Raw genomic sequence first — 114,393 nt, forward strand, 5'->3', positions numbered from 1 at the left:
TCTCGGTGGGTGCGAGGTGTCAGGCCAGTCGCTGCGCTTTCTGTTCTTCGCCCAGGCAAGCGGCAGCCGTGAACAGCACGTCTGTGGAAGAATTCAGCGCCGTCTCCGCCGAGTCCTGCAATACGCCGATGATGAAACCGACCGCCACCACCTGCATGGCGATTTCACTCGGGATGCCGAAGAGGCTGCACGCCAGTGGAATCAGCAACAGCGAACCGCCGGCCACGCCAGATGCGCCGCAGGCACAGATTGCCGCAACGACGCTCAGCAGGATGGCGGTCGGAATGTCGACGGCGATGCCCAGTGTGTGCACGGCGGCCAGCGTCAGCACGGTAATGGTGATCGCCGCGCCGGCCATGTTGATCGTGGCGCCCAGCGGAATCGAGACCGAGTAAGTGTCTTCGTGCAGGCCCAAGCGCTTGCTCAGTTCCAGGTTGACCGGGATGTTCGCCGCCGAACTGCGGGTGAAAAATGCGGTGATACCGCTTTCCCGCAGACAGGTCAGCACCAGCGGATAGGGATTGCGACGCAACTTCCAGAACACAATTACTGGGTTCATTACCAGCGCCACGAACAGCATGCAGCCCAGCAACACGGCCAGTAGGTGCGCATAGCCGATCAAGGCGCCAAAACCCGAGGTGGCAAGCGTCGAGGCCACCAGGCCGAAGATCCCCAGCGGCGCGAAACGGATGACCAGGCGCACGATCAAGGTCACGCCGTTGGACAGGTCGCCCAGCACTTCGCGAGTCGTGTCACCGGCGTGGCGAATGGCAATGCCCATACCGATTGCCCAGGCCAGAATGCCAATGAAGTTGGCGTTCATCAGCGCGCTGACCGGATTGTCGACCACGCTCAGCAGCAGGCTTTGCAACACTTCGCCGATGCCACCCGGCGCGCTGACCGCGACATCATGCGTGGCCAGTACCAGGCTCGACGGGAACAACGTGCTGGCAACGACTGCCACGACAGCGGCGGCAAACGTACCCAGCAGGTACAGAAACAAAATCGGCCGGATATGGGTTTCCTGGCCGTGCTTGTGGTTGGCGATCGAGGCCATGACCAGCACGAACACCAGGATTGGGGCGACGGCTTTGAGTGCCGACACGAACACTTTGCCGATGAACGCGGTGGACTTCGCCACGTCCGGCGCGAACAACGCCAAGGCAATCCCGGCGACCAGACCGATAACGATTTGCGAGACCAGGCTCAAGCGTTTCAGGCGTTGCAATAGCGAAGGGGATGAAGCAGTCATAAAACGGCATCTCTGATTATTAGGTGCGGGGGTGTTGCGACATCAATGCCAATGAATGGCCGATGAACAGGGTTTACGTATCGCAGGGCGCGGACTTTATCACAGCGTGCTCTTGATCCTTCAGACCTGTGACGATCTGCCGCCCGCGTGATCAACGAGATAGGCAGGTTCGTGCAACCCTGATTGGAAACACTCTGTTAAGATTCGCCATCCTCATTTTCAAGTCATGCCAGTGGGCCTTCGGGTCATCGCTGGTGTTGTCGTTTTCTGGAGTTCTGCATGCTGTTGCCCATTCTTCTGTTGTCTGCCGCGGGTTTTACCGTGCTGACCACGGAATTCATCATCGTCGGCCTGCTGCCGGCGATCGCCAGAGACCTGGACGTCAGCATCCCCCAAGCGGGTTTGCTGGTGACCTTGTTCGCATTCACCGTCGCCGCGTTCGGGCCGTTCCTGACCGCGTACTTCGCCCGGTTCGAGCGGCGCAAACTGTTCATCTCGGTGTTGATCATGTTCGGCCTGGCCAACACTCTCGCCGCATTTGCGCCGAACATCTGGGTGATGGCCATCGCCCGCTTGATCCCGGCGCTAGGGTTGCCGGTATTCTGGGCGCTGGCCAGTGAAACGGCGGTGGACATCGTCGGGCCTGATTATGCCGGGCGCGCCATCGCCAAGATCGGCTTCGGCATTGTCTGCGCCACGGTGTTCGGCATTCCGGTCGGCACGCTGATTTCCGATGCGTTCGGCTGGCGCAGTGCCTTCGGTATCCTGGCGGTGATTGCATTTGCCAAGGCGTTGTTGCTGTTTGTCTACCTGCCGAAGACCAACCTGCATCAACATCAGGTGAGCTTTCGTTCGCAATTCAAGATTCTGCGCAGCCCATTGATGCTGGGGCATGTGTTGCTGTCGATCCTGGTGTTCAGCGGCATGTTCACCGCTTACACCTACCTGGCGGACATCCTTGAGCGCCTGGCCGGTTTCAACGGCACGGTGGTCGGCTGGTGCCTGATGGGCTTCGGCGCTGTCGGGCTGATCGGCAACTCGCTGGGCGGCCGCGCGGTGGATCGTAATCCGCTGATCGCGTCCATGATGTTCTGCGCATTCATGATTGCCGGCATGGTGGCGTTGGTGCCGAACATTCATTCGCCACTTGGCCTGGCGGCGGCGATGGGCATTTGGGGCGTGACCCAGGCGGCCTTGTTCCTGGTCAGCCATGTGCGCTTGATGAAGGCCGCCCCCGAGGCGCCAGCCTTTGCCGCCTCGCTGAACATCGCCGGGGCCAACCTCGGGATCGGCCTGGGCGCGATGGTCGGCGGACGCGTGATCGACAGCGTCGGCCTGGGCGGGCTGGGGTTTGCCGCCGCCGCGTTTATCCTGGTGTCGATTCTGTTGGCGATGGCACTGATGACCATGAAGCCGCGTGAAGTCTGCGCCTGAGACTTCAAACGTCGGTGAACAGCTCGCGTCGGGCACCCTCGGTAATGGCGACAATGCCAGGGTGCTTGACCTTGCGCTCCACTGAAATGGCGTAGAACGACTCGGTCACCGCGTCGGTCTGGCCAATCAACTCCACGCCGTATTGGCGTTTCACTTCATCGGCAATCACGCTCGGGCCAATGAAAATCCCGCTGCCCGATTGACCGAATGCCTGCATCAGCGCGCTGTCGTCGAACTCGCCAACGATGCGCGGTTGGATCTGCTGTTCGGCAAACCAACGCTGCAAGCGACTGCGCACCACGGTTTCCGGCCCGGGAATCAACAGCGGTGCGCCGTGCAGGCTGCGCGGGAAGTCCTGGCCATACTGCGCTGCCAGTGCCGGGGTGGCGAAAAAACTGATCCCGCATTCCCCAAGCTTCTGGCTGTAGCCCTTGATATCGAGGTGCGACGGCATCGGGCTGTCGGAAATCACCAGGTCCAGGCGCTGAATTGCCAGGTCGGCGAGCAGGCGTTCGAGTTTGTCTTCACGGCAGGTGATGCGCAGCGGCTCGCTCAATTCCATGGTCGGCGCGATCAGGCGATAGACAATGGACTTGGGTACCACGTCGGCCACGCCGACCCGGAACAGAATCTGTTGTTCGTTGGGCTGCGCCCGCAGCATCAACTCCAGTTCACCACCCAGTTGAAACATTTGCTCGGCGTAGGGCAGGGTCTGGCGCCCGGCTTCGGTGAGTTCCAATTGCCGGCCGACGCGCCTGAACAGCTCGATGCCATAGGTCTGTTCGAGCAAGGAAATCTGCCCGCTGATGGTTTGTGGGGTCAGGTTCAGTTGCTCGCAGGCGCGCACGATGCTGCCGGTTTTGGCGACCACCCAGAAGTAATGCAATTGTCGGTAGTTGAGCATGACGACCTACAGTTCGTAAAAACCGAAGTATAACCGCTGAAAATACGAATTTTCCTGAAGTGTTTGCCTCCCTAGAATGCCTCGCTATCAACGGGCCATCGGTTCGGTCCGGTTTGTTCTATCGAGGAAAACATCATGAAGCTTAAAACCACGGCACTGCTGATCACGTCTTTACTGGTGTTGGCCGGTTGCGACCAGGCCGAGAAAAGCGCGCAGCAGTTGATGGGCAAGGCTGCCGAAAGCGCAAAGCAGGCGATTGATGACACCCACAAGGCTGCCGAGCAAGCGATCAGCGATGCCACGCGTGGCCTGGTCAGCAAGAAAGAGCCATCCAGCGAAGACAAGCGGAAAGTCGAATCTTCGTCCCAGGAAATCTAAACCGTCTACAACGAGTCAGGACTGACCCATGGAATACCTTTTAGAACTTGCTGCAAGCCCCGCCGCCTGGGTTGCCCTGGCCACGTTGATCGTCATGGAAATCGTGCTCGGCATCGATAACCTGATCTTCATCTCGATTCTGACCAACAAATTGCCGGAGCAGCATCGGCAGAAAGCACGGCGCATCGGTATCGGCATGGCTCTGATCCTTCGACTGGGCTTGTTGAGCACCATTGCGTTCATCGTCCAGTTGACTGAGCCGGTGATCGATATCCTCGGCCACGCGTTCTCCTGGAAGGACATGATCCTGATCGCCGGCGGCCTGTTCCTGTTGTGGAAGGCAACCACCGAGATCCATCACAGCATGGACCCGGCGCCGGAAGATCCGAAGTCGGCGACCTCGACTGTGACCCTGGGGTTCGCGGCTGCGATCGGGCAGATTCTGATGCTGGACATGGTGTTCTCGATCGACAGCATCATTACCGCTGTCGGCATGACCGAGCATTTGCCGATCATGATCATTGCGGTGGTGGTGTCGGTGTTGGTGATGTTGCTGGCGGCTGATCCGCTGGCCCGGTTCATCAACGACAACCCGACGGTGGTGATGCTGGCGCTGGGCTTCCTGATCATGATCGGCATGACGCTGATCGCCGAAGGCTTCGGTGCTCACGTACCAAAAGGGTATGTGTACGCGGCCATGGCATTCTCGGCGACGATCGAGGCTTTGAACATGATGTCGCGGCGCGCCAGGCAGAAGCGCATTGTCGCGCAAGCTTAATCGCCGATAAACGAAACGGCCGCCTGTGCTCGAAAGAGTCCAGGCGGCCGTTTTTTTATCAATCCAGAGTGCGTCAGTGCACCGACGCTTGGCGCACAGGCGGTTCATCGGTCTTCGCCACGGGCGCCGATTGAACCGGGTGGTGATGGCGGCGGGTAACACGCAGGACTCCCCACAACATGGCGGTGGCCACTGCCAGCCAACCAGAAACCAGCATCACGATTGTCATTGTCAGGCTCATCAGTGCCTCCTCTTTGCCCTGCAGCGGGCGCACACTCATTGCAAATGACAGTCTAGTCGCTGCTGTGTTTCCGGCCATTGACCAAAGGTCAGCAATCGCCAACCTGTTCGCTCTATCGAATGCATTCAACTGCAGGTAAAGGCTATACCGGCGCCTTGCGCCGTCCTATGATCGACGGCCAAGCCGGGAGCGTGTTGCCTGGCGTCTGAACAAGAGAGTGATAATGGAGCGGGTATTTTCTCGGATTCGAACGGCGCTGCTGGTGGTCGGCTGCGTTGCAGGGTTGGCGGGTTGCGCGGGAAGCGTTGCACCGGAGATCAAGCGTCTGCCGGAACGTGTTGAACTCAGCGGTACGTTCTATCGGGGACAAGACTTTCAAAGCGGCCCCCAGGTATTGGCCAGCATGCTCTCGCAGCAAGGCATCGTGATTACGCCGGGGCTGCTTGAAAAACCCCTGCACCTGCCTGGCGCTGAAGCCCAGTTACAGCAGAACATGCAAAACCTTGCCCGTGAGTACGGGATGGTGGTGTATCCCCTCGACAGCCGTTTACCGGCACTGTTGACCCAGGTCGCCGCTGGTTACCCGGTGATGGTGCGCTTTACCGAAGGCTCTGTAATGTGGGCCGGACCGCGTTACGCCATCCTTGCCGGTTACAATCGCCAGAAGCAAACGGTGCTGCTGCGCTCTGGAATGAATCATCGCAACCTGATGAGCTTCAGCTCGTTTGAGTCATCGTTCAAGGACGCCGGCGGCTGGGCCGTGCTGATCCAGAAGCCCAATCAAATCCCGGCCAACGTTGATTCGCAACGCTGGCTGAAGGCTGCGAGTGAACTCGGTCAGGCAGGGCAGGAGCAGGCGGCCGAGCGTGCGAAGAAGGCGTTGAGCACGCAGTAAGCTTCCGTTCGTCATGTGCCGGGCACCACCGCGCGGACCTTGCCTCTAAATGGTATGGCCCGGACTTCTCCGGGCCAGTCTCAAGGAGGCGACCATGGCTCAATCCAATACCCCCTCTGGCCCGCATTCGTCTGAGCATTCCTCAGGTGATGAATTGGGTTTTGATCCGGATTCGCCGGACCTCGCCGATCCTCAGGTCGATCCCATTGGCCCTGCCAGGGCGCCCAGAGACATAAAGCCAGGCGAGGAGGGCAAGACGCCCGCGAAGCCTTATGACCCGCTTGGCGACCTGAGACACTGATCTCAACTGTGGTGAGGTGCGTATGTCTACCGATTCGAGTTTCAACGACAAACGTCCGGACAGTGTTCCCACAACCCCTGAAGAGGGCGTTGATCCGGTCATGGATCCCAATGATCCGTTAAGAGACCCTCTGGCGCGTCCGATGGTCGTGCCAACGGAGCATCCCCGCGGCACGCGAGACCCGAGTGCAGGGGATGGCATTCCGGATGACGACCAGATGCCGCTGCCCAACGATTAATGCCAGACGAAAAAAAGCCCCGAATGATCGGGGCTTTGTTTTTGCTGTTGCCGGATTATTTCGAGGCTTCAACAACGCCGCTCTGACGGTGCTTGAGGTTTTTCTCCGATTTGTATTGCAGGGCTACAGACGGAACGGTCGTGCCCTTGCCGGTTTCGACCCAGTTACGTATACGAGTGGCATCGGCAAAATGCGTGTATTTGCCGAAGGCATCGAGGATCACCAGCGCTACCGGGCGGTTGCCCATGCTGGTGACCAATACCAGGCAATGGCCAGCCTGATTGGTGAAGCCGGTTTTCGTCAGTTTGATGTCCCAGTTCGGCTTGCCGATCAAGTGGTCGGTATTGTGGAAACCCAGGCTGTAGTTTGGCTTGCGAAACGAGACGGTTTTTTCTTTGGTGGTGCTCAGCTCCGTCAAGATCGGGTACTTGTGAGCAGCGACCAGCAATTTGCTCAGGTCGCGCGCCGTCGAGACGTTGCGAGGCGAAAGTCCCGTCGGCTCGACATAGTGGGTGTTGGTCATGCCGAGCGCCCTGGCCTTGGCGTTCATTGCCGCAATGAATGCGACATAACCGCCCGGATAGTGATGCGCAAGGCTGGCGGCGGCACGGTTCTCCGAGGACATCAGTGCAATCAGCAGCATTTCTCTGCGCGGCATTTCACTGTTGAGTTTGACCCGGGAAAACACCCCTTTCATTTCGGGCGTGTCGCTGATGTTGATGGAGATGTACTCATCCATGTTCTGCTTGGCTTCAACTACGACCAACGCAGTCATCAGTTTGCTGACCGAGGCAATGGGTACAACCACGTCGGGATTGCTGGCGTAGATGACCTTGTTGGTCTGCAGATCCATCAGCAATGCGCTGCCGGAAGCGATCTTGAGGTGTGACGTATCGCGGGGGGCTGAGGTGGTATCAGCGGCGTTAACCGCTGGCGTGATGAACGTCCCTGTAAATGCAAAAAATAGGCTCAGGATGGAAAGACGGATTTTCACGCTGGCAGACTCTTAATGTGTTGATAAGCCGTTCTGTAACGGGCTGTTTCGTAAAAGCGCGACATTCTGGAGTATGGCTGAATAACTGTCGATGGTTGTTCAAGTAGGAGCTGAAACTCTTTGGAAACATGAAAAAAAAGTCATTTTCCGGCGGATGGTAAGTCTTTTACGGCAGGCAAAAAGAACCCCGCTATTAGCGGGGTTCTTTTGATTGTCGTTGGCGTCTTTACACGGACTCAGCCGTGCAGTGTTTCCGCCGCGTACAAGGTATTTTCCAACAGGCAAGCGCGGGTCATCGGACCCACTCCGCCTGGCACTGGCGTGATCCAGCCGGCGCGGGGCAGGGCTGTTTCGTAGACCACGTCACCCACCAGTTTGCCGTCTGCCTGGCGGTTGATGCCTACATCGATCACGATCGCGCCTTCCTTGATCCACTCACCTTTGACCAGGCCTGGCTTGCCAGCGGCAACGACCACCAGATCGGCGCGGCCGACGTGGCCGGCCAGGTCCTGGGTGAAGCGGTGGGTGACGGTCACGGTGCAACCGGCCAGCAGCAATTCCATCGCCATCGGACGGCCCACGATATTGGAAGCGCCGACAATAACTGCGTCCATCCCGTACAGGTCCGCACCGGTGCTTTCCAGCAGGGTCATGATGCCTTTGGGCGTGCAAGGGCGCAGCAGCGGAATGCGCTGAGCCAGGCGGCCAACGTTATAAGGATGGAAGCCGTCGACGTCTTTATCCGGACGAATGCGCTCCAGCAATTTGGACGCATCCAGGTGTTCGGGTAATGGAAGCTGAAGCAGTACGCCGTCAATTGCCGGGTCTTCGTTCAGGCGATCGATCAGATCGGCCAAGGCTTCTTGAGTGGTTTCGGAAGGCAGGTCGTAGGCTTGGGAAATGAAGCCGACCTCTTCACAGTCTTTACGCTTGTGCGAGACATAAACCTGAGAGGCAGGATCGCTGCCGACCAGGATCACCGCGAGGCCGGGCGTGCGCAAACCTTGCTCGCGACGCTCGGTGACTCGTTTGGCGATCTGCTGGCGCAGGCTGGCGGCGATCGATTTGCCGTCGATTAGTTGTGCAGTCATTGCGCGTGATTAACCATCGAGAGGGGAAAAAAAGAGAACGTATTCTCGCATGTCATGAGGTGAGGGCAAAGGCGCTTGGTCTGCAAATTCCCCTAACCCCTTTAATTAAATGAATTTTTTATAAAAAGGATTTGACGGCCTTCGGGGCGCTCTATACTATTCGTCGCACTTGTCGGGCACAGCCTAGCACTGGATAAGAAGGTCAAGCGGGATTACGGTTCTGCGAGGCTGGAAAGCACTTAGTTTGTAGTCCTCAAAGAGTACAGATTAATAAGGCGCCCGTAGCTCAGCTGGATAGAGCATCCGCCTTCTAAGCGGATGGTCGCAGGTTCGAGTCCTGCCGGGTGCGCCATTAGGCAGCTTTGGCACAAGTAGCGCAATATGGTGGGCGTAGCTCAGTTGGTAGAGCACGGGATTGTGACTCCCGTTGTCGAGGGTTCGATCCCCTTCGTCCACCCCATATTTCGAAAGGCGCCAGATTAACAGTCTGGCGCCTTTGCTTTAACAGCTTCAAGCGCGGATGTGGTGGAATTGGTAGACACACTGGATTTAGGTTCCAGCGCCGCAAGGTGTAAGAGTTCGAGTCTCTTCATCCGCACCAAATAAAGCTTTACCCAGGCCGTTGGCCTGGCTAAGGCGTAGCAAGGGAGCTGTTTGGCTTCTTCACAAGGCAATATGGTGGGCGTAGCTCAGTTGGTAGAGCACGGGATTGTGACTCCCGTTGTCGAGGGTTCGATCCCCTTCGTCCACCCCATATTTCGAAAGGCGCCAGATTAACAGTCTGGCGCCTTTGCTTTAACGGCTTCAAAGTGCGGATGTGGTGGGATTGGTAGGCACACTGGATTTAGGTTCCAGCGCCGCAAGGTTTGAGAATTCGAGTCTCTCCGTCCTCACCATTAAAAACAGCTATTGAATAGCAGAAAACGGCGCAGCACCCGAAAGGGGCTGCGCCGTTTTTGTTTGTCTGCAGTTTTTCGATGCAGTATTTCTTGCTGTGATGGGCGCCTCCTTGCGCATACCGCTCTGTCAATATCGTCGTTGGGTTTACGGTTGAATCTCGGCTTTTGTGCTGGATGCGGCCTTGAGGCGGTGTCTGATTTTGCGGTCGCCCCTCGTTGAAGAGGGGCTGCTGACTATTGTTGCTTTTTCTATCAGGCGCCAGCAGCTTTCAGGTCCAGGCTTGGGTTGTTGAGTATGAAGTGAGAGCAAGAGTTTTGGGCGTCGATATCCACGCGGAGTCGGCTAATAACGGCGTCAGGGTTCCACTTCGCTATAGTGCGAAGATCGATCAGGTGCTGCCCTGTGGGGATGGAAAATCTCGCGCTATGTGTCTCATCGTATGATGCTTGTCCTGCTTCAAGCCAAAAAAGCTGAAGTGGCACTGATGAAGTGTTATCGGTGCAGGTCAGATCTATGTTGAGGTGTTGTGGGTTTACCTGCTTGATCGGGCTTGAGAGCGCGAAATCAACAAAGGCATCAACTCCGTTGATTTGGTATTCGTTCTTGGACGGGCTTTGTATCAGGTCGTGAATGTTCACTTGGGTTGTCGTTCGAGCGATTTTAAATTCGCTGCTTTTAGGGCTGAAGCTCGGGGGAGAGTAGGTGGCGAACGATGTATCTCTCGCGGCGCGTTCGACAACAGTGATGAAAACATAATCCGGCTTCCAATCTTCGACCAGTTGGGCAAATCGACCGCCTGGCTTGAGTGCCTCGCTCCAGTGAAGTTGGAGGACGTCGCTAAAGGTCGCGTCCATCAACGGTGATATGGAGTTTCCGTATGAGTCTCTTAGCCAAAGTACCTTTTTATTGTTCAGCGCTCCCGTAGACGTGACCAGCAGAGGTGTCATTTGGGAGCCGATAATTGGGTTGCCACCTTTGCTGAGGACTTTCTTGGTATCAAAATCAGATTGTGTGATTTCAACAGATGGAGTTGATCCATAAATGATTGGATCGTTATCAGAGAAGCTTCCCTGGAGTCGGAGAAATTTCGCCAAGTCTCCTCCGTTACGAGCGTTGACTCGTGATACCTCGTACGCTTTTTCTGATGGCCAGCGCAGTTCCGGGGCGGCTTCGCCGACCTGTTGGGCAAAAGCACGGAATGCGAGTGCGGCCCCCAGGTCGTTCCAGTGCGTATCGGTCTTGTAGTAGAGCGCTTCTTTGTGGGTTTCTTTGGCCTTCAATAGTGTTGGCCTGAGGTCAATATAAATCTCACCCGTTGTTTGTGCGATCAGGGCGTCAGTGGGGTTAGACGCTACCGGTTTTGCCCAGGAAGGCATGTGTTCAGGATAGATTGTGCCTTTATTGGGCCCAATCATGATTCTGAAGGCCTTTACACCTTTAGTTTCAAGGTAGGCGCCCCAGGTCTTGGTGGCGGCTGCAATTTCCTTGTCGAGTTGATCATCGCTTTCTGTTGCGGGTCTTCTGTCGTTGGACAGGGTTTGCTGATACAGGTCGCCTAGATAAAGCCAGCCGTCCTTGCCAATGATGACTTGCTTTGGATCTGTACTGATCCCCATTGGATACAATGCTGAAGCTGTCCATCGGGATGCCCAGTCCATGTTGTAAAGAAAGGACTTGTCCTGCAGACGAATTGCGTCTCGGCCGGGTGCGATAATTATGTTGATGGCTGGAACGGCGAGCAAAGCCAATGCAGCTGTCAGTAAAAAAGCGAATACGCTACGTTTCATAGTGGGCGCTATCAAAAATTGAAGTAAAGGAATACTGAGCTAGTAGCCGCCAGCGTAAAGCACATCGCTACAGAGAACAGGGCGGCGCTATAAGTCAGTCTTCGGCGCCCTATAGTCCCACTTGCCATCTCCATCGAGTTCTTTTGAGCAATGATGATAAAGGCGGCGATGATTGCGATGTAGGTGGGGATTTGTCCGACAAGGCTTGCAGGTGTTACCTGCAATGCCAGGTCGGACAGCCATCCGCCCCACGCCAGATCTGACGTCGGGAGCGAGGCGCTGGTGTGGCCAAATGCGGAGCGCAAATCGATCATGCCTCCCAGCACCCGCCAGGCATCATCCAGTGTCTTGGCGCGGAAGAAGACCCAACTGATATTCACAAACATGAACGTTACCAGCCATGCAAGTGCGGTCGGCATCGGTTTGCGCAGGCGCGTCCAGAATCGGTGTACTACGAGGGCTGCGCCATGCATGGCGCCCCAAATAACGAACATCCATGTGGCACCATGCCATAAGCCGCCAAGCACAAATGTGGCAAACAGGTTGAAATAGGTACGGTATTCACCGGAGCGATTCCCGCCCAGAGGTATGTATAGGTAATCGCGAAGAAAGCTGCTTAGCGTAATGTGCCAGCGCCGCCAGAAGTCCTGGATATCCAGGGCTTTGTAGGGTGAGTTGAAGTTGATCGGCAGCCAGATATTGAAAAGCAGCGACGCCCCGATCGCCATGTCGCAATAGCCGCTGAAGTCAAAGTAAAGCTGGAAGGTGTAGGACAGGCTCGCAGCCCAGGCAGCGAAAAAACCAAGTGTCTGGCCACCATCAAATCCTGCGGTCGCCCAGACAGCAAAATGATCCGCGATCACTACTTTCTTGAAGAGCCCGATCGAAAAGATAAACAGGCCTTTAAGAATGTTGGGGTATCGACGGGCCAGAGTCCAGTGTGAGGAGAACTGCGGCATTATCTGGCGGTGATGAACAATGGGGCCGGCTATGAGGTGAGGGAAAAATGTCACAAACAGCGAGTAGTTCAGCAAGTCATACTCGGCTGTTTCGCCTCGATAGCTATCCACCAGGTAGACGATTTGAGTAAAGGTAAAGAAGCTGATCGCCAGCGGCAGCAGGATGTGAGGAAGCGGGAAGCTGGTGCCCAAGGCAATATTGATATTGCTAAGTAAGAAGTCGGTGTATTTGAAATAGCCCAGGAGCAATAAGTTGGCTGCTATGCCGGTCGTCAATACTATCTTTCTGTTCACTCCGTGGTGCGGTTTTTTTGTTTCGCGTAGAGAGCGCTCGTGCGCCTGGGCGAGGCCCGTGCCGATTGCGAAATTCAAAAAAATCGAACCCAGGATAAGGGGCAGATATTGGACATCCCAGTACGCATAGAAGAACAGGCTTGCCGCAACCAGCCAGACCTTCCCGGCGGTAATCAAGCGTTGATGATTTAGCCAAAAATAGACAAAAAATGAAATCGGCAGAAAAATCAGAATGAACTGCCAAGAGCTAAAAATCATGTTGGATGAGGCCCGCTAGGGTTGATGAACTCGGTAGGCTTACATCGAGGGCGCTCAGCGATAAAGCAGAGGGAGAGCTACCGATATGGGAGGGTCTAAAGCTTGAATGGAGTCATGCCAAGAGGTTGAAAAAACGGTATCGCCGCTCGACTACAGCCAATTTAGACGCGGCGCATCGTATCGTTGCAGTGGGGGTAAGTCCACATATGCTGATGTTTTTGCTTGCAGTCGTAGTTGGGGATTACGGGTGTTCTAGAAGGTGCCGCTAGCTGCCATGTTCTTCGAGATTGACTCCCTGTCAGTAGAATGGGAGTACCCTGCCAGTTGATGACGATATTAGCGATCGAGAACGGACTGATTTTGATCTTCTGTGATCTGAGCCGGGATGCATGTTGCTGTTGTAGTCGTCGATGATGAAGTGGTGATCCTTGCAGACGTTCAGGCCGGGATTTCGCTAAGTTAGCCGTGAGGGCGCGCGGATAGCGCAATGTGCGCAATACGCGGGTCACGCAAAGCCTTAGCGTGTACACTGTGGCGGCTTTTGACGTTGTGGGAATCTGCTGCGACAGACTTATGCTATTGATTTTTTTGGTGTTTCTGTAGCCTAATGGGTTTTGGGTCCGCCGGGTGCGGGATTTCGAGTCTTCTCCGTCCCCACCAGGTAAGTAGCTGTTTATAAGCAGATAGCGGCGCAGTGCCTGAAAAGGGCTGCGCCGTTTTTGTTTCATGAGTCGAAAAATTCAATGGCCGCTGGTTATGGTCTGGTAGGGCAGGTACCTTCGTCGCATTTTTTTGTTTCGCGATGATGCCTGGTTTGCCGTCGATCCATTGATGGGGTCGGCTGTCAGGGATGGATTGCCGAATCCTTCTATATATAGAAGGATTGGTGCAAAGCCCTGGCATGACTGGCTGTATTTGCTAACAGGGCGAGGCACAACCGTTTGTCCCCGCCTATAAATTGCCTGCTGCTTTTTTACCCGTTTTCAGTAGGGTGACTTCTTGAGTTTGACCCACTAGAATGCATGCCCTTGATTCTGGGGTCGGAAACGGCCGGCTAACGTCTGTGCAACGAGGAATATCCATGCAAGTTTCTGTTGAAAATACTTCTGCTCTTGAGCGCCGCATGAGCATCACCGTGCCGGCTGAGCGCATCGAGACTCAGGTCAACAAGCGTCTGCAGCAGACTGCCCAAAAGGCCAAGATTGCTGGCTTCCGTCCAGGCAAAGTGCCGATGAGCGAAATCAAGCGTCGTTTCGGCGCTGATGCGCGTCAGGAAGCAGTAGGCGATGTGATCCAGTCGTCTTTCTACGAAGCAGTTGTCGAGCAAAAGCTGAACCCGGCTGGCGCTCCTTCGATCGAGCCTAAATCGATGGAAGCCGGCAAAGATCTGGAATACGTCGCGATCTTCGAAGTGTTCCCTGAGTTCACCGTTGCCGGTTTCGACGGTATCACCGTAGAGCGCCTGAGCGCTGACGTGGCTGATGCCGATCTGGACAAAATGCTGGACGTGCTGCGCAAGCAGAACACCCGTTTCGAAGTGGCCGATCGCGCCGCCCAGAACGAAGACCAGTTGAACATCGATTTCGTCGGCAAGGTCGACGGTGAAGTGTTCGCCGGTGGTTCCGCCAAAGGTACTCAGCTGGTGCTGGGTTCCGGCCGCATGATCCCTGGTTTCGAAGACGGTCTGGTTGGCGCTAAAGCCGGCGAAGAGCGCGTTCTGAACCTGACCTTCCCAGAGGACTATCAGAACCTCGACCTGGCAGGCAAAGCCGCTGAGTTCACCGTGACCGTGAACACTGTTTCCGAGCCAAAACTGCCAGAGCTGAACGAAGAATTCTTCGCTCAATTCGGCATCAAGGAAACCGGTCTGGAAGGCTTCCGCGCCGAAGTTCGCAAGAACATGGAGCGCGAGCTGCGTCAGGCAATCAAATCCAAGGTCAAGAATCAGGTTATGGATGGTCTGCTGGCCACCAACCCGATCGAAGTGCCTAAGGCTCTGCTGTCCAACGAAGTCGACCGTCTGCGCGTGCAGGCTGTTCAGCAGTTCGGTGGCAACATCAAGCCTGATCAACTGCCGGCCGAGCTGTTCGAAGAACAAGCCAAGCGCCGCGTTGTGCTGGGTCTGATCGTGGCTGAAGTGGTCAAGCAGTTCGACCTCAAGCCTGACGAATCCCGCGTTCGCGAAATGATCCAGGAAATGGCTTCTGCCTACCAAGAGCCTGAGCAGGTTGTGTCCTGGTACTACAAGAACGACCAGCAACTGAACGAAGTCCGTTCTGTTGTGCTGGAAGAGCAAGTTGTGGATACTGTTCTGCAGAAAGCTAGCGTGACCGACAAATCGGTCTCTTACGAAGAAGCAGTCAAGCCGGTAGACGCTCCACAAGCCGACTGATCGTTTTTGCGGTAAGAAGCACACACCATAAGCCAGCCTTCGTGCTGGCTTATGCGTATTCAAGACATAACTATTTGGGAGTGACTGCAGAGCATGTTCCGTAATTCGTATATTCAGCAGAACTCTGATATCCAGGCCGCAGGCGGCCTGGTCCCGATGGTTGTCGAGCAATCTGCTCGTGGCGAGCGCGCCTATGACATCTACTCGCGTCTTCTCAAGGAGCGAGTGATCTTTCTGGTTGGTCCGGTAGAGGACTACATGGCCAATCTGATCTGTGCGCAACTGCTGTTCCTTGAAGCGGAAAACCCGGACAAGGACATCCATCTCTATATCAACTCCCCGGGCGGTTCGGTGACGGCGGGTATGTCGATCTACGACACCATGCAGTTCATCAAGCCAAACGTGTCGACCACCTGTATCGGTCAGGCGTGCAGCATGGGCGCGTTTCTATTGACTGCCGGTGCCAAGGGCAAGCGTTACTGCCTGCCGAACTCGCGTGTGATGATTCACCAGCCACTGGGCGGTTTCCAGGGCCAGGCTTCGGATATCGAAATCCATGCCAAGGAAATCCTCTTCATTCGTGAGCGTCTCAACACGCTGATGGCCAAGCATAGCGGGCGCACTCTTGAAGAAATCGAGCGCGACACCAACCGCGACAATTTCATGAGTGCAGAAGCCGCGCGTGAGTACGGGTTGATCGATGAAGTCATCAACCAGCGCCCCGCTTAATTAAGCAGCTCAAAATAAGGTTGGTCGGCGGGTCCGATCACCAGCGGGCTTGAAAAAGCCCGCAATAGCCTTCATCTTGTGTTGCAAGCCTATCGGATTTGGATCGAACGAATGACTGACACCCGCAACGGCGAGGACAACGGCAAGCTGCTCTATTGCTCCTTCTGTGGCAAAAGCCAGCATGAAGTGCGCAAATTGATTGCCGGCCCCTCGGTCTTTATCTGCGACGAGTGCGTCGACCTGTGCAACGACATCATCCGAGAGGAGGTGCAGGAAGCCCAGGCCGAAAGCAGCGCGCATAAATTGCCTTCGCCTAAAGAAATCAGCGGCATCCTTGATCAGTACGTGATTGGTCAGGAGCGTGCGAAAAAGGTTTTGGCAGTAGCGGTGTACAACCACTACAAGCGCCTGAACCAGCGTGACAAAAAGAATGACGATGTCGAACTCGGCAAAAGCAACATTTTGCTGATCGGCCCGACAGGCTCGGGTAAAACCCTGCTTGCCGAAACACTGGCCCGCTTGCTGAACGTTCCGTTCACCATCGCCGATGCAACCACCCTCACCGAGGCGGGTTACGTAGGTGAGGATGTCGAGAACATCATTCAGAAGTTGCTGCAGAAGTGCGATTACGACGTAGAAAAAGCCCAGATGGGCATTGTCTACATCGATGAGATCGACAAGATCTCACGCAAGTCTGACAACCCGTCGATCACCCGGGACGTTTCCGGTGAAGGCGTGCAGCAGGCCCTGCTCAAGTTGATCGAAGGCACGGTCGCTTCCGTTCCGCCTCAAGGTGGTCGCAAGCATCCGCAGCAGGAATTCCTTCAGGTCGACACCCGTAACATTTTGTTCATCTGCGGTGGTGCGTTCTCCGGTCTGGAAAAGGTTATTCAAAACCGTTCCACCAAGGGCGGCATCGGTTTCAACGCGGAAGTTCGCAGCAAGGAAGAAGGCAAGAAAGTCGGTGAGTCCCTGCGTGAAGTCGAGCCTGACGATCTGGTCAAGTTCGGTCTGATCCCGGAATTCGTTGGCCGTCTGCCGGTCCTTGCGACGCTGGACGAGCTTGATGAGGCTGCGCTGATGCAGATTCTCACCGAGCCGAAAAATGCGTTGACCAAGCAGTACGCCAAGTTGTTCGAGATGGAAGGCGTGGACCTGGAATTCCGGGCCGACGCGCTGAAATCGGTCGCAAAACGTGCGCTGGAACGAAAAACCGGTGCCCGTGGCCTGCGTTCGATTCTCGAAGGTGTGTTGCTCGACACGATGTACGAAATCCCCTCGCAGTCCGAGGTGAGCAAAGTCGTGATCGATGAAAGCGTCATAGAAGGCAAGTCCAAGCCACTGTATATCTACGAAAACAGTGAGCCGGCTGCCAAGGCTGCGCCAGACGCCTAAGCGTCACGCTGCTGGAACAAAGAAGGGGCCTTCGGGCCCCTTTTCTTTTAAAGCGTTTTTAACACCCGCTTTGCGCTTGTTTTTTTTCAGGGCAGCCCCCATCTTGGTTTCAAGCTTACTTCCATCTGTTTACGGCCTTATGGCCGCCGTAGAGGCGAAATCATGAAGACAACCATCGAATTGCCTCTCCTGCCATTGCGTGATGTTGTGGTTTATCCGCACATGGTTATCCCGCTGTTCGTGGGGCGCGAGAAATCCATCGAAGCCCTCGAGGCCGCGATGACGGGCGACAAGCAGATCCTTCTGCTGGCTCAGAGAAACCCTGCTGACGACGATCCCGGTGAAGATGCACTTTATCGCGTAGGTACGATTGCGACCGTCCTGCAGCTGCTCAAGCTGCCAGACGGCACGGTCAAGGTTCTGGTCGAAGGCGAGCAGCGGGGCGCCGTTGAGCGCTTCAGCGAAGTGGACGGCCACTGCCGTGCCGAAGTCTCGCTGATCGACGAAACTGAAGCGCCTGAGCGCGAGTCGGAAGTGTTTGTCCGCAGCCTGCTGTCCCAGTTTGAACAATATGTGCAGTTGGGCAAGAAAGTCCCGGCTGAAGTCCTGTCGTCGCTCAACAGCATCGATGAGCCTGGTCGCCTGGTCGACACCATGGCCGCGCACATGGCGCTGAAGATCGAGCAGAAGCAGGAAATCCTCGAAATCATCGATTTGTCGGCCCGGGTCGAGCACGTTCTGGCGTTGCTGGATGCCGAGATCGATCTGCTGCAAGTCGAAAAACGCATTCGCGGTCGTGTCAAAAAACAAATGGAGCGCAGCCAGCGCGAGTACTACCTGAATGAGCAGATGAAGGCCATTCAGAAAGAGCTCGGCGACAGCGACGAAGGTCACAACGAAATCGAAGAGCTGAAAAAGCGCATCGATGCCGCTGGCCTGCCCAAAGATGCCTTGGCCAAGGCTCAGGGTGAACTGAACAAGCTGAAACAAATGTCGCCAATGTCCGCGGAAGCGACCGTGGTGCGTTCGTACATCGACTGGCTGGTTCAGGTGCCGTGGAAAGCCCAGAGCAAAGTGCGCCTGGACCTTGCGCGCGCAGAAGACATCCTCGATGCAGACCACTACGGTCTGGAAGAAGTCAAAGAACGGATCCTCGAATACCTCGCCGTGCAAAAACGCGTGAAGAAAATTCGGGGTCCAGTGCTGTGTCTGGTCGGTCCTCCTGGGGTGGGTAAAACCTCTCTGGCGGAGTCGATTGCTCACGCCACCAACCGCAAATTCGTCCGTATGGCCCTCGGTGGCGTGCGTGATGAGGCGGAAATTCGTGGCCATCGCCGTACTTATATCGGTTCGATGCCAGGAAGATTGATTCAAAAGATGACAAAGGTGGGTGTCCGCAACCCGCTGTTCCTGCTCGATGAAATCGACAAGATGGGCAGTGATATGCGTGGCGATCCGGCGTCGGCGTTGCTGGAAGTGCTCGACCCCGAGCAGAACCACAACTTCAACGATCACTATCTGGAAGTCGACTACGACCTGTCCGATGTGATGTTCCTCTGCACCTCGAACTCCATGAATATTCCACCGGCGCTGCTGGACCGGATGGAAGTGATTCGTCTGCCGGGCTACACCGAAGACGAGAAGATCAACATTGCGGTCAAGTACCTTTCGCCCAAGCAGATTACGGCTAACGGCTTGAAGAAAGGCGAGCTGGAATTCGACGCCGAGGCGATCCGCGACATCATCCGCTACTACACCCGCGAAGCCGGTGTACGTGGGCTGGAGCGCCAGATTGCCAAGGTCTGCCGCAAGGCAGTCAAAGAGCACGCGCTGGAAAAACGCTTCTCGGTGAAGGTCACGGCCGACATGCTTGAGCACTTCCTCGGCGTGCGCAAATTCCGCTACGGCCTGGCTGAATCGCAGGATCAGATCGGTCAGGTTACCGGCCTGGCGTGGACTCAAGTGGGCGGCGAATTGCTGACCATCGAAGCCGCCGTCGTGCCGGGTAAAGGCCAGTTGATCAAGACCGGCTCCCTGGGTGACGTGATGGTCGAATCGATCACCGCGGCGCTGACCGTTGTTCGCAGCCGTGCCAAGAGCCTGGGGATTCCCCTGGACTTCCACGAGAAGCGCGACACGCACATCCACATGCCGGAAGGGGCCACCCCGAAAGACGGCCCTAGCGCCGGTGTGGGCATGTGCACGGCGCTGGTCTCGGCATTGACTGGCATTCCGGTGCGTGCGGATGTCGCCATGACAGGCGAGATCACACTGCGTGGTCAAGTGCTGGCGATCGGTGGTTTGAAAGAAAAACTGCTCGCTGCCCACCGTGGCGGAATCAAGACGGTGATCATTCCTGAAGAGAATGTGCGCGATTTGAAGGAAATTCCTGACAATATCAAGCGAGATCTGCAGATTAAACCGGTTAAATGGATTGACGAGGTCCTGCAAATTGCGCTGCAATACGCGCCGGAGCCCCTGCCTGATGTGGTTCCAGAGATAGTTGCAAAGGATGAAAAACGCGAGTCTGACTCTAAGGAAAGAATTAGCACGCATTAGTACGCATTTGCCTGGGGGGCTTCCTTGACAGCTTTTTAGAGCCCTTGTTATAAAGCGGCTCTTAAGTGTCTGTAGGCCATTCAGCACTCGTTTTTGCTTTCACCAAAAAACTTAGAATCATACTCAAATAGATATAAGGGGACTTAGAGTGAACAAGTCGGAACTGATTGATGCTATCGCTGCATCCGCTGATATCCCGAAAGCTGCTGCTGGCCGTGCGCTGGACGCTGTAATCGAATCCGTCACTGGCGCTCTCAAGGCTGGCGACTCTGTTGTTCTGGTTGGTTTCGGTACTTTCTCCGTAACTGATCGTCCAGCTCGCATCGGTCGTAACCCACAGACTGGTAAGACTCTGGAAATCGCAGCAGCCAAAAAACCAGGTTTCAAAGCCGGTAAAGCACTGAAAGAAGCTGTCAACTAAGTTCGATTCAGGTTTTTGCCTATCCGGGTCGGGGTCATGCCTGACCTGGCAGCGGAACGGTAGTCCGGTCGGCAACTCGCCGAATCGAGACACCGAGGCTCGCAAGTTCGAGTCATCGGTCCGCTCCGCCAGTTACGAGAAGGCGCATCCTCGGATGCGCCTTTCTTCTATCCGGATTCTACCCACGCTCCACGGTTGCCTAATTTTGAAGTTCAACCGTTTCTGGGGGACGCATGCTGCAGAATATCAGGGACAATTCACAAGGCTGGATTGCCAAGACCATTATCGGGGTCGTCGTTGCACTGATGGCTTTGACCGGTTTCGACGCCATCTTCAAGGCCACGACGCACAAGAATGATGCGGCCAAGGTCAATGGTGAAGAAATCAGCCAGAACGAGCTGAGCCAGGCGGTCGATATGCAACGCCGTCAGCTCATGCAACAGCTGGGCAAGGATTTCGACGCTTCCTTGCTCGACGAAAAAATGCTGCGCGAATCGGCCCTCAAGGGCTTGATCGACCGCAAACTGCTGCTGCAAGGCGCAGAAAACTCGAAATTCGCTTTCTCCGAAGCGGCTTTGGACCAAGTGATCCTGCAAACGCCTGAATTCCAGGTGGACGGCAAGTTCAGTCCCGAGCGTTTCGACCAGGTGATTCGTCAACTGGGCTACAGCCGTATGCAGTTCCGCCAGATGCTGGCTCAGGAAATGCTGATCGGTCAGCTGCGCGCTGGCCTGGCAGGTAGCGGTTTCGTCACCGACGCACAGGTTCTGGCTTTCGCCCGTCTGGAAAAACAGACTCGCGACATGGCGACCCTGAACGTCAAGGTCGATCCGGCAGCGGTGAAACTCACCGACGACGAGGTCAAGGCCTATTACGACGAACACGCCAAGGAGTTCATGACGCCGGATCAGGTTGTCATCGACTACCTGGAATTGAAGAAGTCTTCCTTCTTTGATCAGGTCTCTGTCAAGGACGAAGACCTGCAAGCGGCGTATCAGAAAGAAATCGCGAACCTGTCCGAGCAACGCCGGGCTGCGCACATTCTGATTGAAGTGAACGATAAAATGACCGAGGCGCAAGCCAAGGCCAAGATCGAAGAGATTCAGGCGCGTCTGGCCAAAGGCGAGAAATTTGAGGCCCTGGCCAAGGAATTCTCCCAGGATCCGGGTTCGGCGAACAACGGCGGTGACCTGGGCTATGCAGGCCCAGGTGTCTACGATCCGGCATTCGAAACCGCGCTGTATGCGTTGACCAAGGATCAGGTTTCTGGCCCGGTGCGCACCGACTTTGGTTACCACCTGATCAAGCTGTTGGGCGTTGAAGCGCCTGAAGTGCCGACGCTGGCGAGCCTGAAAGACAAGCTGACCCGAGAGCTGAAAACCCAGCAGGTCGAGCAGCGTTTCGTCGAGGCGACCAAGCAACTGGAAGACTCTTCGTTCGAGTCCTCCGACCTGGCCCAGCCGGCGCAAGACTTGAAGCTGACCGTTCACACCTCCAAGCCGTTCGGCCGCGAAGGTGGCGAAGGTGTCGCAGCCAGCCGTGCCGTGGTCACTGCCGCGTTCAGTCCTGAAGTGCTGGATGAGGGTGCCAACAGCACCGCCATCGAGCTGGATCCGGAAACCGTGATCGTGCTGCGCGCCAAGGAACACTTGAAGCCTGCACAGTTGCCGCTGGAAGCCGTCAACACCAGCATTCGTGCACAGTTGGCCAAGGAACACGCCAGTTCGGCCGCCAAGACCAAGGCTGATGAGTTGATCGCCAGCCTGCGCGATGGCAAGACGCCATTGAACAAGGGCATCGACGGTCAGAACTGGAAAGTGACCCAAGCCGTGACTCGCGCTCAGGAAGGGATTGACCCTACCGTGCTGCAAGCGCTGTTCCGGATGCCGAAACCTGCCGCGAAGGACAAGCCGACCTTCAACAGCGTGACCCTGGCCGATGGCAATCTGGTGATCGTGCAACTGAACGGTGTGAACGAAGCGGCTGCGCCGACTGATGAAGAGAAGGCTCAATACCGTCGCTTCCTTGCCTCGCGCATTGGCCAGCAGGACTTTGCGGCCTACCGCAAGCTGTTGGAAAGCCAGGCCGAGATCAAGCGTTTCTGACGCCTGACCGAGTCGCCCGCAACACAAGGACCCCGGCCGAAAGGCCGGGGTTTTTTATGGGTGCTATCAAAGCGCCATAGGTTATCCGTCGCCTGTATGTTTACCTCGCGACTTTTTCCTGTAAATGGCAGTCAGTAGACTGTATCTGTTTTAAGACACTAATCGATGCTCCGCTAAGCATCGATCTGTTGCACAATACGCCCCGGACCGTTTTCCTCAGGATGTTCAATGTTTAAATCAATTCCCATGCGGGTTGTCGGGTTGGCGCTGTTGCTGGCTGCCGCCGCCGGCTGCTCGTCGAAGAAAGCCCCCATCTATGAGCATGAGAACTTCAATGACTCCGGGACGTTTTCGCGCAGTTACCCGGTGACTGATGCGCAGACCTGCGAAGCCGCCCGTCGGGCGCTGCTCAGCCAGGGCTACATCATCACCAGTACCGACCCGAAACTGGTCAGTGGACACAAAAGCTTCCAGCAGACTGGCGAGACCCACATGGAGATCAGCTTCAGTGTGGTGTGTGCCGATGATGGCAGCGAAGGGCATCACGCGACCATGTTCGCCAACGCCTTGCAGGATCGTTACGCGCTGAAGAAAACCAACAACTCCGCCAGCGTGGGCGTGGGCGTGTTGGGCTCGGTATCGATGCCGATCGGCTCGTCGGATGATTCGATGGTCAAGGTGGCGAGCGAAACCGTATCGTCGGCCAAGTTCTACGAACGTTTTTTTACCCTGGTTGAGCTATTCCTGCCGCCGGAAGCGAAAAAGGCTGCGCACATCGTCGAGAAACCCAAGACCGACCTGGGTGTGCCTGAGGCCAAGGCTGCTCCGGCTCCATTGGCGGCAACGCCTACGCCAGCGCCAGCAGCAGAGCCTGCGCCAGCACCGGCAGCCGCGCCTGCAGCGGACCCAGCACCGGCACCTGCCGCTTCAGAGCCGGTTGCACCGCCTGCTGAAACCGCGCCGGTCACTCCGGTTGAAAACTCCGAACCGTCATCGTCCACCGAAACGGTTGCACCACCGCCTCAATCAACCCTGCCACCACCGAGCGAGCCTATTCCGGCCATGCCGACCGCCGCTCAGTAATCGGCAAACATTTCGGGATCGGGTCGCACGACACCGATCCCGAAATGGCTTCTGGCTTGACCCGCGTCAAGCCAGGCTGAAGTCCTACAGCCTCTATCGAAAAAATCCTGTGATAAATGCCTGACCACCTGCTACGTTTTATTTAGTAGCCGCTGGTCGGCGTGCCTGCGTCATTTTTCTTTCACGTGGGCACTTTATGCTCAAGGCGCTGGTCATTTATTCAGGCATTTTTTTAACGAGTGATGTGGGGGATTTAGCAATGGATGACTATCAAGAAGAGTTGCTCGAGTATCAGGCGTTTGAACTGGATCCGTTGGAGCCTGCGGAAGACGCTACAGAGTTGTAAGCGTTACGCGGTTTGGCGATGACTGCGGCGAAACTCGCCGGGTGTCTGGCCATTCCAGCGTTTGAAAGCCCGCTGGAAGGCCTCGGCTGAGGCAAATCCCAGCAGGTAGGCGATTTCACCGAACGCCAGTTCGGTGTCGCGGATATAGGTCATGGCCAGGTCGCGACGCGTGTCATTGAGAATGGCGCGGAATTGCGTGCCTTCCTCGGCGAGTTTGCGTCGCAAGGTCCAGGTCGGCAGTTTCAAGCGTGCCGCCACTTCTTCCAGGTCGGGTTCCCGACCACCATTGAGCAATGGCCCCAGCAACTGAGTGATGCGTTCACGCAGGCTGCGGGTGCGTGTCAGTTGCTCCAGTTCCCGTTCACACAGCTGCAGCAAGTGGCGCCAGGTACTCGGGCAGTGCTGCGGGTTGCGCTGGGCGAGACTGGCCAGGCTCAGGCGCAATTGATTGTGTTCGGCATCGAACTGGATCGGGCAATCCCCCAGCACCGCATAAGCTTCACGGTAGTCCGGTTCACTGAATTCAATGTCGATCCGCTCGGCATGAAGGGGGTCGGCGGTCAGGGCTGACAATTGCTGCAACCAGCCGGCGATGATCGAGTCGACGACAAAGCGGTTGTAGGCGTTATAAGGACTGATTGAGTAGAACCGCAGCCACGCACCTTGAGCGTCTTCGAGAAAGCTCGATTGCCCCCGATAGTTGGAGCCGTACAGCGCCTCGAAGCGAATCAGGCAGCGTGCCGCTTCACGCACGGTCGGAGCCTGCGCCGCAGTGATTCCGGCAAGGCCAGCCTGGCTCAGGCGACTGAGCTGGCCCATGCGCAAACCCAGCGCCGGATCGTTGGTCAGTTGAATGGCGCTGTGGCCCAGGCGCATGTAGCGCGGGATCGACAGCCGCGCACCAGCCTCGGCCAGCCGCGCGGTATCCAGGCCGTATTGGTCAAGCAATGGCTGAGGGTCTGCTCCATGGCTGCGCACAGCGTCGGCCAGGCTATGAACAAAGCCTACCGACAGATCCCCGAGGCGCATTGGCAGTGGTTTCATGATTTACAACCAGAGGTTCAGCAACCGCGCGCCACGTGCGTTACCGTCGGCGAACTGTTGCCCGTTTTTGCTGAGAAAGCTTTGACCAGCGCTGCCCTGGTCCCAGAACTGGCCACGAAGAAATACGCTCATGCCGGCCACCGCCTGGCTACTCGGTGGTTGTGACGTCAGTGTCAGGCGGTGCCAGGCCTGGCCTTCGCTGATCTCTCCAGGTTTGAGGCTGACGGAGCCTGGCGTGGACAATCCCTTGTATCCGTTCCAGGGTTTGTCCCAGGTGCCGCGCCCGACCACAAACGCTGGAACGGCGACGAACTTCGCGCCCTGGTCGTCAAGCTTGCGGTAATTGTCCGGATACCAGCTGTCGCTGCCGATCAATACGCCCAGGCGTCCGGCCGGGGTGTCAATAACATTGAGGGTATGGTCTTCATTGGCGCCGAGGACCTCGGTTTTATCGAAGACCGGATGCATCTGGCGCTGCGGCTGGCCGATCGGCAGCCCATCGCACCCGAACACCACGCTGCTGTTGTACAACGCGCCGCGGCCGATTTTCAGCCTACCGTCAATAATGCTTGGCTCGGGCAATACGATGGTGCCGGCCACCAGCGTTATGTGGAATTCTTTCGCCAGGCCACCAAACAGCGCCTGGTAATCCTTGGCCATGCCTTTGGCCTTCATCCGCAAGTGAGCATCATCGATACGACTTTCACTTTTGGCGCTGATCAGCGCACGCACGAACTGCACGGGATTGCTCACTGCCAGCCAATTCATGGCTTCCTTGAGTGTGCTGGCCTGGTACAGCTCATCTTTTTCGCCGCTGATCATCAACCAGGTGCCGACATGCTCGGGCAGCACGACGATGGTCTTCTCATTCAACAGGCCCTGTTCCTGAGCTTTCTGCAAATAGGCCGCCAGCTTGCGGTGCAGGCGCTCGGGGCTTTGATAGTCGGTGGGGAACAGCTCGGGCTGGATGCCCAGCAGATTGCCGCGATCGGCAGGCGTGCCTTGATCGATCGCCAGATTGATGCGCAGGTCCGACAGATAATGACCCACCGGACGGTCCGCGGCCCACATGGCGTAGGTCGTGAGGACGGCGATCAGGGCCATGGAGAACGTCAGGTACAAAAGTTTGCGCATGGGAAAACAATCAACGACCGGGTGCAGGGTTCGCGACTAGGGTAGGGCGCATGCCGGTGCTTGCCAAGGGGCGCTGCGCATTTGGATCAATAAGTTGTAAGTTTCGGTCATTGAGTGACAGGGACGCGACTCTTAGTCTGTCCACCATGACTGACAGGAGCCAAAGAGCTCCTGCATTTTTCCCGTGATCGCTCGATGTGGAGTTACCGAATGGCCGCCGCTCACTACCCGCACCTGTTGGCCCCGCTGGACCTGGGTTTTACCACGCTGCGCAACCGCACCCTGATGGGCTCGATGCACACCGGTCTTGAGGAGAAGCCCGGCGGTTTCGAGCGCATGGCAGCCTACTTCGCCGAACGTGCACGTGGCGGCGTTGGCCTGATGGTGACCGGCGGTATCGGCCCGAACGATGAGGGCGGTGTCTATTCCGGCGCGGCCAAGCTGACCACTGAGGAAGAAGCGCTCAAGCACCAGATCGTGACTCGCGCGGTGCACGAGGCCGGCGGCAAGATCTGCATGCAGATTCTCCATGCCGGCCGTTACGCCTACAGCCCGAAACAGGTTGCGCCGAGCGCCATTCAAGCGCCGATCAACCCGTTCAAGCCCAAAGAGCTGGACGAGGAAGGCATCGAGAAGCAAATCAGCGATTTCGTCACTTGTTCGACCCTGGCGCAAAAAGCCGAGTACGACGGCGTCGAGATCATGGGCTCCGAAGGTTATTTCATTAACCAGTTTCTCGCCGCCCACACCAACCACCGCACCGACCGTTGGGGTGGCAGCTACGAAAACCGTATGCGCCTGCCGGTGGAAATCGTGCGTCGTGTGCGCGAAGCCGTTGGCCCCAACTTCATCATTATCTTCCGCTTGTCGATGCTCGACCTGGTGGAAGGCGGTAGCTCGTGGGAAGAAATCGTGACATTGGCCAAAGCCATCGAGCAGGCCGGTGCGACGATCATCAATACCGGCATTGGCTGGCATGAAGCGCGGATTCCGACCATCGCCACCAAAGTCCCGCGCGCGGCGTTCAGTAAAGTCACGGCCAAGCTGCGCGGTTCGGTGAACATTCCCCTGATCACCACCAACCGTATCAACACCCCGGAAGTGGCTGAACAGATTCTGGCTGAAGGCGATGCCGACATGGTCTCCATGGCGCGTCCGTTCCTCGCCGACCCGGAGTTCGTCAACAAGGCTGCCGCTGGCCGTGGCGATGAAATCAACACCTGCATCGGCTGCAACCAGGCGTGCCTGGATCACACCTTCGGCGGCAAGTTGACCAGTTGCCTGGTCAACCCGCGCGCGTGCCATGAAACCGAGCTCAATTATCTGCCGGTGCAACACATTAAGAAAATCGCCGTGGTCGGTGCGGGTCCTGCCGGGTTGTCGGCTGCGACCGTGGCCGCTGAGCGTGGGCACTCGGTGACGCTGTTTGACTCGGCCAGTGAAATCGGCGGCCAGTTCAACGTCGCCAAACGCGTGCCGGGCAAGGAAGAGTTCTTCGAAACCCTGCGCTACTTCAACCGCAAGCTGCAGACCACGAATGTCGAGGTGTGCCTGAACACCCGCGTCGACGTGGCGAAACTGGTTGAAGGCGGTTACGACGAGATCATTCTGGCCACGGGCATCGCCCCTAGAACTCCAGCCATTCCCGGCATCGAAAACGCCAAGGTGCTGAGTTACCTGGACGTGATTCTGCAGCGCAAACCGGTCGGCAAGCGGGTGGCGGTGATTGGCGCGGGCGGTATTGGTTTCGACGTGTCGGAATTCCTGGTGCATCAAGGCGTGTCCACCAGTCAGGACCGCGAAGCGTTCTGGAAAGAATGGGGCATCGACACGCATCTTGAAGCGCGCGGCGGTGTCGCGGGGATCAAGGCCGAACCGCATGCTCCGGCGCGGGACGTGTTCCTGCTGCAACGCAAGAAATCCAAGGTTGGTGACGGCCTCGGTAAAACCACCGGCTGGATTCACCGTACCGGTTTGAAAAACAAGCAGGTGCAGATGCTCAATAGCGTTGAATACCTGAAGATCGACGACGAAGGCCTGCACATCCGCATCGGTGAAACCGGCGAGCCGCAACTGCTGGCGGTGGATAACATCGTGATTTGCGCCGGACAGGATCCGTTGCGTGAATTGCAGGAGGGTCTGGTAGCGGCGGGGCAGAATGTGCATTTGATCGGTGGCGCGGACGTGGCGGCGGAGCTGGATGCCAAACGGGCGATCAATCAGGGTTCGCGGTTGGCTGCCGAACTGTAACGGCAGGTTCAGCGTGCCAATGGTCATCGCGGGCTTGCCCGCGATGGCCTTCTCAAGGCTGCTAAGATGCTGGCTCATTACCCAGAGCCGGCATCGATGCTTCTCCCTCCCAACGACTGGCAACCCCAGGCCCCGCTCCAACCCCTGCACCTCGACTGGCTAAGCACCGCAGGCATCGAAGTCGCCATCCTGCGTCTCGACCAGATCGACCCACTGATCAGCGGCAACAAGTGGTTCAAACTCATCGAACACCTCAAAGCCGCCGACCGGATGGGGGCCAAAGGCATCATCAGCCTGGGCGGAGCCCACTCCAATCATCTGCATGCGCTGGCGGCCGCGGGCAAGCGCTTTGGATTCAATACGGTGGGACTGCTGCGCGGCCATCCACAAGAAACCCCGACGGTGAACGACTTGCAGGCGTTCGGCATGGAGTTGCACTGGCTGGGTTATGGCGGTTATCGAGCGCGGCACGAAGCAGGTTTCTGGCTGCCATGGCAGGCGCAATATCCGGATCTGTACCCGGTGCCGGAAGGAGGCGGCGGTTTGCCGGGCGCGATGGGCTGTGTGCAATTAAGGGACATGGTCAGTGAGCAACTGAATGGTCTGGGCTGGAGCGACTACCACGGCTGGTGGCTGGCTTGCGGAACGGGCACGACGCTGGCCGGCCTGGTGCTGGCCGAGGCGGGTAGACGCAAGGTGTACGGCGCGCTGGCGGTGCCTGACGATCACGGGGTCGCGCAACAGGTCGCATCAATCATCCACGAGGCCGGTTTGCAGCATTCGGCTTACGAGCTGTTCGACGCCAGCCGGGGCGGCTTTGCCAAGGTCGATCCGCTGCTACTCGACTTCATCGAGCAGACCGAACAAGCCAGCGGCCTTCCGCTCGAACCGTTGTACACCGGTAAAGCGCTTTTGATGCTCAAGCAGCAAATCGAGGCGGGAACATTCGCCAGGGGCACGCGCCTGATCTTCATCCATACCGGCGGCTTGCAAGGCCGCCGCGGGTTTCAATGAGTGGCAGTTCAACTGCGCTTGGGCATCATCCGCAGCAACGTGTTATCGCCCACGACATAGTGGTGATAAATCCCCGCCAACGCGTGCAGGCCGATCAGCCAGTAACCGATGGTGCCGCCCAGTTCATGCCAACCCTGGATTTGCTTGGCCAGCGTCTTGTCTTCCGGGATCAGCATCGGCAGGTCGATACCGTAGAACATCACCTGCTGCCCCTTGGCGCTGGTCACCAGCCATCCCAGTATCGGCATCGCGATCATGAAAATGTACAACGCCCAGTGCATCACCCTGGCGAGCGTGACTTGCCAATGAGGCGACGCCGGGAAGATCTGCGGTGCAGGGCCCAGGCTGCGGGCGAATAGTCTGAGCCAGACCAGCACGAACACCGTCAGTCCCAGCATGAAGTGCGATTCGGTAATCAGTGCTCGGCCGCCACTGCCTTTGGGAAAGATCCCGCGAAATTCGATACAGGCGTAAACCAGCGCCAGCAGAACCAGCATCAACCAATGCAGCGTGATCGATACAGTGCTGTAGCGTGATTCCGAGTTTTTCCACGGCATACGGTGTTCCTCACAGGTCTGGTCAAAAGCCCACCGTTCTTGATCGACGATGTTCCTTAACTGTAATCCGCTTTAGAGCTTTTGCCTGTGGCTATTTCGCCCTTCAACGCCCTGGATCAAGTGACAGAGCAAAAAAAAGCGCCAGTTCCGTTCGGGAACTGGCGCTTTTTCATGCCGGCGGCGCAATTAGCTGCTTTGTGGCATCTCGCCATTGGCCAGGCGTTTGTTGATGTCGGCGATCACCAGCGGCAAGTCAGTGATGGTGTCGATCATGTAGTGCGGCCGCGAACCTTCGAACAGCGCGTGAATACGCTTGCGCTCGCTGGCCAGTTGCTCGCTGCCGAGGGCGCGATAGCCTTCATAGTCCAGGCCCAGCGCATTGCCCGAGCAGATCAGTGCAACGGTCCACATGCCGGCGCGACGACCTTCGAGAATGCCTGGCACGGTGTCATCGATCTTCACGCAGGCGCCGACATCATCGATGCCCAGCGCAATGACGTTGGCCAAGGCCTGGGCTGGCCACGGGCGACCGTTGGGGACTTCGTCGGTGGCGACCACGTGGTCGGCCACGTAACCATTGGTGGCCGCCAGTTCGACCACTTTGTCCATAACCTGCTTCGGATAACCGGAGCAGGAGCCAATCTTGATGCCTTGCTCACGCAATTTGGCAATGGTGTCCAGCGCACCGGGAATCAATGCCGAGTGCTCGGCGATTTTCTCGATTTGCAGCGGCATGAAGCGTTGGTAGATGGCGGTGACATCGTCGTCGGTCGGCGTGCGCCCGAACACTTTGCGATAACGTTCGGCAACTTCCGGCTGGTCACACAGGGTGCGAATGTGGTCCCACTTGCCCATGCCCATCGGCCCGCGGGCTTCTTCGATGGAGACCTGGACGTCGAACTCGGCGAACGCTTCGACAAAAATCTGCGTTGGGGCGAACGAGCCGAAGTCGACCACGGTGCCGGCCCAGTCGAGGATGGCGGCCTGGAGTTTGGTTGGGTTGGTGTAGTTCATGGTGAGAAAATTCCTGTAATAGCTGACTAATCGGGGCTTTTGTGGGAGTGAGCCTGCTCGCGATAGCGGACTGTCATTCAACATCAAGGTTGGCTGATCGGGCCTCATCGCGAGCAGGCTCGCTCCCACAGGGGGACTGTGGTGATTCAGATTTCCAGTACTTCCATCTCGCGCAGCACTTCGGCCACCGCGGCCACGGCCGCGTGCATCTCGGCCTCGTTGACGTGACCGATGCAACCGACGCGGAAGGTTTCGACCTGGGTCAATTTGCCGGGGTAAAGGATGAAACCCTTGGCCTTGACGCGTTCATAGAATTCCTTGAACTGGTAGCGCGGGTCTTTCGGTGCGTGGAAGGTGACGATGATCGGCGCCTGGATTTCGGCGGGTAGAAAACTGCGCAGCCCCAGCTTGGCCATGTCATCCAGTAGCACCTGACAATTGTTGGCGTAGCGTTGATGCCGTGCCGGCAAGCCGCCTTCTTCGTTGTATTGCAGCAGGGCCTCATGCAGCGCGGCGACCACGTGGGTTGGCGGGGTGAAGCGCCATTGGCCGGTCTTGGCCATGTAGGTGTGCTGGTCGAAAAGGTCCATGGCCAATGAATGCGAGTTGCCGGCCGCGTTGGCCAATGCGTCTTTGCGGGCGAAGACGAAACCCATGCCCGGCACGCCTTCCAGGCACTTGCCCGAAGCGGCGATCAATGCGTCGAAGGGCACTTGTTGCGCGTCGATCGGCAGGGCGCCAAACGAGCTCATGGCGTCGATGATCAGGCGTTTGCCGTGTTGCGCGATGACGTCGGCGATTTGCGGCAGCGGATTGAGGATGCCGGTGCTGGTTTCGCAGTGGATCAATGCGACGTGGGTAATGCTGGCGTCGGCGTGTAACAGGCGGTCGACGTCGGCGGCGGTGGTCGGTTCGTTTTCTGCGGTTTCGAAGGTGCTGAACGAGCGGCCGAGCACCTCGCAGATTTTCGCCAGGCGTTTGCCGTAGGCGCCATTAATCAGCACCAGTACTTTGCCGTCACGCGGCACCAGGGTGCCAATGGCCGCTTCGACGGCGAAGGTGCCGCTGCCTTGCAAGGGCACGCAGTGGTGGCTGTCGCCGCCGTTGATGATTGCCAACAGTTGCTCGCAGAGGCTGGCGGTCAGTTGATTGAAGCGGTCATCCCATGAACCCCAGTCGACCATCATCGCCTGGCGGGTGCGGCTGGAGGTGGTCAGTGGGCCGGGGGTGAGCAGGATTGGCTCGGCAATACTCATTCTTGTGTCCTCGCAAAAGCTCTCTGTGGGATGAAGCTACGGGACATAAATTGCAATTCGGCGTGCTATCAATCAAATTGTTTGTTGTTATGCCAGCCATCAGTGAGAGTTATCCATGAACCTGTTCCAGCTTCGCGCCTTCGACGCCGTGGCCCGCGAAGGCAGCTTCACCCGCGCCGCCGAGCGCCTGTTCATCAGCCAGCCAGCGGTGACCGGGCACATAAAAGCATTGGAAGAGCACTACCAAATCACCCTGTTGCGCCGCACCGCACGGCGCGTGGAGCTGACGGAGGAGGGCACCAAGCTGGCAGCGATCACCCGGGCGATGTTCGGTCTCGCCGAAGAGGCGCAGGTGATGCTGGAAGCGAATCGGCAGTTGCTGACCGGGCGCCTGGAAGTCGCGGCGGATGGCCCACACATGGTCATGCCGATGCTGGCCAGTCTGCGTTCGCGGTATCCGGGGATCACGGTGAACCTGCGCTTGGGCAATGCCCAGGAGACCTTGGCCGCGTTGCTGTCCGAACATGCGGACGTGGCGGTGTTGACCGAGGTCGAGCCGCGCAAAGGATTGCATCTGCAAGCGTTGAGCGAATCACGAATTTGCGCGTTGGTGCCCGACAGTCATCCTTGGGCAACCGCCAGCAGCGTGAAGCTCAAGGCGCTGGATCAGGTGATCATGGTGTTGCGTGAGCCGAGTTCCATCACCCGGCGCACATTTGATCAGGCGTGCGCGACGGCGTCGGTCCATCCACGGGTGTTGCTGGAGCTGGACAGCCGCGAAGCGGTGACCGAGGCGGTGGCGGCCGAGTTGGGCGTTGGCGTGGTGTCGTCAGTGGAAGTCAGCCACGACCCACGGGTAGCGGCCGTGCCGATCATGGGGGAGGGGTTGGTGAACCGGCACATGATCGGGTGCATGGAGCGGCGACGGGATTTGCGTTTGATCCGGGCGTTTTTTGATTTGGCGCCAAGCCTCTGACCTGATCGTTCCCACGCGGACGGTTCGACGCCTCGACGTGGGAACGATCATTGGGGCAGACTCTCGCGAACCATCTCCAGAAACGTCGCCACCACCCGTCGCGAACTCTGCTCGCGCAAGCACACCAGTGTCTCGGTCAGGCGCCGTGTGCAATCGGTAATGGGCAATGCGCAGACCCGCGAATCCGCGCCAAACTCGGCAGCCGACACCACGCCAACGCCAATCCCCACGACCACCGCCTCACGCGCCGCTTCCCGCCCCTCAACCTCAATCGCCGGACGAATCCGAAATCCGGCCCGGGCCATTTCCTCTTCCAGGGTTTGACGCGTGACCGAGCCGATTTCCCGCAGCACCAGCGGCGTGTCGTCCAGGTCGGCGAGGCAGATCGACTCGCGATCCGCCCACGGATGATTGCGCGACACGAACGCCACCATCGGGTCGTTGCGCAGCGGTAGAGAAATCAATCGTTCGTCACTGACATCCCGGCCCAACAACGCCAGGTCGGCTTGATAGTTGAACAGGCGAAACAGTGATTCATCGGTGTTGCCGGTTTCGATCTTCACGCTGATGCCGGGGTAGCGCTCACAGAAGCGCGCAATCTGCGGCAACACATGCACCGGCGCATCCACCGCGAGAATCAGGCTGCCCGTCTGCAAGGCCCGGGAGTCATGCAAGAGCTCCTGCGCCTCGGCCTCGATCACGAACAGCCGCTGAGTAATGCCCAACAAGCGCTCGCCCAGGTCCGTGAGGCGCACCGAGCGTTTATTGCGGTGGAACAGCAACACACCAAAGCGCTCTTCGAGTTTGCGCACCTGATCGGAAATTGCCGGTTGGGTGAGAAAAAGCCGCTCGGCGGCTTTGGTGAAGCTGCCGTGGACGGCCACGGCGTGGAAGGCTTTGAGCTGGGCGTGAGAAACCGACATCGAAACCTCCAGTAACAAGCTGAGCTTATATTGGAAATACGATAAATCGATTTCACTTATTAATCAGTAATTGTTTTTATCGGCCTCAGCCCCGGTGACTGGTCAGTCGACCAGCATCGGTGGCCATGAGCCCATGCGAGCATCAACAGGCTCATCTGACCGGTATCGCCCCACGGAAGCGGCGATATCGAAGTGCTTAACAATAAAAAACACAGGCGTTTTCTTCCAATTCTGCCGGCACACTCACACCTGAGGTCAGAACCACAATGAACAATCCCATCGGCACCATCAAGCGTTGGCGCGTGCAGATCTTCGCGATCACCTGGCTCGCCTACGCCGCGTTCTATTTCACTCGCAAAGCGTTTTCCGTGGCCAAACTGGGGATCGCCGAAGACCCCACCTTCATGCTCGACAAAATGGCCATGGCCAACCTCGATGCCATCTACCTGGCGGCATACGCCATCGGGCAATTCACCTGGGGCATTCTCGCCGACCGCTTTGGCCCACGGGTCGTGGTTCTCGGCGGGTTGTTGATCTCTGCGGCGGCCGCCCTGGTGATGGGCAGTTTCGCGACGTTACCGATTTTCGCCACCTGCATGTTGATCCAGGGCCTGGCCCAGTCCACCGGCTGGTCGGGGCTGTGTAAAAACATTGGCAGTTTCTTCCCCGCCGAGCAGCGTGGCAGGGTGCTTGGGCTATGGAGCTCCTGCTACGCCTTTGGCGGGCTGGTGGCCTCGCCGTTTGCCGGTTGGTGGGCGTACACGCTCATCGGCACCTGGCACGCGGCGTTCTTTTCCAGTGCGGCGGTGGTTGGGCTGGTCGCCGTGCTGTTTTTTATTTTTCAACGCAACACACCGCAAGACGTTGGTTTGCCAGCGGTGGAGCCGGAACCGGAACTGACGGCCGAAGAATCTTATGCCCTGAGCAAGATCAGCGTTCTGGAGCCGTTGAAGGAAATCCTGCGCAATCGCACGGTGCTGGTACTCGGCCTGGCGTACTTCCTGCTGAAGCCGGCGCGTTACGCGATTCTGTTGTGGGGGCCGGTGATTGTTTTCGAGCAGATGCCCTCGGTGGGCAAGGTCGGTGCGGCGATTATCCCCACCTCGTTCGAACTGGCCGGGCTGTTGGGGCCGATCCTGCTGGGCCTGGCCTCGGACAAACTGTTCGGCGCCCGCCGTATGCCGGCCTGCGTGCTCAGCCTGTTGGTGCTGACCGTTTCTTTGGCGCTGTTCATGGGCGCCTTGCACACCGGCAGCGTCATGCTGGTGGTAGCGCTGCTGTTCGTCATGGGCCTGACGCTGTACGGACCGGATTCGATGATCAGCGGCGCGGCGGCGATTGATTTCGGCACTGCCAAGGCGGGCGCCACGGCGGCCGGGTTCGTTAACGGTTGCGGTTCGGTCGGGGCGATTCTCGGTGGCTTGCTGCCAGGCTATTTCGACTCGGTCACGGTGTTCATCGTCTTCGCCGGCTGCGCAATGTTCTCCGCCCTGGTCCTGATCCCGCACTGGAACAGCCGTCCGGCTGGCCTGCGTACCGACAGCGCCTTTGTGCCCAACCAGGCGATGCCTGTAAAACCCCTGCGTACCTGAGGAAAAAACCGATGAGACCTTTCTGGCTGGAACAGGCGCTGGAGGCCGAGACCTGCGCGCCGTGCGAACCTTTGTCGGGCGATACCCGCGCCGATGTGTGCATCGTCGGCGGTGGTTACACCGGGTTATGGACGGCGATCATGCTCAAGGAGCAGAACCCCGAACTGGATGTGCTGCTCATCGAGGCCGACATCTGCGGTGCCGGCGCGAGCGGCCGCAACGGTGGTTGCGCACTGTCGTGGTCAGCCAAGTTTTTCACGCTGGAAAGGTTGTTTGGTGTCGAGGAAGCCGTGCGCCTGGTCAAGGAATCGGAGCGTAGCATTTATGCAATCGGCGCCTTCTGCGAACAGTACGGCGTCGATGCCGACTACCGCCTCGACGGCACGCTCTACACCGCGACCAACCGCGCTCAATGCGGTTCGACCGATGCAGTGATTGCTGCATTGGAGCGCAACGGCATCAATTCTTTCACCCAGCGACCGGTCGCCGACGTGCAGCGCATGGCCGGTTCCAGCAAACACCTGGAAGGCTGGTTTTCACCGGCCGCCGCGAGTGTGCAGCCGGGCAAACTGGTGCGCGGTTTGCGCCGGGTCGCCTTGCAACTGGGCGTGCGAATTCACGAGCACACTGCGATGACCGGATTGGAGGAGGGCAAGCCTGCCGGGGTTAAAACCCCCGGCGGCAACATCCGCGCCGACCGTGTGGTGCTGGCGATGAACGCCTGGATGGCCCGTGCGTTTCCACAGTTCGAACGCAGCGTGGCGATCGTTTCCAGCGACATGCTGATCACCGAACCGCGACCCGATCTGCTCAACGACATCGGTTTGACCAGCGGTGTCACGGTGCTCGATTCGCGGATATTCGTGCACTACTACCACAACACCCCGGACGGTCGAATCATGCTCGGCAAGGGTGGCAACACCTTTGCCTACGGCGGGCGGATGTTGCCGGTGTTCGATCAACCTTCGCCTTATGCCGGCTTGTTGCAGTACAGCCTGAGCGAGTTTTTTCCGGCGTTCGCCCAAGTCAAGGTCGAGGCCACCTGGAACGGTCCTTCGGATCGCTCGGTCACCGGTTTGCCGTTTTTCGGCCAGATGAGCGCCTGCGGTAATGTGTTTTACGGTTTCGGTTATTCCGGCAGCGGTGTCGGGCCATGCCATATGGGCGGGCAGATTCTGGCCTCGATGGTTCAGGGGCTGGACAACGTCTGGACCCGTTCACCCCTGGTGAATGGCCCCTTGGGGTTTTTCCCGCCGGAGCCGATTCGTTACCTCGGCTCCTTGATGGTGCGCAACGCCATCCGCCGCAAGGAGCGCGCCGAGGATCACGGGCGCCGGCCACGGCATCTGGACGTGCGCCTGGCCAAATTCGCAGCGGCGGCGGGCAAGGCTGACAAGGGTTGAGCGCGTCTATCGATTGACTAGCCAATCAAGCAGCAAGCGACCATCGCTGCGTGGCGGGTAAGCGCTTCGAGGCGTTGGCGGGTTGGCTGCGGTGGCACACAGCACTGGACGGTCCGGGTCGCTGTCGAGAAAGCTGATAAGCACCTCGGTGCCGGCAAGTGGCAGCCTGGACGGGTCAATACGCCCGTCCGGCGTTGCCAGGGCCAGGGGTATCCACAAGCCAGCGGATTCATCGTCCAGCGGCGTTGGCCACAACGCGATGTGTATCCGCCCTTGATCATCCAGCACCGCCGGTTGTCCGACCGGGCCCAGTACCCGCGCCGGCTGCAAACCGGCAATGAGGGGGCGAGCCTGTGTCAACGCGGGCCGGAACGCTGTCGACCAGGGAATGGCACTGAACTGATTGCTGTAGTGCCAGACCTTGTCGGGTGTGGCCTCGGTGAGAATCGACGGCTGCTGGCACTGATGCTGAATGTCGGTCAGCAGCCATTGATCGTTGAAGTTCGTGATGGGATGTTCCGACACTTGCACGATGCACCCACTGCGCAGATCACGGTGGTTGCTCTGACCTTCTATCTGTCGATGCTTGCTGCGCAGGCGTTCGAGGATTCGGCGACTGACCTGGGCACGGTCGAGGCATGACGCGACCGCGTGAGCGCCCAGCGTTGGCGAGGCGTGACGCTGGAACAACTCGCGGATCACCGGGCCGTTAGCTGAATCGGCCGTCTCGTCGTGAAACGGCATCAACTTCGGCGCCTTGGGAAAGCTCAGGCTGTCGTCCGCCAGCACCAGCACATGGCCGGTGCGCTGATGTTCGAAGTGAAAATGGATGCCTTCTTCCTCGCAGAGGCGTTGCAGGAATGCCAGGTCGCTCTCCTCGAACTGAATGCAGAATGGTCGGACGGGGTAGCGCGGGCTCGGCAGTTCAAAGCGGTAGCTGTCGGCGGGTAACGCGTTTTCTGCGAGCAACTGACGCAGGATGTCGGGCACGCTGAGCTGATGAAACACCCGCCGATGAGGTTGTCCGTCCAGGTGTTGAAGACGCGGTACCAGCACCAGGTTGTAGCCGATCCCATGCGGGCCACGATGTTCGCGACGGGCACTGTGCAGCAGGCCGTGAATGCCGGTTTCGCCGTCCAGGCTCAGGAACGCGGGCTGGTGCAGCAACTGCTCAAGTTTTATCGCTGGCGTCAGACCGATCACTTCGATGTCGAAACGATAAGGCTGGTTGAGGCTTTCACGGCCACTGAACTGCGACACCTGCACATTCAAACCGTTGTTCAGGAGTGCCAGGGTGTAGGGACTTTCCTTGTCGTTGTGCATCGAACACGCTTCTGCCATGGGAGATGGGCGCAGAGGGTACGAAACCACGGCCATGAATGGTCAGCGTAAATCGCCTTTTCGGAATTGCCCTACAAGCAGTGGTGAAGATGTCGATACGTCATGGGCGTGAACAGGTGGATTTTTTGGTCGATTGCCTTCTTTAGGCCGTATAAACTTGCGCCATGCGTCGGCCAATAGATGTCTCGGCGCCACAGATCAAGAGAGTGAGTAATGGGCGCACAGTGGAAGGTTAAACACAAAGAAGCGGCATCTAACGCCAAGGGCAAGATCTTCGGCAAACTGGTGAAAGAAATCACCATTGCTGCGCGCAACGGCGCCGATGTCGCCACCAACGCACACCTGCGCCTGGTGGTCGAACAGGCCAAGAAAGCGTCGATGCCCCGCGAAACCCTCGAACGCGCGATCAAGAAAGGCTCCGGCCAGCTCGGCGAAACCGTGCAATACCATCGTGTGACGTATGAAGGCTTTGCACCGCATCAGGTGCCACTGATCGTTGAATGCGTGACTGACAACATCAACCGCACCGTGGCTGAAATCCGCGTAGCGTTCCGCAAGGGCCAACTGGGTGCTTCCGGTTCGGTGTCGTGGGATTTCAACCATGTGGGCATGATCGAAGCGTCCCCGGACAGCCCTGATGCCGATCCGGAAATGGCCGCGATTGAAGCCGGTGCCCAGGATTTCGAGCCCGGTGAAGAAGAGGGCACGACCCTGTTCCTGACCGAGCCTGCAGACCTGGACGCGGTTCAGAAAGCTCTGCCTGAGCAAGGTTTCACGGTGTTGTCGGCCAAGTTGGGCTACCAGCCGAAAAACCCGGTCAGCGGTTTGAGCGACGAGCAGATGGCTGAAGTCGAGGCGTTCCTGGAAGGCCTCGATAACCATGACGATGTGCAGGACATGTTTGTGGGTTTGGCGGGTTAAGTATTCCAGCGTTGACGGTTTTGTCAGCTGACAGGCCGTCTTCGCGGGCAAGCCCACTCCCACAGGGGGTTTGTGTCGATCACAAAATAGGTGAACGACACAAAACCCTGTAGGAGCGGGCTCGCCCGCGATTGACCGCGCAGCGGTCACTGAATATCAAGTAATCCCACAATCTCACTGAATCCAGGCCGCGCCAGCACATCCGGCTGACAGCAACGTTGCTCCAACGCGTCCAGTCGGGCACGTTCTGCATCGCTCAAACCTGAGTCGATCCGCTCCAGCAATTCCCCCAGCAACACCCCGAATGCCCGCACTTCGATCCGTTGCAGCGCACGGCTTTCCAGGCTGTCGGATGTCGCATGGAACGACGCCGCACCGAAGTCCCCCAGCAGGCAATCCCCGTGCTCGTTCCACAGAATATTGTGGCCGTAGAGATCGCCGTGGGTGATGCCTTGGTCGTGTAAATGCTCGGCCACCGAGGCGATGCCGCGGGCCATGCGCAACGCGACATCGGCACTGAAACGGGTGTCTTCGGTGTACACGTCACGGGTACAGGATGCCAGGCTCGGCAGCGCAGCCAGGTTTCGGTAACTCGGATCGATCAGTTGCATCACCAGCCCGGCTTGCTGCTCGGGATGATCAACGATGCGGCCTTCGACCCGGATCAGATTGGGATGAAGACCGGCCGTGATGCAGGCGTTCATTTCGTGCAGGGGCGAGCCATCGCTGGTCATTTCGCCTTTGTAGAGTTTCACCGCGACGGGAGTGGCCGCTTGGCCTGGCCGTGCCCATGTGGCGCGATGAATCACCCCTGAAGCGCCTTCGCCCAGTTGCTGTTCCAGGCGCAACTCGGTCCATGCAATGCTCGTCGTGGCATCGAGCGCCGCGACATCCGCTTCGGTTTCCAGCGGATTACCGGCATAAGCCAGCCAGGTCAGGCTTGGCAGGGTCAGCAACCACTCGGGAAGCTCAGTCAGCTGGTTGGCGGCGATGCGAATCAGCTCGAGTCGATGGCACTGGCTCAGGCGCTCGGGCAGGCGCTGCAAGCGATTGCCGGCGAGCATGAGTTTTTGCAGGTACGGCCGATCGCCCAGCTCATCGGGCAGCTCGCCGATGCGGTTATCGGTCAGGATCAACCAGCGCAGCAATGGCGGCAGCGCTTCGGCGGGCACCTTTTCAATCGCATTGGCCTTGAAACCGATCATCGTCAGCGCGGCGCATTGACCGATGCAGGCGGGCAGTTCGGTGAACAGGTTGTCCGAACAAAACAGCACACGCAAACGGGTCAGGCGATGCAGGTCGTCGGGCAGGCTGCTCAACGCGTTGCCGCTGAGGTTGAGCACTTCCAGCGAGTCGGCGAGGTCGAAGATTTCTCGTGGAAATTCAGTCAGGCCGCAGGCCAGATCCAGACGGGTGATGCCTGTCAGTTGACCGGCGCGCAGTTGGGCGAGGGTATCCATGGGCGGGTTCGCTATTGATCGAGGAAAGGGCGCGGGCGGCATGATACCGGTAAATCCGTTCGGCCTGTGAGGCCGCTATCGCGAGCAGGTGCGGCCCTCAAAAAACTATGGCTCGCGCACTTCCACCAACTGACCCAACCGGCTGCGCGTGCGAGCCAGGTCTATGGCATCGCCGGCCAGGCTCTCGCACAACGACTGCTGGCCAAGCAACGTCAGGTGTTTGTCCTGATCGTACAAAACGTCGATCAAATTGATGAAACGCTGCTGCGCCGCGATCGGGCAGTCTGCCAGGGTGGGCAGGGCGTCGATGATCCAGCGGTCGAAACGTCGGCATAACTCCAGATAATCCATGACCGCCGTGGGGTGTTCGCACAAATCGGCGAAGGTAAAACCGATGGTGCGTTCGTTGCAATATCGCGCGGGTAGGTGGCGGGTGCCGACCGGCAACTGCAGGGGGGGCGCGTCACGTTTGGGCAAGTCCAACGCCTGACGTTGCACCACCGAGCCCGGCCATACGTACCGGCCCTGGGTAAACAGCTGATGCGCGTGGGTTCTCATCTGGCTGCGGTAGTCGTGTGGCCCACCGACCTCCATGACCTGCATGTGCGCATGGATCAAGTCAATTACCGGTTTGAACCGCGCATGGTAGAGCGGGTTGGGCAACAAGCCTTCCGGCGGGTAATTGGAGGTCACCAACAGCAGGATGCCGCGGCGAAACAGGGCCTTGAACAGCCGCGTGATGAGCATCGCATCGCCGATGTCGTGGACATGGAACTCGTCGAAACACAGCACACGGCAGTCGCTTAGCAGCGTGTCGAGGGTGACGCCCAACGCATCGGGATGATCACGATGGGTGAACATGCCTTGGTGCAGGCGAGCAAAAAACTCATGAAAATGCAGGCGTTGTTTGTCGGCAATCGGGATGGCCTGGAAAAAGCCGTCGAGCAGCCAGCTCTTGCCGCGACCCACCGCACCATGCAAATACAGGCCAGGAAGGGTTTTTTCCGAGGTGCCGAGCAGGGCAGAGGCGTGCTGCGCCATGAACTCGATCACCCGTAGCTGGCTGTGGCTGAGGGTGTAGCCCTGAGTATGGGCGCGGTGACGGAAGTAGTCGTGAATCACTTGACCCGTCGCGGTGCTGCCGGCAGGTGCAGCTAACGCCTTGCCGAACAAGCGGCGCAGCGTCGGCCAGCGTGGCGGGCGCCGCGAATGGTTGGATGGTCGAATGGCCACTGTGAGGTTACCCCGTCGTCGTCTCGCAGACTCCCTCGAGCTGCCGCGGCGTAGTTTAACCAAACGGTGAATAAATCGACTACTGCGACGCGTACTCCTGCAGCCGCTGCCGAACGCAGCGTTCGCCTGCGGCTACAGAGCGTGCGTCATGCCCGGTGATCTAGCGTTCGATGCTGCGATTCCAGCGCGCATTCCACGCCGGGCGCTGTTCGTTGACCTGGTCCCAATCGATCGCAATCGCGGTGGTCAGATACTGTTTCATGGCCTCGACCTGACCACGGGTCTTGTCGGTGGTCGGGGTGTTGGGGTTGGACGGGATCTGGTCGCCATCTTCAAGCGCGGCGGCTTGTGCTTCGGGTGTCAGCAGGAAGGCGGCGAGCTTCTGCGCCAGTTCCGGTTGAGTGTTGTTGGCGATGGCGCACTCGGCCACGTTGAGCACCACGGCGCCTTCTTTAGGCTGCGCGTATTCGACCGGCATGCCTTTGAGTTTGAGCGCGGTGACCTGAGTCGGGGTCAGCGGGAACAGCGCGGCTTCGTCGGTCTGGAGCATTTCGGAAATCTTCGCCGAGCTCGGAATGTATTCCAGCACGTTGCGCCCGACGGTGTTCGGCCACGCCTTGAAGCCTGGCTCGACGTCGGTTTCGCTACCGCCCTGAATCCGGTTGAACATCAGGAAACCGTGCAGGCCGAAGGTCGAAGAGGCCATTGACTGGAATACCAGTTTGTCCTTGAAGCGCGGATCAGCCATGTCCATCCACGAGGTCGGCGCCGCCCAGCCTTTTTCCTTGAACAGCCGCGTGTTGTACGCCAGCCCGGTCACCCCGAGGCTGACTGCCACTGCTTGATCCTTGATCCGACCTTTGGCCGGAATCTGCGCCAGTGGCGCGCTGTCCTGGAGTTTGTCGCACAGGCCCATGGCGATGGCGCGGTACATGATGCCGTCGTCGAGGAACATCACGTGCATCTGCGGGTTGCCTTTACTGGCCTGGACCTTGGCCAAAATATCGGCGGAAGTCCCCGGCACGATCACCACTTTGACGTTGTTGGCTTTCTCGAAAACCGGCAGCACCTTGTCGGCGTAGAGCCGCTCCATGGTCCCGCCGTTCATGCCCAGATACAGCGTGGGTTCGGCCTGTGCCTGGGTGACCGAGAGCAGGGCGGTCAGACAGGAGAAACCGAGCAGTGCACTACGTTTGACGTTATTCATTGGCGCGACCTTCCTCTATCAAGCTACGGAGATGGAGTGAAACCGGGTGATGGAAAACGCATCCAGCGGCGTCTTTGAGGCGCCGCTGCAGATGATCTCGGTGAGCGCCTGGCCCACCGCAGGGCCGATCTGGAAGCCTGCGCCGGCAAAGCCGAACGCGTGCAACAGACCAGGTCGGGTGCTGCTATGCCCGATCACCGGCTGGCGATCGGGCAGGTAACCTTCGGTGCCGCTCCAGGTACGAATCGCCTGGGCACCTTGCAGAAACGGGTAAAGCTCGACGGCCTGGCGCAGGATCTCGATCACGGCGTGTTGGCCAGGCCGGGCGCGCGCCTCGTCGAGGGCAAAACCCTGACCGCCGCCCAATACACAATTGCCGCGTGCCACCTGGCGGGCATAGATGCCGCCGCCCTCGACGCCGGTGCTGGCATTCATCACCAGCGGCAACGGTTCGGTGACCAGCATGGCCGGATGGCCGGCGTGCATAGGCACCGCTTCGCCGAAGTGTTCGGCCAGGCTGCCAGCCCAGGCACCGGCGCAATTGAGCAGCCAGGGCGCGTGCAATTCCAAACCGGTTTGCGTGCTGACGCGAAAGCGCTGGCCATCGTGTTCCACCTCCGTCACCGGGCATTGTTCATGGATTTGCGCACCGTGGCGCCGCGCCGTCTGGGCGAAGGCCGGGGACACCAGTCGCGGGTTGGCGTGGCCGTCGTCCGGGCAAAACGATGCGCCGACGGCGACGTCGCCGACCCACGGAAAACGTGCGCGAAGTTCAGTGCGATCGAGTACCTGCAAGTCGAGGCCGAAGCCCTGGCTGCTGACGGCATAGTCCTGCAAGGCCTGAAGATCGTTATGACTGCGGGCCAGTTTCAAATGGCCGCTGCGCTGATATTCGCCGTCGATGCCGATCAGTTGCGGCAGCTGTCCCCACAGCGCGTGGGCCTGTTGCGATAACGGAAGTTGCGACAGCGGGCGCCCTTGGCGCCGCACGCCGCCGTAGTTCACACCGCTGGAATGCGAGCCGCAAAAGTCCCGCTCCAGCAGGGCCACGCGGCGACCGGCCTTGCTCAGAAACAGCGCGGCCGAGGCGCCGACAATGCCGCCGCCAATGATGATTGCATCGACTTCGATCATGGCTCGATCTCCAGACCAAACGGCAGGGGTTTGATCGGTGCCTGAGCGCGCAATCGGCCAATCTGCGACACCGGGCGCCCACTTTCGCGGGCAATGACTTCTGCCGCGGCGGCGCCGCACATCCGCCCCTGGCAACGGCCCATGCCCACGCGGCAATGCGCCTTGACCCGGTTGATCTCCCAATGGCCTTCGCGCACCACTTCGCGGATATCTCCTGCCCGTACTTCTTCGCAGCGGCAGACCATCACCTCGTCAGGCGTATCGGCGGCCCAGTGTTCGGGAAACATGAAGGCGCGTTCCAGGCCGTGGCGAAAGGTCTCGATGCGGCCCAGTGCCTGCTCCAGTTGAACGCTACGGTGCGGCGCAAACGGGTGGCCGATGTCTTCGAGCAGTGCCAGCGCTGCGCGTTCGCCGGCCATTTCAGCGGCGTCGGCGCCCATGATGCCGGCGCCGTCACCGGCCAGATAAACCTCGGCGACACTGCTGCGACCGGTACTGTCACGCTGCGGCAGCCAGGCGCGGTTGAGCAAGTTCCAGGTGAATTGGCAGCCGAGCAAGTCAGCGAGTTGGGTTTCACTGCGCAGACCGTGGGCGAAGGCAACGGCGTCGCACTCAAGCGATTGTTCTCCGTTGGCGTTGGACCAATCCAGCGATTGCACGCGCTGTTCGCCATTGATGCGTTTCAGGGTTGCCGCTTGATGCACCGGGATGCCGTGGGCGGTCAGCCAGCTGCGGTAATAAATGCCTTTGGCCAGGGTGGACGGTTGCGACAGCAGGCCGGGGAGGGCGCGGGCCTGGGCGCTGAACGGCGAACTGTCGAGCACCGCGACCACCTTTGCGCCAGCCTTGGCGTATTGATACGCCACCAGATAGAGCAACGGCCCGCTGCCGGCGAACACCACGCGCTCACCGATGGCGCAGCCCTGGAATTTCAGGGCAATCTGCGCCGCGCCGAGGCTGTAGACACCTGGCAAAGTCCAGCCTGGCACAGGCAGAATCCGGTCGGTGGCGCCGGTGGCGACGATCACGCGGGAGAATTCCAGTCGCGTGGCACGCGCCTCATGCACGGTGTCCAGTGCGCCGGCTTCGGCGTTCCAGACCAGCGTCTCGGGGCGATAATCCAGTTGATCGCGCAACGCATCGATTGTCTGATGCAACGCATTGGCCTTGTGCGCTTCAAAGCCATACAGCTTGACCGCCGAGCGCTTGAAGTTCGCCGGCTGACGCCGATAAATCTGCCCGCCACCGCGCGCCGCTTCATCCAGCAATACCGGGCGAACGCCATGCGCCACCAGCGTCTGCGCCGCACGAATCCCGGCCGGCCCGGCACCGACAATGACCACTGGCTTCATACCCTCTCCCTTTGTGAGCACCACAAATCCCCTGTGGGAGCGGGCTCGCCCGCGATGACGGCGTCAAATTCAACGAATGCACTGGCAGACAAACCGCTATCGCGGGCAAGCCCGCTCCCACAGGGGATCCGGTTTCTGCAGATGGAATGTGGGTTCATACGGAGCGCCCCGGTTCGCGGGTGATGTGCTGGCCGGGTTCGAGCAGCGTCGAGCAGGCGCGCACGCGTCGGCCGTCGCCCAGTCGAACCCAGCAGTCCTGGCAGGCGCCCATCAGGCAGAAGCCGGCGCGGGGCTGGGCGCTGAAGTCGCTGCCGCGCAGGTATTCGCTGCTGGTCAGCACCGCCGTCAGCAGCGTGTCACCGAGCAACCCGCTGGCCGGTTGGCCATCGAGGGTAAAGGTCACGGCCGGGCGGTCGCCTTCGGCCAGTCTTTTCAGCAGAGCCATGGCGCCCTCATTGTTTACCCACCAGAACCCGATCCAGGCCGTAGACCCGATCAAGCAAAATCATGGTCAGCGCGGTCAGCGCAATCACCAGGGCCGACACCGCCGCCATCATCGGATCGATGGATTCAGTGGCGTACACATACATGCGCACCGGCAGGGTTTGCGTGGCTGGCGAGGTGACGAAAATCGACAGCGTGACCTCGTCAAAACTATTGATGAACGCCAGCAGCCAACCGCCAGCGACGCCCGGCAGGATCATCGGCAAGGTGATTTCCCGAAACAGCGTGAAGCGTCCGGCACCGAGCGATTGCGCGGCGTGTTCGGCGCTGCGGTCCAGGCCGATGGCCGAGGCCAGCACCAGGCGCAACACGTACGGTGTAATCACCAGCACATGGGCGAAGATCAGCCAGGCAAAACTGCCGTTGACGCCCATCAGTGCAAACAAACGCAGCAATGCAACGCCCAGCACCAGGTGCGGAATGATGATCGGTGACAGGAACAGCCCGTTGAAAAAATCCCGTCCGGGAAACTCGAAGCGGGTGATCGCCAATGCCGCCGGCACCGCGATCAACGTCGCCAGGCTGGCGGCGCAGAACGCCAGGATCAGGCTGTTGTAAAACGCATCGATAAAGTCGGCACGCTCGAACACCGCACGGAACCAGCGCAAGGAAAACTCGGTGGTCGGCAGGCTCAGGGTATTTTCCGGGGTGAAGGCCACCAGGCACACCACCACCAGTGGCGCCAGCATGAACAGCACCACCAGGGTATGGAACAGCAGGGCGAAAGGACCGTTCTTGGACATGATGAGTTATCCCAATGACTTCTTGTAGCGGCCTTCGATCATCCGGTTCCACGACAGCATGATCAGCAGGTTGAGCAGCAACAGCGCGACAGCGATGGCAGCGCCCATCGGCCAGTTGAGCTCCGACAGGTATTGGTCGTAGATCAGCGTGGCGACCATCTTGATTCGACGCCCGCCCAGCAAGCCGGGAATGGCAAACGAGCTGGCCGCCAGCCCGAACACGATCAAGGTGCCGGACAACACGCCGGGCATGATCTGCGGCAACACCACCTGGCGCATCACGGTGAAGTGGCTGGCGCCCAACGACATCGCGGCCTGTTCCGCGGCGGGGTCGAGTTTCTGCAGCGAGGTCCAGACCGGAATGATCATGAACGGCAGCATCACGTGAACCAGTGCAATCACCACCGCGAACGGCGTGTACAACAGCTTCATCGGTGAGCCGCCGAACGCTTGCAAGGTCTGGTTGACCAGGCCGTCGGCACCGAGCAAAAGACTCCAGCCGAAGGCGCGCACCACCACCGAAATCAGCAGCGGGGTGAGGATCAGAATCAGGAAGATCGAGCGCCACGGCGCGCCCATGCGGCTGAGGATGTAGGCCTCGGGCACGCCGATCACCACGCAAAGAAAGGTGGTCAGGGCGCTGATCCACATCGTGCGCAGGAAGATTTCGTAGAAGTACGGATCGCCCAGCAAGCTGCTGTAGTGACCCAAGGTATAGGCGTCGCCGTTGATGCCCGAGCTGTAGTCGAAGACGTTGAATGACAGCACCAGCGTCAACAGCAGCGGGATGGCCAGCAGACTGATGTACAACGCCAGGGCTGGTGCCGACAACAGATAGCCTTGGCGTCCCTGGCGAATGGCGGCGAGCGTGCTCATGCCGGCACCTCGTCGACGGTCAGCACCCGCAGCAGTGTCGCATCCCAGTCGAGCCCGACGGCCGTGCCTTCGTTCAAGGGCGCCGAACCATCGTTGCGGCGCACCACGCTGAGTTCGCCCAGGGGCGTGGAAACGCCATACAACCATTGGCTGCCGAGAAAGAAGCGGCTGACGATGTGGCCTTGCAAACGGCCTTGGCCTTTTTCCCGCAAATCGATTTTTTCGGGGCGCAGACTCAAGGTCAGTTCGCCGCCGCTGTTCACTTGAACCACGCCAGCGCCGTCACGTTCGCCAGGCAGCAGATTGGCCTTGCCGACGAACCCGGAAATGAACTCGGTGCGCGGGTGCTCATACAGCGTGTAGGGCGCGTCGATCTGGGTGATGCGCCCGGCCTGCATCACCACCACGCGGTCGCTGATCGACAACGCTTCGGACTGGTCGTGGGTGACCATCAGCGTGGTGATCCCGACTTCACGTTGGATGCGGCGGATCTCGAATTGCATCTCTTCGCGCAGGTTGGCGTCGAGGTTCGACAGCGGCTCATCGAGCAGCAGCACCGGTGGCTCGATCACCAGCGCTCGGGCCAGGGCCACACGCTGGCGCTGGCCGCCGGAAAGCTCGCGCGGGTAACGCTCGGCATGCTGGTTCAGGCGCACCAGTTTCAATACCCGATCCACCCGCTGCTGCAACTCGGCCGTGGGCACTTTGCGCATCCGCAGGCCGAAGGCGACGTTGTCCTTGACGGTCATGTGCGGGAACAGCGCGTAGCTCTGGAACACCACCCCCAAGCCACGGCTGGCGGGTTTGGCATGGGTGATGTCGCGGCCGTCCAGGATGATGCGTCCGCTGCTGACTTCGACGAAGCCGGCGATCATCTGCAAGGTGGTGGTTTTGCCACAGCCGGAGGGGCCGAGCAGGGAGACGAACTCGCCTTTCTCGACCGAGAGGTTGGTGGCGACGACGGCGTCGATCTCGCCGTAACGTTTGCCGAGTCCTTCAAGTTGCACAAAAGCCATAACTGCGCTCCACCTGAGATTGTTATGCGTCGCCCGAAGGCGCGCTTTTTTGTATGGGCAGATACGAAAAGATCTTGCTGGGTGCGTTGGCGCTCGACTTCAGTCGGCTGCCGCTGTTGTTCGAATCGCCCCTGTCTGGACGCAGAGTAGGACGAAGACTAGGATGGGCTCAATGGCCTATTTCACTGAAGCGATGACTATTTTCAGTTTCATTCAGTGAGTAAATTTATTGTCGAGAAATTCCATGACTGATTCCGCTGAACGGAATGAAAACAAAAATGAAGTCGGTGTCAGCGCTGTCTCCAGATTGTTTGCGGTGCTGCGCAGTCTGGGTGACTCCGTCGAGGGCGGGGAGCGAGTGACGCAGCTCGCCCAGCGCATCGGTTTGTCGCAACCGACGACGCACCGTCTGCTGCGCAGCCTGATGGATGAGGGCATGGTCGAGCAGGATGCGCGCAGCAAACGCTATCGCCTGAGCCTGGAGTTCTTTGCCTTGGCCGCCCGCGCCGGCAACACCGGTAACCTGCGCGAACTGGTGCGCCCATCGTTGCTGCGGCTGTCGGCGTCTTTGGGGGATTCGTTGTTTTTACTGGCGCGCAGCGGTTTTGATGCGATCTGTCTGGACCGCAGCGAAGGACCGTTTCCGATTCGCACGTTTACCGGCGATATCGGCGGTCGGGTGGCACTGGGTGTGGGGCAGGGCAGCCTGGCGATCCTGGCCTTCCTGCCACAGGAGGAGCGCGAGACGGTGATTCACTACAACTTGCCGCGGCTCAAGGATTTTCACCTGTACGACGAGGTGTTCCTGCGTTCGGAGGTTGAGAATGTGCGCACGCTGGGTTACGCCGGGCGTAACACGGGCGTGCTGCAAGGCATGGCTGGGGTGGCGGTGCCGATTCTGGATCGCGAAGGGCGGGCGGTGGCCGCGTTGAGTGTGGCCACGGTCAGTGACCGATTGGGGCCGGATCGTCTGCCGACCGTGGTTGAGATGCTCAAGCGCGAAGCAGCGCTGATCGGGCCGCGAATCAACCCGTTTGATCCGCTGCTGCGCAGGCCTTCGCAGGTGTTTGGGCAGGGGTGAACACGGTGACAAGTTGATCGTTCCCACGCTCTGCGTGGGAATGCCTCACTGGACGCTCCGCGTCCAATGCGGGGGACGCAGAGCGTCCTGGGCTGCATTCCCACGCGGAGCGTGGGAACGATCAGTATCTGGAGTCAGAACTGGACAGTTTGTTTGAGCCTCTGCGCCGCCGGCAGGTTACTCGGGCTGACCATCGCGTAGTTGTAACCGGCGCCGGACCAGTACTCGGCCTGCAACTCGCCATCGCTGCGACTGCCTCGAGGCAGCAGGTTGTTCTTCGGTCCGGGCGGACGCACGTAGAAGCTGATCTTGTGGCCGCTCTGATCCTCATAAACAACCATCGCCGCCGGCCCTTGCTCGGTGCTGAGCAACCGGCCACTGACCGGTCTGAAACCTGAGTCCGACAGATCCGGCAGGCGATTGGCTCGAGAGAAATAACGGTCGAGCCAACCTTGCATGTCACCGTCGTCGCTGACCTTATAGTCCGCTGGCAGGATGCCTTGCTGGGCTATCAAGCGATAGGCCTGCATCGCATCGGTCATCGGCGCCGAAGCGCTGAGCAGCGTCATTTCCCGCGCCTGCCACCCACTCAATCCGCCCACACCAACCGCGATCAACAGCACGGCAGCGCTGGCCAGATGTCGGCGTGTCTGACGTTTGAGGCGCTGGCGTATCAGCGCCGGGTCGAGTTCGGGGTTGGCTGTGTGATGCAAGGCGCCGCTCATGGCCGCGCGCAGTTGTTGGGCGTCCTGCTGCCAGGCGCGCACTTGCGCGGCCACTTCAGGACTGTTGGCCAGGTAAGTCTCGACCAGGCGCCGGTCAGCGTCGTTGAGTTGGTGGTCGACGTAGGCGTGCAGGTCACGCTCGCTCGGAGGCATGCTGATCATTTGAGTATCCGCAGAGAAGGGCTGGTGATTTCGCCGTCGCTGAGTTGGCGCAAGGCCTGGCGGGCGCGGGACAGGCGGGACATCACGGTACCGGTGGGGACGTCGAGAATGACAGCGACCTCTTTATAACTCAATCCTTCCACCGACACCCAGAGCAACAGCGCGCGCTGCTCGGTGGTGAGTTGGTCAAAGGCTTGCAGCGTTGATTGGGCCATCACGGTGCGCTCGACTGAGGGCTGCGCATCGTCACGGCCGGTGAAGAATTCGAGCATGCGCGCGTAACGCCGGGAGCGCCGATGGGCGTCGAGAAACTGTCGATAAAGGATCGAAAACAGCCAGGCGCGCAAGTCGCCTTCGGGGCGCTTGTCACCCCAACTCGAGAGGGCTCGCTCCAGGCTCGACTGCACCAGATCGTCAGCGCTGCTGGGGTTGCGCGTCAACGACACGGCGAAGCGCCGAAGCCTGGGAATTATTTCACGCAACTGTTCGTCGATTTCGTTCATGAAAAGGGGCGTGTCTCTGTCTGTGAAGGGCGGCAGTGACAAGGAAGACGCCGGTCACAGCAGATTATTCCCTCTGCCGGAAAAGAAAATCCCATCGTGAATTCCTGTAGGACTTTTCTCCAATGGATGTCATCCCTGTAATGGCATCACGCGTCGCGGCTCAACCCTGACAGCAAGCGCAAACGGCATTCGGCCAGCCTGAGCAACAGGCTCGGCAGCATCGCCGGATGTGCGCTTTCACATTGAGCCCGATGAGATTTTCGATATGCAAGAACATGCAAAAACACTGAAGCCGGCATTGGCTTGTACCCCTTTGCTGATGTCACCTGTTGATCAGGATCGCTGGCAGCCATTCGGTCATGGGCCGACGGTTACGCCAGCGTTTTCCTTGATCCATCACGCCATTGAAGCGCAAGCCGCGACCAGCCCCCAAGCGATTGCTGCCCATTGGCAGGGGGAAACCATTACCTACAACGAGTTGAACAGGCAGGCCAATCGACTGGCTGGGTTGTTGATCAGCCAAGGTGTCAAACCAGGCGATCACGTTGCGTTGTTCGTAGAACGCTCGATCCCCATGCTGGTGGGGATGTTGGCCGTATTGAAAGCGGGCGGGGCCTACATCCCTCAGCATGTGGGCATTACACCCGCGCCACAACTGCGCCACATCATGCAGGTTGCCGATTCACGTGTGGTGCTGACGCTGTCGAGCCTTCAATCACGGCTTCCCCTGACGCCAACGCAACACTGCATTTGCCTCGATGAGTTCATGAGGTTGCCATCAATCCTCTCAGACGAAGTGAACGTGGCCGGTTCGCTGTCGTCGGCCCCGGATCAACTTTGCTTCGTTCTGTTTACTTCCGGTACCACCGGATTGCCCAACGGGGTTCGGGTTACCCACCGCAATGTCTGCAATATCCTGCTGACCGAACCTGGCAATCTCGGCATGAAGCCTGGGATGAAAGTCGGGCAGATCCTGAACATCGCTTTCGATATGGCCGCGTGGGAGATGCTTGGTTGCCTGGCCCACGGCGCGACATTGATGATCCGTGGCAAGGACATTGATCAGACCGCCGAGCAATGCGATGTGCTGATCGCCACGCCATCGATTCTCGGCACCCTCGATCCGGCGCGCTGCCAGCAGGTCAAGGTCGTGGCGGTTGCCGGGGAGCCGTGCCCGCAACCCCTGGCTGATCGCTGGTCGTCGTTCTGCACGTTCTTCAATGCCTGCGGGCCGACCGAGACCACCATCGTCAATACCATGCAGTGCTATCGGGTTGGAGAAGCACTGACCATTGGCAAACCCACGCCGAACAATACCGTGTACGTACTCGATGAAGCCGGTCAACCCTGTGCGGTCGGGGAACAAGGGGAAATGTGGGCTGGCGGCGTCTGTGTGACGGCGGGCTATCTGGGCAATGCCGCATTGACTGCCGAGCGGTATCGTCCCGATCCATTTCTCGGTCAGGGCCGAATGATGTTTCGCACGCGCGACTTGGGACGCTGGACCGCACAAGGCGATCTTGAGCACTTGGGGCGCGTCGATGATCAGGTCAAGGTGCGCGGCTTTCGCGTTGAGCTCGACAGTGTTTCAGCGGTGCTGGAGTCGTGCGACGCCTGCGAGCGGGCGGTGACGCTAAAACTCGACCATCGCCATCTGGTGGCCTTTGTCAGTCCAGCGACGACGAATATCGATGAGGCCAGACGTCTCTGCGAGGAGCGGCTTGCCTACTATTGCGTACCTTCGTTGATCATCGCCCTGGACGTTATTCCGCTGACATCACGGGGCAAAGTCGACAAGCGACTGCTGCTGGACATGGCATTGGCGCATCAGGCCGGGTCTGACACCAGCACAGCCCCTGTGGTGAGCGCATGAGCGCCGCTGGCGGTTTACCCGCCAAGCGAGCACTGTGGCGACGGCTTGGAACGCTGCCGATGTTTTCCCATTACAACCGTCTTGTGGCGTTGGTACTGGGACTCAATGGTGCCGCGCTGCTGCACGGGCTGAATGCCGGGCAATGGTGGACACGCTCCGGTGTTGAACTGGAAACATTAGCCGGGCTGGTATTGGCGAATCTGTCGATGGCCATTCTGATTCGCCAGCAATACATCATCAATCTGCTGTTCTGGCTGGCAACCCGGGCTCCCACCTCGTGGCCGCTGGCGGTTCGTCGCTCGCTGGCCAAGGTGTATCACTTCGGTGGGCTGCACAGTGGCGCAGCGTTGGCGGCCATTGGTTGGTTCGTGGCGTTACTCGGCTCGTTGAGTTGGCATTGGATGGAGAGCCTGGGCGGTGTTTCACCCGCGCTTCTGTGGGTGAACGGCGGGCTGCTGGGCGTTTTGTTGGCGGTGGCGATCATGGCTCATCCACGGATTCGCGCACGCTTTCACAATGGCTTCGAACGCACACACCGCTTCGGTGGCTGGACAGCGCTCGTGCTGTTCTGGTTCTCGACACTGCTGTTTGCCCAGGATCAGAACCCGCAATCGCCGTTGCCGGAAGTGCTGGTGGCGTCGGTGCCATTCTGGATGCTGGTGGGGCTGACGTTCAGTATTGCCCTGCCATGGCTGCGTCTGCGCAAAGTGCCGGTGCAATTGATCAGAACTTCACCTCATGCAGTGATTGCCCGGTTCGGGCATGTCACGCCATTTGCAGGTTCGTCCAATGCCATCAGTCTCAATCCGCTTCTGGAATGGCACTCGTTCGCCAACATTCCCACCCCGGGAGAGGCCGGTTTCCGCCTGATTATTTCCCGAGCAGGAGACTGGACCGGCGAGTTTATCGAACAGCTGCCGACCCACGTCTGGGTCAAGGGCATCACCACCGCCGGCGTTGCGCACATCGAAACCTTGTTCAAATCGGTGGTGTACATCGCCACTGGCAGTGGCATCGGTCCGGTGCTACCCCATCTGCTGGCCAGACAAGTACCTATACATCTGATCTGGTCGACCCGCAGTCCACGAAAAACCTACGGTGACGAACTGGTCGAGGAAATCCTGCGGGCCGAGCCCGATGCCTTGATCTGGGACACCGACCTGCTCGGCAAACCTGACCTGGTGCAACAGGCCTATGACGCGGTTCGAACATTCGGAGCAGAGGCGGTGATCTGCATTTCCAATCAGGCGCTGACTCAGCGGGTGGTCGAGGAAATGGAAGGACGGGGTATTGCTGCCTACGGCGCTATCTGGGATTCCTGAGGCGTGCGTGAGCGACCGCCATCCAAGTATTCGACATTATTCAATGAGGTCACCATGTACACACTGATCGAACGTCATGATCGAGTCGTCCTAATTCGTCTCAATCGTCCGCAAGCACGCAATGCCCTGAGTTACGAGGTCATGCGCGAACTGCTGGACCACCTGCAACGCTTGGACCGGGATCCGGCGGTGGGGTGTTTTGTCATTACCGGAACGGCGGATTTTTTCGCTGCCGGTGCCGATATCAAGGAAATGAGCGAAAAGTCCTACCTGGACATGGTTCACGAAGATTTCTTTGCCGACTGGGAAGCCTTTGCCGCGTTACGGACGCCAAAGCTGGCGGCTGTCGCCGGTTATGCCTTTGGCGGCGGCTGCGAATTAGCCATGATGTGCGACTTGATTTTTGCTGCCGATACCGCGCGATTTGGCCAACCGGAAATCAAGTTGGGTGTGATGCCCGGAATGGGCGGCACCCAGCGCCTTACGCGTCTGATCGGTAAATCGAAAGCCATGGACATGATCCTGACGGGGCGCTCGATGTCGGCCCATGAGGCCGAGCGGGCAGGGCTGGTATCAAGAGTGATAGAGGCAGCCGATCTGCTCGAACAATCCATGGCGGCGGCGCACACCATTGCCGGGTTCGCCAAAAGCGCCGCCGTGGCCGCTCGAGAAGCCGTTGATCGCGCGCTGGAACTCGGGTTGCGCGAAGGCTTGCTGTTCGAGCGAAGAAGCTTTCATGGATTGTTTTCCACTCCCGGGCAAAAAGAAGGCATGCAGGCTTTTCTGGATAAGCGTGAGGCGTGTTTTAACCAGGTCTGACGGGGTTAGGGCATTCGTCGCACGCGTTGCTTTGAAAGAAACTACAGTTCAGAGGGAATAATCCTACGTGACGTTCGTCTCATAGCTCCTTCCCCCTGCGGCCTACGGCCCTGGAGTTTTTCATGGTTGATCGCTCAACACCGCCAACCGGGCCCTCCCGGCCACCGCTGAGTGCCGCGAGCCTGACATTGCGACTGACTGGCATTGCTGTGGTGGTCGCCGCCCTCGCCGGGGCATTTGCCTACGTCAACGGCACACTCGACCCACAGCGACTGACGCCGAAAAAGCTGATCAATGTGCTGGAAACCAACAATGGCGTGCACCCCGGCTTCCGGCGTAACCACTCCAAAGGCGTGTGCGTGATCGGGCACTTCGAGAGCAGTGGCGAGGCGCGCAGCTACTCGAGTGCTCAGGTGTTCAATGAAGCCCGAACCCCGGTGGTGGGGCGATTCGCGCTGCCGGCTGGCAATCCTTATGCGCCGGACAACAGCGTGCCGATTCGCAGCATGGCGCTGCGCTTCACCCAGGCCAACGGTCAGCAGTGGCGCACCGGGATGAACAGCATGCCGGTGTTCCCCGTGGGCACGCCCGAAGCGTTCTATCAATTGCAGCAAGCGCAATCCCCCGATCCGGCCACTGGCAAACCCAATCCTGCTGCCGTGCCGGCGTTCTTCGGCGCGCATCCGGAAGCCGCACCTTTCCTGGCGTGGATCAAGACGGCCAAACCGTCAGCCAGTTACGTGACGGAAACCTATAACAGCGTCAACGCGTTTTACCTGGTGAACGCCGCCGGACAGCGGCAAGCGGTGCGCTGGAGCATGGTGCCGGTGGCGAAGGATGCCGCCGGCGCAACGGCACCGGAGGGCGGCGACTTCCTAGAGAAAGACCTGGTGCAGCGCATTGCCGCAGGGCCGTTGCGTTGGCAGTTGAACATTACTCTGGCCAACCCCGGGGATCCGGTCAACGACGCCAGCAAGGCCTGGCCCGATGGCCGCAAGGTCCTGAATGCCGGCACCCTGGTGCTCGAAAACACCCAACCGCAACTCAATGGTGAGTGCCGAGACATCAACTACGATCCGCTCGTGCTGCCTGCCGGTATAGAAGGGTCCGACGACCCGCTGCTCGCGGCTCGTTCAGCCGGTTACGCCAGTTCCTACTTGCGTCGTACCAGTGAAGTCAGCCAGTTGCCTGCCGCTAAACAGGAGGCTCAACAATGAGCACTCAACCGAATCATTTCGCTCCTTTGGCGCGACTGCTGCACTGGCTGATGGCGTTGATGATCATTGCCATGCTGTTTATCGGCGCGGGCATGGTGGCCTCGGTGTCCGAACGGCATGAATGGTTGATCCATCTGCACAAGCCTTTAGGTGTCGCGATTCTATTGTTGGTGATTGTGCGTTTGGTCGTGCGTTTTTCCACGCAGCAACCACCGCTGCCGGCGGACCTGCCAGGTTGGCAAGTGCTGGCGGCAAAGGCCTCGCATGTCTTGTTGTACGCCTTGATGCTGATTTTGCCGCTGCTGGGCTGGGCGATGATTTCAGCCGCCGGGGACCCGGTGATGCTGAGCAGTTCGATCCAGTTGCCGTCGATCCTGCCCGCCAATGCGCAGGTGTTTGCGTTTTTGCGCAAGGCTCATGGGTATCTGGCGTATCTGCTGTTTCTAACGGTGCTGGTGCATCTGGCGGCCGCGTTGTTTCACGGCTGGGTGCGTCGCGACGATGTGCTGGACAGTATGTTGCGAGGAAAGGATCGCGTCTGAGTGAGGCATGGCTGCATGCGAGGCATGCAGCCATCGAGCTCGATCAGCGCAGGATGTCGATCATCTCGGCAACGGTCGTCAGTACGTCCTTGCCCAGTTGCTTCGAGCGCTTGCCCGACCAGCCGGTGAGCGCATTCGGCGCGTCATCGTTGTCCTTGAAAGGCATTTCCAGGGTCAGCGAGAGGCAGTCGAATTTCTGACCGACGCTGTTGCAAGCCAGCGTCATATTGGCTTTGCCCGGCTCGTCACGGGTGTAACCGTGCTTGGTCTGGAAGTCCTTGGTCTGGTGTTTCAGGTGACTGCGGAAATGCTCTTCGAGTTTTTCGATCCGCGGCGTATAGCCCGGGTTGCCTTCGCAACCGGCGGTGAACACATAAGGAATTTCTTCGTCGCCGTGAATGTCGAGGAACAGATCGACGCCGTATTTTTCCATTTGTTGCTGAACAAACCACACTTCCGGGCTGTTTTCCGGGCTGGCGCTCTGCCACGCACGGTTCAGGTCCTGGCCCATCGCGTTGGTTCGCAGATGGCCGTGGAAGGCGCCGTCGGGGTTCATGTTCGGCACCAGATACAGATCGGCGCTGGCCAGGAGTTTGTTCAGCACAGGATCGTCGTGCCGTTCCAGGCGCTCGATCACGCCTTCCATGAACCATTCGGCCATGTGTTCGCCGGGGTGTTGCTGGGCGATCATCCAGATTTTGCGCCGACCTTCGGCGCCGGTGCCTTTACGCAATAACTGAATGTCTCGACCTTCTGCGCTTTTGCCTGTGGCCAGCAGTTCGGTGCCGGCCTTGGTCAGCGCCTGTTCGATCAGCCAGTCGTGACGGCCTCGGCTGTAAGGTTCGAAGTAAGCAAACCAGGCGTGGGTGGCCGTGGCTTCAAGGCTGAAACGCAGGCAGTCACCTTCAAAGATGGTCGGCACCCGGAACCAGTTGACGTGGTCGTAGGACGCTACGGCCTGATAACCATCCCAAGCCTTGTTATACGAAGACTTGCTGGCATTGTTCAGACGAAACCAGTGCTCTTGACCGACGTGCAGACCGCTGGCCTTGAAGTGAAACCATTGGAAGTGTTGGCTGCGGGTGTCCGGCTTGATAGCCAGCAATGCTTGCAACGGGTTGCTGATGTCCAGCACTTCAATGTTGCCACTGTCGAAGTTGGCGCTGATATCGAAGGAAGATTTGGCCACGCTCATAGTCGATTCCTGAATATGATTTATGGCTGCTACTTTACACGCTGGGAAGGGAAATACCGGGGGAAATTGTGGGGTGGAAAGGGGGGGGCGTCCTCCTTGACGCCGACGCAGCTTAGAGACTGTGTAATCGATTCTCAAGTGCTATTTTTATAAGTTTGGGCCAATGATGCCGGGCTTATTTCGCAGACGGATGTTCTTTCGCTATTAGCCGCACATTCGAATTAACATCACGTCATGTCTTCATTTGCCTGACAGCCAACGCCAGAATAATCGGCAAAAAAAAACCCGGCAAAAAAGCCGGGTCAAAAACCGTGATTAGCCTGATGAGGAGATAATCCAGAAGACCGACCTAAGGTCTCTTGGCCATCGACTGATCTCGCGACCAGCTGCATGCAATAATAATCATTCTCGTTTGCAAGTCAAATGATTTTATCTGCTCGATTGGAAAATTCTTTCCCGGCCTCTTCTCGGGCAAGTGCGCCTCATAGCGCCGGAGCACCTTGCAGAGACCGATCTATCATCGCCTTGGCCATGTCGATCATGTGCACCGTAGAAAACGCCAGGTCACGGCTCGCGCCATTCAGGTTGTTGGCTGATTCGTACGCCGTTGCCGCGGCACAGCGCAACAGGTCCGAGGCGTGAACCAGTGCTTCTTCCGCGCTGATGTCCGGTTTCACATCGAAAAAACGCTCCTCGACGGCCACTTCTGACACAGCTGGTTTCAAGTAATAGTCCAACGCTCGCTGCGCTGCGGCATAGCCTTTGGTGGAGGTGAGAGTGGTGTCGATTTGCAGGTCCGGCAAGTCGTTGCTGGGGTTGGTCATGACGATGGCAAGCTCCGTGATAGATTCAGATCCGTGAACCCATCCTAGTACCATCTGTATTTGTGACCGGAATTTAAATACTACAATTTGTGTTTTGTTGGTCGGAGTACCCCACGTATCGTGCCGCACATGGATAAATGGATTGAGTTGGTCAAAGCCAAGATGAGTGAGCTCAAAGTCACTCAGGAAGTACTCGCCGACCGCCTGGGGATGTCCCAGGGTGGCGTGGGTCATTGGCTGAATAAACGCCGTCAGCCGAGCATCGAAGACATGAACCGTGTCTTGCGAGCGCTCGGGATGGAATTTCTGGAAGTGGCGATGGTGATTCGCGAGCCTGTGGTCCTGCTGGACGATGAGGTGTCCCTGACACACAAATACAACCCGTACTTCCGTTACCCGGTCAGCGACTGGCGAGAGCCTGCCCAATTGCGGGACGGTGAATTGCCGGAATACGGCAAGCCCCGGTTTGAACTCACGGATTACCACGCGCAGGGCAAGGCGTTCTGGCTGGTGGTGGTCGGCGATGCGATGACCGCACCCACCGGCATCAGCATCGCCGAAGGCATGATGATCCTGGTAGACCCGGCCATCGTGCCGGAACCTGGAAAGCTGGTCATCGCTCAATGGCCGGACAGCGCCGAGGCGACCTTTCGCAAGCTGATCGAAGAGGGCGGGCAGCGTTACCTGGTCCCGCTCAATCCGACGTATCCGAAAGCCCTGTACACCGAGGAATGCAGAATCCTCGGCGTGGTGGTTCAGGCAACGGCCAGATTCTAATCAGATCGGTCCTCGCAGAGCGTAGGACCGATCCTCATTTCAAGCCTCTTCCAGCTCGACCAACGCACTGCCTTCGCTAACCATCTCGCCTTCCTGGCAATACAGCGCCTTGATCACTCCGGCGTGTGGTGCACGAATGCTGTGCTCCATCTTCATCGCTTCCAGCACCACCAGTTGCGCCCCGGCTTCAACGGTTTGCCCGGCCTCGACCAGCACGCGTACGATGCTGCCGTTCATGGGCGCGGTCAGCCCGCCCTGATGGCTGTGGCTGGCTTCGACGGCGCTGATCGGGTCGTAGGACTCGATACGACGCAACTCGCCATTCCATTGCAGATACACCACCTCGCCATGGCGGATTACCCGATGCTGGCGGCGGACGCCATCGTGGTCGGTCAGCAGTTGCTCGCCCTTGAGTTGTGCGGTGTGGGCATCAACGTTACCCAGCGTCAGCGCTCGGTCCTGACCCTCGCAGCTTAAATGCAAGGTGATTTCTCGCGGCAGACCGGCACGTAAACCGTTGCTGATGCCCCACGGCGAACTCACATCATCGGCGCGCACTGTACGCGGCAGGCTCTGGGCAAACGCTTGAGCGGCGGCTTGCCAGAATTCGTCGCCCAGATCCGCAGGTGCCGGCAGCAATTGCTCCTGATAGCGCGGGATGAACCCGGTATCCAGTTCTGCCGCAGCGAACGCCGGGTGAGCGATGATCCGGCGCAGGAAGTTGATGTTGGTCTTGAGCCCGCCGATGGCAAACTCATCGAGCATGCTCAACAAGCGCAAGCGCGCCTGTTCACGGTCCTCGCCCCAGGCAATCAGCTTGCCGAGCATCGGATCGTAGAACGGCGAAACCTCGTCGCCTTCTTCAACACCGCTGTCGACCCGGCGTCCCGGTCCTTGCGCAGATTCGCGGTACAGTTCCAGGCGTCCGGTCGCCGGCAGGAAATCGTTGCCAGGGTCCTCGGCATACAGCCGTACTTCGATGGCATGGCCGATCAGCGGAACCTGCTCTTGAGTCATCGGCAACGGTTCACCGCGTGCCACACGGATTTGCCAGGCCACCAGGTCAAGGCCGGTGATGGCTTCGGTGACCGGGTGCTCGACCTGCAGGCGCGTGTTCATCTCCATGAAGAAAAACTCGCCGCGCGAATCCAGCAAAAACTCCACGGTGCCGGCACCGACATAACCGATGGCCTGTGCCGACCGCACCGCCGCTTCGCCCATGGCGCGACGCAACTCCGGGCTCAAGCCTGGCGCGGGTGCTTCTTCGACGACTTTCTGGTGCCGACGCTGGATCGAGCAGTCTCGCTCATTGAGATACAAACAGTTGCCGTGCTGATCGGCGAAGACCTGGATTTCCACGTGACGCGGTTTGAGCAAATATTTCTCGACCAGCATCCGAGAATCGCCAAACGAGGATTTGGCTTCACGCTGGGCCGAGGCGAGGGCTTCGGCCAGTTGGCTGACGTCCTCGACGACTTTCATGCCCTTGCCACCGCCACCGGCCGTGGCTTTGAGCAACACCGGGTAACCAATGCGTTCGCAAGCATCGCGGAAGGTGTCGAAATCCTGAGCTTCACCGTGGTAGCCAGGCACCAACGGCACACCGGCGGTTTCCATCAAGGCTTTGGCGGCGGACTTGCTGCCCATCGCATCGATGGCGGAGGCCGGCGGGCCTAGGAAAATCAGACCCGCTTCTTCAATCGCGCGGGCGAACCCGGCGTTCTCCGACAAGAAGCCATAACCTGGATGAATCGCTTGAGCGCCGCTGGCTTTGGCGGCAGCAATCAGTTTGTCGATTTGCAGGTAACTGTCGGCGGCTTTGCTGCCACCGAGGTCGACGCGGATATCCGCTTCGCGGCTGTGTCGCGCATCACGGTCGGTGGCGCTGTGCACGGCCACGGTGGTCAGGCCCAGGGCCTTGGCGGTGCGCATCACCCGGCAGGCGATCTCTCCGCGGTTGGCCACCAGCAGGGAAGTAATGACAGGTGCGCTCATTAACGCGGCTCCTTGGTGGTGGGTGCTTGCCAACTCGGCGGGCGCTTTTGCAGAAAGGCACGCAAGCCTTCCTGACCTTCGGGGCTGACGCGGATGCGGGCGATGGCGTTTTCGGTGTAGCGGCGCAGCGCCGGGGTCAGCGCGCCGTTGCCGACTTCACGCAGCAGGTCCTTGCTGACACGCATGGCGGCGGGGCTGTTGAGCAGCAGGTTGTCGATCCAATGTTCGACGTTCTGTTCCAGCTCGACGGCCGGAAAGCTCTCCGACAATAGGCCGATTTCTCGTGCCCGTTGACCGCCGAAACGCTCGGCGGTCAGCGCATAACGGCGTGCCGCGCGTTCGCCGATGGCTTGCACCACGAACGGACTGATGACGGCTGGCGCCAGGCCGATGCGTACTTCGGACAGGCAAAACTGCGCTTCATCCGTGCCAATCGCCATGTCGCAGCAACTGATCAGACCCAGTGCGCCGCCGAATGCCGCGCCTTGGACCACGGCCAACGTCGGGACTTTCAGCTTGGCGAGGTTGTACATCAGCTCCGCCAATTCCCGGGCGTCGTCGAGATTGGTGTGGTAATCGAGCTCGGCCGATTGCTGCATCCAGGCCAGGTCGGCCCCGGCGCTGAAATGCTTGCCGCGACCGCGCACCAGTAAAAACCGCAGGCTGGCATCGGTCGAAACCTTGTCCAGCGCGAGGATCAGTTCACGGATCATCTCGGCGTTGAAGGCATTGTTCTTTTCTTCGCGGCTGAGCCACAGGGTTGCGAAACCCCGCGGGTCGGTCAGCAGCTCGAGGGTGTTGAAGTCGCTCATGGTTTTCTCCCGATCACATCCGGAACACGCCGAAGCGGCTCTGTTCGATTGGTGCGTTCAACGATGCGGACAAGGCCAGGGCCAAGACATCGCGGGTCTGGGCCGGATCGATGACGCCGTCGTCCCACAACCGTGCGCTGGAATAGTAAGGGTGGCCCTGCTCTTCGTATTGATCGAGGATCGGTTGTTTGATCTCGGCTTCCTGCTCGGCGCTGAAACCCTGACCACTGCGCTCGGCCTGTTCGCGTTTGACCTGCACCAAAACGCCTGCTGCCTGCTCGGCACCCATCACGCCGATGCGTGCGTTCGGCCACATCCACAGGAAGCGCGGGTCGTAGGCGCGACCGCACATGCCGTAGTTGCCGGCACCAAAACTGCCGCCAATGATCACTGTGAATTTCGGCACCTTGGCGCACGCCACGGCGGTCACCAGTTTCGCGCCGTGCTTGGCGATGCCGCCGGCCTCGTATTTCTGACCGACCATGAAGCCGGTGATGTTTTGCAGGAACAGCAGCGGAATGCCGCGCTGACAGGCCAGCTCGATGAAGTGCGCGCCTTTCTGCGCGGCTTCGGCAAACAGGATGCCGTTGTTGGCGAGGATCGCGATCGGGTAACCGTGCAGGTGCGCAAAGCCGCACACCAGCGTGGTTCCGAACAACGCTTTGAATTCGTCGAACACCGAACCGTCGACCAGCCGCGAGATGACTTCGCGCACGTCGAACGGTTGCTTGGCGTCCGCCGACACCACGCCGTACAACTCATCGCTGCTGTAGAGCGGGGCGATGGGCGTGCGTTGTTGCAGTTCACCCAGCTTGCGCCAGTTGAGGTTGGCAACACTGCGCCGGGCAATGGCCAGGGCGTGTTCGTCACTTTCGGCGTAGTGGTCGGCGACCCCGGAAATCTTGCAGTGCACATCGGCACCGCCCAGGTCTTCGGCGCTGACCACTTCACCGGTCGCGGCTTTTACCAGCGGCGGGCCGGCGAGGAAAATCGTCGCTTGCTGGCGCACCATGATCGCTTCGTCCGCCATCGCCGGCACGTAGGCGCCACCGGCGGTGCACGAACCCATCACCACCGCGATCTGTGGGATGCCCATCGCGCTCATGTTGGCCTGGTTAAAGAAGATCCGGCCAAAGTGTTCGCGGTCCGGAAACACCTCGTCCTGACGCGGCAGGTTGGCGCCGCCGGAATCCACCAGATAGATGCACGGCAAGCGATTCTGCTGTGCAATGGTCTGGGCACGCAGGTGTTTTTTCACGGTCAGCGGGTAATACGAACCACCTTTCACCGTGGCGTCGTTGGCGACGATCATGCATTCGACGCCTTCCACGCGGCCGATCCCGGCAATCACGCCAGCGGCCGGAACGTCTTCGCCATAGACCGCATAGGCCGCCAGTTGGCTGATCTCGAGGAACGGCGAGCCCGGATCGAGCAGGCGATTGATCCGCTCACGGGGCAGCAATTTGCCCCTTGAGGTGTGGCGTTCTTGTGCCTTTGGGCCGCCACCTTGCTGCACTTGGGCGAGCAGGGTGTGCAGGGCGTCGACCTGTTTGAGCATTGCCGCGCTGTTGGCCGCGAACTCCGCTGAACGAGGGTTGAGCTGGGTATGCAGGATAGCCATGGACAGCTCCGTTTAGCGGGTTTCGTTGAACAGTTCGCGACCGATCAGCATGCGACGGATCTCACTGGTGCCGGCGCCGATTTCGTACAGCTTGGCGTCACGCAGCAGACGACCGGCCGGGAATTCGTTGATGTAGCCGTTGCCACCGAGAATCTGGATCGCGTCGAGGGCCATTTGCGTGGCGCGTTCGGCGCTGTAGAGGATCACGCCAGCGGCGTCCTTGCGGGTGGTTTCGCCGCGCTCGCACGCCTGGGCCACCGCATACAGATAGGCGCGGCTGGCGTTCAGTTGGGTGTACATGTCGGCGACTTTGCCCTGGATCAGCTGAAATTCGCCGATGCTCTGGCCGAACTGTTTGCGGTCGTGAATGTACGGAACGATCAGGTCCATGCAGGCCTGCATGATCCCGGTCGGGCCGCCAGACAGCACGACGCGCTCGTAGTCGAGGCCGCTCATCAGCACTTTCACGCCGCCATTGAGGATGCCGAGAATGTTTTCTTCCGGCACTTCAACGTCGTCGAAGAACAATTCGCAGGTGTTGGAGCCGCGCATGCCCAGCTTGTCGAACTTGTTGCTGCGGCTGAAGCCTTTCCAGTCACGTTCGACGATAAACGCGGTGATGCCGTGCGGGCCTTTTTCCAGGTCGGTTTTGGCGTAGATCACGTAGGTGTTGGCGTCCGGACCGTTGGTAATCCAGGTTTTGCTGCCGTTGAGCACGTAGTGATCGCCGCGTTTATCGGCGCGCAACTTCATCGACACCACGTCGGAGCCGGCATTCGGCTCACTCATGGCCAGGGCACCGATGTGCTCGCCGCTGATCAGTTTTGGCAGGTACTTGGTTTTCTGTTCGTGATTGCCGTTGCGGTTGATCTGGTTGACGCACAGGTTGGAGTGCGCGCCGTAAGACAGGGCGACCGAGGCCGAGCCACGGCTGATTTCTTCCATGGCCACGACGTGGGCCAGATAGCCCAGGCCAGCGCCGCCGTATTCTTCCGCCACGGTGATGCCCAGCAGGCCCATGTCGCCAAATTTGCGCCACAAGTCGGCCGGGAACAGGTTGTCGATGTCGATCTGGGCCGCGCGTGGCGCGATCTCTTTGGCGACGAAGGACTGAACCTGATCGCGCAGCATGTCGATGGTTTCACCGAGGGCAAAGTTCAGGGATGGGTAGCTCATGGGTCACCTTTTGGCTTTTTTGTAGGGTGGGGAGGGCAGTGATTCAGCTCTCACCTTTACGTTAACGTAAGCCTGTGACGAATGGCTGTCAATCACCCTTTACGTTAACGTCAACTTGAGCGAGAGTAGAGGCACATTTTCTGTATCAACCCACTAATAAAGACAATAGGGGTCGTCATGGATCAACCCAGTGCAAATCCGCAGCGCAGCTATACCCGTGGATCCCAGGACAAAGCCTTGCTGGCGATGACCATCGGCGAGAAGTTCGATCAGACCGTCGCGCAGTATTCGACCGGGGAGGCGCTGGTCGTGCGCCACCAACAGCTGCGCTACACCTGGCAGCAACTGGCCGAAGCCGTCGACCTGCACGCCAAGGCCCTGTTGGCGCTGGGGTTGCAGACCGGTGACCGGCTCGGCATCTGGGCACCGAACTGCGCGCAGTGGTGCATCAGCCAGTTCGCCAGCGCGAAAATCGGCGTGATCCTGGTCAACATCAACCCGGCGTATCGCAGCTCCGAACTCGAATACGTGTTGAAGCAATCCGGCTGCCAATGGCTGGTCTGCGCGGGTTCGTTCAAGACCTCCAATTATCACGGCATGCTCCAGGGCCTGGTGCCGGAGCTGGCGGAGCAATCCATCGGGAAATTGCAGAGCGAACGCCTGCCCGAATTGCGCGGTGTCATCAGTCTGGACGCACAGCCGCCATCAGGCTTCCTGCCGTGGTCGCAACTGGCCGACCTTGCGAGCAGCGTGTCGACAGAGCAATTGCACGCGCGTCAGGACAGTTTGCATTTCGACCAGCCGGTGAACATCCAATACACCTCTGGCACCACTGGCTTCCCGAAAGGCGCGACCCTCAGTCACTACAATATTCTCAACAACGGTTACATGGTCGGCGAAAGCCTCGGCCTGACGGGCAATGATCGGTTGGTGATTCCGGTGCCGCTGTATCACTGCTTCGGCATGGTCATGGGCAATCTCGGCTGCATTACCCATGGCAGCACCATGATTTATCCCAACGACGCATTCGATCCGCTGCTGACCCTGACCACGGTGGCGGAAGAAAAGGCCACGGCGCTCTACGGCGTGCCAACCATGTTCATCGCCATGCTCGATCAGCCCCAGCGTGCCGAGTTTGATCTGTCGAGCCTGCGTACCGGGATCATGGCTGGAGCGACGTGTCCGATCGAGGTGATGCGCCGGGTCATCAGCGAAATGCACATGAGCGAAGTGCAGATTGCCTACGGCATGACGGAGACCAGTCCGGTGTCATTGCAGACCGGGCCGTCTGACGATCTGGAATTGCGCGTCACCACGGTCGGCCGCACCCAGCCGCAACTGGAAAGCAAGATCATCGACGAAGCGAGCAATCTGGTGCCGCGCGGCACCATTGGTGAGCTGTGCACACGCGGCTACAGCGTGATGCTCGGCTACTGGAACAACCCGCAAGGCACCGCCGAAGCCATCGATCAGGCCGGCTGGATGCACACCGGCGACCTGGCGAGCATGAACGAGGAAGGCTACGTCTGCATTGCCGGGCGCAACAAGGACATGATCATTCGCGGTGGTGAGAATATTTACCCGCGTGAGCTGGAAGAGTTCTTCTTTACCCACCCGGCGGTGGCCGATGTACAGGTAATCGGGATTCCGAGCTCGCGTTATGGCGAGGAGATTGTTGCCTGGATCAAGTTCCACCCGGGCCACAGCGCCACGGAACAAGAGCTGCAGGCCTGGTGCAAAGAGCGCATCGCGCACTTCAAGACGCCGCGTTACTTCAAGTTCGTGGAAGAATTTCCGATGACCGTGACCGGCAAGATCCAGAAATTCCGCATGCGCGAGATCAGTATCGAGGAGTTACGCGAAAAGCAGGTCTGACAATTTCGCCCTTGTGGGAGCCAGCCTGCTGGCTCCCACAAGGGCGGTGGTGAAAACCCGAATCGCAGAAAGCACAAAGGGGAGCCGAAGCTCCCCTTTAATTTGTCGTTGCGCATGCTCTTTTTTTATTATTGAGGGGCGGTCTGTTGTTGTTTTTAGGGACCGTGACCCTTTACCGCTGTTTTTGTCGATCCCCATCCGGGATCAAGAGCAAACGTATTTTTTTGAGCGCTGATCTACTTTTTCGCTGAGCGATCCAACCAGTTCGGGAGCTACCTGAAGGTAGTTTTATTGTTCTCTGCCCGGTTGCGGGTTACTCCGAAAAGCACCCTGAAAAGCACATCCTCTCCAAAAAAATCTGTTAGCTGCGTCTCTGCCGTGTTGTTTTTGTTATGTCAGAGTCGTTACGTCTTATTTTTATTAGGTTTGCCGCTTTTTTTGTTCTTGTTATGCAATAGAGATAGCAGGAGCCGTGCCAACTTTTTAAAATCCTTTAAAATCAATGGTTTGAGTTTTTCGTAAGGTTTCTGCCTCAGGCAAACCCCTACAATTTGTTTCCGTGTTACTCGCTTATCCCCACGTTTCAGATGCAGCGGTAACACCCGGACACATCACTGGGCGCTACGAGCCTTGGCCACGCGCGAACCGGTCGGACGTCCCAGCACGGAGCAAATCTGCTGCCCAGCCAGAATCAAGGCGTCCAGGTCTATTCCGGTGTCGATGCCCAAACCGTTGAGCAGGTAGACCACGTCCTCGGTGGCGACGTTACCGCTGGCGCCCTTGGCGTACGGGCAGCCGCCGAGGCCGGCGATGGAGCTGTCGAACACCGCGATGCCTTCCAGCAGGCTGGCGTAGATGTTGGCCATGGCCTGGCCATAGGTGTCGTGGAAATGTCCGGCCAGCTTTTCACGCGGCACTTGGGCCGAGACCACTTCGAACATCTTGCGGGTTGCGCCGGCGGTGCCCGTGCCGATGGTGTCGCCCAGGGAGACCTCATAGCAGCCCATGGCGTAGAGCTCGTGAGCGACCCGGGCGACTTGCTCAGGCGCAACGTTACCTTCGTAAGGACAGCCCAGCACGCAGGACACGTAACCGCGCACGCTCACGCCGTGTTGTTTCGCCGCGTCCATGATCGGAACGAAACGCTCAAGGCTTTCACTGATCGAGCAGTTGATGTTGCGTTGCGAAAACGCTTCGGAGGCCGCCGCGAATACCGCGACTTCCTTGACCCCGGCCGCAATTGCGTCTTCAAACCCGCGCAGGTTGGGGGCGAGTGCGCCATAGGTCACGCCAGGCTTGCGCTGGATCTGCGCGAAAACTTCGGCGGAACCGGCCATTTGCGGCACCCACTTGGGCGAGACGAAACTGCCGACTTCAATGTAGCCAAGGCCTGCGGCGGTCAGCGCGTCGACCAGTTGCACCTTGTCGGCGACGCTGATCGGTTGCGCTTCGTTTTGCAGACCGTCACGGGGGCCGACTTCGACCAGGCGTACGTGGGTGGGTAGAGACATGGGAATCGACCTGTGCTGATTGTCTGAATGTTCGGAAATCCCTGTGGGAACAGGCTTGCCCGCGATAGCGGTGGGTCAGCCAGCATCAATGTTCAATGACATGACCTCATCGCGGGCAAGCCCGCTCCCACAGGAGATCCTGTTGACCTACTGAGCCACTTGCTGGCTCTTGATCGTCTTTTCAAGCGCCTGGGTGCAACGCTCTTGCGCGGTGTCCAGTTCCAGCTTCATCTGCTCGATGTCGAGCATCTGCTGCTCCAGCTGTTCGCGGCGCTCGGCGATCTTGTTCAACATGGTTTGCAATTGTTTCTGATTGCCGCCGGTGGGGTCGTAAAGCTCGATCAACTCGCGGCATTCAGCCAGGGAGAAACCAATACGCTTGCCCCGCAGGATCAGCTTCAGACTGACCTTGTCGCGCGGGGTATAAACGCGTTCCTGGCCACGACGCTCAGGGCTGAGCAGGCCTTGCTCTTCATAAAAGCGAATGGCCCGCGTGGTGATGTCGAGCTCGCGGGCGAGGTCGGAAATGCTATAGGTCTGGCTGCTCATGGAAGCGCTCGAAAAAGGTCATGGCGCTAAGCTAATGTCAGGTTGACGTTTACGTCAAGGGGCTTGGATCTTTGGTGTTGCCGTTGGCCTCATCGCGGGCAAGCCCGCTCCCACAGGGATCGCGCTATACCGGTGGGAGCGGGCTTGCCCGCGATGAGCGATAACGCGGTCCAAAGCCCTACACCTTATCGAGCTTCTTCTCATGCGCCGTCACTTGCTGGCACAACTCGATCATCTGTTCGCGCATCCAGCGGTTGGCGGGGTCCTGGTCGGTGCTTTCGTGCCAGTAGAGGTGGGTTTCCACCGGCGGGACGTCGTTGACCGGCAGGTTCACCGAATACAGCTCATGGCGACGGGCGAAACGCTCGGGCACGGTCATGACCATGTCGGTCTGCTGCAACACCTGGGAAGCCATCAGGTAATGCTGGGAACGCAGCGCGATCTTGCGCTGGATGCCCATTTTCCCAAGGGCCAGGTCGACATGGCCCAGGCCACTGCGGCGGCTGGAAATGTGAATGTGGGTCAGCGACAGATAGTCGTCGAGGGTGAATTTTTCCTTGCCCGCCAGCGGATGGCCCTTGCGCATGGCACACACGTAACGGTCTTCCATCAGCTTGACGTGGCGCACTTGCGGGTCGGTGTTGAGCGGCGCATCGACGGCAAAGTCGAGTCGCCCGGCCGCCAGCTCCTTGGTGGTCTCGCGGCGTTTGGACAGGAAGCTCTCGATGATCACCGTCGGCGCCAGGCGGCGCAGGCGCTGGAACAGCGGCGGCAGAATCACGGCCTCGGTGAGGTCGGTCATGCTGATGCGGTACGTCTTGACCGCCTGCAACGGGTTGAAAATCCGGCTTTCCTGCACCGATACGCGTAGCAGCGAGAGGGCGTTACGCACCGGGCCGATAATGTTCTGGGCCATCGGTGTCGGCACCATGCCTTGTGCGGTGCGCACGAACAACGGGTCGTTGAAGGTCTCGCGCAGGCGGGCCAGGGCGTTCGATACCGCCGGCTGAGTAATGCCGACAATCTGCCCGGCGCGGGTCAGATTGGCTTCGGTGTAGATCGCGTCGAAGACGATGAAGAGGTTGAGGTCGACCTTGCTCAGATTCATTGCGCGGCACTCTTATTGTTTGGGGCTTTTTGTTGTGGCCGGAGGCCTTTGCGATCACCCGATCATATATCGGTGATGAATGTTAATACACGCCGAGAATAGGCTAGGTAAATTTTCGTAGCTGTTCTAGCATCGATTGCATGACCTAAACAACCTCTTCCCAAGAAGGTAATTGCTCATGGATTTCGCTTATTCGCCCAAGGTTCAGGAACTGCGTGAGCGCGTGACCGCGTTCATGGACACTTACGTTTATCCCGCCGAAGCGGTGTTCGAGCGCCAGGTTGCCGAAGGCGATCGCTGGCAGCCGACCGCGATCATGGAAGAGCTCAAACTCAAGGCCAAGGCCGAAGGCCTGTGGAATTTGTTTCTGCCTGAGTCCGAACTCGGTGCAGGCCTGACCAACCTCGAATACGCGCCACTGGCGGAGATCATGGGCCGCTCGCTGCTCGGTCCGGAGCCATTCAACTGCTCTGCGCCAGACACCGGCAACATGGAAGTCCTGGTGCGTTACGCCAATGAAGAACAGAAACAACGCTGGCTCGAACCGCTGTTGCGCGGTGAGATCCGCTCGGCGTTCGCCATGACCGAACCGGACGTGGCATCGTCCGACGCCACCAACATGGCTGCCCGCGCCGTGCGTGATGGCGACGAGTGGGTGATCAACGGCAAGAAATGGTGGACCTCAGGCGCTTGTGATCCGCGCTGCAAGATCCTGATCTTCATGGGCTTGAGCAATCCGGATGCGCCGCGCCACGCTCAGCACTCGATGATTCTGGTGCCGGTGGATACCCCTGGCGTGAAGATCGTTCGTCCGCTGCCAGTGTTCGGTTATGACGATGCGCCGCACGGTCACGCTGAAGTGCTGTTTGAAAACGTGCGCGTGCCGTACGAAAACGTCCTGTTGGGTGAAGGGCGCGGCTTCGAAATCGCTCAGGGTCGTCTTGGCCCCGGCCGTATTCACCACTGCATGCGGTCGATCGGCATGGCTGAGCGTGCGCTGGAATTGATGTGCAAACGTGCGGTGAACCGCACTGCGTTCGGCAAACCCCTGGCTCGTCTGGGCGGCAATATCGACAAGATCGCCAACTCGCGCATGGAAATCGACATGGCGCGTCTGCTGACGTTGAAAGCGGCTTACATGATGGACACCGTCGGCAACAAGATTGCGAAAAGCGAAATTGCGCAGATCAAAGTGGTCGCGCCCAACGTGGCCTTGCGCGTTATCGACCGGTCGATCCAGATGCATGGCGGGGCAGGGGTTTCCAATGATTTCCCACTGGCCTACATGTACGCGATGCAACGCACCCTGCGCCTGGCCGATGGCCCGGACGAAGTGCACCGCGCGGCGATTGGCAAGTTCGAGATCGGCAAGTACGTGCCCAAAGAGATGATGCGTAGCGGGCAGTAAGACCGCGCTATCGTTCATCGTCGGAACGCCGCCCGGAGCCGGTTCGCTCCCACATTTGATCTCCAGTATTCACTCGATCAATGTGGGAGCGAGCCTGCTCGCGATGGCGTCCGCCTGTTCAACACCAATATCTGACTCAATACACCCAAACCTCAACCCGCCGATTCTTGATCCGCCCCTCATCCGCGCTGTTCGTCGCCACCGGCATCTCGGCGCCAAAACCGCGGATCTCGCGAAACACCACGCCGCCTCTCACCAGTTCGCGCCGCACCGCCATGGCCCGCAGCTTCGATAACAGATCGGCGCGTGCCGGGTCACTTTTCGCATCGCCAAATCCCACCAGTGTCACTTGCCGGGCGGTCTTGTCGTGCTGCTTTATATAGTCGAGCACCCGCGACAAGTCCTGTCGGGCCTTGTTGTCCAGGGTCGCGCTGCCTTCTTCAAAGCGAAAATTCACCGACAGGCGTTGTGCATGACGACTGAGCGCCTGGTAGGCCTCAGGCATCAGGGCGTTTGGCGTCACCGTCATGGCCTGTACAGTCTGGGCAATGAAGCCGTTGGCCGCAACAATCGCCTGGCCTTCGCTGCTTTGCGCAAACGTCACCAGCGCTTGGGCCCAGGGATTTTTCCCCTGCGGCGGTAAGTAAAAGAACAGTCGCCGGGACAGCGGATAGTCTTCGGTGGCAATCAGGTTATTCAGCGGCAGCATGGCCTGGGATTGTCCGTCGGCGATCGCCACGGCTTTGGCCTTGAGCACATAAGGCAAACCGATGAAACCAATGCCTTGCGGGTCCTGGCTGACCGCGTCGGATAATTGCTCGCTGGATTCGAAGCGTTTCGCGGCGCTATTCAGCGTTTTTCCACGACGACTGAGAACCAATTCCTTGAAGGTGTCGTAGGTGCCCGATTGGTCATCGCGCGCGTACAGATGAATTGCCCCGCCACGGCCGCCCAACGCTTCCCAGGTCTTAGCCTCGCCGCTGAAAATGCGCGCCAGTTGTTCGGTGTTGAGCTGATTCAGCGGGTTTTGCGGATGGAGGATGATCGCCAGGCCATCGATGGCAATCACTTGCTCGGCGTCGGGGCTTTTAAAGTCGCCCAGCGGTTCGAGTTCCAGGCGTTCGCTGTCCTTGATCGGACGCGACGAGGCGGCGAGATCGGCCGAGGCGTTTTTCAGGGCGCTGAATCCGGTGCTGGAACCATGGGCCGCGACATCCACCGCCACCCGTTGTCCCTGAGCGGTTTCGCCGACGACACGCAGTTCGTTGGCTTTGTCCGGGACTTCGCGATGAACCCTGAGCAGGCCCCGTTCGCGCATTAACCCCTCGACCAGCGCCGGCCCCAGTGCCGCACCGATGGTGTTGGAGCCCTGGATGCGCAAGACCGGGCCATTGTCGGAGAGCGGCAAATCGCTTGCCGAGGTCATCAATGGCAAACCGGCGCACAGCATCAACAGGAACAAAACGCGCAGCGTCATGCCGGCACCTTATATAGCCAAGGAAAGTGCCGGGAGAATAAGTCGGTAAGGTTTCCGAAAGATGACAGTGATCGTTCCCGCGCTCTGCGTGGGAATGCCTCTAGGGACGCTCCGCGTCCAGTGACGCGGAGCGTCACGGGCTATACACAGAGCGTGGGAACGATCATGTGAAGGCGGGGGAATCAGCTCAACTCAAGCCAGATCGGCGCATGATCCGAGGGCTTTTCCATGCCGCGCAGTTCGTAATCCACCCCCGCGTCCTTCACGCGTGGCAACAAGCCATGAGACGCCATGATCAGGTCAATCCGCAGCCCACGCTTGGGCTCGTCTTCGAAGCCGCGACTGCGGTAGTCGAACCAGCTGAAACGGTCGGCCACGTCCGGGTTCAAGTGACGGAAACTGTCCACCAGGCCCCAGTTCTTCAGGCGCGCCATCCACTCGCGTTCTTCCGGCAGGAAGCTGCATTTGCCGGTCTTGAGCCAGCGTTTCATGTTGTCCGGACCGATGCCGATGTCGCAGTCTTCCGGGGAAATGTTCACGTCTCCCATCACAACCACTGGCTGTTCATTGCTGAACTGCGATTCCAGCAACAGTTGCAGGTCGCTGTAGAAACGCTCTTTGGCCGGGAACTTGGTGGGGTGATCGCGGCTTTCGCCCTGTGGGAAATAGCCGTTCATGATGGTCACCGGCACGCCATCGGCATCGGCGAACGTGCCCCAGATAAAGCGCCGTTGAGCGTCTTCTTCGTCGGTGGCGAAACCCTTGTGCAACGAAAGGGGTTCTTTACGCGAGAGCAGGGCGACGCCGTAATGGCCTTTCTGCCCGTGGAAATACACGTGATACCCCAGCGCCTGAACCTCGGCGAGCGGGAACTGGTCGTCGTGAACCTTGGTTTCCTGCAGCCCGATGACGTCTGGCTGATGCTTTTCGATCAGCGCCGCCAGCTGATGCGGACGAGCGCGCAGCCCGTTGATGTTGAACGAGACGATCTTCATGGTCGGCAGTCCTGGCAAAAGGGCGATGCTAGCTGACCTGTAGGAATCGGGCCAGTGTTGGGGTGAGGGGATTCACTGTGTTCTGTCAGATCCATTAGCAATCAGGCCTCATCGCGGGCAGCCTGCTCCCACAGGTTACGAGTCTGGTCTATACCTTTTGGGAGCGAGCTTGCTCGCGATGACGGCTTACGCATCGGCACTGATTTGGATCAGCAAGGAACTGTGTCGGCGCTATAGGCTCGTAACCAGAAGAGCGCAGTCATTTGAACAGCGCCCCGGGGAGAAATACCGTTATGCCCGAAACCTCGACCGCCATTGCCGATATTCACATGCTCGACAGCGGCTATGCCCACGAAGCGCGCTCCCTTCTTTACCACGCCTACCGACACGAGCCGACTTTCCGTTACCTGTTCGAAGCCGAACGCCCCGGCTATGAACATCGCGTGCGAGCGACCGTGCGCGAGCTGGTCAAGCAACATTTTCTGCAGGACTTGCCGGCCATCGGCCTGTTGGTCAACGACCGATTGATCGGCATCGCCCTGATTGCACCGCCGCAACGCCGGCTGGGCATTACCGAAAGTTGGGCGTGGCGTCTGCGCATGGTGCTCAGCACCGGATTTCGGTGCACCCGTCGCTACCTCGATTACCACGCCGCTGTGGCTGCCTGTGTGCCGACCGACTCGGTGCACGTCCTTCCGTTGCTGGGGATCCATCCGCAGTTCCAGGGCCAACATTTCGGCGAGCAACTGCTGCAAGCGGTGCATAACTGGTGCGCGGTGGATGAAAACTCCCAAGGCGTGATCCTCGATACCGGGAATCCTCGTTATCTGGAGTTCTATAAGCGTCAGGGCTATGAGGAAATTGGCGAGGTCGCCGTAGGACCGATTCGCGAGCACGTGTTTTTTCACGCCAATCCCCAGGTGTTACAAACAGCAACGGCATAAAGGTAGAACTTTGACCCCACACCAGGCTCTATCACGCTCCCAAGCTCGTGATAGCATCCGCGCCTATGAAGTTTCCAGGAAGATTCACCAGTGGCGTGCTGATGCTGTTAACCAGCTGCGCGGCGCTGGCGCAAAGTGAATTGGATGTGCGGATCAAACCGTCCAACGATGAACTGAAGGCCAATATAGAGGGCTATATCGGCAGCCTCGGCGATCGTGACGAGCAAGCGTTGTTGCGCTTCAGTCGTGGTGCCGAGGAGCAGGCGCGCAAGGCCGCCCAGGCTTTGGGTTATTACCAGCCGCACATCGACAGTGACGTGAAAGGCGGCAAGACCCCACGCCTGGTGCTCAATATCGATCCCGGCGAACCGGTGCATTTACGCAATGTCACGATTCGCATCGACGGCCCTGCCGCGTCCCTCAAGGCCTTCCGCGTTCCCCAAAGCCATGCGTTGCAAACTGGCGCCGTGCTCAATCACGGCAATTATGAGGACGCCAAGCGGCTGATTCAGAACCAGGCCTCGCGCTACGGCTTTTTCAGCGGTTATTTCACCCACCAGACATTGTCAGTCGACCCGCGAGCCGGCGTCGCCGACATCGAGCTCATCTATAACAGCGGTCCGCGTTACACCCTGGGCAAGGTCAGTTTCGAAGGTGACACGCCGTTCGACGAAGACCTGCTGCGGCGGATGGTGCCGTTCAAGCAAGGCGCACCTTACGATTCCGAACTGATCGCCGAACTCAATCAGGCCATGCAGGCCAGCGGCTATTTCGAGAGCGTGCGCGTAGATGCGGCACCCACGGCGGCCAAGAACGATGTGATTCCGGTCGACGTCAAACTTGAAACCCGCAAGCCGCGGACCATGGGCCTGGGGCTGGGTTTTTCCACTGACGTCGGCCCACGGGTCAAGGCCAACTGGACCCGGCACTGGGTCAACCCGCAGGGGCACAGCTATGGCTGGGAGACAGAAATCTCGGCGCCACGGCAGAACGTTGGTGTGTTCTACGACATTCCCCTGGACCCGCCGCTGACCGACAAACTGCGCTTCGCCGGGGGTTATCAGAACGAAGAAATCGCCGACAAGGACTCTCTGAGCAAACTGCTGACATTGGGGCCTGAGTGGCACAGCAAATTGCCCAGTGGCTGGCAGCGCGTGGTCTCGCTCAAGTGGCAGCGTGAGGAATACCGGCTCGGCGACGATTCGGGGCTCAGCAATTTGCTGATGCCGGGCATTACCTATTCGTATTTGAAAAGCGACAACCGCATCGATCCGCACAACGGCTATCGCCTGCAATTCGAGACCAAAGTGGCCAAGGAAGGCTTGGGTTCGGACACCAATCTGGTGTACGGCACCGCGCTGGTGAAAGGCTTGACCACGGTCTTCGATAAACACCGTTTCCTCGGTCGGGTGCAGGTCGGCGGCAGCGCCACCAATGGCTACAAGTCGGTGCCGCCGTCATTACGCTTCTATGCCGGTGGTGATCAGAGCGTGCGCGGTTACGATTATCAGAGCCTGTCCCCGGAAAACTCCGACGGCGATCGCATCGGTGGCCGCTACATGGTCGCCGGCAGCGTCGAGTATCAGTACTCCATCGCCGAAAAATGGCGGGTCGCGACCTTTGTTGACCAGGGCAACTCCTTTAATACACTCGACCTGCCGAACCTCAAGACCGGCGTTGGTATTGGCGTTCGCTGGGTTTCGCCTGTGGGGCCGATTCGTCTCGACCTGGCCCACGCACTAGACGACGACGGCGGCATCCGCTTGCACTTTTCCATGGGGCCTGAGCTGTGAAGCGTGGTTTGAAAATAACGCTGCTGGCAATTCTGGCGCTGCTGATGCTGGTCGTCCTGGCTGTGACCACGGTATTGGGCACGGCGACGGGTAGCCGTTGGGCGCTCGGTTTTGTACCGGGTTTGACCGTCGAGAATTTCCAGGGCCGATTGGGCGGGCAGTGGAGTGCTGATCATCTGTTGTGGCAGCAGGGCAGCAGTCGGGTTGAGCTCAGCAAGCCGATTTTTGCCTGGTCGCCGCTGTGCCTGATGCGCATGACGCTGTGCATCGAACAACTGAAGGCCGATCAGGTCAGCCTGCAATTGCCGCCGGGCACTGAAGAGGCCAGCAGTGGACCCATCGCGCTGCCGAATTTGAAACTGCCACTGGCCATCGAACTGGGTGATGTTCAGGTCGGCAGCCTGCTGTTCAATGGCAGCGAAGAACTCAAAGGTTTGCAACTGGCTGCACACTGGACCGCGCAAGGCTTGCAGATCGATTCGGTGAAGTTGCAACGCGACGAGCTCAGCCTGAATCTGTCCGGCCTGCTGCAACCCACCGGCAATTGGCCGCTGAAGGCCGAAGGCACACTGACCCTGCCGGCCCCGCAGCCCTGGAGCCTGGCGCTGAAGGTCGACGGTGATTTGCTGAAAACTCTCAACCTGAAAGCCGACAGCAGTGGTTACCTCAACGGGCAATTGAGCGGCGAAGTACAACCGCTGACGGAGAACCTGCCCGCCAAAGTGCGCATCACCGCCGACAGCTTTAAGCCCAGCGCCGATCTGCCGGACACCTTGCAACTCAATCAAGTGGAACTCACCGGCGACGGCGACCTGAAAAACGGTTACCAATTGCTCGGCAAAGCGACATTGCCCGCAGAAAAGGGCCCGGTCGCCTTGTTGCTGCAAGGCAAGGTCGATGCCCAAGGCGCACAGATTGCCGCGCTCGACCTGACCGCCAACGATAAGCAAAGCCTCAAACTCACCGGGCAACTGGATTGGAGCAAAGGCCTGAGCGCCGACGCGAAAATCGACTGGCAGGATTTCCCATGGCATCGTCTCTATCCGTTGATCGATGAGCCAGAAGTCGCGTTGCGCAGTTTCAACGGACAAGTCTCCTACACCGACGGCAAATACCTGGGCAGCTTCAAAGCGGCGCTGGATGGCCCGGCGGGTGCGTTCAACCTGAGCAGCCCGTTCAGCGGCGACCTGACGAAAATCTACCTGCAACAAATCCAGCTCGAAGCCGGGCAGGGCAAGGCCGAAGGACATCTGAACCTGCAATTTGCCGATGGCATTGCCTGGGACACCGCCCTGGATCTGTCGGCGATCAACCCGGCGTACTGGGTCGCGGAGTTGCCGGGCACACTGGCCGGACCGCTGCGCAGCAAAGGCGAGATGAAAAATGAACAACTCAGCCTGAACGCCGACCTCGACCTCAAAGGAAAACTGCGTGGCCAACCGGCGGTGATCCAGGCCAAGGCCGATGGCGGCGGCGCGCAATGGAACCTCAACGCGCTGCAAATCCGCCTCGGCGACAACAGCATCAGTGGCAAGGGAAGTCTGCAACAGAAGCTGGCTGGCCAGATCGACATCAAGCTGCCGCGCCTGGCCCAACTCTGGCCACAGCTGCGCGGCCAGATCAACGGTCGCCTCGATGTCGCCGGCACGCTCAAGGCGCCGCAAGGCAAGCTCGGGCTGCAAGGCACGCAACTGGCCTTCCAGGACAATCGCCTGCAAAGCCTGAACCTGGAAGCAAACCTCGACAGCGCACAACGGGCGAAAATCGACCTCAAGGGCAGCGGCATTCAGGCCGGCGACACCGCACTGGGAACGCTGACTGCCAGCGGTCAGGGCGATATCAAAAACCAGAAACTGACCCTCGATCTGCAAGGGCCGAAGCTGAAACTGGCGCTCGGCCTCGACGGTGCGCTGGACAAGGGTAACTGGCGCGGGCGTCTGGCCAGTGGTGATATCCAGGCCGGTGGTCAGGCCTGGACGCTGCAAGGCCCGGCCAGGCTCGAACGATTGGCTGATGGCAAAATCAATTTCGGCGCCCATTGCTGGATGTCCGGCCCGGCCAGTCTGTGCGGTGAAGACCAGCGCTTGATGCCTGAACCGAGGCTGCGTTACCACCTCAAGCAATTCCCGATCGAAAGCCTGGCGCAGTGGTTGCCAAAGGATTTCGCCTGGAACGGCAAGCTCAACGCCGACCTGCAACTGGACTTGCCGGCCAGCGGCCCGAACGGCCAGATCAGCATCGACGCCAGCGGCGGCACTTTGCGCATGAAGGAAAAGGATCAGTGGCTGGACTTCCCGTACCAGACCCTGCTGCTGACCAGCAAACTCACGCCCAAACGCATCGACACCGACCTCAACTTCGTCGGCGGCAAGCTCGGCGAATTGCGGGTGCAGGCGCAGATCAATCCGTTGCCGAATAACAAACCGCTGACCGGCTCGTTCCGCCTCAGTGGCCTGGACCTGTCCGTCGCGCGCCCGTTTGTGCCGATGGTCGAGAAGCTCACGGGCCGCCTCAATGGCAGCGGCACGCTCTCCGGGACGCTGTTGGCGCCTCTGGTCAATGGCAATCTGCTGCTCAGCGACGGTGAAGTGTCCGGGCCGGAACTGCCGATAGAGTTGCAAGCTTTGCAGCTACAGGCGGTGATTGCCGGCGAAACCGTGCAACTGAACGGCGGCTGGAAAAGCGGCAAGACCGGGCAGGGCACTCTCAACGGCAACATCGCCTGGGGCCAGGCGCTGGTGGTGGACCTGGCCCTCAAAGGCACACAGTTGCCGGTCAGCGTCGAGCCATACGCCAAGCTTGAAGTGGCGCCGGACCTGAAAATCTCGATGAAGGGCGACGAGTTGGCGATTGCCGGCAAAGTGTTGGTGCCCAGGGGCGACATCACCGTGCGCGAACTGCCTCCCTCGACGGTCAAGCTGTCCGGGGACACGGTGATCGTCGGCCAGCAGACCGAAGAGGGCAAGCCACCACTGGCGATGAAAATGGACATCGACGTGGTGGTCGGTGAGGACAAACTCAGCTTTGCCGGGTTTGGCCTGACCGCCAACCTGCAAGGTCATGTGCACATTGGCGACAACATGGACACCCGCGGCGAGCTCTGGCTCAACGATGGCCGTTATCGCGCCTATGGCCAGCGCCTGACGGTGCGTCGGGCGCGCTTGCTGTTTGCCGGTCCCATCGATCAGCCATACCTGGACATCGAAGCAATTCGCCAGACCGACGACATCATCGCCGGCATTCGCCTCAGCGGCAGCGCCGAGCAGCCCACCACGCAGATTTTCTCCGAACCGGCCATGAGCCAGGAACAGGCCTTGTCCTATCTGGTACTGGGGCGTCCGCTGAGCAGCAACGGAGAAGACAACAACATGCTGGCCCAGGCGGCGCTTGGGTTGGGCCTGATGGGCAGTTCCGGCGTGACCAGCGGGCTGGCCAAGAATCTGGGGATTCAGGACTTCCAGCTCGATACCGAGGGCAGCGGCAACACCACCAGCGTCGTGGCCAGCGGCAACCTCTCGGAAAAACTCAGCCTGCGCTATGGCGTCGGCGTGTTTGAGCCGGCCAACACGATTGCCTTGCGCTACAAGCTGAGCAAAAAGGTCTACCTCGAAGCCGCTGGCGGCGTGGCCAGTTCGCTGGACATCTTCTACAAGCGGGATTTCTAAGCCCCCACCATGATCGTTCCCACGCTCTGCGTGGGAATGCCGCCCGGGACGCTCCGCGTCCCTTCCCAAGCCGAACGCAGAGCGTCCGTAGAGGCATTCCCACGCAGAGCGTGGGAACGATCAGCCGTGAGCCATTTATCAGCTAAATAGCAAGCAACCTAACTATTGCGTTGACATTCGCTGCCTAGGCAGTAACATCTCGTCATACATTCTCTGCCTAGGCAGCTAATTGGTGGTCAGATGAAACATTTCACGCCAGACGAATTCCAGAATTGCCATCTCGGCCTCCTGCTCGGGCGCGCCGCTCTGCTCAAGGACCGGATCATCGATACGCACATGGAGCCCCACGGCATCACCGCCGCGCAGTTCAAAGTGCTGATCATCATGGCCCAGTTCGGTGTCGATACGCCGGCCGAGCTGTGCCGGCACCTGTCGCTGGACAGCGGTTCGATGACCCGCATGCTCGATCGTCTGGAACAGAAAGGTTTCCTCGCCCGCCAGCGTTCCGAGGCGGATCGCCGTCAGGTGCAACTGGTGCTGACCGAAGAAGGCCAGAAGCTCGCCGACCGGCTGCCGCACATCGGCGCTGACGCGATGAATGAACTGGCCGGCGCGATCACACCGGATGAGCTGAAAACCCTGGAACAGATCCTCAAGAAAATATTGGTGGCGGCGGGTGACTCGATCACCTTGCTGCGGGTAGGTGACAAATGAGCAGTAAAACCCTGCGTGCCGGTTTGAGCCTGGTGCTGGTGGCCATGACCCTGGCCGGATGCGCCAGCTATAGCGGCCTGACCACCGAAGGCGTCAGCCTCGATGCGAAAAACCTCAAGGCCGGACAATCCCTTAACGGCGTGACCCTGTCGCCGGCGGCCTGGCCGAAAAGCGACTGGTGGACCAGCCTGGGCGATCCGCAACTCGATGGTCTGATCCGCGAAGCCCTGCACGACAGCCCCGACATGCAAATCGCCGACGCTCGTGCGCACCAGGCCAGCGCCGCTGCCTATGCCGCCGACGCTGCGCGGATGCCGACCCTCGACGCCAGCGCCGGTGTCAGCCGTTCGCGTCTGGCCCGCGATCAGGACCCGAGCGGGCAGGGCGGCACTTACTCCACCCTGCGCAATATCGGCGCCAGCTTCAATTACAACTTCGACCTCTGGGGCGGTCAGCGTGATGCCTGGGAAGCGGCGCTGGGCCAGGCCCGTGCGGCCGAAGTCGATCAGCAGGCCGCTCAGCTGACATTGTCTGCCGATGTGGCTCGTGCCTATAGCGATCTGGGCCAGGCGCACATCATCTATGACCTGGCCAATGAAGACCTCAAACGTACTCGGCAAATGCTCGACCTGAGTCAGCGTCGCCTGAGTTCGGGGATCGACAGTCAGTACCAGTTCCAGCAAACAGAAAGCCTGGAAGCCAGCTCCGAAGCCAGCCTGATCGATGCCGAAAAACGCCTGCAAAGCGCGAAAATCGCCCTGGCCGTGCTGCTGGGCAAAGGCCCGGATCGCGGAAACGAGATTGCCCGGCCGAAAGTTCTTCAGGCCAGCGCCGTTGCATTGCCGTCGGTGTTGCCGGCCGAATTGCTCGGTCGTCGTCCCGATCTGGTGGCTGCGCGTTGGCGGGTCGAGGCCGCGAGCAAGAACATCGCTGCGGGCAAGACCCAGTTCTATCCCAACTTGAACTTGAGCGCGGCGGCGGGTGCCGAATCTTTACTGGGTGATGCGATGTTTGGTTCGGCGAGCCGTTTCTTCAACATCGCGCCAACCATTTCCGTGCCGATTTTCGATGGTGGCCGCCTGCGCGCCAACCTCGACTCACGCGACGCCGATTACGACCTCGCCGTGGCGCAGTACAACAAAAGCCTGGTGAAAGCGCTGGGCGATGTCAGCGACACCATCAACCAGTTGCGCGATATCGGCCGGCAGATCGGGGCACAGCAACACGCCACCGACATTGCCCAGGATTCTTACAACACCGTGGTCCAGCGGTACGGTTCCGGCATCGGCAACTACCTGGACGTGCTCAGCATCGAGCAGCAATTGCTCCAGGCCCAGCGTCAGCTGGCCAACCTGAATGCCGAGCAGATCGACTTGTCGATCCAATTGATGCAGGCGCTGGGCGGCGGCTTCCAAGGCGAAACCCTGACCGCAGCCAACGCAACCCCAGCCACGCAGCACAACTAATTCAAGGTATTTGTCATGGCCACTGCCGATACATCTCAAGCCCCGGACAACGCTCAAGACACGAGCAATCCGCGCAAACGCAAAATCATGCTGGTGGTGCTCGCCATCGTGGTCATCCTCGCCGGTATCGGTGTCTGGGGTTATCACGAATTCTACGGGCGCTGGAATGAAAGCACCGACGACGCCTATGTGAACGGCAACGTGGTGGAAATCACCCCGCTGGTCACCGGCACTGTAGTCAGCATCGGTGCTGACGACGGCGACCTGGTCCACGAAGGCCAGGTGCTGATCAACTTTGACCCCAACGATGCCGAAGTTGGTCTGCAAAGTGCCCGGGCCAATCTGGCCCGCACCGTGCGTCAGGTGCGTGGCTTGTACAGCAACGTCGACGGCATGAAAGCCCAGGTCAACGCCCAGCAAGCAGAAGTGCAAAAGGCGCAAGACAACTTCAATCGGCGGAAAAACCTTGCCGCTGGCGGGGCGATTTCCCAGGAAGAACTGTCCCACGCTCGCGACGACCTGACCTCGGCACAAAACGCCCTGGCCAACACCAAGCAACAATTGAAAACCACCAGTGCGTTGGTGGACGACACCGTGGTGTCTTCGCATCCAGACGTGATGGCGGCTGCCGCTCAGCTGCGTCAGGCTTACCTGAACAACTCGCGCAGCACCTTGATCGCGCCAGTCACCGGTTACGTGGCCAAGCGCTCCGTGCAACTGGGCCAGCGGGTTCAGCCAGGCACTGCGCTGATGGCGGTGATTCCGCTGGACCAACTGTGGATCGACGCCAACTTCAAGGAAACCCAACTGCGTGACATGCGCATCGGCCAACCCGTGGAGATCGAGGCCGACCTGTACGGCAGCGACGTCAAATTCAACGGCACCATCGACAGTCTCGGCGCCGGGACCGGCAGCGCGTTTGCCTTGCTGCCAGCGCAGAACGCCACCGGTAACTGGATCAAGATCGTGCAACGCGTACCGGTGCGGATCCACATCAACGCCGAAGAACTGGCCAAGCATCCGCTGCGGGTCGGCCTCTCGACTCAGGTCGATGTGAACCTGCATGACCAGAGCGGCCCGGTGCTGGCGCAACAGCCGCCGCAAAAGGCTTCGTTCAGCACAAATGTGTATGACCGTCAGTTGGCCGAGGCCGACGCGATGATCACTCAGTTGATCCACGACAACAGCGCAGCGGTCAGCAAAACCGTTCAACGCTGATTCGCCATGACACCGCCCTTGTGGGAGCGAGCTTGCTCGCGATAGCGGTGTGTCAGTTAACAACGATGTCGACTGATCCACCGCTATCGCGAGCAGGCTCGCTCCCACAGGGTCAGCTGCGTCTGTAACAGACGTAGCTCCAACCAGGTTTCAAAGGATTCGCGATGAGCAATAACGCGTCTTTCACCCCGCCCAGCCTGCTGCTCAGCACCATCGGCCTGTCGCTGGCGACCTTCATGCAAGTGCTCGACACCACCATCGCCAACGTGGCGCTGCCGACCATTTCCGGCAACCTGGGCGTGAGCTCGGAGCAGGGCACGTGGGTGATCACTTCATTTGCCGTGAGCAACGCCATCGCGCTGCCGCTGACCGGTTGGCTGAGCCGGCGTTTCGGTGAGGTGAAGCTGTTTCTCTGGGCGACCATCCTGTTCGTACTGGCTTCGTTTCTGTGCGGTATCTCGACTTCAATGCCGGAACTGATCGGGTTTCGGGTGCTGCAAGGTCTGGTCGCCGGGCCGTTGTACCCGATGACCCAGACGTTGCTGATCGCGGTCTATCCGCCCGCCAGGCGCGGCATGGCCCTGGCGTTGCTGGCGATGGTCACGGTGGTGGCGCCGATTGCCGGGCCGATTCTTGGTGGCTGGATCACCGACAGCTACAGCTGGCCGTGGATTTTCTTTATCAACGTGCCAATCGGGATCTTTGCGGTAATGGTGGTGCGCCAGCAACTGAAGACGCGCCCGGTGGAGACCAGCCGCCAGCCGATGGACTACGTCGGATTGATCACGCTGATCATTGGCGTCGGCGCGTTGCAGGTGATCCTCGACAAGGGCAACGACCTGGATTGGTTCGAGTCGAACTTCATCCTTATCGGCGCGGCAATTTCGGTGATTGCGCTGGCGGTGTTCGTGATCTGGGAAATGACCGACAAACACCCGGTGGTCAACCTGCGGCTGTTTGCCTATCGCAACTTCCGCATCGGCACGCTGGTGCTGGTGTTGGGCTACGCCGGTTTCTTCGGCATTAACCTGATTCTGCCGCAATGGTTGCAAACGCAGATGGGCTACACGGCGACGTGGGCCGGTCTGGCGGTGGCGCCCATCGGGATTCTGCCGGTAGTGATGTCACCGTTTGTCGGCAAATATGCGCAAAAATTCGACCTGCGGTTGTTGGCCGGGCTGGCCTTCCTGGCGATTGGCCTGAGCTGCTTCATGCGTGCCGGATTCACGAACGAAGTGGACTTCCAGCACATCGCGCTGGTGCAGTTGTTCATGGGCATTGGCGTGGCGCTGTTCTTCATGCCGACCTTGAGCATTCTGATGTCGGACTTGCCACCGAGCCAGATCGCCGATGGCGCAGGCCTGGCGACTTTCTTGCGCACGTTGGGCGGCAGTTTCGCGGCGTCGTTGACCACGTGGATCTGGATTCGCCGGGCAAACCAGCATCATGCGTACTTGAGTGAAAGCATCACGACGTACGAGCCGGCGACCCGTGAGGCGCTGAACAATCTGGGCGGCGCGGGCAATCCGGCGTATGCACAGCTCGATCACGTGCTGACCAGTCAAGCGTACATGCTGTCCACCGTGGATTACTTCACGTTGCTCGGGTGGGGATTCATGGGGTTGATCCTGATCGTCTGGCTGGCAAAACCACCGTTCGCCGCTAAAGCAGGCCCGGCCGCCAGCGGCCACTGATCGGAAATGCAATCAATGTGGGAGCGGGCTTGCTCGCGAATGCGCAGTGTCATTCAGCATTGATGTGTCTGATACACCGCTTTCGCGAGCAAGCCCGCTCCCACAGGGGCTGTGTTCGGCGCTAGATTGTGGGGGCTGCCAATTGCGGCGGCGGGGCGAAGTCGAAAGGCGCCAGCGCAAACCCTTGCTCATCCACTTGCAACGCCCACCCCTGACGGTCCCAATCGCCCAGCACAATGCGTTTGGCCGCTTGTTCGCCAATCTGCAACTTATGAATCGCCGGGCGATGGGTGTGCCCGTGGATCAAGGTCTTTACGCCGTATTCCTGCATGATCCGTGGCACTTCCTGCGGCGTGACATCGACGATGTCATTGGCTTTCATCCGCGTCTGCGCACGACTTTCACTGCGCAGCTTGCGCGCCAGTTTGTGCCGGGTGCTCAAGGGCAGGTGTCGCAGGATGAACAGGGTGACGGGGTTGCGCAGGTAGCGACGCAGCTTCATATAGGCTTCGTCGCGGGTGCAGAGGCTGTCGCCGTGCATCAAGAGCACCGGCTCGCCGTAAAGCTGTACGACGCTCGGGTCTTTCAACAACGTGCAGCCGGCCTGTTTACAAAAGGCCTGGCCGAGCAAGAAGTCGCGATTGCCGTGCATCAGAAAAATGGCCGTGCCGCTGTCGCTGAGATCGCGCAGGGCCTGGCAGATGGAACGCTGAAAGGGCGTCATGGCATCGTCGCCAATCCACGCCTCGAAAAAGTCGCCCAGGATGTACAACGCACTCGCGGAGCGGGCACGTCCGGCGAGCAAATCCAGAAACGCCCGGGTAATGTCCGGGCGCTCCTCTTCCAGATGCAAGTCTGAAATCAGCAGTATCACGCTTCGATGATCTCGGCTTTCTCGATGATCACGTCGTCTGCAGGTACGTCCTGGTGGCCGGCCTTGGAGGTGGTGGAAACGCCTTTGATCTTGTCGACAACGTCGGTGCCTTCAACGACTTTGGCGAACACGGCGTAGCCCCAGCCCTGAGTGGTCTTGGCGCTGTGGTTCAGGAAGCTGTTGTCAGCCACGTTGATGAAGAACTGGGCGGAAGCCGAATGCGGCTCCATGGTGCGGGCCATGGCAACGCTGTATTTCACGTTCGGCAGGCCGTTGTCGGCTTCGTTCTGGATGCTTGGGCGCTTGTCTTTCTTTTCTTTCATGCCTGGCTCAAAACCGCCGCCCTGGATCATGAAGTTACCGATGACACGGTGGAAAACGGTGTTTTCGTAGTGACCGGCTTTGACGTACTCGATGAAGTTGGCAACGGTCAGCGGTGCCTTTTCAGCGTTCAGTTCCAGGACGATGTCGCCATGGTTGGTGGTCAGTTTGACTTGGGTCATGATCGGTACTCTATCAATGAATTCGTGGGTTTCGAGGCGTTGAAGCCCTCAACCGGTCCGGCCAGATTCGGCCAAGGTGCGCAGTTTAGCGTGCCGGGCGCGAATTTCGAGGCTGTTTTTCATTTGCATCCGATTAAATGCAGCCGTTTTCGGGCCTGCTCTGTCAGCGACTTGACGGCATCGGCTATGATAAGCCCCTTTGATTTAACAGCCGCTTTGATTTGGCCAACTGGCCGCGCACTTGTACGTTCAAGGATCCTATGAGCAAGCCCACTGTCGACCCTACCTCGAATTCCAAGACCGGCCCTGCCGTGCCGGTCAATTTCCTGCGCCCGATCATCCAGGCGGACCTGGACTCGGGTAAGCACACGCAGATCGTCACTCGTTTCCCGCCTGAGCCCAACGGTTACCTGCACATCGGTCACGCCAAGTCGATTTGCGTGAACTTCGGTCTGGCCCAGGAGTTTGGCGGCGTCACGCACCTGCGTTTCGACGACACCAACCCGGCCAAGGAAGACCAGGAATACATCGACGCGATCGAAAGCGACGTCAAATGGCTGGGCTTTGAATGGTCCGGTGAAGTGCGCTACGCCTCGCAGTATTTCGACCAGTTGCACGACTGGGCCGTCGAGCTGATCAAGGCCGGCAAGGCCTACGTCGACGACCTGAGCCCTGAACAGGCCAAGGAATACCGTGGCAGCCTGACCGAACCGGGCAAGAACAGCCCGTTCCGTGACCGCTCCGTGGAAGAAAACCTCGACTGGTTCGCCCGCATGCGTGCCGGCGAATTCCCGGACGGTGCTCGTGTGCTGCGGGCCAAGATCGACATGGCCTCGCCGAACATGAACCTGCGCGACCCGATCATGTACCGCATCCGCCACGCCCATCACCACCAGACGGGCGACAAGTGGTGCATCTACCCGAACTATGACTTCACCCACGGTCAGTCGGACGCCATCGAAGGCATCACCCACTCGATCTGCACCCTGGAGTTCGAAAGCCATCGTCCTCTGTATGAATGGTTCCTGGAAAACCTGCCGGTGCCGGCCAACCCGCGCCAGTACGAGTTCAGCCGCCTGAACCTGAACTACACGATCACCAGCAAGCGCAAGCTCAAGCAACTGGTCGATGAAAAGCACGTTCACGGTTGGGACGATCCGCGCATGTCCACGCTGTCGGGCTTCCGCCGCCGTGGCTACACGCCGAAATCGATCCGCAACTTCTGCGAAATGATCGGCACCAACCGTTCCGACGGCGTGGTTGACTTCGGCATGCTTGAATTCAGCATCCGTGACGACCTCGACCACAGCGCGCCGCGTGCCATGTGCGTGCTGCGTCCGTTGAAAGTCGTGATCACCAACTACCCGGAAGGTCAGGTCGAAAACCTCGAGCTGGCGTGCCACCCGAAAGAAGACATGGGCGTGCGCGTCCTGCCGTTCGCCCGTGAGCTCTACATCGACCGTGAAGACTTCATGGAAGAGCCGCCAAAAGGCTACAAGCGCCTGGAGCCGAACGGCGAAGTGCGTCTGCGCGGCAGCTACGTGATCCGTGCCGACGAAGCGATCAAGGACGCCGATGGCAACATCGTCGAACTGCGTTGCACCTACGACCCGGAAACCCTCGGCAAGAACCCTGAAGGCCGTAAGGTCAAAGGCGTGGTGCACTGGGTGCCGGCGGCTGCAAGCGTCGAATGCGAAGTGCGTCTGTACGATCGTCTGTTCCGTTCTCCGAACCCGGAGAAGGCTGAAGACAGCGCCAGTTTCCTGGACAACATCAACCCTGACTCACTGCAGGTCCTCACCGGTTGTCGTGCTGAACCCTCGTTGGGCAATGCACAGCCGGAAGACCGTTTCCAGTTCGAGCGCGAAGGCTACTTCGTCGCAGATATCAAGGACTCGAAACCAGGTCATCCGGTATTCAACCGTACCGTGACCCTGCGTGATTCGTGGGGCCAGTGATTCAAGGAAACTAAAGTGCTGACGATCTACAACACGCTCACCAAGAGCAAAGAAGTCTTCAAGCCGCTCGATGGCAACAAGGTGCGCATGTATGTCTGCGGGATGACCGTGTACGACTACTGCCACCTTGGCCACGGCCGCAGCATGGTCGCGTTCGACCTGGTGACCCGCTGGTTGCGGTTCAGCGGCTATGACCTGACTTATGTGCGCAACATCACCGACATTGACGACAAGATCATCAATCGGGCAAAGGAGAACGGCGAGTCGTTCGAAGCCTTGACCGAGCGCATGATCGCGGCGATGCACGAAGACGAAGCGCGCCTGAACATCAAGAAGCCAGACATGGAACCGCGCGCCACCGGGCATATTCCCGGCATGCACGCGATGATCCAGACCCTGATCGACAAGGGTTACGCCTACGCACCGGGCAATGGCGACGTGTACTACCGCGTTGCCAAGTTCATGGGCTACGGCAAGCTGTCGCGCAAGAAGATCGAAGACCTGCGCATTGGCGCACGGATCGAAGTCGACGAGTCCAAACAGGACCCGCTGGACTTCGTGCTGTGGAAAGGCGCCAAGCCGGGTGAGCCGAGCTGGCCATCGCCGTGGGGCGACGGTCGTCCGGGCTGGCACATTGAATGCTCGGTGATGTCGACCTGCTGCCTCGGCGAGACCTTCGACATTCATGGCGGCGGCAGCGACCTGGAGTTTCCGCACCACGAAAACGAAATCGCCCAAAGCGAAGCGGCGACCGGCAAGACCTACGCCAACGCGTGGATGCATTGCGGCATGATTCGCATCAATGGCGAGAAGATGTCCAAGTCCTTGAACAACTTCTTCACCATTCGCGATGTGCTGGAAAAGTACCACCCGGAAGTCGTGCGTTACCTGCTGGTGTCGAGCCATTACCGCAGCGCGATCAACTATTCGGAAGACAACCTCAAGGACGCCAAAAGCGCACTCGAGCGTTTCTACCATGCCTTGAAAGGCCTGCCGAACGTGGCGCCTGCTGGCGGCGAAGCTTTTGTCGAGCGTTTCACCCAGGTGATGAACGACGACTTCGGCACACCGGAAGCCTGCGCGGTGCTGTTCGAAATGGTTCGCGAGATCAACCGTCTGCGCGAGAGCGATCTTGAGGCGGCGGCCGGTCTGGCGGCGCGCTTGAAGGAACTGGCCAGCGTGCTGGGTGTGTTGCAGCTTGAAGCCGATGACTTCCTGCAGGCCGGCGCCGAAGGGCGGGTCGACGCGGCTGAAGTTGATGCACTGATTCAGGCTCGCCTGAATGCGCGTGCCAACAAGGACTGGGCCGAATCCGACCGCATCCGCGACCAGCTCACCGCCATGGGCGTGGTGCTGGAAGACGGCAAGGGCGGCACGACCTGGCGTCTGGCTGACTGATTGTCCTATCTGTAAAAAACAAAACCCGCCTTGTGCGGGTTTTGTTTTTTCTGGCGGGTGTCAGCTCAGCAGACCGGTGCTGACCGCGACAATCAGGAAGATCCCGAGCACAGCGCGGTAAATGACAAACGGCCAGGTGGAGAACTTCTCCAGAAAACGCATCAGGCCCCAGATGGCGAAAAATGCCGAAATGCTGGCGATCACCAGGCCGAAAATCAGATGTGCCCAGGCTTGCGCGGGCAGATCGGCATGGAACAACACCCACAGCTCCTTCAAACCGGCCAGGGCGATGGCGGGCAGCCCCAACAAAAAGGAGAACCGCGCAGCCTCTTCACGTTTGAAGTTGAGGAACAGCGCTGCTGTGAGTGTAGAGCCCGAACGCGACACCCCGGGAATCAGCGCGCCGATCTGCGCAATGCCGACGATCAGCGCATCGCGCAGGCGCATTTCGCCCACGGTGCGGCGATGTCGGCAACTGAGTTCGGCGGCCGCCAACAACACTGCCATGACCACGCAGGAAATCCCGATCACCATCAGCCCGCGCAACGGCGAGTTGCACGCGTTGAGCGTCGAGGACAACGCGATGCCAGCAATGCCGATAGGGATGGTCGCCAGTACGATGGCCACTGCGAGGACGAACCACTGGTTGCTGAAATCGCGTTGGCGTACGGCGCCGATACTGCCGCTGACAAGTTGGCTGACATCACGCCAGAAATAACTGACCACCGCCGCCAGTGCGGCCAACTGCATGGCCGCGGAAAACGCCGAGCCGGGATCCGGCCAGCCGAGCAGGGCAGGCACGATGCGCATGTGCGCGGTTGAGGAAACGGGCAACAACTCGGTGATGCCCTGAACGATGCCCAGGAAGCCGATTTGCAGGTAATCCAGTGAGGCGAAGCCGATATCGAGGCCGGTAGAACAGATGTTGGTCAAAGCGCTTATCCTGTGAGGATCAGGAGGAGGGAGGTTCTGAATCAAAAGGCATGAGGTGAAAAGCGGAAACATTTCGTCACAGACTAGTCTGTTCGGTCAATGGTTTAGTTGATGGTTTTGCGGTGATTGAACCGGCGTCTTCGCGAGCAAGCCCGCTCCCACAGGGGAATGGTTTTATCCACAAACATCAGATCGACGGAAATAGGGTGTGGGAGCGGGTTTGCTCGCGAAGAGGCCCGCCAAGCCAACCCGTCACTCAGCCTGACGCAATCGCTTGTAAAGGGTATTTCGGCTCACACCCAATCGCCGCGCAAGATGCGAAATATTCCCCCCGGCCGCCTGCAACAACCGATTCAAATCCTCGGCATCATTCAAGTCAGCCGCCAGCGGCTCCGTTGGTTCAACCGGCTCCATCTCCAGATCCACAAAAAAATCATCCGGCAAATGCTCCGGCCGCACCGGCTGTTCCTCGGCCATGGCCAGCGCTACCTGCATCACGCTGCTGACCTGGCGTAAATTCCCCGGCCACGGATGACGACCGAACAATTCCATCACCTCGCGGCTCAACCCGGCCCATTGCGAGGGTTCTCGGTGTTGCTCCCACAAGCGCTTGAACAGCGCCTGCTTGTCACTGCGTTCCCGTAGCGGCGGCAACTCCAGGGTCAAGCCGCCGATGCGGTAATACAGGTCTTCGCGAAAGCGCCCCAGTTGCACTTGCTCGCGCAACGAGCGGTTAGTCGCCGAGATGATGCGTAGATCCACCGGGAACAACTCGCTGCTGCCCACCGGTTGCACACAACGTTCCTGCAACACCCGCAACAGCCGTGCCTGGGTCGGCAGCGGCATGTCGCCGATTTCATCGAGAAACAGCGTGCCTTTGTCGGCCTTGCGGATCAGTCCGATGCTGCCTTTCTGGTTGGCGCCGGTGAACGCGCCTTTCTCGTAGCCAAACAGCTCGGACTCCACCAGTTCGGCGGGGATCGCTGCACAGTTCACGGCAATGAACGGTTGTTTGCTGCGCGAGCTGGCCTGGTGCAGCGCTTTGACGAACACTTCCTTGCCGACCCCGGTTTCACCGTGAATCAACAGCGGAATGTCCTTCTCCAGCAAACGCTCGGCCTGACGTACGGCTTTTTCCACGCGGCTGTCACCGAAGTGCAGGGTATTGAGGCTGATCGCGGCGGGCGCTGTTTCGGCAGGTTCGGTGCGCGCGGGTTCAGTGCTCTTCATTTCAGAGAAAAGCCGCGCTTGGATAGGTGCCTGCTTCGGCCGTTTCAGCACGCACTGAAAGCGGTTGCGACCGGCTGCTTGCAGGGAAAAAGGCAGGCCTTCGGGCTGGTTCAGCAGTTCCAGTAGCGAGACTTTGAACAGGCTGTCAACGCTGACCCGCGACAGGCTGATGCCCAGCAAGTTATCGGCACGGCGGTTGGCCGAGAGCACTTGTCCGGTTTCATCGAAGATCAACAACCCGGCCCATTGGCTGTCGAGGTTGTTCAACCCGGTATTGAACGTCAATTGAAAGTGCTGGCCATGGAACAGGTTGAGGATCAGCCGGTTCTCCACGGTCTGGCTCATCATCTTGACCATGCCAAGGGTGTGGGACGGCGGCAGGTAGCTGTCACTGGACACGTCCAGCACCGCAATCACCTTGCGCTCGGTATCGAAAATCGGCGCGGCGGACCCTGTCATGAAACGGTTGGCTTTGAGGAAGTGCTCATCGTGCTCGATGTGCACGGCTTGCTCGCAGGTCAGCGCGGTGCCGATTGCATTGGTCCCGCTGCAACGCTCCATCCAGCTGGCGCCCGCGTTGAAACCGCGGGTCAGACTCGGCTCGATGAAGCGCTGAGTGCCCCATGAGGTCAGCACCTGGCCCTGGTTGTCAGCGAGCATGATCAGGCAATTGGAGTTGCTCAGAATGTTTTCGTAATACGGCAGGACTTCCTGATGCGTGGTCTGCACCAGTGAATGCTGGCGCTCGAGCAACTGCGCGATGTCCGCCGCCGGCAGCTGGTCGAACGCCGGGGCGCTCTGATGATTGAGACCAAATGCGCGGCAACGGGACCAGGAGTCCTGGATGATAGCGTCGTGGGATAAACCGGGGGCAGGTGCGGCCATGAAGGTCAGCCTCTGAATATCGTTTTTTATTGTTGTTATAGGTATTCCCCTGTGGGAGCGGGCTTGCTCGCGAAAGCGGTGTGGCAGTCGACATCAACATTGACTGGTCGACCGCTTTCGCGAGCAAGCCCGCTCCCACAGGTTCTGTAATTCTGGCCTTGCTTAAAGGGAGGCACAAAGCCCCCGTAGAGTGTTGTTCACTATTGTTCATTGTCAACGGTTCGATTGTTCAGTTGTTCAAGCGTGATTGTTCATTTCTGTTCAGCAACGAAAGCAGGCTTGCCGCTGTTTCGAAGTTTTTCAAGGCGGATCAAAGGCTTGCATTTTCTGGCATGAAACTCGCTCTGTGGCTGGGGTCGCTTGACTCCAAATAATAAAAAAGGCCGAGCCATGTCATTAACCCTGGAGCACGTCAGCCGTACCGTCGAGGGCCAGACCTGGATCGACGATGCGAACCTGAGTTTCGAACCCGGATCCTTCAACGTTTTGCTCGGGCGCACGCTGTCCGGCAAAACCAGTCTCATGCGCCTGATGGCCGGTCTGGACAAGCCCGACAGCGGCCGCATCCTGATGAACGGCGTCGACGTCACGCAGCGCCCGGTGCGTTTGCGCAATGTGTCGATGGTGTATCAGCAGTTCATCAATTACCCGACCATGACGGTGTTCGAGAACATCGCCTCGCCTTTGCGCCAGGGCGGCGTTTCCAACGAGCTGATCCAGAGCAAAGTGCTGGAAACCGCGAAGATGTTGCGCATCGAGAAATTCCTCCAGCGCCATCCTCTCGAACTGTCCGGCGGCCAGCAACAGCGCACGGCGATGGCCCGGGCGCTGGTCAAGGATGCCGAGCTGATCCTGTTCGACGAACCGCTGGTGAACCTGGACTACAAACTGCGCGAGGAACTGCGCCAGGAAATGCGCGAGCTGTTCAAGGCTCGCCACACCATCGCTATTTATGCCACCACTGAACCCAACGAAGCACTGGCGCTGGGCGGCACCACGACCATTCTTCACGAAGGCCGGGTGATTCAGAGCGGCAAGTCTTCGCAGGTCTATCACCAGCCACAAACGGTGCTGGCGGCGGAGTTGTTCTCCGAGCCGCCGATCAACCTGATGCCGGGCCGTATCGCCGGCAACGAGGTCAGCTTCGCCAACTTCGTGCACTTCCCGTTGAATGTGGATTTGCGCCCGGTGGGCGAAGGCGAGTTCCGCTTTGGCGTGCGCCCCAGCCACATTTCGCTGGTGCCGAGCAACGACGATGATTTGGAACTCGCGGTGACCGTCGAGGTGGCCGAGATCAGCGGCTCCGAAACGTTCTTGCACGTACGCAACGAACATTTCCTGTTGGTGCTGCACTTGCCCGGCGTGCACGAGTACGACGTCGATGCGCCGATTCGCATCTACATCCCGACCCATAAACTGTTTGTCTTCGATGCGCAGGGACGGCTGGTCCAGGCGCCCGGTCGTCGTATCTCGAGGGTTGCCTGATGGCCGAAATACGATTGCAGAATCTCGCCCACAGCTACACCCGCACGCCGACTGGCCCCGAGGATTACGCGATTCGTGAGATGGACCACATCTGGGAGCAGGGTGGGGCCTACGCGTTGCTCGGTCCTTCGGGCTGCGGCAAATCGACGTTGCTCAATATCATTTCCGGGTTGCTCAGTCCGTCCCAGGGCCATGTCCTGTTCGACGGCAAAGCGGTCAATGATCTGACCCCGGAGAAGCGCAACATCGCCCAGGTTTTCCAGTTTCCGGTGGTCTACGACACCATGACGGTGTTCGACAACCTGGCCTTCCCGCTGCGTAACCAGGGCATGGCCGAGGCGAAAATTCACAGCAAGGTGCAGGAAATTGCCGAGGTCCTCGACCTGCAGGCGCTGCTGAGCAAAAAGGCGCGCAACCTCACCGCCGATGAAAAGCAGAAAGTCTCCATGGGCCGCGGACTGGTGCGCGATGACGTCTCGGCGATCCTCTTCGATGAGCCGCTGACGGTGATCGACCCGCACTTGAAGTGGAAGCTGCGGCGCAAGCTCAAGCAGATCCACGAGCAATTCAACATCACTATGGTCTACGTCACCCACGATCAGCTGGAGGCTTCGACGTTCGCTGACAAGATTGCGGTGATGTACGGCGGACAAATCGTGCAGTTCGGTACGCCGCGCGAATTGTTCGAGCGGCCAAGCCACACCTTTGTCGGCTACTTCATCGGCAGCCCCGGCATGAACCTGATTCAGGTGCAGCCACAAGCGGGCGGTGTCGGTTTTGCTTCGACGCATTTGCCGTTGTCTGACGCGCAACAACAACGCATCGCCGAATCGCAATGGAAAACCCTGAAGGTCGGCATCCGTCCCGAATTCGTGCATGTGTGGGACGAACCGGTTGATGACGCGATGCATGCACAAGTCGTACACGTCGAAGACCTCGGCACCTACAAGATCCTGACCCTGAACCTCGACGGCGCGCCGCTGAAGGTGCGCATGGCCGAAGACAAGCCAGTGCCTGAGGGCACGGCTTACATCAGCTTTCCGGCGCAGTGGCTGATGGTCTATGCCGACGATTACTTGCTGGAGACGCAGCCATGAACAAGGTGCAAAACAACAAGGCCTGGTGGCTGGTCCTGCCGGTGTTCCTGCTGGTGGCGTTCAGCGCGGTGATCCCGATGATGACCGTGGTCAACTATTCGGTGCAGGACATCTTCGACCAGTCCAGCCGCTACTTCGTCGGTGCCGACTGGTACAAGCAGGTGCTGCTGGACCCACGGCTGCACGAGTCGCTGTTGCGCCAGTTCATCTATTCGGGCTGCGTACTGCTGATTGAAATCCCGCTGGGTATCGCCATCGCCCTGACCATGCCGACCAAGGGCCGCTGGTCTTCGCTGGTGCTGATTATCCTGGCGATTCCGCTGCTGATTCCATGGAACGTGGTCGGCACCATCTGGCAGATCTTCGGTCGGGCCGATATTGGCTTGCTGGGGTCGAGCCTCAACGCCATGGGCATCAGCTACAACTATGCGGCGAACACCATGGATGCCTGGGTCACGGTGCTGGTGATGGACGTCTGGCACTGGACCTCGCTGGTGGCGCTGTTGTGTTTCTCCGGGTTACGGGCCATTCCCGACGTGTATTACCAGGCGGCGCGGATCGATCGGGCGTCGGCCTGGGCCGTGTTCCGCCACATCCAGTTGCCCAAGCTCAAGAGCGTGCTGTTGATCGCGGTGATGCTGCGCTTCATGGACAGTTTCATGATCTACACCGAACCGTTCGTGCTCACCGGTGGCGGCCCGGGCAATGCCACGACGTTCCTCAGTCAGACACTGACCCAGATGGCTGTAGGGCAATTCGACCTGGGGCCGGCCGCCGCGTTCTCGCTGGTGTACTTCCTGATCATCCTGTTGGTGTCCTGGCTGTTCTACACCGCCATGACTCACTCTGACGCCAACCGCTGAGGTCTGCCATGAGCAAGCGAAAGCTAATCCCGTTGCTGATCTACATCCTGTTCCTGCTGGTGCCGATCTACTGGCTGCTGAACATGTCCTTCAAGAGCAACACCGAAATCCTCGGCGGCCTGACGCTGTTTCCGCAGGATTTCACCTTCGCCAACTACAAGGTGATCTTCACCGACCCGAGTTGGTACACCGGTTATCTCAACTCGCTGTACTACGTGAGCCTCAACACGGTGATCTCCCTGAGTGTGGCGCTGCCGGCGGCTTATGCGTTCTCGCGTTATCGCTTCCTGGGCGACAAGCACCTGTTCTTCTGGCTGCTGACCAATCGCATGGCACCGCCCGCGGTGTTTCTGCTGCCGTTCTTCCAGCTGTATTCCTCGATCGGCCTGTTTGATACGCACATCGCCGTGGCCTTGGCGCATTGCCTGTTCAACGTGCCGTTGGCGGTGTGGATCCTCGAGGGTTTCATGTCTGGCGTTCCGAAGGAGATCGACGAAACGGCCTACATCGATGGCTACAGTTTTCCCAAGTTCTTCATGAAGATTTTCGTCCCGCTGATCGGCTCCGGAATCGGCGTCACGGCGTTCTTCTGCTTCATGTTCTCCTGGGTCGAACTGCTGCTGGCTCGGACGCTGACGTCGGTGAACGCCAAGCCGATCGCGGCGGTGATGACCCGAACGGTCTCGGCGTCCGGCATTGACTGGGGCGTACTGGCAGCGGCGGGGGTGTTGACCATCCTGCCGGGCATGCTGGTGATCTGGTTTGTTCGCAACCACGTGGCCAAGGGCTTTGCCCTGGGCCGGGTCTGAGGAACTGATGATGGAATGGATGAGTTGGACCGGCCCCACGGCGGCGTTCTTCGGCGTGATTGCCTTGATGCTGGTCGGCATGACGACTTGGGAATTACGGTCGCCGAGTGTCCCTCGGCGTGGTCTTTTGCCGATTGCCACGACCCGTGGCGACCGGCTGTTTATCGGTCTTCTCGGCAGCGCCTACCTGCATTTGCTGGTAATTGGCGTCACCGACTGGAGCATCTGGGTTGCGTTCGCGTTGTCCCTGGTGTGGCTGTTGGCTGTGATGCGGTGGGGCTAGTCGAATCGCTCGGCAATCGTGCTCCAAAACCTAAACAGGAGGTCTCTATGTTCGACAAAAACAATAAGCTGCGACATAGCATTTCATTGGCAGCCATGCTGGCACTCAGCGGTTTGAGCGCGTCGGCCTGGGCCGATGCCTATGAAGAGGCGGCGAAGAAATGGATTGGCAGCGAGTTCAAACCGTCGACCCTGACGGCGGATCAACAGCTTGAAGAACTGAAGTGGTTCATCAAAGCGGCGGAGCCGTTTCGCGGGATGGACATCAAGGTTGTTTCCGAAACCCTGACCACGCACGAGTATGAATCCAAGGTCTTGGCCAAGGCCTTTACCGAGATCACCGGGATCAAAGTCACCCACGATCTGCTGCAAGAAGGCGACGTGGTGGAGAAACTGCAGACCGTGATGCAGTCCGACAAGAGCATCTATGACGGTTGGGTCAACGACTCGGACCTGATCGGCACGCATTTCCGTTACGGCAAGACCGAAGCCATTACCGACCTGATGGCCAATGAAGGTAAAAACTTCACCTCGCCGACCCTGGACCTCAAGGACTTCATCGGCACCTCCTTCACCACTGCGCCCGACGGCAAGCTCTATCAATTGCCCGATCAACAGTTCGCCAACCTCTACTGGTTCCGCGCCGACTGGTTCGAACGGCCGGAGCTGAAAGCCAAGTTCAAGGATAAATACGGTTACGAGCTGGGCGTGCCGGTGAACTGGTCTGCCTATGAAGACATCGCCAAATTCTTCAGCGAAGACGTCAAGGAGATCGACGGCAAACGGATTTACGGCCACATGGACTACGGCAAGAAAGACCCGTCCCTGGGCTGGCGCTTCACCGATGCCTGGTTCTCCATGGCCGGCGGCGGTGACAAGGGCTTGCCCAACGGTTTGCCGGTGGACGAGTGGGGCATTCGTGTCGAAGACTGCCATCCGGTCGGCTCCAGCGTGACCCGCGGGGGCGATACCAACGGCCCGGCGGCGGTGTTTGCCACCACCAAATACGTCGACTGGATGAAGAAATACGCGCCACCGGAAGCGGCGGGCATGACCTTCTCCGAATCCGGCCCGGTGCCGTCCCAAGGCAACATCGCCCAGCAAATTTTCTGGTACACCGCGTTCACCGCGGACATGACCAAACCGGGTCTGCCGGTGGTGAATGCCGACGGCACGCCAAAATGGCGCATGGCGCCATCGCCACGCGGACCGTATTGGGAAGAGGGCATGAAGCTTGGGTATCAGGACGTGGGTTCGTGGACGTTCATGAAGTCCACACCTGAGAAACAGAAACTGGCGGCCTGGCTGTACGCGCAGTTCGTGACTTCGAAAACCGTATCGTTGAAGAAAACCATCGTCGGCCTGACACCCATCCGCGAGTCGGACATCAACTCGCAAGCGATGACCGACCTGGCACCGAAACTCGGTGGCCTGGTGGAGTTCTACCGCAGCCCGGCCCGCGTGCAATGGACCCCGACCGGGACCAACGTGCCGGACTATCCGCGTCTGGCTCAACTGTGGTGGAGCCACATCGCCGAAGCCGCCAGCGGCGACAAAACCCCGCAACAGGCGCTGGATGGCCTGGCCAAGGATCAGGACGCGATCATGACGCGCCTGGAACGCTCGAAAGCGCAAGCCGTGTGCGCGCCGAAAATGAACGCCGAGCGCGATGCGCAGTACTGGTTCGATCAGCCGGGTGCACCGAAGCCGAAACTGGCGAACGAGAAACCGAAAGGCGAAACCGTGAGCTACAACGAACTGCTGAAGTCGTGGGCGGATGCACGCAAGTAAGAGGCTGTCATGTGAAACGCGAACGGCACCGAAAGGTGCCGTTTTGCTTTGTGCCTGTTCCGCCGCCATCGCGGGCAAGCCCGGCTCCCACAGGTATTGCGCCGTTACCGGTGACTTGCCCATCAACTTGCTGATCGGCGTGCCCAGCAAAAACCTGGGTCAGGTCATCGGAGAACTGAGACAACTGCTGCACACCCTGCGGCCACATAACGGATATGTAATTTGCGCGCCACCTTCATGAAAGGTTCGGATTGTTACCTTGATCTCGTTAGTTAATTAAACGAGGAATCAAATATGAAACTTGCACAACTGAGTGCGTTTGCAGCAGCGTTGGTGATGTCTTCCGTTGTTTTGGCTGAAGGTGGTGGCGACCGAGCCTTTGAAAAAATGATGGCGGCCAATGACCGCTCGATGGAGGCGTTTGTCGCCAAAGAACAGGCGCGTGATCCCGTCGTGTTGACTGAGAAGAAGGACGACAAGACCAAGGACTTGTAAGCGTGTCGAGCGACCCTTCCTTGTCGCTCATCTGCGAGATCTTTCATGCCTTCCATCAGTTCGGAAAAATGTCACGCACCATAGTGCGATCTCTTATCAGCGGATATGTTCACGTTTCAACGACTGGCGCACGGTATTCAAAATCGCCAGCTCGAAGGCGTTGTGTCCGGCGTTGAGAAGCCGGCATCGTAGCGGCTGGTGCCGCCGAAGCCAGCGAACGCTGGCCATGCCGAAGGTATCGCTGATGCCTTGGATCACTTCAGTCTGGGCATCAAGCGCAGGCGCTTCGTCCGCGGTTGTGAAGAAGTACTGGTTTACGTGGTAATGCAATTCCAGGCGGACAGCGCGCACGGCTTCGTCGTCAACGAATGCTTCGAGTGCGCTCGGCTGCATCGATTGTCCGCTCAATTGCAATGTCGCCCTTAACCAGTGGAGGGCCGCCTGACGCTGCTGGATTGCGCAGCCATTGTTCAGGACCTGGTAGATCGCGCCGGCACTGACGGCGCATGCCCCATGGGCAATGGCCGACAGGCCGCCATTCAAGGTTTGATCGTAGGCACTTACGTTGGCTGCAAACGGCACGAATACTGAGACCAGTGTGGTTTTCAGAACGGCCTCTGGATAGCGTTGCTGGTATTGAATGGCCAGCCAGCTGCCCCATGAGACGCCGAGCATGCTGATCGTTTCGAACCCCAGATGCTGCCGCAGGGCTTCGATGTCTTCGACGCAAAGGCCGGTGTCGTTGTGTTCGAGTTCGCCATGGGGAGCGGAGCGCCCGCAGCCACGCTGATCGAACAGAATAATGTCGAAACAGCGCTCATCGAAGAACGCCAGATGACGTCTGTCGCTGCTACCCCCCGGTCCGCCATGCAGGAAAAATATCGGTTCGCCACCTGGTGTGCCGTGTCGCTCCCAATAGAGTTGGTGACCGTCGCCAGTCGAGAAGTAGCCACTGTTCACCATTAGGCGGGTGTCCTCAGCCTGTAGAACTGAAACAGTTCCGTGTGGCCGGGACGGGCCGCTACGCTGGATATCAGTTCAAGCTTGAGCATCTGAGCCATATAGGGCACGGCGATCAGCACCGGCGTATGGCCGAAAAGGAGAATCGTGCCTCCCGGTTTAACGGCGGCTGCCATATCGAGGAACGCTTGCTGCGCGTCCTTGCGCGTCATCACTTCGGCATTGAGGAAACGCAGGATCAGCACATCGCATTGAATACCTGTTGTCGCAATGTGGCTGGCATCGGCCAGGTAGAACCGGGCGGCTGAAGTGCCATGATGCTTTTTGGCATATTCGATCATCGACGCTGAGCGATCAGACCCCAGGCATTGGCGATCCGGGAGTTCGCCAGCGAGGTGTGCGATGAACTCGCCCGTCGAACACGCCGGGTCATGGATCACCGCGCCGGGAGATGACAGGGAATTGATCAGGCTTGTGCAATGCTGGCGAAAATGCCGTTCGTCAGCATCCAGCTGCGTGGCGAGCATCTCAGTACATTGCCAGTACTCGGGCGGGCAGACGCACTCTCGGCCGCTGTCATCCATGGCAGGAAACGGAAAACGCACTTCGCTGCCCGACTGCGTCAAAGCATGATGGAACGCGGTTTCTTTCTCCTGTGCAGATACAGCATGGAAATAGATCACGGCGCCTTGATTGCCCCAACGCCACTCCGCCAGCGGTCCGAGCAACATCCAGGGTTGGAGCACGCTGCTGATGTGCCAGCCGACCGTCTCGCTGTGTTGCAGGACTTTGCGGCCGACCCATTCGTTGCCGCCGATACGCAGGAAAAACAAATGGTGCAGGCCCGAGCCGAAGGGTTCGATGAAGCTATCGAGCTCGCCCGGCGATGCCTTGCGCCGGAGAAATGATCGAGCGAGGCGGTGTTCTCGATGAAGGGCAGGGGTCATGTTGCCACTCCCGGGTTCCTTTGCAGGCGCTGTCCTCGTGCCTGCGGTATCACCACATTGCCGCTGGACACCACAAAAAAACGCTCCAGCCCCGGAATGACGACGTTGACCAGCGTGGTCCCCAACGGCGTCTGATGCAGTTCGGTGACCCCCAGCGCACGCCCATGCTGGTGGAGATCTTCTGCCAGCCAATTGATTTGCTCGGCCAACGGTCGCTCATTGGATGTTTCGGGTAATTCGACCGTGAATTGCTCGCAATGGGTAAGCAGTGGATACAGATCGAATTGCAGGCAGCGGAGCAGGCGAGGAAATTTGCTCAAATGCCGTTGCGCATTACTCAGGTAGTGTTGCAGTTCTGGCTCCGAGGCCCCGTGATGCAGTTGGACGAGTTCGGTCAGCGCCCGCCACGCGCCATGTCGGGCGCTGATCGAGGTACCGCTGCCGAACACGCGAGGATGGGGACCAGGTTCGGTTGTGAACGCCAGAAAGGTGCGTGGCAGGAATTCAGTGCTGATGTCGATCAGGATGATTTCCGCTCCGATCTCCGCTTCGGCGTCCGACCACAGTTGACCCAATTCTTCGTGATCTGCCACGCGACCGACCCGGCGCAACACAGGCCGGTTCTCGTAGTAAAAATGCTCCAGCAGAAACAGCGAGACCGCATCACGCTCGATGCATTCATTTGCCGCATGCAAGACCGCTTCGTCGTAACTCGCGCCAATGGCCGTTCCACTGTTAGAGGCATATCGCCGTAATACGCCGTAGTTCGTAGTGTCTTGTTCCAGTGGCCGGCGTGAATAGTCGGGTGTGCATAGCGCGACGGGGTAAGAGAATGAAGTTTTTTTGAAAAAATCTGTATAAGTTCTGCAGGCTGTCAAGGCATCGGCTTGGTCGATGAGAGTAGAAAGAACAGTGTCATCGATAAATAGTGATGAGTCGGAAAAGTAGTGCGGGGCGATGCAGTGAATATCGCAGGAGCTGAAGTGATCACTTAGGTAATGTTCCAGTGTTTCGTAAAGTGCGCCTACCTGGGCGTGATGGAGGTAACCTTTTCCCGCCGCTCTGGCGACGCCCTGTTGATTGCCAACACTAGCCGAGACATGCACCGCGACAATCTTTTGTCCGAGTGTGCGGGGTTCTGCGCGAATCCCCAGGGTTTCCAGTTCGGCGTGAATCCTCTTTTCAGCCTGAGCGAGGGTGAGTTCTCGTTCTGCACGTGTAAAGTTATCCATTGTTCCCTCCCTTGAAAAACGGGGGGCATTTGCCCCCCGCTTTCTTAAACGGCTTCCAGTTCTGCCTGTTCATCCTCGGTCAGTTGCAGTTGTTCAATTTGCTCTGCTGTGGGGGTGTCCTGTTGTTTCAGATCGATAACTTTATTTGCGTTCCAGCTGACAAGGTAACCCATAGGTAAACTCTCTTTATTGTTGGATAGTGGCGTGCTTAATCAAGCACGGAGCAACTGTATAAGTTGGAAGTTGGGCGGTCAAAAATGACGGGAAGTTACAGTGTCGTCGTTTTAGGTGTAAGGAAACACAAACACATTAATCCGCGATTGACGACTTTGTTTCGTAAACAGGGGCGGACGCCGAGTAAACACCGTATTCGCTGCAGCGATGGGGGAAATGGGATGTGGGAAAACTCAGAGAGTTGGGTAGCCGAATCGCAATGATGAGTTTGTTTTCGTTCTTTTACAGGTGGTGCGCGGAGATTTTTCCTACCGCGTTTGAAGTTTCTTCAGACGGCGATGCGTGTTTACCCCTCAAATTCAACCGGTAGAAGTCTTTGCTTTCTGCACAAATGAAAACGCCCCGAACACGTCGGGGCGTTTGCTTGAGACCACCTTCAGTGCTTTTTCAAGCGCTTGGCATTCCTTGAATAACCGCGACCCGTTGAGGGTCGCGGTTTCTTTAGTGTTCTAGATGTCTCAGTTTTTGCTGCTTTTTACGATAGAAAACATCATTCCTGTGTAACGAGTCGTCGTCGCTGAGTAATTGAGGTCGCCAACCTTGCGCTTGGTTGGTTCTTTAGAGTCGAAATTTTTGACAGACTCATGGAAAACGTCCATGACCATTTTTTTGTTCTGATCCACTGGGATGCCAGGGTTGAGTGCTTCAGTGATCGCAAGCAGAACAGCAAATATCTGAAGTGACTGCTCCTCATTCGGTGAAATGGCAAGCATCACCATGTCCACGTTGCCGTCATTTTTATCGATGGTTCCCATCATCGCCAGGTCCTCGCTGAAAGCATGCGAGAACGTGTCGGTGGCCCCACCCGTCTGAACTTCAAAGTCGGCAGTTTTGAATTCCTTGTTGTATCGACCTATAGCGTCGTTGAACGCGTTATGGAACTCATTGACAGTCAAACCCATGGAGTTTGCGGAACGGTTGGCGTTTGCTTCAACAGTTGCCACGGACTCAAAGCCTTGAGTTTTGGGGTTGAGGTAGTCAACAAGAGCAGAGGCAAGAAGCATGAAGCCCAACCCACCCATGAACAAGGTCCATCGTGTCGGGACCTTGCCGGTTTTTTTGCTCTTGAAAACAGTCGGCGCTATCAGCCCGACAACCGCCACCACCAAAGACAGCAATCCAAACAACGCCACCAGCCCTATTAGTACGACCACGATTCATTCCTTTTGATTTACAGCTTTTAAGTGATGCCATTCTAATGTCGCGCATCTGAAAAGCCACGGCGATGTATTCGTCCCGGCGCCTGGCCGGCAGCACGTCAAACGAACGGTGGCCACCGTTGCGCCCGTCACCGGTATCTAGCTTCAGGTCAATCATTGCAAATGGATCAACACTGACCCGGACAGTGCCTTAGGTAAAGTCGGATTCGAACGTGCTACGGCGTGGGTTTTATTGTTCGGCGGGCAAGGGCCTGCCGGCATGGTTGCCGGGTGACATCGTTACAAGCTGCGGATAACGCCAAGTTGATGCGGGAATTACAGATTTGTCAGATGTTGAACATGCCGACGCCATCGCGAGCAGGCTCGCTCCCACATTGGTCAGGATGGGGCTGATACATTCATGTGCGCAGATGTGGCTTCTAGCTTTCGTACGTATCTAGCTGGTTGTCTGACAGAGAGGTATCGATGTCATTTGGAAATACGAGTTTGCCCTTCATGGCACCGATCCGTTTAACACGCGTTTTTTTCAAGGTGATTTTGCCTCGGCGTTCTTTGGCTATCGCATCAAGGCCATCCATCAACTCTAAAAAAATAGTCCGCTTCATGGTTCTTGGATCTCCACTCGATAGGTGATCTTCAAAGTTAGCTTCAAATGCCTTCTGCGGAATGTCAGCCATTGCTCAACGCTTTGCAGGCAAATTCCTAAAAAGGAGAGGGCATTCAAGATAGAAAGATCGCAGCCTGCGGCAGCTCTTACAGAGCGCACACCATTCCAATGTAGGCGCCAGTCGCGTTTGGCGGCTTCGATTGACGTGTCGTTGCAATCCACAGCACTATCCAACCATGAATACCCAATATCGAATGACCATAATGTGCTCCTCTATGACCGCTTCCGGCGGGCCATAAGGTCATACGTGCTCGGCATTTGACGTGTTACCCAAAGCCCCGCCAGAGATGGACGGGGCTTTTTCATGCCCTGTCCGTGCATGGCTCATGGAGAGAGAGATGTTCGAGATCAGAAGATCTACCCCAAGCGACGCCCAGGTTGCATTTGACATCCGTCGGTTAGCTATTCGACATCAATGCATCGGTGCCTACAGCGAACAGCAAATGCTCGACTGGACCAAAGGTTCGGCCGAAGACGGCTACGACACGCTGATGGACAAGCACTTCTATCTGGGCTGCGTTGAGTGCGAGCCCGTGGCGACCGGGATGCTCGATCTGGAGTACCGTGAAATCGGTGCAATCTTCATTCGCCCGGATTTCATGCAGCGCGGGCTGGGCAAGCGTGTTTTGTGTTTTCTTGAAGATCGGGCGCGGGATTTGGGGCTGACCGAGGTATGTCTTGATGCGACGTTGAATGCCGCTGATTTCTATAGGCGCTGCGGATACATCGGGGAGGGGAGTGCGATTTACCAGTCACCTTCAGGTCTGCAACTGGCCTGCGTGCCGATGGTGAAAATACTCTAATGGCCCAAAAACAAAAACGGCACCCGAAGGTGCCGTTTCTGTTTTCTACCGAGTGTCGCTTAAGCGATCAACCCGCCAACCCGGCCTGCTGAACCAGAACCAGCAGCGGTTGTGGGTAGACGCCAAGGAAGAACGCTACCAAAGCGATGGCCAGCAGCATCACGCCGCCTGCACGTTGTTCCCAATGCAGTTGCGCATCGTGGCGACGCAGGTTTGGCTCGATCAGGTACAGGGTGACCATGACGCGCAGGTAGTAGAAGACGCCGATGGCGCTGCCCAGTACCAGGGAGCCGACCAGCCACCATTGATGCGATTCGACACCGGTGGCGATGATGTAGAACTTGCCGATGAAGCCCGCGGTCAGCGGGATACCGGCCAGGGACAGCATCATCACGGTCAGTACGGCAGTCAGGTACGGACGGCGCCAGAACAGGCCGCGGTACTCGTACAGGGCATCGGCGTCACGACCGTTGTACGGCGAGGACATCAGCGTGATCACGCCGAACGCGCCGAGGCTGGTGATGACGTAGGTGACCAGGTACACGCCGATGGCTTCCACGGCCAGACCCTTGCTCGCCACCAGGGCGATCAGCAGGTAACCGAAGTGGGCGATGGACGAGTAACCCAGCAGACGCTTGAGGTTGCTTTGGGTCAGTGCCAGCAGGTTACCGAACAGGATCGACGCGATGGCGATGATGGTCAGTACGTCGCTCAGTACACCGCTGCTTGCCGCCGGGGAGATCTGGAACAGACGCACCATCACCGCGAACACCGCGACTTTGGAGGCGGTGGCCAGGAACGCCGCCACCGGAGCCGGAGCCCCTTCGTAAACGTCCGGGGTCCAGAGGTGGAACGGCACCAGCGACAGCTTGAATGCCAGACCGATCAGCATCATGCCCAGGCCCAGTTGCGCCAGCGAGCTTGGCAGGCCGGTGGCCGCGAGGGCCTGGCCGATGCCGACGAAGCTCAGGCTACCGGAGTCGGCATACAGCAGCGCCATACCGAACAGCAGGAACGCGGAACCTGCGGCCGACAGCACCATGTACTTGATACCGGCTTCCAGCGAACGCTTGTTGAAGAAGGCGTAGGCCACCAGACCGTAGACCGGTACCGAGAGCAGCTCCAGACCGACGAACAAACCGGCCAGGTGTTGCGCGCTGACCAGCACCAGACCGCCAGCGGCGGACATCAGGATCAGCAGGTAAAGCTCTTCACGGTTGCCCGGGTAACCCGAACCGCCATCGCCGAGGTAGGCGTGGGCGAGGGTGACACAGGCGAGGGTGGCGACCAGGATCAGCGCCATGTACAGGCAGGCGAAGGTGTCGATCTGCAGCAACGGAGTCACGGCCAGAGGCGCGACTTTCAGGGCTGGCAGGATCGACAGCAATGCCAGGTTCAGACCTGCCACGGAAATCAGGAAGGTCTGCGAGTGGTTGCGGCGCCAGGCGATTGCCAGCATCACCACGATGATCGTGGCGCTGGTGATCAACAACGGCGCAAGCGCGATAAAGTGTTGAGTCGTGAATTCCATAGCGCTCTTACCGGGCCGAAGCGAGTTGAGTGAAGGCGGAGCCAAGCCACTGCTGCACGCCATGCATCGTCGCGGCAGAAGTGTCGAGGAACGGCTGCGGGTACACGCCGATGTAAATCAGCAGCGCCGCCAGGCCAACCACCATGATCAGTTCGCGACCGTCCATGCCATGCAACACCGCGTCCGATTTGGACGGGCCGAAGTAGGCACGGTGGATCATGATCAGCGAGTAGACCGAACCGAACACCAGGCCCGACGTTGCGATCGCAGTGATCCACGGCGCAGCGGCGAAGGTGCCGATCAGGATCAGGAACTCACCGACGAAGTTACCGGTACCCGGCAAGCCCAGGGACGCAGCCGCGAAGAACAGGCTGATGGCGGGCAGGTAAGCGATCTTCGACCACAGGCCACCCATTTCACGCATGTCGCGGGTGTGAGTGCGCTCGTACAGCTGACCACTGAGGATAAAGAGTGCCGCCGCCGACAGACCGTGTGCCAGCATCTGCATTACCGCGCCCTGCAGCGCAAGTTGGCTGCCGGAGTAGATGCCGATCAGCACGAAGCCCATGTGGGAAACCGAGGAGTAGGCGATCAGACGCTTGATGTCGGTTTGCGCGAACGCCAGGAAAGCACCGTAGAAGATCCCGATCAGACCCAGGGTCATGGCGAACGGCGCGAACTCGGCCGAGGCATTCGGGAACAGCGGCAGGGCGAAACGCAACAGGCCGTAAGCCGCGGTCTTCAACAAGATACCGGCCAGGTCGACGGAACCCGCGGTCGGTGCCTGGGCGTGAGCGTCAGGCAGCCAGGAGTGGAACGGCACCACTGGCAGCTTCACCGCGAACGCGATGAAGAAGCCGAGCATCAGGATGTACTCGGTGGTGAGCGACATCTTGGTTTTCAACAGATCGGAGTAATTGAAGGTAATTACGCCGGTGGCGTTGAAGTTGACCAGCACCAGACCCAGGATCGCCACCAACATGATCAGGCCGGAAGCCTGGGTGAAGATGAAGAACTTGGTCGCCGCGTAGATCCGGGTTTTCTTGCCGTCCGAAGAGCTGTGACCCCAGAGCGCGATGAGGAAGTACATCGGCACCAGCATCATTTCCCAGAAGAAGAAGAACATGAACAGGTCGAGGGCGAGGAACACGCCGACGACACCGCCCAGGATCCACATCAGGTTCAGGTGGAAGAAGCCAACGTGACGCTGGATCTCTTTCCACGAGCAGAGCACCGAGAGGATACCCAGCAGACCGGTCAGCAGGATCATCAACAGCGACAGGCCGTCGAGGGCCAGGTGCACGCTGATGCCGAAGCGCTGGATCCAGATGTGCTTGAACTCAAGCGCCCAGACCGGATCGGCGCCAGGCGCCGGAGCAAATGAATAATTACCGTGGGCCCACAGCCAGAGGCCGAGCGCGAGTTCCAGGGTCATGGTCAACAGCGCAATCCAGCGGGGGAGGGTAGCGCCGAAGCGCTCACCCATCCAGCACAGCAGGCCGCCGATGAAGGGGATCAGGATTAGCCAAGGCAGAATCATGACGGGCTCAATTCCTTTCGCAAGTTCGCAAGGTTCATATTCAGACCGCTACCAGCACGATGGCGCCGATGACCAGCACGGAGCCGGCTGCCATCGATGCCGCGTACCAACGCAGTTGACCGGTTTCGGTACGGCTCAGGGCGGTGTGACCGCCTTTGGCCATACGCGGGATCAGACCGATGGTCTGGTCGAGCGGGTCTTTGCGCAGTGCGTGGCTGATCGCAAGGTATGGCTTGACGAACAGTTTGTCGTAGATCCAGTCGAAGCCCCAGGCAGCGAACCACCAGGCCGAAAGGAAGCGGCCGATGCCGCTGTTGGCGATTGCAGTGACGAAACGACGCTTGCCGAGGAACAGCAGCGCGGCCAGCAGGATACCGGACAGGGCAATGGCGCCCGAGGCGATTTCCAGACTGTGCTTGGCTTCGCCGCCGGCATGACCAACGCTTTCCGGCAGCACGCCGTGCAGCGGTGGAACGATCATGGCGCCGACGAAGGTCGACAGCACGATCAGCACCGACAGTGGCAGCCAGTGAGCGATGCCGTGACCGGCGTGCGCTTCGGTCTTCGCTTCACCGTGGAACGTGATGAAGATCAGGCGGAAGGTGTACAGCGACGTCATGAACGCGCCAACCAGACCTGCGTACAGCAGACCGTGGTTGCCGCTGGCGAACGCTTCCCAGAGGATTTCGTCCTTGGAGTAGAAGCCTGCGGTCACCAGTGGCAGGGCAGACAAAGCCGCGCCGCCGACGATGAAGCTGGCGTAGGCCAGCGGCAGTTTCTTCCACAGGCCGCCCATCTTGAAGATGTTCTGCTCGTGGTGGCAGGCAACGATCACCGCACCGGAGGCAAGGAACAACAGTGCCTTGAAGAAGGCGTGGGTCATCAGGTGGAAAATCGCGCCATCCCATGCACCAACGCCCAGGGCCAGGAACATGTAGCCGATCTGGCTCATGGTCGAATAGGCGAGGATACGTTTGATGTCGGTCTGAACCAGTGCGGCAAAACCGGCCAGCACCAGGGTCACGCCACCAACAACGCCGACGAGGTGCAGGATGTCCGGCGCCAACGCAAACAGGCCGTGGGTACGGGCGATCAGGTAGACACCGGCGGTCACCATGGTTGCAGCGTGGATCAGTGCCGAAACCGGGGTAGGACCGGCCATCGCATCCGCCAACCAGGTTTGCAGTGGCAGTTGCGCGGATTTACCGACAGCGCCACCCAGCAGCATCAGGGTCGCCAGGACGATCCAGAAGTCACCGGACTGGAAGTGCTGAGGTGCCTTGACCAGCAGCTCCTGAATGTTCAGCGTGCCCAACTGTTGGAACAGGATGAACAGGCCGATGGCCATGAACACGTCGCCGATACGGGTGACGATAAAGGCTTTGAGTGCAGCGTTGCCGTTGTTGCGGTTGCTGTAGTAGAAACCGATCAACAGGTACGAGCACAGGCCCACGCCTTCCCAGCCGAAGTACAGGAACAACAGGTTATCGCCCAGGACCAGGAACAGCATGCTGGCGATAAACAGGTTGGTGTAGGCGAAGAAGCGCGAGTAACCGGCTTCACCGCGCATGTACCAGGACGCGAACAGGTGGATCAGGAAGCCGACGCCGACGACCACACCGAGCATGGTCACGGACAGGCCATCCAGGTACAGCGCGAAGTTAGGCGTGAAGCCTTCCACCGCCATCCACTGCCACAACACCTGGGTGTAGTGGCCGCCTTCCGGCGGGGCGACGTTGAATTGCCAGATCACGTAGGCCGCGACGATGGCAGACAGGCCGATGGAACCGACGCCGATCAGCGCCGACAGGTTTTCCGAAAAGCGACCGCGTGAGAACGCCAGCAGCAGAAAACCCATGAGAGGGAATACGAAAGTCAGATAGAGAAGATTCATCCGCGCATCTCGCTGGCAGCGTCGATATCGAGAGTGTGGAAGCGGCGATACAGCTGCAACAGAATCGCCAGGCCAATACTGGCCTCGGCGGCTGCCAGGCTGATCACCAGGATGAACATGATCTGTCCATCCGGCTGCGCCCAGCGGCTACCGGCAACGATGAACGCCAACGCGGAGGCATTCATCATGACCTCCAGGCTCATCAGCACGAAAAGAATGTTGCGCCGGACCATCAGGCCGACCAGACCGAGGCAGAACAGGATGCCGGCGACCGCCAGACCATGCTCCATAGGGATAGCAGGCATCGTCATTGCTCCTTGGCTTCGTTGCGGCCCAAGTGGAACGCCGTGACGGCTGCCGCAAGCAGCAACATCGAGGCGAGTTCGACCACCAGCAGATAAGGACCGAACAGGCTGATGCCCACGGCCTTCGCGTCTACGGTGGTGTGGCCGACGGCCTGACCGGTCTGGTGGCTGAACAGCACGTACAGCAACTCGGCCAACAGCAGGGCACCGAGAATCACCGGGCCGAGCCAGATGCCGGGCTTGAGCCAGACGCGTTCTTGCTGAACCGAGGCGGGCCCCAGGTTCAGCATCATCACCACAAACACGAACAGCACCATGATGGCGCCAGCGTAGGCGATCACTTCCAGCACACCGGCAAACGGTGCGCCGAGGGCGAAGAACGTCATCGCCACGGCAATCAGCGAAATGATCAGGTAGAGCAGGGCGTGCACAGGGTTGGTGTGGGTGACCACGCGAAGCGTGGAAACCACAGCGATACCCGATGCGAAATAGAAAGCGAATTCCATCTTTCTTCCTTAAGGCAGCAAGCTCTTCACGTTGATCGGTTCGGCTTCATTTTGCGCGGCGCCTTTGGGCTTACCGGCAATCGCCATACCTGCAACACGATAGAAGTTGTAATCAGGGTTTTTGCCGGGGCCGGAGATCAGCAGATCTTCTTTCTCGTAAACCAGGTCCTGACGTTTGAACTCGGCCATCTCGAAATCCGGTGTCAGCTGGATCGCGGTGGTCGGGCAGGCTTCCTCGCAGAGGCCACAGAAAATGCAGCGCGAGAAGTTGATGCGGAAGAAGTCCGGGTACCAGCGACCGTCTTCGGTTTCGGCTTTCTGCAGCGAGATGCAACCGACAGGGCACGCCACGGCGCACAGGTTGCAGGCTACACAACGCTCTTCGCCATCAGGGTCGCGGGTCAGGACGATACGGCCACGGTAGCGCGGCGGCAGGTACACGGCTTCTTCCGGGTACTGCAGCGTGTCGCGCTTGCGGAAGGCGTGGCTGAAAATCATCACCAGGCTGCGAAGCTGGGTGAAGAAGCCATGCACGATGTCAAATATGTACTTCATGATTCTCTATCCTCACTGAGCCGCGACGGCGGGCGTGTTGAGCAACACGATCGCAGCGGTCACCAGCATGTTGACGAGGGTCAGCGGCAGGCAGAACTTCCAGCTGAAATCCATCACTTGGTCATACCGTGGGCGCGGAATCGAGGCGCGCAGCAGGATGAAGATCATGATGAAGAACGCGGTCTTGAGCGCGAACCAGATGAAAGGGATCTGCGGCAGAATGTCGAACGGACCGTGCCAGCCACCGAAGAACAAGGTCACCAGCAGCGCCGAAATCAACACGATGCCGATGTACTCGCCGACGAAGAACATGCCCCATTTCATGCCGGCGTATTCAATGTGGTAACCATCGGCCAGTTCCTGTTCCGCTTCCGGCTGGTCGAACGGGTGACGGTGAGTCACGGCGACGCCAGCGATGAAGAAGGTCAGGAAACCGAAGATCTGCGGAATGATGAACCACAGGTGCTGCGCTTGATAGTCAACGATGTCGCGCATGTTGAACGAGCCGACCTGGATCACGATGCCCATCAGCGACAGGCCCATGAACACTTCGTACGACACGGTCTGTGCCGAGGCCCGCAAGCTGCCCAGCAGGGCGAACTTGTTGTTACTCGACCAGCCGGCGAACAACACCGCGTAGACCGACAGGCCGGCCATGGCGAAGAAGAACAGGATGCCGATGTTCAGGTCCGCCACGCCCCAGGTCGGGGTGATCGGGATGATCGCGAAGGCAATCAGCAGGGCGCTCATGGCCACGACCGGTGCCAGGGTGAAGATCATCTTGTCGGCAAACGGCGGCGTCCAGTCTTCCTTGAAGAACATCTTGATCATGTCGGCCGCGATCTGGAACGCGCCGAACGGGCCGACGCGGTTCGGACCGTAACGGTCCTGCCAGAGGGCGAGCAAACGACGCTCGACCCAACTCAGCAGCGCGCCGCAGACCACCACGGCGAGCAGAATCACGATGGCCTGGATGACCGAGATGATCACTGCGATCACTTCAGGAGTGAACCAAGTCATTGCGCTGCCTCCTGCAGACCATCAACGGTTTTGCCAAAGATCGCTGGCGGAATGCCGGCGATACCGGCCGGCAATGCCACCAGGCCAGCACCCAGCTCTTCGTTGATGCGCAGCGGCAGACGCAAGGTCTGGCCAGCGACGTTCAAGCTGAGCATGGCGCCGTCATTGACACCCAGGCGGTCGGCTTCGGACTTGGCCAGCGACACGTAAGCGGCCGGAATGCGCTCTTGAACCGGTGCGGCTTTGGAAGAGTTCTCTTCGCTGCCGAACAGGTGGAAGAACGGCACGACCTGCCAGGTGCCCGGCGCCGGGTTGAACGCACGTGGAACAGCGGCGAACCAGTTCAGCGAATCACCGGTGCTTTCGATCAGGCGGGTGCCCGGGTCGCCAGCGCGGATGTGACCACCGACTTCGTCCTGGAACTTGTTCCAGGCTTGCGGCGAGTTCCAGCCCGGAGACCAGGCGAATGGCACTTGCTGACGCGGTTCGACCGAGCCCGAGTAGCCTTCCATGGAGAACGAGAACGCAGTGTCGTTGTCCTGGGACGTACGCGGTTCGTGCACGCTGATGTCGGCGCGCATGGCGGTACGACCGGAGTAGCGCAGCGGTTCGCGCGCCAGTTTCAGGCCTTTGATACGGAATGCGGCGGACGGTGCGGCGTCGACGATGCGCGCCAGTTGCGGCGTGCTTG

100 protein-coding genes and 4 tRNA genes (1 of these 104 only partly in view) are annotated in these 114,393 nt (G+C 59.0%); 50 read left to right on the forward strand and 54 right to left on the reverse strand.

The genetic code is table 11. The annotated features are described in order from the left end of the window. Positions 1-19: 19 nt before the first annotated feature. On the reverse strand, positions 20-1,252 hold the full coding sequence (gene sstT / locus ACM6I0_RS04860; protein WP_285434598.1) for a serine/threonine transporter SstT: 1,233 nt from the start codon (positions 1,250-1,252) through the stop codon (positions 20-22). A 279-nt stretch (positions 1,253-1,531) separates the two neighbouring features. Here sstT and ACM6I0_RS04865 point away from each other — a divergent pair, with 279 nt between their 5' ends. After that, a complete protein-coding gene (locus ACM6I0_RS04865; RefSeq protein ID WP_090185920.1) occupies positions 1,532-2,686 on the forward strand; it encodes an MFS transporter in 1,155 nt (384 codons plus the stop codon). 4 nt (positions 2,687-2,690) lie between these two features. Here the strand turns inward: ACM6I0_RS04865 and nhaR are convergent, their stop codons facing one another. After that, a complete protein-coding gene (nhaR, locus tag ACM6I0_RS04870) occupies positions 2,691-3,590 on the reverse strand; it encodes a transcriptional activator NhaR (RefSeq protein ID WP_285434602.1) in 900 nt (299 codons plus the stop codon). Positions 3,591-3,725: 135 nt separating this feature from the next. Between nhaR and ACM6I0_RS04875 the strand changes: the two genes are divergently transcribed. Both ACM6I0_RS04875 and ACM6I0_RS04880 read left to right on the forward strand, forming a co-directional pair. Beyond that, positions 3,726-3,968, forward strand: a complete 243-nt coding sequence (locus ACM6I0_RS04875) for a hypothetical protein (protein WP_285434603.1) — start codon at positions 3,726-3,728, stop codon at positions 3,966-3,968. Between the two features lie 28 nt (positions 3,969-3,996). Continuing rightward, entirely contained in the window at positions 3,997-4,746 is a 750-nt protein-coding gene (locus ACM6I0_RS04880) for a TerC family protein (protein WP_285434604.1), read from the forward strand. A 73-nt stretch (positions 4,747-4,819) separates the two neighbouring features. Here ACM6I0_RS04880 and ACM6I0_RS04885 read toward each other — a convergent pair whose 3' ends face one another. Continuing rightward, positions 4,820-4,987: a hypothetical protein gene (locus ACM6I0_RS04885; protein WP_414921616.1), complete on the reverse strand. Its 168-nt coding sequence runs from the start codon at positions 4,985-4,987 to the stop codon at positions 4,820-4,822. Between the two features lie 223 nt (positions 4,988-5,210). Here ACM6I0_RS04885 and ACM6I0_RS04890 point away from each other — a divergent pair, with 223 nt between their 5' ends. The 3 genes from ACM6I0_RS04890 (at position 5,211) to ACM6I0_RS04900 (ending at position 6,421) form a co-directional block, all read left to right on the forward strand. Then, positions 5,211-5,882: a peptidase C39 family protein gene (locus tag ACM6I0_RS04890; protein WP_414921617.1), complete on the forward strand. Its 672-nt coding sequence runs from the start codon at positions 5,211-5,213 to the stop codon at positions 5,880-5,882. Between the two features lie 94 nt (positions 5,883-5,976). Next, the gene (locus ACM6I0_RS04895) at positions 5,977-6,183 is read left to right on the forward strand and encodes a DUF6021 family protein (protein WP_285434608.1); all 207 of its coding nucleotides are present in this window, start codon (positions 5,977-5,979) and stop codon (positions 6,181-6,183) included. Between the two features lie 22 nt (positions 6,184-6,205). Beyond that, complete coding sequence (locus ACM6I0_RS04900) at positions 6,206-6,421, forward strand: hypothetical protein (RefSeq protein ID WP_285434609.1); 216 nt, start codon at positions 6,206-6,208, stop codon at positions 6,419-6,421. Between the two features lie 55 nt (positions 6,422-6,476). Here ACM6I0_RS04900 and pbpG read toward each other — a convergent pair whose 3' ends face one another. Both pbpG and folD read right to left on the reverse strand, forming a co-directional pair. Beyond that, the gene (pbpG, locus tag ACM6I0_RS04905) at positions 6,477-7,415 is read right to left on the reverse strand and encodes a D-alanyl-D-alanine endopeptidase (protein WP_285434610.1); all 939 of its coding nucleotides are present in this window, start codon (positions 7,413-7,415) and stop codon (positions 6,477-6,479) included. A gap of 236 nt (positions 7,416-7,651) precedes the next feature. Further along, positions 7,652-8,506 (reverse strand): bifunctional methylenetetrahydrofolate dehydrogenase/methenyltetrahydrofolate cyclohydrolase FolD, encoded by an 855-nt coding sequence (gene folD, locus ACM6I0_RS04910; protein WP_285434611.1) that lies wholly within the window; start codon positions 8,504-8,506, stop codon positions 7,652-7,654. A gap of 275 nt (positions 8,507-8,781) precedes the next feature. On the opposite strand from folD, the gene ACM6I0_RS04915 reads away from it, so the two are divergent. The 4 genes from ACM6I0_RS04915 (at position 8,782) to ACM6I0_RS04930 (ending at position 9,260) form a co-directional block, all read left to right on the forward strand. Beyond that, positions 8,782-8,858, forward strand: a tRNA-Arg gene (locus ACM6I0_RS04915). Between the two features lie 32 nt (positions 8,859-8,890). After that, positions 8,891-8,966, forward strand: a tRNA-His gene (locus ACM6I0_RS04920). A 56-nt stretch (positions 8,967-9,022) separates the two neighbouring features. Then, a tRNA-Leu gene (locus ACM6I0_RS04925) sits at positions 9,023-9,107 on the forward strand. 77 nt (positions 9,108-9,184) lie between these two features. Further along, a tRNA-His gene (locus tag ACM6I0_RS04930) sits at positions 9,185-9,260 on the forward strand. 397 nt (positions 9,261-9,657) lie between these two features. Here the strand turns inward: ACM6I0_RS04930 and ACM6I0_RS04935 are convergent. Together ACM6I0_RS04935 and ACM6I0_RS04940 are read right to left on the reverse strand one after the other, a co-directional pair. Next, positions 9,658-11,193 carry an alginate O-acetyltransferase AlgX-related protein gene (locus tag ACM6I0_RS04935; protein ID WP_414921618.1) on the reverse strand — a complete coding sequence of 512 codons (1,536 nt, stop codon included), beginning with the start codon at positions 11,191-11,193 and terminating at the stop codon, positions 9,658-9,660. 11 nt (positions 11,194-11,204) lie between these two features. Continuing rightward, a complete protein-coding gene (locus ACM6I0_RS04940) occupies positions 11,205-12,704 on the reverse strand; it encodes an MBOAT family O-acyltransferase (RefSeq protein ID WP_414921619.1) in 1,500 nt (499 codons plus the stop codon). Positions 12,705-13,785: 1,081 nt separating this feature from the next. On the opposite strand from ACM6I0_RS04940, the gene tig reads away from it, so the two are divergent. The 8 genes from tig (at position 13,786) to ACM6I0_RS04980 (ending at position 23,734) form a co-directional block, all read left to right on the forward strand. Then, positions 13,786-15,096: a trigger factor gene (tig, locus tag ACM6I0_RS04945; RefSeq protein ID WP_414921620.1), complete on the forward strand. Its 1,311-nt coding sequence runs from the start codon at positions 13,786-13,788 to the stop codon at positions 15,094-15,096. A 93-nt stretch (positions 15,097-15,189) separates the two neighbouring features. After that, positions 15,190-15,825: an ATP-dependent Clp endopeptidase proteolytic subunit ClpP gene (clpP, locus tag ACM6I0_RS04950; protein ID WP_008062468.1), complete on the forward strand. Its 636-nt coding sequence runs from the start codon at positions 15,190-15,192 to the stop codon at positions 15,823-15,825. A 111-nt stretch (positions 15,826-15,936) separates the two neighbouring features. Beyond that, positions 15,937-17,220 carry an ATP-dependent Clp protease ATP-binding subunit ClpX gene (clpX, locus tag ACM6I0_RS04955; RefSeq protein WP_007946893.1) on the forward strand — a complete coding sequence of 428 codons (1,284 nt, stop codon included), beginning with the start codon at positions 15,937-15,939 and terminating at the stop codon, positions 17,218-17,220. Positions 17,221-17,382: 162 nt separating this feature from the next. Continuing rightward, on the forward strand, positions 17,383-19,779 hold the full coding sequence (gene lon / locus ACM6I0_RS04960; RefSeq protein WP_285434616.1) for an endopeptidase La: 2,397 nt from the start codon (positions 17,383-17,385) through the stop codon (positions 19,777-19,779). A gap of 148 nt (positions 19,780-19,927) precedes the next feature. Beyond that, on the forward strand, positions 19,928-20,200 hold the full coding sequence (locus ACM6I0_RS04965; RefSeq protein WP_002552737.1) for an HU family DNA-binding protein: 273 nt from the start codon (positions 19,928-19,930) through the stop codon (positions 20,198-20,200). 233 nt (positions 20,201-20,433) lie between these two features. After that, a complete protein-coding gene (locus tag ACM6I0_RS04970) occupies positions 20,434-22,305 on the forward strand; it encodes a SurA N-terminal domain-containing protein (RefSeq protein WP_414921621.1) in 1,872 nt (623 codons plus the stop codon). 228 nt (positions 22,306-22,533) lie between these two features. Next, the gene (locus ACM6I0_RS04975) at positions 22,534-23,388 is read left to right on the forward strand and encodes a DUF2242 domain-containing protein (RefSeq protein ID WP_285434619.1); all 855 of its coding nucleotides are present in this window, start codon (positions 22,534-22,536) and stop codon (positions 23,386-23,388) included. A 196-nt stretch (positions 23,389-23,584) separates the two neighbouring features. Further along, a complete protein-coding gene (locus ACM6I0_RS04980; RefSeq protein WP_222587683.1) occupies positions 23,585-23,734 on the forward strand; it encodes a hypothetical protein in 150 nt (49 codons plus the stop codon). A gap of 3 nt (positions 23,735-23,737) precedes the next feature. Here ACM6I0_RS04980 and ACM6I0_RS04985 read toward each other — a convergent pair whose 3' ends face one another. Both ACM6I0_RS04985 and ACM6I0_RS04990 read right to left on the reverse strand, forming a co-directional pair. Further along, positions 23,738-24,778, reverse strand: coding sequence for an AraC family transcriptional regulator (locus ACM6I0_RS04985; RefSeq protein WP_285434621.1), 1,041 nt, complete (start codon positions 24,776-24,778; stop codon positions 23,738-23,740). Between the two features lie 3 nt (positions 24,779-24,781). Then, complete coding sequence (locus tag ACM6I0_RS04990; RefSeq protein ID WP_414921622.1) at positions 24,782-25,912, reverse strand: carbon-nitrogen hydrolase family protein; 1,131 nt, start codon at positions 25,910-25,912, stop codon at positions 24,782-24,784. 210 nt (positions 25,913-26,122) lie between these two features. Between ACM6I0_RS04990 and ACM6I0_RS04995 the strand changes: the two genes are divergently transcribed. Together ACM6I0_RS04995 and ACM6I0_RS05000 are read left to right on the forward strand one after the other, a co-directional pair. Continuing rightward, positions 26,123-28,162, forward strand: a complete 2,040-nt coding sequence (locus tag ACM6I0_RS04995) for an FAD-dependent oxidoreductase (RefSeq protein ID WP_414921623.1) — start codon at positions 26,123-26,125, stop codon at positions 28,160-28,162. Between the two features lie 96 nt (positions 28,163-28,258). Next, on the forward strand, positions 28,259-29,176 hold the full coding sequence (locus ACM6I0_RS05000) for a 1-aminocyclopropane-1-carboxylate deaminase/D-cysteine desulfhydrase (protein WP_414921624.1): 918 nt from the start codon (positions 28,259-28,261) through the stop codon (positions 29,174-29,176). Between the two features lie 8 nt (positions 29,177-29,184). On the opposite strand, the gene ACM6I0_RS05005 is transcribed toward ACM6I0_RS05000, so the two are convergent. The 3 genes from ACM6I0_RS05005 to ACM6I0_RS05015 all read right to left on the reverse strand — a co-directional run bounded on the left by ACM6I0_RS05005 (position 29,185) and on the right by ACM6I0_RS05015 (position 32,003). After that, the gene (locus tag ACM6I0_RS05005) at positions 29,185-29,733 is read right to left on the reverse strand and encodes a cytochrome b (RefSeq protein WP_222587678.1); all 549 of its coding nucleotides are present in this window, start codon (positions 29,731-29,733) and stop codon (positions 29,185-29,187) included. 186 nt (positions 29,734-29,919) lie between these two features. After that, the gene (gene phnX / locus ACM6I0_RS05010) at positions 29,920-30,747 is read right to left on the reverse strand and encodes a phosphonoacetaldehyde hydrolase (RefSeq protein ID WP_222587677.1); all 828 of its coding nucleotides are present in this window, start codon (positions 30,745-30,747) and stop codon (positions 29,920-29,922) included. 146 nt (positions 30,748-30,893) lie between these two features. After that, positions 30,894-32,003, reverse strand: coding sequence for a 2-aminoethylphosphonate--pyruvate transaminase (locus ACM6I0_RS05015; protein ID WP_414921625.1), 1,110 nt, complete (start codon positions 32,001-32,003; stop codon positions 30,894-30,896). Between the two features lie 115 nt (positions 32,004-32,118). Between ACM6I0_RS05015 and ACM6I0_RS05020 the strand changes: the two genes are divergently transcribed. After that, positions 32,119-32,979, forward strand: coding sequence for a LysR substrate-binding domain-containing protein (locus ACM6I0_RS05020; RefSeq protein WP_414921626.1), 861 nt, complete (start codon positions 32,119-32,121; stop codon positions 32,977-32,979). 47 nt (positions 32,980-33,026) lie between these two features. Here the strand turns inward: ACM6I0_RS05020 and ACM6I0_RS05025 are convergent, their stop codons facing one another. After that, a complete protein-coding gene (locus ACM6I0_RS05025) occupies positions 33,027-33,902 on the reverse strand; it encodes a LysR family transcriptional regulator (RefSeq protein ID WP_285434631.1) in 876 nt (291 codons plus the stop codon). A 266-nt stretch (positions 33,903-34,168) separates the two neighbouring features. Here ACM6I0_RS05025 and ACM6I0_RS05030 point away from each other — a divergent pair, with 266 nt between their 5' ends. Both ACM6I0_RS05030 and ACM6I0_RS05035 read left to right on the forward strand, forming a co-directional pair. Continuing rightward, positions 34,169-35,494, forward strand: coding sequence for an MFS transporter (locus tag ACM6I0_RS05030; protein WP_414921627.1), 1,326 nt, complete (start codon positions 34,169-34,171; stop codon positions 35,492-35,494). A gap of 11 nt (positions 35,495-35,505) precedes the next feature. Next, on the forward strand, positions 35,506-36,897 hold the full coding sequence (locus tag ACM6I0_RS05035; RefSeq protein WP_414921628.1) for an FAD-dependent oxidoreductase: 1,392 nt from the start codon (positions 35,506-35,508) through the stop codon (positions 36,895-36,897). 6 nt (positions 36,898-36,903) lie between these two features. Here the strand turns inward: ACM6I0_RS05035 and ACM6I0_RS05040 are convergent, their stop codons facing one another. Continuing rightward, entirely contained in the window at positions 36,904-38,220 is a 1,317-nt protein-coding gene (locus ACM6I0_RS05040) for a type VI secretion system Vgr family protein (protein WP_414921629.1), read from the reverse strand. Positions 38,221-38,451: 231 nt separating this feature from the next. Between ACM6I0_RS05040 and ACM6I0_RS05045 the strand changes: the two genes are divergently transcribed. Beyond that, entirely contained in the window at positions 38,452-39,159 is a 708-nt protein-coding gene (locus tag ACM6I0_RS05045; RefSeq protein ID WP_045060175.1) for a YebC/PmpR family DNA-binding transcriptional regulator, read from the forward strand. Positions 39,160-39,305: 146 nt separating this feature from the next. Here the strand turns inward: ACM6I0_RS05045 and ACM6I0_RS05050 are convergent, their stop codons facing one another. The 9 genes from ACM6I0_RS05050 to ACM6I0_RS05090 form a co-directional block, all read right to left on the reverse strand. Further along, on the reverse strand, positions 39,306-40,619 hold the full coding sequence (locus tag ACM6I0_RS05050; protein ID WP_414921630.1) for a leucine-rich repeat-containing protein kinase family protein: 1,314 nt from the start codon (positions 40,617-40,619) through the stop codon (positions 39,306-39,308). A 105-nt stretch (positions 40,620-40,724) separates the two neighbouring features. Further along, positions 40,725-41,852, reverse strand: a complete 1,128-nt coding sequence (gene zapE, locus ACM6I0_RS05055; protein WP_414921631.1) for a cell division protein ZapE — start codon at positions 41,850-41,852, stop codon at positions 40,725-40,727. A gap of 160 nt (positions 41,853-42,012) precedes the next feature. After that, positions 42,013-43,059, reverse strand: a complete 1,047-nt coding sequence (locus ACM6I0_RS05060; RefSeq protein ID WP_285434639.1) for an ABC transporter substrate-binding protein — start codon at positions 43,057-43,059, stop codon at positions 42,013-42,015. 18 nt (positions 43,060-43,077) lie between these two features. Further along, entirely contained in the window at positions 43,078-44,193 is a 1,116-nt protein-coding gene (locus tag ACM6I0_RS05065; protein ID WP_414921632.1) for an NAD(P)/FAD-dependent oxidoreductase, read from the reverse strand. Then, positions 44,190-45,545, reverse strand: coding sequence for an FAD-dependent oxidoreductase (locus ACM6I0_RS05070; protein WP_414921633.1), 1,356 nt, complete (start codon positions 45,543-45,545; stop codon positions 44,190-44,192). The genes ACM6I0_RS05065 and ACM6I0_RS05070 overlap by 4 nt, the downstream gene beginning before the upstream one ends. A 154-nt stretch (positions 45,546-45,699) precedes the next feature. Next, entirely contained in the window at positions 45,700-45,990 is a 291-nt protein-coding gene (locus ACM6I0_RS05075) for a (2Fe-2S)-binding protein (protein ID WP_414921634.1), read from the reverse strand. Positions 45,991-45,997: 7 nt separating this feature from the next. Continuing rightward, positions 45,998-46,792 carry an ABC transporter permease gene (locus tag ACM6I0_RS05080; protein WP_090185829.1) on the reverse strand — a complete coding sequence of 265 codons (795 nt, stop codon included), beginning with the start codon at positions 46,790-46,792 and terminating at the stop codon, positions 45,998-46,000. A 6-nt stretch (positions 46,793-46,798) separates the two neighbouring features. Then, on the reverse strand, positions 46,799-47,668 hold the full coding sequence (locus ACM6I0_RS05085) for an ABC transporter permease (protein ID WP_259156558.1): 870 nt from the start codon (positions 47,666-47,668) through the stop codon (positions 46,799-46,801). After that, positions 47,665-48,684, reverse strand: coding sequence for an ABC transporter ATP-binding protein (locus ACM6I0_RS05090; protein WP_259156557.1), 1,020 nt, complete (start codon positions 48,682-48,684; stop codon positions 47,665-47,667). The genes ACM6I0_RS05085 and ACM6I0_RS05090 overlap by 4 nt, the downstream gene beginning before the upstream one ends. Positions 48,685-48,928: 244 nt before the next feature. On the opposite strand from ACM6I0_RS05090, the gene ACM6I0_RS05095 reads away from it, so the two are divergent. Beyond that, a complete protein-coding gene (locus tag ACM6I0_RS05095; protein ID WP_414921635.1) occupies positions 48,929-49,765 on the forward strand; it encodes an IclR family transcriptional regulator in 837 nt (278 codons plus the stop codon). Between the two features lie 134 nt (positions 49,766-49,899). Here the strand turns inward: ACM6I0_RS05095 and ACM6I0_RS05100 are convergent, their stop codons facing one another. Together ACM6I0_RS05100 and ACM6I0_RS05105 are read right to left on the reverse strand one after the other, a co-directional pair. Continuing rightward, positions 49,900-50,652, reverse strand: a complete 753-nt coding sequence (locus ACM6I0_RS05100; RefSeq protein WP_414921636.1) for an anti-sigma factor family protein — start codon at positions 50,650-50,652, stop codon at positions 49,900-49,902. Continuing rightward, positions 50,649-51,155: a sigma-70 family RNA polymerase sigma factor gene (locus tag ACM6I0_RS05105; RefSeq protein ID WP_090185816.1), complete on the reverse strand. Its 507-nt coding sequence runs from the start codon at positions 51,153-51,155 to the stop codon at positions 50,649-50,651. The genes ACM6I0_RS05100 and ACM6I0_RS05105 overlap by 4 nt, the downstream gene beginning before the upstream one ends. Positions 51,156-51,474: 319 nt before the next feature. Between ACM6I0_RS05105 and ACM6I0_RS05110 the strand changes: the two genes are divergently transcribed. From ACM6I0_RS05110 to ACM6I0_RS05130, 5 genes are all read left to right on the forward strand, one after another. Continuing rightward, the gene (locus tag ACM6I0_RS05110; protein WP_414921671.1) at positions 51,475-53,028 is read left to right on the forward strand and encodes an amino acid adenylation domain-containing protein; all 1,554 of its coding nucleotides are present in this window, start codon (positions 51,475-51,477) and stop codon (positions 53,026-53,028) included. Continuing rightward, complete coding sequence (locus tag ACM6I0_RS05115) at positions 53,025-54,350, forward strand: hypothetical protein (RefSeq protein WP_414921637.1); 1,326 nt, start codon at positions 53,025-53,027, stop codon at positions 54,348-54,350. Before ACM6I0_RS05110 ends, ACM6I0_RS05115 begins: the two co-directional genes overlap by 4 nt. Before the next feature lie 54 nt (positions 54,351-54,404). Next, positions 54,405-55,169 (forward strand): enoyl-CoA hydratase-related protein, encoded by a 765-nt coding sequence (locus ACM6I0_RS05120; protein ID WP_414921638.1) that lies wholly within the window; start codon positions 54,405-54,407, stop codon positions 55,167-55,169. Between the two features lie 122 nt (positions 55,170-55,291). Beyond that, a complete protein-coding gene (locus ACM6I0_RS05125) occupies positions 55,292-56,386 on the forward strand; it encodes a catalase family peroxidase (RefSeq protein WP_414921639.1) in 1,095 nt (364 codons plus the stop codon). After that, positions 56,383-56,928, forward strand: coding sequence for a cytochrome b (locus ACM6I0_RS05130; RefSeq protein ID WP_414921640.1), 546 nt, complete (start codon positions 56,383-56,385; stop codon positions 56,926-56,928). Before ACM6I0_RS05125 ends, ACM6I0_RS05130 begins: the two co-directional genes overlap by 4 nt. Before the next feature lie 43 nt (positions 56,929-56,971). Here the strand turns inward: ACM6I0_RS05130 and ACM6I0_RS05135 are convergent, their stop codons facing one another. Both ACM6I0_RS05135 and ACM6I0_RS05140 read right to left on the reverse strand, forming a co-directional pair. Beyond that, positions 56,972-58,123 (reverse strand): M14-type cytosolic carboxypeptidase, encoded by a 1,152-nt coding sequence (locus tag ACM6I0_RS05135; protein ID WP_285434652.1) that lies wholly within the window; start codon positions 58,121-58,123, stop codon positions 56,972-56,974. Between the two features lie 482 nt (positions 58,124-58,605). Beyond that, the gene (locus tag ACM6I0_RS05140) at positions 58,606-58,947 is read right to left on the reverse strand and encodes a DUF6124 family protein (protein ID WP_285434653.1); all 342 of its coding nucleotides are present in this window, start codon (positions 58,945-58,947) and stop codon (positions 58,606-58,608) included. 129 nt (positions 58,948-59,076) lie between these two features. Here ACM6I0_RS05140 and ACM6I0_RS05145 point away from each other — a divergent pair, with 129 nt between their 5' ends. Next, positions 59,077-59,724: a LexA family protein gene (locus tag ACM6I0_RS05145; protein ID WP_285434654.1), complete on the forward strand. Its 648-nt coding sequence runs from the start codon at positions 59,077-59,079 to the stop codon at positions 59,722-59,724. A 39-nt stretch (positions 59,725-59,763) separates the two neighbouring features. On the opposite strand, the gene ACM6I0_RS05150 is transcribed toward ACM6I0_RS05145, so the two are convergent. The 4 genes from ACM6I0_RS05150 to ACM6I0_RS05165 are packed head-to-tail and all read right to left on the reverse strand — an operon-like array spanning position 59,764 to position 65,328. Further along, positions 59,764-61,719, reverse strand: a complete 1,956-nt coding sequence (locus ACM6I0_RS05150) for an acetyl/propionyl/methylcrotonyl-CoA carboxylase subunit alpha (RefSeq protein ID WP_414921641.1) — start codon at positions 61,717-61,719, stop codon at positions 59,764-59,766. Continuing rightward, positions 61,719-62,531: a gamma-carboxygeranoyl-CoA hydratase gene (locus tag ACM6I0_RS05155; RefSeq protein WP_414921642.1), complete on the reverse strand. Its 813-nt coding sequence runs from the start codon at positions 62,529-62,531 to the stop codon at positions 61,719-61,721. Before ACM6I0_RS05155 ends, ACM6I0_RS05150 begins: the two co-directional genes overlap by 1 nt. Positions 62,532-62,544: 13 nt before the next feature. Next, positions 62,545-64,152 (reverse strand): carboxyl transferase domain-containing protein, encoded by a 1,608-nt coding sequence (locus ACM6I0_RS05160; RefSeq protein ID WP_285434657.1) that lies wholly within the window; start codon positions 64,150-64,152, stop codon positions 62,545-62,547. Positions 64,153-64,164: 12 nt separating this feature from the next. After that, on the reverse strand, positions 64,165-65,328 hold the full coding sequence (locus ACM6I0_RS05165; protein WP_285434658.1) for an isovaleryl-CoA dehydrogenase: 1,164 nt from the start codon (positions 65,326-65,328) through the stop codon (positions 64,165-64,167). A 177-nt stretch (positions 65,329-65,505) separates the two neighbouring features. Here ACM6I0_RS05165 and ACM6I0_RS05170 point away from each other — a divergent pair, with 177 nt between their 5' ends. After that, the gene (locus ACM6I0_RS05170) at positions 65,506-67,203 is read left to right on the forward strand and encodes an AMP-binding protein (protein ID WP_414921643.1); all 1,698 of its coding nucleotides are present in this window, start codon (positions 65,506-65,508) and stop codon (positions 67,201-67,203) included. A gap of 611 nt (positions 67,204-67,814) precedes the next feature. Here ACM6I0_RS05170 and ACM6I0_RS05175 read toward each other — a convergent pair. The 3 genes from ACM6I0_RS05175 to ACM6I0_RS05185 all read right to left on the reverse strand — a co-directional run bounded on the left by ACM6I0_RS05175 (position 67,815) and on the right by ACM6I0_RS05185 (position 70,371). Then, the gene (locus tag ACM6I0_RS05175; RefSeq protein WP_414921644.1) at positions 67,815-68,714 is read right to left on the reverse strand and encodes a hydroxymethylglutaryl-CoA lyase; all 900 of its coding nucleotides are present in this window, start codon (positions 68,712-68,714) and stop codon (positions 67,815-67,817) included. A gap of 147 nt (positions 68,715-68,861) precedes the next feature. Then, positions 68,862-69,263, reverse strand: coding sequence for a MerR family transcriptional regulator (locus ACM6I0_RS05180; RefSeq protein ID WP_414921645.1), 402 nt, complete (start codon positions 69,261-69,263; stop codon positions 68,862-68,864). Between the two features lie 178 nt (positions 69,264-69,441). Beyond that, complete coding sequence (locus tag ACM6I0_RS05185; RefSeq protein WP_090185769.1) at positions 69,442-70,371, reverse strand: LysR family transcriptional regulator; 930 nt, start codon at positions 70,369-70,371, stop codon at positions 69,442-69,444. A gap of 178 nt (positions 70,372-70,549) precedes the next feature. On the opposite strand from ACM6I0_RS05185, the gene ACM6I0_RS05190 reads away from it, so the two are divergent. Beyond that, on the forward strand, positions 70,550-71,779 hold the full coding sequence (locus ACM6I0_RS05190; protein WP_414921646.1) for an acyl-CoA dehydrogenase: 1,230 nt from the start codon (positions 70,550-70,552) through the stop codon (positions 71,777-71,779). A 136-nt stretch (positions 71,780-71,915) separates the two neighbouring features. On the opposite strand, the gene ACM6I0_RS05195 is transcribed toward ACM6I0_RS05190, so the two are convergent. Both ACM6I0_RS05195 and xthA read right to left on the reverse strand, forming a co-directional pair. After that, a complete protein-coding gene (locus ACM6I0_RS05195) occupies positions 71,916-73,256 on the reverse strand; it encodes a phosphate ABC transporter substrate-binding/OmpA family protein (RefSeq protein WP_285434661.1) in 1,341 nt (446 codons plus the stop codon). A gap of 182 nt (positions 73,257-73,438) precedes the next feature. Beyond that, positions 73,439-74,251 carry an exodeoxyribonuclease III gene (xthA, locus tag ACM6I0_RS05200; RefSeq protein ID WP_285434663.1) on the reverse strand — a complete coding sequence of 271 codons (813 nt, stop codon included), beginning with the start codon at positions 74,249-74,251 and terminating at the stop codon, positions 73,439-73,441. A 293-nt stretch (positions 74,252-74,544) separates the two neighbouring features. On the opposite strand from xthA, the gene ACM6I0_RS05205 reads away from it, so the two are divergent. The 7 genes from ACM6I0_RS05205 to ACM6I0_RS05235 all read left to right on the forward strand — a co-directional run bounded on the left by ACM6I0_RS05205 (position 74,545) and on the right by ACM6I0_RS05235 (position 85,745). Beyond that, the gene (locus ACM6I0_RS05205) at positions 74,545-75,195 is read left to right on the forward strand and encodes a GNAT family N-acetyltransferase (protein ID WP_285434664.1); all 651 of its coding nucleotides are present in this window, start codon (positions 74,545-74,547) and stop codon (positions 75,193-75,195) included. A 65-nt stretch (positions 75,196-75,260) separates the two neighbouring features. Continuing rightward, a complete protein-coding gene (locus ACM6I0_RS05210) occupies positions 75,261-76,988 on the forward strand; it encodes an autotransporter assembly complex protein TamA (RefSeq protein WP_414921647.1) in 1,728 nt (575 codons plus the stop codon). Beyond that, on the forward strand, positions 76,985-80,653 hold the full coding sequence (locus tag ACM6I0_RS05215) for a translocation/assembly module TamB domain-containing protein (protein WP_414921648.1): 3,669 nt from the start codon (positions 76,985-76,987) through the stop codon (positions 80,651-80,653). The genes ACM6I0_RS05210 and ACM6I0_RS05215 overlap by 4 nt, the downstream gene beginning before the upstream one ends. A gap of 240 nt (positions 80,654-80,893) precedes the next feature. Further along, on the forward strand, positions 80,894-81,367 hold the full coding sequence (locus ACM6I0_RS05220) for a MarR family winged helix-turn-helix transcriptional regulator (RefSeq protein ID WP_090185733.1): 474 nt from the start codon (positions 80,894-80,896) through the stop codon (positions 81,365-81,367). After that, the gene (locus ACM6I0_RS05225; RefSeq protein WP_285434667.1) at positions 81,364-82,833 is read left to right on the forward strand and encodes an efflux transporter outer membrane subunit; all 1,470 of its coding nucleotides are present in this window, start codon (positions 81,364-81,366) and stop codon (positions 82,831-82,833) included. The genes ACM6I0_RS05220 and ACM6I0_RS05225 overlap by 4 nt, the downstream gene beginning before the upstream one ends. 15 nt (positions 82,834-82,848) lie before the next feature. After that, positions 82,849-84,051: an efflux RND transporter periplasmic adaptor subunit gene (locus tag ACM6I0_RS05230; protein WP_285434668.1), complete on the forward strand. Its 1,203-nt coding sequence runs from the start codon at positions 82,849-82,851 to the stop codon at positions 84,049-84,051. 164 nt (positions 84,052-84,215) lie between these two features. Next, on the forward strand, positions 84,216-85,745 hold the full coding sequence (locus ACM6I0_RS05235) for a DHA2 family efflux MFS transporter permease subunit (protein WP_414921649.1): 1,530 nt from the start codon (positions 84,216-84,218) through the stop codon (positions 85,743-85,745). 121 nt (positions 85,746-85,866) lie between these two features. Here the strand turns inward: ACM6I0_RS05235 and lpxH are convergent, their stop codons facing one another. Next, entirely contained in the window at positions 85,867-86,619 is a 753-nt protein-coding gene (gene lpxH, locus ACM6I0_RS05240) for a UDP-2,3-diacylglucosamine diphosphatase (RefSeq protein WP_414921650.1), read from the reverse strand. Next, positions 86,616-87,122 carry a peptidylprolyl isomerase gene (locus ACM6I0_RS05245; RefSeq protein ID WP_090185718.1) on the reverse strand — a complete coding sequence of 169 codons (507 nt, stop codon included), beginning with the start codon at positions 87,120-87,122 and terminating at the stop codon, positions 86,616-86,618. Before ACM6I0_RS05245 ends, lpxH begins: the two co-directional genes overlap by 4 nt. Positions 87,123-87,382: 260 nt before the next feature. On the opposite strand from ACM6I0_RS05245, the gene ACM6I0_RS05250 reads away from it, so the two are divergent. After that, positions 87,383-89,080: a glutamine--tRNA ligase/YqeY domain fusion protein gene (locus ACM6I0_RS05250; protein WP_285434671.1), complete on the forward strand. Its 1,698-nt coding sequence runs from the start codon at positions 87,383-87,385 to the stop codon at positions 89,078-89,080. 15 nt (positions 89,081-89,095) lie between these two features. After that, a complete protein-coding gene (gene cysS, locus ACM6I0_RS05255; RefSeq protein WP_414921651.1) occupies positions 89,096-90,478 on the forward strand; it encodes a cysteine--tRNA ligase in 1,383 nt (460 codons plus the stop codon). 60 nt (positions 90,479-90,538) lie between these two features. Here cysS and uppP read toward each other — a convergent pair whose 3' ends face one another. Next, positions 90,539-91,411, reverse strand: a complete 873-nt coding sequence (uppP, locus tag ACM6I0_RS05260) for an undecaprenyl-diphosphatase UppP (protein ID WP_285434673.1) — start codon at positions 91,409-91,411, stop codon at positions 90,539-90,541. Between the two features lie 252 nt (positions 91,412-91,663). Further along, complete coding sequence (locus ACM6I0_RS05265; protein WP_414921652.1) at positions 91,664-93,526, reverse strand: sigma-54-dependent Fis family transcriptional regulator; 1,863 nt, start codon at positions 93,524-93,526, stop codon at positions 91,664-91,666. 390 nt (positions 93,527-93,916) lie between these two features. Here ACM6I0_RS05265 and ACM6I0_RS05270 point away from each other — a divergent pair, with 390 nt between their 5' ends. From ACM6I0_RS05270 to ACM6I0_RS05300, 7 genes are all read left to right on the forward strand, one after another. Next, on the forward strand, positions 93,917-95,011 hold the full coding sequence (locus ACM6I0_RS05270; RefSeq protein ID WP_285434676.1) for an ABC transporter ATP-binding protein: 1,095 nt from the start codon (positions 93,917-93,919) through the stop codon (positions 95,009-95,011). Then, the gene (locus tag ACM6I0_RS05275; RefSeq protein ID WP_414921653.1) at positions 95,011-96,108 is read left to right on the forward strand and encodes an ABC transporter ATP-binding protein; all 1,098 of its coding nucleotides are present in this window, start codon (positions 95,011-95,013) and stop codon (positions 96,106-96,108) included. Before ACM6I0_RS05270 ends, ACM6I0_RS05275 begins: the two co-directional genes overlap by 1 nt. Next, the gene (locus ACM6I0_RS05280) at positions 96,105-96,971 is read left to right on the forward strand and encodes a carbohydrate ABC transporter permease (protein ID WP_208669050.1); all 867 of its coding nucleotides are present in this window, start codon (positions 96,105-96,107) and stop codon (positions 96,969-96,971) included. Before ACM6I0_RS05275 ends, ACM6I0_RS05280 begins: the two co-directional genes overlap by 4 nt. A gap of 8 nt (positions 96,972-96,979) precedes the next feature. Further along, positions 96,980-97,780, forward strand: a complete 801-nt coding sequence (locus tag ACM6I0_RS05285) for a carbohydrate ABC transporter permease (protein ID WP_285434679.1) — start codon at positions 96,980-96,982, stop codon at positions 97,778-97,780. 10 nt (positions 97,781-97,790) lie between these two features. Beyond that, a complete protein-coding gene (locus tag ACM6I0_RS05290; RefSeq protein ID WP_285434680.1) occupies positions 97,791-98,063 on the forward strand; it encodes a DUF2160 domain-containing protein in 273 nt (90 codons plus the stop codon). Between the two features lie 47 nt (positions 98,064-98,110). Continuing rightward, positions 98,111-99,853 carry an extracellular solute-binding protein gene (locus ACM6I0_RS05295; RefSeq protein WP_285434681.1) on the forward strand — a complete coding sequence of 581 codons (1,743 nt, stop codon included), beginning with the start codon at positions 98,111-98,113 and terminating at the stop codon, positions 99,851-99,853. Positions 99,854-100,147: 294 nt separating this feature from the next. Continuing rightward, positions 100,148-100,348: a co-regulatory protein PtrA N-terminal domain-containing protein gene (locus tag ACM6I0_RS05300; protein WP_414921654.1), complete on the forward strand. Its 201-nt coding sequence runs from the start codon at positions 100,148-100,150 to the stop codon at positions 100,346-100,348. A 96-nt stretch (positions 100,349-100,444) separates the two neighbouring features. Here the strand turns inward: ACM6I0_RS05300 and ACM6I0_RS05305 are convergent, their stop codons facing one another. From ACM6I0_RS05305 to ACM6I0_RS05330, 6 genes are all read right to left on the reverse strand, one after another. After that, positions 100,445-101,311, reverse strand: a complete 867-nt coding sequence (locus ACM6I0_RS05305; protein WP_414921655.1) for an alpha/beta fold hydrolase — start codon at positions 101,309-101,311, stop codon at positions 100,445-100,447. Beyond that, on the reverse strand, positions 101,311-102,255 hold the full coding sequence (locus ACM6I0_RS05310) for a class I SAM-dependent methyltransferase (RefSeq protein ID WP_414921656.1): 945 nt from the start codon (positions 102,253-102,255) through the stop codon (positions 101,311-101,313). Before ACM6I0_RS05310 ends, ACM6I0_RS05305 begins: the two co-directional genes overlap by 1 nt. Beyond that, positions 102,252-103,487: a YcaO-like family protein gene (locus tag ACM6I0_RS05315; RefSeq protein WP_414921657.1), complete on the reverse strand. Its 1,236-nt coding sequence runs from the start codon at positions 103,485-103,487 to the stop codon at positions 102,252-102,254. The genes ACM6I0_RS05310 and ACM6I0_RS05315 overlap by 4 nt, the downstream gene beginning before the upstream one ends. Before the next feature lie 44 nt (positions 103,488-103,531). Continuing rightward, the gene (locus ACM6I0_RS05320; protein WP_269458062.1) at positions 103,532-103,660 is read right to left on the reverse strand and encodes a hypothetical protein; all 129 of its coding nucleotides are present in this window, start codon (positions 103,658-103,660) and stop codon (positions 103,532-103,534) included. Positions 103,661-104,179: 519 nt separating this feature from the next. Then, positions 104,180-104,875 (reverse strand): hypothetical protein, encoded by a 696-nt coding sequence (locus ACM6I0_RS05325; protein ID WP_285434688.1) that lies wholly within the window; start codon positions 104,873-104,875, stop codon positions 104,180-104,182. Positions 104,876-105,300: 425 nt separating this feature from the next. Then, entirely contained in the window at positions 105,301-105,558 is a 258-nt protein-coding gene (locus ACM6I0_RS05330; protein ID WP_285434690.1) for a hypothetical protein, read from the reverse strand. Between the two features lie 328 nt (positions 105,559-105,886). On the opposite strand from ACM6I0_RS05330, the gene ACM6I0_RS05335 reads away from it, so the two are divergent. Continuing rightward, positions 105,887-106,351, forward strand: coding sequence for a GNAT family N-acetyltransferase (locus ACM6I0_RS05335; protein WP_414921658.1), 465 nt, complete (start codon positions 105,887-105,889; stop codon positions 106,349-106,351). A 67-nt stretch (positions 106,352-106,418) separates the two neighbouring features. Here the strand turns inward: ACM6I0_RS05335 and nuoN are convergent, their stop codons facing one another. The 8 genes in view from nuoN to nuoG are tightly spaced (at most 40 nt apart) and all read right to left on the reverse strand, a layout consistent with a single transcriptional unit that may run on beyond the window. Beyond that, positions 106,419-107,882 (reverse strand): NADH-quinone oxidoreductase subunit NuoN, encoded by a 1,464-nt coding sequence (nuoN, locus tag ACM6I0_RS05340; protein WP_414921659.1) that lies wholly within the window; start codon positions 107,880-107,882, stop codon positions 106,419-106,421. Between the two features lie 7 nt (positions 107,883-107,889). Further along, entirely contained in the window at positions 107,890-109,422 is a 1,533-nt protein-coding gene (gene nuoM / locus ACM6I0_RS05345; RefSeq protein ID WP_285434693.1) for an NADH-quinone oxidoreductase subunit M, read from the reverse strand. 40 nt (positions 109,423-109,462) lie between these two features. Continuing rightward, complete coding sequence (nuoL, locus tag ACM6I0_RS05350) at positions 109,463-111,316, reverse strand: NADH-quinone oxidoreductase subunit L (protein WP_414921660.1); 1,854 nt, start codon at positions 111,314-111,316, stop codon at positions 109,463-109,465. After that, the gene (nuoK, locus tag ACM6I0_RS05355) at positions 111,313-111,621 is read right to left on the reverse strand and encodes an NADH-quinone oxidoreductase subunit NuoK (RefSeq protein WP_007946416.1); all 309 of its coding nucleotides are present in this window, start codon (positions 111,619-111,621) and stop codon (positions 111,313-111,315) included. The genes nuoL and nuoK overlap by 4 nt, the downstream gene beginning before the upstream one ends. Before the next feature lie 2 nt (positions 111,622-111,623). Further along, a complete protein-coding gene (gene nuoJ / locus ACM6I0_RS05360; RefSeq protein ID WP_259156478.1) occupies positions 111,624-112,127 on the reverse strand; it encodes an NADH-quinone oxidoreductase subunit J in 504 nt (167 codons plus the stop codon). 9 nt (positions 112,128-112,136) lie between these two features. Continuing rightward, entirely contained in the window at positions 112,137-112,682 is a 546-nt protein-coding gene (gene nuoI / locus ACM6I0_RS05365; protein ID WP_197678900.1) for an NADH-quinone oxidoreductase subunit NuoI, read from the reverse strand. 12 nt (positions 112,683-112,694) lie between these two features. Further along, on the reverse strand, positions 112,695-113,702 hold the full coding sequence (gene nuoH, locus ACM6I0_RS05370) for an NADH-quinone oxidoreductase subunit NuoH (RefSeq protein ID WP_046032492.1): 1,008 nt from the start codon (positions 113,700-113,702) through the stop codon (positions 112,695-112,697). Further along, positions 113,699-114,393, reverse strand: the final stretch of a protein-coding gene (gene nuoG / locus ACM6I0_RS05375) for an NADH-quinone oxidoreductase subunit NuoG (protein WP_285434694.1). 2,020 nt of this gene lie beyond the right edge of the window; 695 of the gene's 2,715 nt are visible here — the last part of the coding sequence; its start codon lies beyond the right edge, outside the window; it ends in the stop codon at positions 113,699-113,701. The genes nuoH and nuoG overlap by 4 nt, the downstream gene beginning before the upstream one ends.

The sequence above is a fragment of the Pseudomonas sp. IT-P294 genome (assembly GCF_949767865.1).
In the GTDB taxonomy this organism is placed as follows: Bacteria; Pseudomonadota; Gammaproteobacteria; order Pseudomonadales; family Pseudomonadaceae; genus Aquipseudomonas.

Excerpts from the sequence above, each read along its gene's own strand:
- nuoN (WP_414921659.1), bottom strand. The coding sequence starts at position 107,882 with ATGGAATTCACGACTCAACACTTTATCGCGCTTGCGCCGTTGTTGATC.
- tig (WP_414921620.1), top strand. The coding sequence starts at position 13,786 with ATGCAAGTTTCTGTTGAAAATACTTCTGCTCTTGAGCGCCGCATGAGC.
- lon (WP_285434616.1), top strand. The coding sequence starts at position 17,383 with ATGAAGACAACCATCGAATTGCCTCTCCTGCCATTGCGTGATGTTGTG.
- clpP (WP_008062468.1), top strand. The coding sequence starts at position 15,190 with ATGTTCCGTAATTCGTATATTCAGCAGAACTCTGATATCCAGGCCGCA.
- ACM6I0_RS05270 (WP_285434676.1), top strand. The coding sequence starts at position 93,917 with ATGTCATTAACCCTGGAGCACGTCAGCCGTACCGTCGAGGGCCAGACC.
- ACM6I0_RS05120 (WP_414921638.1), top strand. The coding sequence starts at position 54,405 with ATGTACACACTGATCGAACGTCATGATCGAGTCGTCCTAATTCGTCTC.
- ACM6I0_RS05115 (WP_414921637.1), top strand. The coding sequence starts at position 53,025 with ATGAGCGCCGCTGGCGGTTTACCCGCCAAGCGAGCACTGTGGCGACGG.
- ACM6I0_RS05235 (WP_414921649.1), top strand. The coding sequence starts at position 84,216 with ATGAGCAATAACGCGTCTTTCACCCCGCCCAGCCTGCTGCTCAGCACC.
- ACM6I0_RS05160 (WP_285434657.1), bottom strand. The coding sequence starts at position 64,152 with ATGGCTATCCTGCATACCCAGCTCAACCCTCGTTCAGCGGAGTTCGCG.
- ACM6I0_RS05015 (WP_414921625.1), bottom strand. The coding sequence starts at position 32,003 with ATGAGTATTGCCGAGCCAATCCTGCTCACCCCCGGCCCACTGACCACC.
- ACM6I0_RS04980 (WP_222587683.1), top strand. The coding sequence starts at position 23,585 with ATGCTCAAGGCGCTGGTCATTTATTCAGGCATTTTTTTAACGAGTGAT.
- ACM6I0_RS04995 (WP_414921623.1), top strand. The coding sequence starts at position 26,123 with ATGGCCGCCGCTCACTACCCGCACCTGTTGGCCCCGCTGGACCTGGGT.
- nuoI (WP_197678900.1), bottom strand. The coding sequence starts at position 112,682 with ATGAAGTACATATTTGACATCGTGCATGGCTTCTTCACCCAGCTTCGC.
- ACM6I0_RS04865 (WP_090185920.1), top strand. The coding sequence starts at position 1,532 with ATGCTGTTGCCCATTCTTCTGTTGTCTGCCGCGGGTTTTACCGTGCTG.
- ACM6I0_RS05250 (WP_285434671.1), top strand. The coding sequence starts at position 87,383 with ATGAGCAAGCCCACTGTCGACCCTACCTCGAATTCCAAGACCGGCCCT.
- nuoK (WP_007946416.1), bottom strand. The coding sequence starts at position 111,621 with ATGCCTGCTATCCCTATGGAGCATGGTCTGGCGGTCGCCGGCATCCTG.
- ACM6I0_RS04985 (WP_285434621.1), bottom strand. The coding sequence starts at position 24,778 with ATGAAACCACTGCCAATGCGCCTCGGGGATCTGTCGGTAGGCTTTGTT.
- ACM6I0_RS05315 (WP_414921657.1), bottom strand. The coding sequence starts at position 103,487 with ATGGATAACTTTACACGTGCAGAACGAGAACTCACCCTCGCTCAGGCT.
- ACM6I0_RS04940 (WP_414921619.1), bottom strand. The coding sequence starts at position 12,704 with ATGATTTTTAGCTCTTGGCAGTTCATTCTGATTTTTCTGCCGATTTCA.
- ACM6I0_RS05150 (WP_414921641.1), bottom strand. The coding sequence starts at position 61,719 with ATGAGCGCACCTGTCATTACTTCCCTGCTGGTGGCCAACCGCGGAGAG.
- ACM6I0_RS05205 (WP_285434664.1), top strand. The coding sequence starts at position 74,545 with ATGCCCGAAACCTCGACCGCCATTGCCGATATTCACATGCTCGACAGC.
- ACM6I0_RS04875 (WP_285434603.1), top strand. The coding sequence starts at position 3,726 with ATGAAGCTTAAAACCACGGCACTGCTGATCACGTCTTTACTGGTGTTG.
- phnX (WP_222587677.1), bottom strand. The coding sequence starts at position 30,747 with ATGAACTACACCAACCCAACCAAACTCCAGGCCGCCATCCTCGACTGG.
- ACM6I0_RS05090 (WP_259156557.1), bottom strand. The coding sequence starts at position 48,684 with ATGGCTTTTGTGCAACTTGAAGGACTCGGCAAACGTTACGGCGAGATC.
- ACM6I0_RS05155 (WP_414921642.1), bottom strand. The coding sequence starts at position 62,531 with ATGAGCGACTTCAACACCCTCGAGCTGCTGACCGACCCGCGGGGTTTC.
- ACM6I0_RS05300 (WP_414921654.1), top strand. The coding sequence starts at position 100,148 with ATGAAACTTGCACAACTGAGTGCGTTTGCAGCAGCGTTGGTGATGTCT.
- ACM6I0_RS05170 (WP_414921643.1), top strand. The coding sequence starts at position 65,506 with ATGGATCAACCCAGTGCAAATCCGCAGCGCAGCTATACCCGTGGATCC.
- ACM6I0_RS05040 (WP_414921629.1), bottom strand. The coding sequence starts at position 38,220 with ATGCACAACGACAAGGAAAGTCCCTACACCCTGGCACTCCTGAACAAC.
- ACM6I0_RS04990 (WP_414921622.1), bottom strand. The coding sequence starts at position 25,912 with ATGCGCAAACTTTTGTACCTGACGTTCTCCATGGCCCTGATCGCCGTC.
- ACM6I0_RS04885 (WP_414921616.1), bottom strand. The coding sequence starts at position 4,987 with ATGAGCCTGACAATGACAATCGTGATGCTGGTTTCTGGTTGGCTGGCA.
- ACM6I0_RS05060 (WP_285434639.1), bottom strand. The coding sequence starts at position 43,059 with ATGAATAACGTCAAACGTAGTGCACTGCTCGGTTTCTCCTGTCTGACC.
- ACM6I0_RS05110 (WP_414921671.1), top strand. The coding sequence starts at position 51,475 with ATGTCACCTGTTGATCAGGATCGCTGGCAGCCATTCGGTCATGGGCCG.
- ACM6I0_RS05220 (WP_090185733.1), top strand. The coding sequence starts at position 80,894 with ATGAAACATTTCACGCCAGACGAATTCCAGAATTGCCATCTCGGCCTC.
- ACM6I0_RS05070 (WP_414921633.1), bottom strand. The coding sequence starts at position 45,545 with ATGAAGCCAGTGGTCATTGTCGGTGCCGGGCCGGCCGGGATTCGTGCG.
- ACM6I0_RS05045 (WP_045060175.1), top strand. The coding sequence starts at position 38,452 with ATGGGCGCACAGTGGAAGGTTAAACACAAAGAAGCGGCATCTAACGCC.
- ACM6I0_RS05050 (WP_414921630.1), bottom strand. The coding sequence starts at position 40,619 with ATGGATACCCTCGCCCAACTGCGCGCCGGTCAACTGACAGGCATCACC.
- folD (WP_285434611.1), bottom strand. The coding sequence starts at position 8,506 with ATGACTGCACAACTAATCGACGGCAAATCGATCGCCGCCAGCCTGCGC.
- ACM6I0_RS05275 (WP_414921653.1), top strand. The coding sequence starts at position 95,011 with ATGGCCGAAATACGATTGCAGAATCTCGCCCACAGCTACACCCGCACG.
- ACM6I0_RS05210 (WP_414921647.1), top strand. The coding sequence starts at position 75,261 with ATGAAGTTTCCAGGAAGATTCACCAGTGGCGTGCTGATGCTGTTAACC.
- ACM6I0_RS05290 (WP_285434680.1), top strand. The coding sequence starts at position 97,791 with ATGGAATGGATGAGTTGGACCGGCCCCACGGCGGCGTTCTTCGGCGTG.
- ACM6I0_RS05100 (WP_414921636.1), bottom strand. The coding sequence starts at position 50,652 with ATGATCAGCATGCCTCCGAGCGAGCGTGACCTGCACGCCTACGTCGAC.
- ACM6I0_RS05285 (WP_285434679.1), top strand. The coding sequence starts at position 96,980 with ATGAGCAAGCGAAAGCTAATCCCGTTGCTGATCTACATCCTGTTCCTG.
- ACM6I0_RS04890 (WP_414921617.1), top strand. The coding sequence starts at position 5,211 with ATGGAGCGGGTATTTTCTCGGATTCGAACGGCGCTGCTGGTGGTCGGC.
- ACM6I0_RS04975 (WP_285434619.1), top strand. The coding sequence starts at position 22,534 with ATGTTTAAATCAATTCCCATGCGGGTTGTCGGGTTGGCGCTGTTGCTG.
- ACM6I0_RS05005 (WP_222587678.1), bottom strand. The coding sequence starts at position 29,733 with ATGCCGTGGAAAAACTCGGAATCACGCTACAGCACTGTATCGATCACG.
- ACM6I0_RS05085 (WP_259156558.1), bottom strand. The coding sequence starts at position 47,668 with ATGAGCACGCTCGCCGCCATTCGCCAGGGACGCCAAGGCTATCTGTTG.
- ACM6I0_RS04935 (WP_414921618.1), bottom strand. The coding sequence starts at position 11,193 with ATGAAACGTAGCGTATTCGCTTTTTTACTGACAGCTGCATTGGCTTTG.
- ACM6I0_RS05230 (WP_285434668.1), top strand. The coding sequence starts at position 82,849 with ATGGCCACTGCCGATACATCTCAAGCCCCGGACAACGCTCAAGACACG.
- nhaR (WP_285434602.1), bottom strand. The coding sequence starts at position 3,590 with ATGCTCAACTACCGACAATTGCATTACTTCTGGGTGGTCGCCAAAACC.
- ACM6I0_RS05295 (WP_285434681.1), top strand. The coding sequence starts at position 98,111 with ATGTTCGACAAAAACAATAAGCTGCGACATAGCATTTCATTGGCAGCC.
- ACM6I0_RS05320 (WP_269458062.1), bottom strand. The coding sequence starts at position 103,660 with ATGGGTTACCTTGTCAGCTGGAACGCAAATAAAGTTATCGATCTGAAA.
- ACM6I0_RS05130 (WP_414921640.1), top strand. The coding sequence starts at position 56,383 with ATGAGCACTCAACCGAATCATTTCGCTCCTTTGGCGCGACTGCTGCAC.
- ACM6I0_RS05180 (WP_414921645.1), bottom strand. The coding sequence starts at position 69,263 with ATGAGCAGCCAGACCTATAGCATTTCCGACCTCGCCCGCGAGCTCGAC.
- ACM6I0_RS05030 (WP_414921627.1), top strand. The coding sequence starts at position 34,169 with ATGAACAATCCCATCGGCACCATCAAGCGTTGGCGCGTGCAGATCTTC.
- ACM6I0_RS05280 (WP_208669050.1), top strand. The coding sequence starts at position 96,105 with ATGAACAAGGTGCAAAACAACAAGGCCTGGTGGCTGGTCCTGCCGGTG.
- nuoL (WP_414921660.1), bottom strand. The coding sequence starts at position 111,316 with ATGAATCTTCTCTATCTGACTTTCGTATTCCCTCTCATGGGTTTTCTG.
- ACM6I0_RS05075 (WP_414921634.1), bottom strand. The coding sequence starts at position 45,990 with ATGGCTCTGCTGAAAAGACTGGCCGAAGGCGACCGCCCGGCCGTGACC.
- ACM6I0_RS05080 (WP_090185829.1), bottom strand. The coding sequence starts at position 46,792 with ATGTCCAAGAACGGTCCTTTCGCCCTGCTGTTCCATACCCTGGTGGTG.
- ACM6I0_RS05265 (WP_414921652.1), bottom strand. The coding sequence starts at position 93,526 with ATGGCCGCACCTGCCCCCGGTTTATCCCACGACGCTATCATCCAGGAC.
- ACM6I0_RS05145 (WP_285434654.1), top strand. The coding sequence starts at position 59,077 with ATGGATAAATGGATTGAGTTGGTCAAAGCCAAGATGAGTGAGCTCAAA.
- ACM6I0_RS05305 (WP_414921655.1), bottom strand. The coding sequence starts at position 101,311 with ATGGTGAACAGTGGCTACTTCTCGACTGGCGACGGTCACCAACTCTAT.
- ACM6I0_RS04880 (WP_285434604.1), top strand. The coding sequence starts at position 3,997 with ATGGAATACCTTTTAGAACTTGCTGCAAGCCCCGCCGCCTGGGTTGCC.
- ACM6I0_RS05185 (WP_090185769.1), bottom strand. The coding sequence starts at position 70,371 with ATGAATCTGAGCAAGGTCGACCTCAACCTCTTCATCGTCTTCGACGCG.
- ACM6I0_RS05175 (WP_414921644.1), bottom strand. The coding sequence starts at position 68,714 with ATGTCTCTACCCACCCACGTACGCCTGGTCGAAGTCGGCCCCCGTGAC.
- ACM6I0_RS05025 (WP_285434631.1), bottom strand. The coding sequence starts at position 33,902 with ATGTCGGTTTCTCACGCCCAGCTCAAAGCCTTCCACGCCGTGGCCGTC.
- xthA (WP_285434663.1), bottom strand. The coding sequence starts at position 74,251 with ATGAAGATCGTCTCGTTCAACATCAACGGGCTGCGCGCTCGTCCGCAT.
- ACM6I0_RS05135 (WP_285434652.1), bottom strand. The coding sequence starts at position 58,123 with ATGAGCGTGGCCAAATCTTCCTTCGATATCAGCGCCAACTTCGACAGT.
- ACM6I0_RS05195 (WP_285434661.1), bottom strand. The coding sequence starts at position 73,256 with ATGACGCTGCGCGTTTTGTTCCTGTTGATGCTGTGCGCCGGTTTGCCA.
- ACM6I0_RS05245 (WP_090185718.1), bottom strand. The coding sequence starts at position 87,122 with ATGACCCAAGTCAAACTGACCACCAACCATGGCGACATCGTCCTGGAA.
- ACM6I0_RS05095 (WP_414921635.1), top strand. The coding sequence starts at position 48,929 with ATGACTGATTCCGCTGAACGGAATGAAAACAAAAATGAAGTCGGTGTC.
- nuoJ (WP_259156478.1), bottom strand. The coding sequence starts at position 112,127 with ATGGAATTCGCTTTCTATTTCGCATCGGGTATCGCTGTGGTTTCCACG.
- ACM6I0_RS04900 (WP_285434609.1), top strand. The coding sequence starts at position 6,206 with ATGTCTACCGATTCGAGTTTCAACGACAAACGTCCGGACAGTGTTCCC.
- ACM6I0_RS05000 (WP_414921624.1), top strand. The coding sequence starts at position 28,259 with ATGCTTCTCCCTCCCAACGACTGGCAACCCCAGGCCCCGCTCCAACCC.
- ACM6I0_RS05020 (WP_414921626.1), top strand. The coding sequence starts at position 32,119 with ATGAACCTGTTCCAGCTTCGCGCCTTCGACGCCGTGGCCCGCGAAGGC.
- ACM6I0_RS05335 (WP_414921658.1), top strand. The coding sequence starts at position 105,887 with ATGTTCGAGATCAGAAGATCTACCCCAAGCGACGCCCAGGTTGCATTT.
- ACM6I0_RS05165 (WP_285434658.1), bottom strand. The coding sequence starts at position 65,328 with ATGAGCTACCCATCCCTGAACTTTGCCCTCGGTGAAACCATCGACATG.
- clpX (WP_007946893.1), top strand. The coding sequence starts at position 15,937 with ATGACTGACACCCGCAACGGCGAGGACAACGGCAAGCTGCTCTATTGC.
- nuoM (WP_285434693.1), bottom strand. The coding sequence starts at position 109,422 with ATGATTCTGCCTTGGCTAATCCTGATCCCCTTCATCGGCGGCCTGCTG.
- ACM6I0_RS04970 (WP_414921621.1), top strand. The coding sequence starts at position 20,434 with ATGCTGCAGAATATCAGGGACAATTCACAAGGCTGGATTGCCAAGACC.
- ACM6I0_RS05140 (WP_285434653.1), bottom strand. The coding sequence starts at position 58,947 with ATGACCAACCCCAGCAACGACTTGCCGGACCTGCAAATCGACACCACT.
- ACM6I0_RS05310 (WP_414921656.1), bottom strand. The coding sequence starts at position 102,255 with ATGACCCCTGCCCTTCATCGAGAACACCGCCTCGCTCGATCATTTCTC.
- ACM6I0_RS05125 (WP_414921639.1), top strand. The coding sequence starts at position 55,292 with ATGGTTGATCGCTCAACACCGCCAACCGGGCCCTCCCGGCCACCGCTG.
- ACM6I0_RS05225 (WP_285434667.1), top strand. The coding sequence starts at position 81,364 with ATGAGCAGTAAAACCCTGCGTGCCGGTTTGAGCCTGGTGCTGGTGGCC.
- ACM6I0_RS05065 (WP_414921632.1), bottom strand. The coding sequence starts at position 44,193 with ATGATCGAAGTCGATGCAATCATCATTGGCGGCGGCATTGTCGGCGCC.
- ACM6I0_RS04895 (WP_285434608.1), top strand. The coding sequence starts at position 5,977 with ATGGCTCAATCCAATACCCCCTCTGGCCCGCATTCGTCTGAGCATTCC.
- sstT (WP_285434598.1), bottom strand. The coding sequence starts at position 1,252 with ATGACTGCTTCATCCCCTTCGCTATTGCAACGCCTGAAACGCTTGAGC.
- ACM6I0_RS05105 (WP_090185816.1), bottom strand. The coding sequence starts at position 51,155 with ATGAACGAAATCGACGAACAGTTGCGTGAAATAATTCCCAGGCTTCGG.
- ACM6I0_RS05035 (WP_414921628.1), top strand. The coding sequence starts at position 35,506 with ATGAGACCTTTCTGGCTGGAACAGGCGCTGGAGGCCGAGACCTGCGCG.
- ACM6I0_RS05190 (WP_414921646.1), top strand. The coding sequence starts at position 70,550 with ATGGATTTCGCTTATTCGCCCAAGGTTCAGGAACTGCGTGAGCGCGTG.
- nuoH (WP_046032492.1), bottom strand. The coding sequence starts at position 113,702 with ATGACTTGGTTCACTCCTGAAGTGATCGCAGTGATCATCTCGGTCATC.
- ACM6I0_RS05330 (WP_285434690.1), bottom strand. The coding sequence starts at position 105,558 with ATGGCTGACATTCCGCAGAAGGCATTTGAAGCTAACTTTGAAGATCAC.